Source organism: Paraburkholderia humisilvae (assembly GCF_902859855.1).
Classification (GTDB): domain Bacteria; phylum Pseudomonadota; class Gammaproteobacteria; order Burkholderiales; family Burkholderiaceae; genus Paraburkholderia; species Paraburkholderia humisilvae.
Genome location: NZ_CADIKH010000012.1, coordinates 55979 through 171321, shown reverse-complemented (window position 1 = coordinate 171321; position 115343 = coordinate 55979). Strand labels below are relative to the sequence as shown.

Genomic DNA, 115343 nt, shown 5'->3' with positions numbered 1-115343 from the left:
GCTTTCCTCGCCGGCGAACGAGTCTGAGGACGGCACGTAAACACCGCCTAGCAGGATCATCCGCACATTCGGCTTGCGCCGCAGAATTTCCGCGACGTTTAGCGAATAGCAGACGACCGTGACATGCATTTCCGTCGGAATCAGCCGCGCGAGCGTGGTCAGTGTCGTGCCGCAGTCGATAAAGATCGTTTCGTTGTTAGCGATAAGGCCGGCCGCGATCGACGAAGCTTCCGCTTTCGCCTGCGCGAAGTGATCTTTTTCCTGTTCCAGTGAATAGCCGGCGCTATTCGGCACGTCGTTCGCACTGACGATATAGCCGCCGAGATACGTAAATTTGGCGGGACTCGCGGCAATATCGCGGCGCACGGTCATTTCGGAAACGCCGAGCAGTGACGCGGCGTCGCGCAGACGCATCACGCTTTGTCTTGCCAATGCATCGGCAAGCACACGCAGACGCTCAGTTTTGACCATGGAAGTCCTCGGGGGCAACGCACGCGAGTGCGTTAGATTTCGTTCGGGTTATGAGAGAATTATAACAACCGGCGTGACATGCTGTGAGATAAAAACATGGATCGAAAGCGCTTTTGCTTCACTCACACGCATCGTGCGCGGCGCTATTTCGAATGCATATAAAACGCGGCATGTGAATACCCCATGGCCATTCGCGGGAACTGACGCCATTTGGCGCGGTCTTTTGCATATTCGAATGGGAGGGGACAAACCATGACGCGTGCCGTCGAATCCGGCGTGATTTTCATTGCACGTCTCGCGCTTGCTGTGCTGTTCCTGTGGGGCGCCGCGATCAAATTGACGGGATACGCGGGCTTTATGGCCTACTTGCACGCGAGGGACGTGCCGTTTGTGATTTTTGCGGCGCCGCTTGTCATCGCTATCGAACTGCTTGGCGGGATATTGCTGGTGGTCGGTTGGCGGATTCGTGCGCTCGGTCTGATTCTTGCGATCTACACGGTGGCAACTGCGATTTTCGGCCATGATTTCTGGAACGTCACCGACGCTAGTCTGCAGCGCGAAATGGTCGTGCAATTCTGGAAAAACATCGCCATTGCCGGCGGATTTCTGCTACTGGTTGTCACTGGCGCGGGGCGCATCAGCATCGATGGTGCACGTGCGCCGCGCGGTGGACTCAACCGGTAGTGGGGCCTCGTATTGGATGAACCGGCACCGGCCGCGACTGTCGGTGCGATGGCATCCAGCGAACCGTTTTGAGCGGACAAGGAGCACGCAATGATTCAAGCTTTCGACCAATTGATCGGCGGCCAGGTGTTGCAGTTTTGTGCGAGCCTGGGCGAAGGGCCGACGCCGCATCGCGTCATCATCAGTCAGGCCGATTCGGCCAAGACGCTCGTCATTCTCGACGCTTCCGGTTTGCTCGGTAAGGTCAAGGCGGAGATCGAAGAACCCGCGGACCTTGTCGCGAACGCGATTCGCAAGACACAAAGCGAAGGGCTGATCGAAAAGGCGCTCGATACCGGCCAGATTCAGGAAGTGAGTTTGTAGGATGGACAGAAAACGATCGTGCGTGGCGCTGTCATCGATGCGCCGCGCGATCAGACGCCCGCGAGATGAGTCATATCGCGGGCGTCGCTGTTTTCACGGTTGGGTCTAAGTCGAGCCGCGTTGCGATGCCTGCGATTCGCACGGCGCACGTGTATGTGGATGCGGTTCGATGCAGCGTGCGAGCGCCGCGGCAATCAGCAGCACGACAGTCGAAACGGTCGTCGCGGTATGCAGGCCGGCCACGACATGCGCGGCTTGCGAGCCGCTCGCCAGCGCACCGAACGCGGCGACGCCGACCGCGCCGCCCGCCTGGCGCGCGGTGTTCAGCACCGCGGAAGCCGTGCCCGCGCGTCGTGCATCCGTTGAAGCAAGCACCGCGGTTGTCATCGCGGGCACCGCGAGCCCCATGCCGGACGGGATCAGCAGGAACGGCACCAGCAGTGCCCACAGCGGGCTATGCGCATTCACTCGTTGCAACAGGCCGTAGCCTAGCGCGGCAACCAGTGCGCCGGCGAGCATCGGCACGCGCGAGCCGAAGCGGCCGACGACCCAGCCACTCACGACATTCGAAATCAGAAAGCCACCGGTCAACGGCAGGAATACCAGGCCTGCCTGCAGCGGCGTGTCGCCGCGCGCGCTTTGCAAGAACAGGCTCAGCACGAACACGACGCCGTAGTACGTCAGATTCACGCACACGCCGAACAGCACTGCGGCGCTAAAGGTCCGGTTGCTGAACAGCGTCAGTGGCAGCATCGGCGCAACGGTGCGCCGCTCGGTCGCGATAAAGGCGAGCGCGGCGGCCAGCGCGACGCCGAGGCCGCCCGCGACGAGCGGATGGGCAATCCCGAGCGGCCGCCACTCGATGACCGCGCCGGTGAACGCGGTCAACGCAATGATCGCGAGGAACTGGCCGAGCGGGTCGATGCCGCGCGCTGAACCATCGGCCGTGGGCGGCACGCGCGCGCTGGCCGGCGCCGGCTTCGGCAGCCACGCGAACGTGGCGGCGAGGCCGGCCGCGCACAACGGCAAGTTCACGAGAAAGATGCTGCGCCAACCGAACATGTCGATCAGCACGCCGCCGACGACCGGGCCTGCGGCAATCGAGATCGCACCGGCGGCGGTCCACAGGCCGACCGCACGCGCACGCAGCTTCGGATCGTGCGCGCATGACTGATTGAGCAGCGCGAGCGAGTTCGGCAGCATCGCGGCCGCACCGACACCCTGGCAGGCGCGTGCGGCGACCAGCAGCGCGTCATTCACGGCGAGCCCGCATAGCAGCGACGCGCAGGCGAATAACGCAATGCCACCCGCGAAGATCCGCCGCGCGCCGTACCGGTCACCGAGCGCGCCCGCCGACAGCATGAGCACCGCGAACGCGAGCGTATAGGCATCGACGATCCACTGCAGCGCGGTGACGTTCGCATGCAGATCGGCGCCGATGCGCGCGAGCGCGACGTTGACGATCGTGACGTCGAGCTGGGTGACGACGAAGCCGACGCTGACTGTCGCGACGATCCGCGCCAGCGCGGGTGTCAAACGTGACGAAGGCGACGGCTGGGACGAGGGGGAAAGGGATAGGGTCTTCATACGACCCATGGTAGGGCCGCCGGCTGTCGCAACGTTTCGGACTCTTGCGAAATATCGGTGCGTGGTCGGGTGTAGCCGGATCGCGTCCGACACTGCGCAGCATATGCAAATTCAGACTGATCTTATGGGCATGATTATTTCGTGCCCAGAGAATCGCCACCGAGGCTACTAGTCGAGAATTTTTACAATGCGTATAGCAATCCTTCAACGCGATCCGGTGCGAAGCAAGCAGTTGGAGCGCGTTCTTGTGCAGGCGGGTCATAGCTGCATGGTCTATGACGACGGTTTGACGATGTCCAAAGCGCTGGCACGCTCCACCGCGGACCTGCTGGTGCTTGACTGGCATGGCGTGCGAATGTCCGGGGTCGACGTATTGAAGTCGACGCGTGCGGTGAGCGGGGACCGCGTGCCGGTGATATTCGTCTCCACCGAGGGTTCCGAGGAGAACGTCGTGCGCGCGCTGGCGAGCGGTGCGGACGACTATCTGACGTTTCCGCTCCGCATCGCCGAGTTTCGCGAACGGGTCACCGCGCTGTTGCGGCGCTCGTATCCGGAGCGGTTTGGTGTCACGAGCTTTGACGTTGGCCCGTATCATTTCGACACGCGTCGCCAGGTCGTCAAGTTGCGCGGCAAGCCGATTCAGTTGTCGGGCACGCAGTATCGTCTCGCGTCGCTGTTCTTTTCTAATGTGGGCCGCGTGCTGTCGCGCGACCATATCTTCGCGATGGTGTGGGGACGTGAGTTCCGCGAGGTCACGCGCACCATCGATAGCCACGTATCGCGCCTGCGTCTGCTGCTGCAGATCGAGGCTCACAACGATTACCGTCTGCAGCCGGTGTACAAGAGCGGTTACCGGCTGCTATGCGTGCGTCCGGAGGACGACGCGGCGGCGCAACCCGCTGAGGCGATCGAGCCGGCCGTCGCCTGATCACGGATCAACCACGCGCGCGGCACGGGCCGCGCGCTGCATCCACCTCTCGTTCGATCAGCTCTTCCCGCCGATTGTGTCCATCGGCACGAACGCACCTTTTTCCACCTTGTAGATCGTGACCGGCGCGTCCTTTAAATCGCCCTTCGTGTCATACGCGATGCCGTTTGACGTGACGCCCTTGAGGTTCACCTTGTCGAGCCACGACGTATAGACCTTCGGGTCGGTCGAGTTCGCGTCCTTCATCGCGGTCAGAAGCGCGATTGTGCCGTCATACGAGTAAGGCGAGTACGTGACCGGGTCTTCGTGGAAGCGTGCCTTGTAGCGTGCTTCGAAACCGGCAAAGCCCGGCATCTTCTCTTTCGGCAGCCCGCCCATATACACGATCGAGCCTTCGGCCGCGCTGCCGCCGACCTTCAGGAAAGTCGGCGACTTCGACATCTCGCCGGTGATGAACGCCGACTTGATGCCGAGCTGGCGCATCTTGCGGATCATCGGCGACGATTGCGCGTCGCCGCCGCCGTAGAAGATCGCGTCCGGGTTCAAGCCCTTCATGTTGGTCAGGATGGCGGAGAAATCCAGCGCCTTGTCATTCGTGAAGTCACGCTTGATCACGGTGCCGCCGGCCGCCGTCACGGCCGCGGCGAACTCGTCGGCGATGCCCTGGCCATAGGCGGTGCGATCATCGATGATCGCAATACGCTTGTAGTTCATGCGCTTCACCACATACGCCCCCATGATGCTGCCGGCTTGCGAATCGCTCGTCAGCAGCCGGTAGGTGGTCTTGTAGCCGCGTGCGGTGTAGACCGGCGAGGTCGCCATCGAAACCTGCGGCAGTCCCGCGCGGTTATACAGGTCGGACGCGGGAATGCTGGTGCCCGAATTGAAGTGGCCGATGATGCCGCGCACGCCGTCGTCGATCAAGCGCTGCGCGACCGTCGTGCCCGTGCGCGGATCGGCCTGGTCGTCTTCAGACGTCAACGCGAAGGTGACCGGCTTGCCGCCGATCACCGGATGCATCGCGTTGAAATCGTCGATCGCGAGCTGCGCGCCCTTTTGCATGTCGGTGCCGTAGTTCGATTGCTGGCCGGTCAGCGGCGCGGCAAAACCGATCTTCACGACGTCGGCGTCCGCGGCTTGCGCGCCGCTTGCCCACGCGAGCGCCGATGCGATCACGATATGCGATATCTTGAGCTTCACTGTGACTCCCCCGTGTAGGAATGAACGCAGGCGTGACGCATGCAATGCATATGACCGGTGCGTGGGTTGACAAGCGTTATGGTGCGAATGCCGGACTGCGGCGTGCGCTTACGGCACGCCGCGGGTGTTGCGCTTAACGTGAAAACACAGACGCTTACAGCTTTGGCAGCGCCGGTCGCGATTCGATCGAGCGGCGGATCAGCGCCTCAACGGCTTTGCGCTCGTCGCCGACGAGCGGCAGACGCGGCGGGCGCACCGGCTCGGTGCCAAGGCCGACGATCGCTTCGGCGAGCTTGATGTTCTGCACAAGCTTGGCGGATACGTCGAGCGCGAGCAGCGGCGCGAACCAGCGATAGATCGCGCGCGCTTCTTCGACGCGGCCTGCCTTGAACAGCTTGTAGATCGTCACCGTCTCGTGCGGGAACGCGCAAACGAGCCCGGCGACCCAGCCGTGCGCACCCATCAGCATGGCTTCGAGCGCGAGGTTGTCGACGCCGCACATGATCGAGTAACGGTCGCCGACCGCGTTGATCAGATCGGTCACGCGCCGCACGTCGCCACACGATTCCTTGATCGCGACGATCTTCTTTTCATCGGCGATTTCCGCGAACATGTCGGGCGTCATATCGACACCGTACGCAAGCGGATTGTTGTAGATCATCAGCGGCAGACTGCTTGCGTTTGCAACCATCCGGAAGTGGTTGAGCGTTTCGCGGCGGTCCGACAGATAGCGCAGGCCCGGCAGTACCATATAGCCGGCGGCGCCGTGCCGCGCGCCCGCTTGCGCCTGGCGGCACGCGTCGAGCGTGCTGTTTTCGGCGATCGTCAGCAGCACCGGCACGCGGCCATGTGACGCTTCGACGGCGATATCGAGCACTTGCAGCTTTTCATCGAGGGAAAGCGTCGACGCTTCGCCGAGCGAGCCGCATACGATGATGCCGTCGACACCCGCGTCGATCTGTGCCTCGATGTTCTTCTTCGTCCACGCGCGGTCTATGCTGAAATCCGCGTTGAATTTGGTGGTGACGGCGGGCATTACGCCTTCCCAGATGTGCGCCACGACTGCTCTCCTGATGTTGATGAATCGATCGCAGTGTAAGCAGGGAAAATTCCGCCGTCTTGCGCGATTCGCGCGTGTCGCATGACGATTTCGGCATAGTCATGAGCACTTGCATAGGCGTCCTGATCCCCTTCGAAATGGACTTTTCGGGGAATTGGGGTTGTCACCAGGTGCGCCAACGAGCGGCGTAGCGGCAAAGCGATCGTCGAGACTTGCGGACCTCGGCGACGCTCTCGGCATACTTGTTCAGACTCGATCCGCAATGGCTGCCGCGCGCGTTTGCTACCATTGCGCACAGTAGCAGTCGTTATGCTGAAATCGTCATAATCGGCGCGCAGCGGCGTCAAGACTCGCGCGTGCCGCATTCCTAACATGTCGCCATGAAAACCCTGAACGTTATCGATTCGCACACCGGCGGCGAGCCCACGCGGCTCGTCGTGTCCGGCGGTCCCGACCTCGGCAGCGGCACGCTCGCCGAGCGTCTTGATGTTTTTCGCACCTGCTTCGATAGCTGGCGGGCCGGCATCGTGACCGAGCCGCGCGGCTCGGACGTCGTCGTCGGTGCGCTGCTGTGCGAGCCGGATGATCCGGAATGCGCGGCAGGCGTAATCTTTTTCAACAATGTCGGTTATCTCGGCATGTGCGGGCACGGGACGATCGGACTGGTCGTGTCGCTCGCGCATATTGGACGCGTCGGCCCGGGTCAGCACAAGATCGCGACGCCGGTCGGCATCGTCGAAGCGACGCTGAACCACGATCTGAGCGTATCGGTGCGCAACGTGCCGTCGTACCGCTATCGGAAGGACGTGAACGTGGACGTGCCGGGTTACGGCACCTTCACCGGCGATATTGCGTGGGGCGGCAACTGGTTTTTCCTCGTCGCGAATCATCAGCGCGTGCTGGAGCCCGCGCATATCGCTGAACTGACCGCCTTCACGTCGGCGATGCGCGATGCGCTGGACGCGTCGGGCATCACGGGGGCGGCCGGCGGCTATATCGACCACATCGAGCTGTTCGGACCCGGCTCGCGCGAGGGCATCGACAGCCGCAGCTTCGTGCTATGCCCCGGCAATGCCTATGACCGCTCGCCGTGCGGCACCGGGACGAGCGCGAAGGTTGCGTGCCTCGCGGCAGACGGCAAGCTCGCGCCGGGCGCGGTGTGGCGCCAGGAAAGCATCATCGGCAGCGTATTCGACGCGAGCTATGTGCCGGCGGACGCCGTCGACGGGATGGTGGCGATCGTGCCGACTATTACCGGTCACGCGCACATCATGGCGGAAAGCCGCTTGTGCTTCGACGCAAGCGACCCGTTCGCGTGGGGCATTCCGGCGCGATGACGTTAGCGATCAGCAGACGGGCGGTGGCTGCATCATCCGTTGCGCGCGCAACCGTAAGGCGCAGGAAGGGCGAGGCAGCAGGAACGCGAGGCAGTCGATGAAAGCGGATGCACTGATTGTCGGCGCAGGCATCGTGGGCGCGGCCTGCGCGGCGGAACTGGCCGCGCGCGGCTTGCATGTCACGGTGCTGGATGCGCACGGCATCGGTGGCGGCGCAACCGCGGCGGGCATGGGGCATATCGTCGTGATGCACGAGTCGGCGGCGGAGTTCGCGCTGACCCGCTACTCGCGTGATTTATGGCTGGAGCTGGCACCGCGGCTGCGCGCACGCGATGCGTTTTCACGCTGCGGCACGCTGTGGGTTGCGGAGGATGACGCAGAATGGCAAGCCGCGCGCGCGATGCACGACGCGTTCGCGGCGCAAGGCGTGGACGCGCAACTGCTCGACTCGAGCGCGCTGCGTGCGTGCGAACCGGCGTTGGCGCACGGCATGGCGGGCGGCTTGCTGATCGAGCAGGACAGCATTGTCTATGCGCCGGCGGTCACGCAGTGGCTGCTGAAGGAATCGCCGGCCGCTGCGCGAATCGAGCTGCGGCTTGGCGCGCGGGCGGTGTCGGCCGAGGCGCGGTCCGTCATGCTGGCGGACGGCGAACGTATCGAGGCCGCCCATGTGGTTGTCGCAAACGGCATCGACGCGACCGACCTGGTGCGGTCGTTGCCGCTGCAACCGAAGAAAGGCCATCTGCTGATCACCGATCGCTATCCCGGCCTCATCCGGCATGAACTGCTGGAACTGGGCTACATCAAGAGCGCGCATCATGCGACGGGCACCTCCGTCGCGTTCAATGCGCAGCCGCGCCCGACCGGACAGTTGCTGATCGGCTCGTCGCGGCAATTCGACACAACGGACCCTGCGGTCGATATGCCGGTGCTCGCGCAGATGCTGCGCCGGGCGGCGCGCTATCTGCCCGCATTACCCGATCTGAACGGCCTACGTGCGTGGACCGGCTTTCGCGCCGCGACACCGGACGGCTTGCCGTTGATCGGTCGTGCCGACCCTTGCGGCGCAGATAGCCTTGCGGACAGCGTCTGGCTGGCGGTTGGCCACGAAGGGCTGGGCGTGACGACATCGCTTGGCACTGCGCAATTGCTCGCCGCGCAGATCACCGGCGGCAGCGCTGCTATTCCTGTCGAACCGTACCTGCCCGCGCGCTTTGCGCTCGGAGTTTGTCATGCATGACACCAGGGAAGTTCGCGTGCGAGTCATCATCGACGGGCACGCGCTCGATGTTCCCGCGGGTTCGACCGTGGCGGCCGCGCTCGCGGCCAATGCGGGCATTGCAGGCACGCGCACATCGGTAAGCGGCGCGCCGCGCACCGCGCTGTGCGGAATGGGCGTGTGCCAGGAATGCCGCGTGACAATCGACGCGGTCGCGCACACGCTTGCATGCCAGACGCTGTGCCGCGATGGGCAGGTAATCGAAACGACCGGGCCGCGCTGAGGCGATATGAACCAACAACAGTATGACGTGGTCGTCGTAGGCGCCGGCCCCGCAGGTCTCAGCGCCGCGCGCGCGGCCGCGCGGCAGGGCGCGCGCGTCGCGGTGCTCGACGACAACCCGCGCGCGGGCGGCCAGGTGTGGCGCAACGGCCCCGCGCATCCGCCGGCGCGGGCGTTGACCGAGCGTCTTGCCGCATTGCGCGCCGCCCGTCACGTTTCACTGCTGTCCGCCGCGCGTGTCGTCGCGCCGCTCGATGAGCGCCGTTTTCTCGTTGAATCAGCCGGGAGCGGCGCACTCGAACTCGGCTACGACCGCTTGATTCTCGCGACCGGCGCACGCGAGCGGCTGCTGCCATTTGACGGCTGGACCTTGCCCGGTGTGACCGGTGCCGGTGGTCTGCAGGCGCTGATCAAAGGCGGTGTGCCGGTGCGCGGTGAGCGGATCGTGATCGCGGGCAGCGGCCCGCTGCTGATTGCGTCGCTCGCGACCGCACGGCAAGCGGGCGCGCAGGTGATCGCCGTCGTCGAGCAGGCGCCATGGACGGCTGTTGCGCGCTTCGGCATCGGGCTGGCTGCGACGCCGTCGAAGCTATGGCAGGCCGCGCAGCTGACGCGCGGCTTGGCCGGGCTGCGCTACTGGACCGGCAGCGTCGTGCGCGAGGCGCTCGGCGATGGCTGTGTCGAGCAGGTCAGAATTCGCCGCGGTCGCAGCCACGATGCCGCATGCGACGTCGTACTCGATTGCGATCGTATCGCGTGCGGTTACGGGCTCGTGCCGAACGTGACGCTCGGCGAAGCGCTTGGCTGTGCGATCCGCCGCGATCCCGCGGCGGGCAGCACGCTGATCGTCGACGACGCGCAGCGCACATCGCTCGATCATGTTTTTGCCGCGGGCGAGTGTACGGGCATTGGCGGCATGGAGCTGGCAATCGTGGCCGGGGAGATCGCCGGCCTGAACGCGGCTGGCGCGACACGTGAAGCGAGACCGCTGCAAGCGCGCCGTGATCGCTGGCAGCGCTTCGCGCGACGCGTCGAGACCGCATTCGCGCTTGGCGAAGCAGCACGCGCGTTGCCATCCGACCATACCGTGCTGTGTCGTTGTGAGGATGTCACCTGTGCGGACGTGCGCGAGCACACGAACTGGCGCGACGCGAAACTGCAGACGCGCTGCGGGATGGGGCCTTGCCAAGGGCGTATCTGCGCAACCGCGGCCGAGGTGTATTTCGGCTGGAACACGGCGCAGGCGCGTCCTCCGATCGGCCCCGCGCGCATCGCGACCCTGCTCGAAGCCGCGCCGCAGCCGGTGCCGGCCGGCGAGTAAGCGCCACGACGCACCGCAAGCTGCGTGGCAGCGTCCTAACGCTGCATCTCAGGCGCGCCCCGAATTTTTTGCGGCGCTGAGCGGCCCTATAATCGTCCGCACACGATCGGGCGTAGTCCGGTCGGATGACAATCACGACAATCGCGCCGCACCCGCGATCACGGAACCCGCCGAATGGACACGCTGGCTCAACCGCTGGAAACGACCGAAGGAAAGCCCCGCGGGACGCCGGGCGCAGGCGCTTCAACGCTGGCTGCGATGCTTGCGCATTTCGCGTTGCTCGAGCCGGTTTTCGACGCGATGCCGGACATCGTGTTTTTCGTGAAGGATGCCGACGCGCGCTATGCGCTGGTCAACCGCACGCTGGTGTCGCGCTGTGGCTACAAGGAAAAGGAAGCGCTGCTCGGCAAGACCGCTGAAGACGTGTTTCCGCGCCGCTTCGGCCGGATTTATACCGCGCAGGACCAGGCCGTCATTCATGTCGGCAACCAGATGGTCGATCAGCTCGAACTGCATCTCTATCCCGGCCGCCAGCCCGGCTGGTGTCTAACCTGCAAGCAGCCGCTGCGCGACGCGTCGGGGCAGATCGTTGGGCTCGCGGGCACGTCGCGCGACCTGAAGGCCGACGAGAGCAGTCATCCCGCGTACACGCGTCTTGCGGCGGTCGTCCAGTACATCCAGCAAAACTACGTGCAGCCGCTGAATCTGAAGCAGCTTGCGGCGATGGCCGACATGTCGGTCGCGCAACTCGAACGTTATTTCCACAAGGTGTTTCATTTGACGCCGCGCCAGGTGCTGCTGAAAACGCGCCTCGATGCGGCGACCGCGCTGCTCGTATCGCACGACAAGGTCACCGATGTCGCCGCGCTGTGCGGCTATACCGATCACAGCGCGTTTACGCGGCAGTTCAAGGCGACCGTCGGCGTTACACCGACCGAATACCGGATGCTGCTACTGGGCAATAGCCGCCCGCGCGCGGCGGCATGACGCGTATCGCTCGTCGCAGATGAAGAAACACGGCGCCGCGCATCACTACTATGTTTACGTCGTTGCCCTCGACGACACCGTGTGGAACGAAGCGCGCTTCAGGCGCGCGAACCCTGACTATCGCTTCGACAGACCGTGCGTGTATGTGGGAATGACGGGACTCGACCCGGACCTGCGCTTCGACCGGCACAAGGCGGACATTCAGGCGAATCGCTACGTGCGTGACTACGGTTTGCGGCTCATGCCGGAACTGTATGACTTTTACAACCCGATGCCGTACGACGGCGCGCGCGATATGGAAGTGGAACTGGCCATCGGGCTACGCGAAGCGGGCTATGCGGTGTGGCAAGCGTGATGAAAGAAATGCCGCTACTTGACGCCGAGGCCGCGCAAAATCGCATTGCCTTCTTCGGTTAGACGAAAACGCGGTGCGCCGGCCTCCGACGCAATGCTCTCGACGAGCCCGGCTTCCTTCAGCATCGGAATTTCCGGTTTCGCGTAGGCGTCGACAGGGGCATGCAGCAACAACAGCAGTGTCGCGAGTTCATGGTGGCTGAGCAGGCGGCGCAGCATCGTAGGCCGCTTCGCGGCCGCCGGGGTCTGCTGGATGTCGCGTTCGTTTTTGCTTTCATTGTTGTGCATCGGGCACCTCGTACGGGTCGCGGTTCGACTCAGGTTTGCCGATCATGGGGAGCCAAACTTAAACGATACTTAAGAGGTACACGTGTGCGACGATGTCGCACGTTCGCGTACGGGCGGTTGCGTTCGCATCGCGAATAGTTGCGATCCGCTTACGCGTTTATCACGGCGCGCAAGTCTTGCTGGCCGCTTCGATCCACATGTTCGACAGGTGTCGCTTGCCTGCGTAGTAGCGGTAGGTGGTGCCGCCATTGTCGGCGCGTACCTTGACGATATTCGAGTCGCCGAAATCGAGCATCGTGCCTTGTGGAATCGGCGACGTGGTGAAGTGTGTGTCGTGCTTCCCAGCTTCCTGTTCGAGACATTGAACGACGTCCGCGACCGGGCGTTGGGTCATCGTGTCGTTTTCCGGGTCACCCGCGTCGGGGTTGCTCTGAAACTGTGCGCATGCGCTGAGCGCTAACACGATCAGGACGGTGCATTGCGATGCGTTGAACGGATTCCTCATGACTCTCCTTGAAATTTGAATCATTTGTGACGGTGCCTGCAGCGGCGACACAAACTGCAATTATATCGGCGCAAGGGGCGTGCCCAGCCCGGATGCCGCGCAGCCGGGCAAATGACGATGTTTTCGCGGTGCTGAAGAGCCGCGAAAGAGCCACATGAAATCGTGATGTTTGTCGTGGTAGTCGAACATCAACGCAATCCGCTCGCGGGCAACGCGTGGTCGTTCAGCGTCCGGTACGCCGCCGTGCGGCAAACGCATCGCGCGTTTGCATCGTGGCATAGGTCAGTTGCGCGGCCGCGAGGCCGAACGCACCGAACGTGTGCGTCAGCCCGAACTTCGCGAACGCGTCCGGCACCGGCCGCTCGCCTGACAGGGCTGCCGCGAGCAGTTCGCCGCACACGGTGGTCGGCGCCATGCCGTGACCACCGAAGCCGACCGCGTACCAGATGCCATCCGCGCTCCGGCCGATCTGCGGCATCTTGTGCCGCGCATAGCTCATCAACCCGCCCCATGCGTAGTCGATCCGCACGTCATCCAGTTGCGGATAGACTTTGAGCAGATCCCGGCGCAATAGCCGGGCGATCACCTGCGGTGCGCGTTCGACGATCGAGATGCGGCCGCCCCACAGGATGCGCGTATCGGGCAGCGGCCGGTAATAGTCGAACGCAAAGCGCGTGTCATAGACCGCCGATGCGCAATCGATCGCGTCTTTCAGCCGCTCGCCGAGCGGCTCGGTCGCCATCACGTAGGTGGCGATCGGCAGTACTGCGCGTTCGACGCGCCGGTATACATTGCGCGCATAGCCGCCACCCGCCATCACGACGTGTTGCGCATCGATGGTCCCGTCCGCGGTGTCGACCGCAAAACCGCCGCGCTGCGCGCGCAGTGCGCGCACCGGCGAGTGCTCATGAATGCGCGTGCCCGCGTCGGCCGCCGCGGCTGCCACGCCGACTACATACCTCAAAGGATGAAAGTGGAATGCGTTGCGCTCCAGAAGGCCACCGTGGTAACGCGCGGTTTTGAGCCGCGCAGCAAGTTCGTGCGCACCAAGCGGCTCCCAGTCGACACCGAACGATTCCTTCATCAAGCGGCGCTGCGCATCGAGCCGCGCCGGTTCGTCGAACCAGTTCGCGAGAATCACACCAGCATCGGTTGCATCGCAATCGATGCGATAACGCCGGATGCGGTTGCGCATCAGATCGACAGCATCGGTGGTCAGCGCGTATAGCTCCCGCGCGCGGGTCGGCCCGAGAATTTTCAGGAGTTCCGCGCAGTCGAGGCTATAGCCGCCGAACACAAAACCGCCATTGCGGCCCGATGCGCCGAATCCGACCTGTTCCGCTTCCAGCACGACGACCTCGCGCACGCCGCGCTCCGCCAGCCCGAGCGCGGTCGACAGGCCGGCCAGTCCACCGCCGACGATGCACACGTGAGCGCTGTGCCGGCCCGTCAAACGCGGATACTCGAACCGCTTGACGGTCGCCTCGTAGAAGCTCTGCATGGGGTATCCCGCTTGAAGTGGGCGGCTATGGTACTGAAAATTCCGCCGTGCTCATATCGGGCTTTCCACAGGGTATGTGCGCGCCTTCCGCCTGGCTGGCACGCGCGCGCCACGCCGGAAACGCCCGCGCGGCGTGGCGTTGCGGCAAGCGACACGGCACAAGTGTTGCGTGGCGTACTCAGTGCCGGCGCCACTTTGCGTCTCGGTGCCTCGCAATTTGCGGTTACGCGCTAGACTGATATGAGTCGCATTTTTTGTGGTCCGGCATCTGCAAGGAGACGCCACCATGAATCGGCCGCTGCTTCGCGTTCCGCCGTTGCGCACCACCGGCACCACGTCCTCCTGGAAGTGGCTGAAGTGGGGAATCTTTTTCGCGTTCCTGGTGGCGGTCGCAGCCGGCGTGCGAGTTGTGCAGATCGAAATGGATACGTCGCAGCTGCAGGCGCGCTATCTATCCGAGCTGACCAGCGAAATCGGCTTTACCGTTGCCACCGGGCCGAGCGATAACATCCGTTTTCCGAAAGACGGACCTTACGATATCCGGCTCGGATACACGCTGCTGCCATCAATAGAACGGCGCCTGCGGGAGCGCGGTTTTACGATCGCGTCGCAGGCGCGCGATTCGGATCGCATGCTTTCTCTTGCCGACGACGGCCTTTTCATCCCCTACGAAGAGAAAGACCAGGCGGGCTTGCGCCTGTATGACGCGACCGGCGACGCACTATTCGGCGACGCTTATCCAAAGCGGATTTACCGTAACTTCGATGCGATTCCGCCGCTTATCGTCGATTCGCTGCTGTTTATCGAAGACCGTCATCTGCTTGACAAGGACCAGCCGAACCGCAATCCCGCGATCGACTGGGGACGATTCGGCCGCGCGCTGGCCGACCAGGGCGCGCGCATTTTCAACCATAGCCAGCCGCAGCCCGGCGGCAGTACGCTCGCGACGCAAATCGAAAAGTTCCGCCACTCGCCGGGCGGACGCACCGCGACGCCGCAGGAAAAGCTGCGGCAGGTCGCATCGGCATCGGTGCGCGCGTACCTGGACGGGCCGCGCACGATGGAGGTGCGTCAGCAGATCGTCGTGCGTTATCTGAATTCGGTGCCGCTCGCCGCACAGCCGGGAATCGGCGAAGTCAACGGGATCGGTGATGGCCTCGCCGCGTGGTATGGCCGCGATTTCGACGCCGTGAACCGTATCCTGAAGGCGCCGCAGACCCCGGAGAATCTGGCTGCGCAAGGCCTTGCATTCCGTCAGGTGCTGTCACTGATGATCGCGCAGCGCGGTCCGTCGCACTTCCTGCTGCGGCGAAACGCCGACCTCGCGTCGTTGACCGACAGCTACCTGCGGCTGCTTGCGAGCGGCGGTGCGATCTCGATGTCGCTGCGCGACGCGGCGCTGGCCGCACCGGTCGAACTGCATCGCTCGGCGCTGCCGCCGGCGACCGAGTCGTTCGTGTCGCGCAAGGCAGTGACGTCACTGCGTTCGCATCTGATGAGCGCGTTGGGCGTAAGCAATCTGTACGATCTCGACCGCCTCGACCTGACCGCCACCGCGACGCTCGACAACGAAGTGCAGCAGGCGGTCAGCGACCGGCTCGCCGCGGCGTCGACGAAGGACGGCGCGCGGGCCGCGGGGCTATACGGCAAGGACATGCTGCGTCCTCAGGACGATCCGTCGAAAATTTCGTTCAGCTTCACGCTGTTCGAAAAGCACGACGGCCAGAATCTGATGCGCGTGCAAACCGATAGTGTGAATCAGCCGTTCGACATCAACCAGGGCGCGCGCTTGAATCTCGGTTCGACCGCGAAATTGCGCACGATCATCACGTATCTGCAGATCGTCGAGGAACTGCACGGCCGCTACGCCGAGATGAGCCCGGAAGAGTTGCGCGCCGTGAAGCCGGACCCGTCCGACGCGCTGACGCGCTGGGCAGTCGATTACCTGTCCCATACGAAGGACCCTTCGCTCGATGCGATGCTCGATGCGGCGGTCGAGCGCAAGTATTCAGCGAGTGCCGGCGAGATGTTCTATACGGGCGGCGGCGGGCAGGTGTTCAGCAACTTCGAATCGAGCGATAACTCGCGCATTCTGACCGTGCACCGTGCGTTCCAGCATTCGGTGAATCTGGTGTTCGTGCGGATGATGCGCGATATCGTCCACTACGAAATGATCCAGACGTCGGGCCTGCCGTCGCAATGGCTCGATGATCCGGTGGCGCGCAACACGTTTTTGACGCGTTTCGCGGACCAGGAAAGCCGTGTGTACATGACGCGCTTCTACACGAAGTATCACGGCAAGACGCCGGACGAAGCGCTCGCCGCATTGCTGCGCACGGTGCACAAATCGCCGCCCCGGGTCGCGACCGTGCTGCGCAGTGCCGCGCCGGACGGGTCGCAGGAATGGTTCAATGCGCAGATGCGCGCGGCCCTGAAGGGTACGCCTGCCGCGACCATTCTCGACGATGAAGATCTCGCGAAGCTCTATACGAAGTACGCGATCGACAAGTTCAACCTGAACGACCGCGGCTATATTTCGAAAGTGCATCCGCTCGAGCTGTGGACGGTCAACTATCTGCGCACGCATCAGGACGTCAGTCTGAACGACGTGCAGGAAGCGAGCCGCGATGCGCGCATCGATGCCTACAAGTGGCTCTTCAAGACGCGCTATCACGCGACCCAGGACCGCCGTATCAAACGGATGATCGAACAGCGCGCGTATGAGGAAATCGGCAAGTCGTGGCGCGCGCTCGGTTATCCGTTCGCGAAGCTGACGCCGTCTTACGGCGCGGCGATCGGCGCATCGGGTGACCGGCCGGCCGCGCTCGCGGAACTGATCGGCATCGTCTCGAACGGCGGCAATCAGGCGCCGACGCACAGCATCACCGACCTCGAATTCGCGAAGGGGACGCCGTATGAAACGCGCTTTACGCGTGCGGCGGCGCAGCCCAACCAGGTCGTGTCGCCGGATATCGCGCGTGTCGTGCAATCGTTGCTGCACGATGTGGTCGCGGGCGGCACCGCGGCGCGTCTTTCGCAGGGCCTGACGTTCCCGAACGGTGAAACGCTGCAGGTGATCGGCAAGACCGGCACCGGCGATCAGCGCTTTAACGTGTACGCGAAAGGCGGGCGGCTGATCGAGTCGCGCAAGGTCAACCGCACCGGCACCTTCGTGTTCGTGATCGGCGACCGGTACTTCGGGACCTTGACGGCCCTCGTGCATGAGCCGTATGCGGCGCGTTTCGACTTTACGAGCGCGCTCGCGGTGCAGTTGCTGAAGTCGATGGCGCCGGCGCTGCAGCCGTTGCTGGACACACCGCCCGAGCGCGCGGCGAAGCGCGTCGCGGCGGCGAGCGGCGAACCGCAGGCGCGATAGAGAAGAGAAATTCGACTGGGTGACGTCCGGGATGACGTCAATATTCCGCTTCGACAGCGGGCTTCAAAAACAGCTCATGCATCGGCGCGAAGTGCGCATAGAGCGGCAGAATCGCGCCGCCCATCGCACGTGCGTCCGCACCGATCGTCCCTTCGAGCAATTGCGGGCGAACGATGCCCTCCCATTCAAAACGGTCAAGCACGCGCTCGATGCGACGGATCATTTCGCGCACAAGCTGACGGTCGAGTTCACCGTCGATGACCACCGCCTCCAGATCGAGCAGCGCCGCCGCGTTGGTCAGCGCGTTTGCGATTGCCGGACACGCCGTGTCCAGCCATTGCTCGGTCAGCCGCCACAGGTCGGCGGACAACGCTCGATGATCGTGCGCAGCGGCGGGCGGCGCACTCGCGTCGGCAAATAGCTGCTCGAGCACAAAGCCGGATGCCGCATGCAGCAACTGCCGCGCCGGGTCGCGCGCGCGGCCCGCCAGCGGAATGGAGCCGACCGCGCCCGCATTGTCGTGTGGGCCGCCATGCAGCCGCCCGTCGATCACGAGGCCGCCGCCGATAAACGTGCCGACAAACAGATACAGAAAGTTGTGAATGCCGCGCCCTTGGCCCATCACGAGCTCGGCCGCGCAGGCGGCGGTCGTGTCTTTCGCGAATTCGACCGGCAAGCCGGTCATCGATGCGATCCGCGCGCGGATGTCGATGTCGTTCCATGCATCGAGCGCGTCGCGCGGCGCGCCGAGAAATTCGCGCCAGCCGCCTAGCCACAATGGCGCGGCGACACCCACGCCGACCACATTGCGCTTCCTCGCCGCGCCCAATGCGTCGTTTACGCGCGCCAGCTTGTTTTCCAGAGCGGGAAATAGCGTACGTGGATCCGGATACGCGTAGTCGAGCACTTCGCGGCAGCAGACGCGGCCGACGAAATCCATCGCAAGCAGGTCGAGGCTGCGCCGTCCGACCTTCACGCCGATCGTATACGCGCCTTCGGGCCGCAACGCGATGGGCACCGACGGCTGGCCGATGCGCCCGCGCACGCGCGCCTGCTTGACGAGCAGGCCGTCGTCGATCAACCGGTCGACGATCATCGAAACGGTTTGCATCGACAGGCGCGTGAGCCGGCCGACGTCAGCCTTCGGCAACGGACCATGCAAGCGGATGGCCTGCAGCACGATGCGTTCGTTGAACTGCCGCATGCCGACCTGGTTCGAGCCGACCGTGCGTTTCAATGGCGAGCGGGCGCTGGTATCCATGGTCGTCGGCTTACGCGGGTCGGTCGCTGACATACCTGATATCCATGATGGTGGTCATGCGATCGCTTTCACATCCGCTTCTTTCGCGCCGGTCATGATTGCGACCGCCTCGGACATATGAATGTCCTCGCGCTTGACGAGTGCCGCACGCCGGCCGAGGCGTTGGATATGGATGCGGTCCGCGATCTCGAACACGTGCGGCATGTTGTGGCTGATCAGGATCACCGGCAGGCCGCGGTCGCGCACGCGGCGGATCAATTCGAGCACCATGTTGCCTTCCTTCACGCCAAGCGCGGCGGTCGGCTCGTCGAGAATCACGACGTGGCGCGCAAACGCCGCGCTGCGTGCCACCGCCACCCCTTGACGCTGGCCGCCTGACAACGTTTCGACGGCCTGACGCATCGAGCGGATGCCGATCTGCAAGTCCTTCATATGCGCGGTCGCCTCGTCGAGCATGCGGCGTTTGTCGATCATCTTGAACAGTGACCCGCGCCAGCCAGGCTTGAGCAGTTCGCGCGCAAGGAACAGGTTTTCGGCGATGCTCATCGCCGGCGCGACGGCGAGGTCCTGGTAGACCGTTTCGATACCCTGTTGGCGTGCATCGAGCGGACTGCGGAATTTGACCGGCTTGCCGTCGAGGAGGATTTCGCCTTCGTCGGGCACCGTGGCGCCGGATAGCGCCTTGATCAGCGACGATTTTCCGGCGCCGTTGTCGCCGATCACAGCCATGATCTCGCCGGGCATCACTTCGAAGTCGCAGCCGTCGAGCGCGGTGACGTGGCCGTAGCGTTTGATGACGCCGCGCGCTTCGAGTACAGGCGTGACGGTGGAGGAGGTAACGGATGTCGTCGACATGACAGGCTCCATGCTTGAATGCAGTGCGAAGAATGAAGTTGCGTGAACAACGGGGCAAACGCAACGACATGGACGAAGCAGGTGCGCGGCGTTTAGCGTGCGCCGCGCCGCGACAGCTTGTCGGCGGCCACCGCGAGGATCACGAGAATGCCGGTGATTAGCACCTGGTACACGGACGACACGCCAATCAGCGTCAACCCATTGCGAAACACGCCGACAATCAACGCGCCGAGCAGCGTGCCCGCGATCGACCCGCGTCCGCCAAAGAGGCTCGTGCCGCCAAGCACGACCGCGGTGATGCTGTCGAGGTTTTCGGTTTGCCCGGCCTGCGGATCGCCGACACCGGTGCGCGATACCGAGAGCAGCGCGGCGATACCGTAGATCGCGCCGGCGAGTGTATAGACGGTAAGCAGAATTTTCTGTGACGAAAGGCCCATCAAACGCGCCGCTTCCGCGTTATTGCCGAGCGCATACAGATGCCGGCCAGGCACCGTATCGCGCAGCACAAACCATGTCACGAGATACATCAACAGCGTCAGCACCGTGCCGTACGTCACTTCAGCGGGCCCAAGCTTGAACGTGCTGCCAAAGAACATGATCGCGTCGGGCAGGTTCGATACACTTTCTGCGTTCGAGTAGATTTGCGTGAGCGCAAACGCGATATTTAGCGTACCCAGCGTGACGATAAACGACGGAAGCTTGATGCGGGTAATCAACGCACCGTTGAGGAGACCAAACAGCGTACTCGCGCCGATTCCGCAGAGAATCGCGAGGATCGGCGGTATGCCGAGCACGACTGCGAATTTGGTCATCACAATTGAGCCGAACGCCATCACCATCCCGCACGACAGATCGATGCCGCCGGTCAGTACGATCAGCGTCTGGCCGATCGCGATCACCGCGACCACCATCGTTTGTTGCAGAATCAACGATAGATTTTGCGCGGACAGAAAGCGGTCGCTCTGCGAAATAAAGAACGCACATGCAAGTACCAGCGCGATCAGCGGGCCGGCCTCGGCAAGCGAGGGCAGGCGCTCCGTGAATCGACGATGCGGGTCGTGCGCGTGAGCGGTCGGGGTAGGAGTCGACATGGTGTGTTTCCTCGATGCGATGATGCAAAGCCTGATGCGTCCGACGTTCCGCCTGTATGCGGTCGCGCGTCGACGCGGCGATACCGCCGGCGCTACGCACGGCCGCGCAGCGCCGGTTGTTGCGTGGCGCTACTTGTTGCCCCAGCAGTTCTCAAGGCCGAACGCTGTGTCCTTGCTGTCGACGCCGGGCTGCACCTTGTCGGTGATCAGCGTGACGCCCGTGTCGTGATAGCCGGTCGGTTTCTTGCCGGTTTTCGCGTACTCGACGCCGGCGTTCACACCGAGCTCGGCCATCTTCAGCGGGTACTGCTGCGAGGTCGCCGCGATCGCGCCGGCTTTCACGTTGCGCACCCCTTCGCAGCCACCGTCGATCGATACGATCATCACGCTTTTGTCCTTGCCCGCTGCCTTGAGCGCGCGATAAGCGCCGGCCGCGGCAGGTTCGTTGATCGTATAGACGACGTTGATGTCAGGCGCTTTTTGCAGGCAGTTTTCCATCGCCGTTTGTCCCTTCGCCTGATCGCCTCGCGTGTCCTGGCTACAGACGATCGACGCGTCGCCTTCCTTAATGCCAAAACCCTTCAGAAAACCGTTGTGTCGCAAGACGCCGACCGATACGCCCGGTGCAAGGTCGAGCGTCGCGATCCTGGCGGGCTTGCCGGCGAGCGCCGCTTTTGCGTATTCGCCGATCAGCACGCCCGCCTTGAAGTTGTCGGTGGCGAAGAGTGCGTCAGTCGCGTCTTGCGGCTCGGTGGGCGTATCGAGCGCGATCACGATGGCACCGGCGGCACGTGCTTTCCGGATGCTCGGCACGATGGCCTTCGTGTCGCTTGGCGTGATCAGAATGGCCTTGGCACCGGCCGTTAACATGTTTTCGATCGCGGTCACCTGGCTTGCGTTGTCGCCGTCGAACTTGCCCGCGGCCGTGATCAGCTTCGCGCCGTCTTTCTGTGCGGCGGCGTCGGCGCCCTGACGCATCTTCACGAAGAACGGGTTCGTGTCGGTTTTCGTGATCAGGCCGATCACGGGTTGGTCCGCGGCCTGGCTCGTGCCGATGCATAACACGGCCGATGCCGCCGCACACACCGCAACGATTCGCTTCGCGGCACAAGGCACGCTCGATTTCAGGTTCATGGAAACGCTCCTCCGGATAATTGACAACGACGTTATGGACTGCAGTCGATTCGATCGGGTTGGGCGCGGTGGACCGGCCTCCTTCTGATTGTTCGCGGCTACGCTCGCGTGCGGGACTAAATCAATTTGTTTTATTTAGTACAGCAGCGAGGTTGGTTGGTGTCAAGGAACGAGCGTTTTGCCGCGTCGCGTGAAGCGCGCTACAGGTATGCGATGAAACCAAGGCGGGTAAAGGAGTAGAGGCGGTGATGCGACGCGGCGTCAGCGCGTGCGGGTTCGGGTAAATCAGGATGGCAGATCAGTATGAGGCGTAATGTTCAGATGATTGAAGCCCGGCATGGGTCATTCCGCAGTCACTTACTCCCACACCGGGAAAAAAAGAGGAAGCACCACAACCCCAGCGCTTCCTCTCTCATCGCGTGTTACCGACATCGTTTAATCGTAGAGCACGGCGGCAATCCGCGGATCGCTCATGTTGGTCTTGTCGTACCAGTAAAACCCTGTGTCGACTTTCTTCGGCAGCTTCTCGCCCTTTAACGCCTTCACTGCGGAGTCGACCACGCATTTGCCGATGCCGACGGGATTTTGCGTAATCGCGCCCGCCATCAGGCCTGACATGATGTCCTCCTTTTGTTCCTTGCCGGAGTCGAAGCCGATCAGCACCAGCTTTTTGCCCGATTCCCTGACGCCGATCGCCGCGCCTTCCGCCGAGCCTTCATTGGCGCCAAAAATGCCCTTGATGTTCGGGTTGGCCTGGATCATCGTCTTGGCGATTTCCGCCGACTTCAGGTGGTCGCCGCCGCCGTATTGCACCGAAACGATTTTGATGTTCGGATGCTTGGACTTCATCTGATTGAGAAATCCGTCACGGCGGTCGATACCCGTGCGGCTTGTCTGGTCGTGCACGATCACGCCGACTTCACCGGAATTGCCAATCATCTCCGCCATCTTGTCGGCGGCGAGCGCGGCGGCGGCAAGATTATCCGTCGCGCAGGTCGTCAGCGGAATGTCGCTGTCGACGCCCGAGTCGAACGCAATGACCGGTATCTTGCTGGCCTGCGCGCGCTTGAGCAATGGAATGGCCGCCTTGCTGTCGAGCGCGGCAATGCCGAGCGCCTGGGGGTTCTTCGCGAGCGCCGCCGACAGCATGTCGATCTGCTTGTCGACCATCGCTTCCGTTTCCGGACCCTCGAAGGTGATGCGGACGTTATGCTCCTTCGCTGACTGCTCCGCGCCCGATTTCACGGCCTGCCAGAACTGGTGCTGGAAGCCCTTCGAGATGAGCGGAATATAGGGTTCATCGGCATACGTCAAACCCGTCGCCCCGACGAGCGCGCCGACACCGACCGCGATACTGATTAGTCTTCTTTTCAACATGGGTTTCTCCTCCTAACGTGGGCCACCGACCTCCAGCCGTTGGGGGAGTCTTGCGGGACTCCCCATTCTTTCCTTCTTTGATGCTTCCTCCTTGCTGCTGTCTCAGCTCTTCTTGCGCCGCAAGATGTCCGCATAGACGGCGAGAATGATGATGAGACCCGTCACCACGATCTGCCATTCCTGTGCGACCGACATGATGCGCAAGCCGTTGGTCAGCACGCTCATGATGAAAGCGCCGATGATGGTGCCGAGTATCGTGCCCGAGCCGCCGCTAAGCGATGTGCCGCCAATGACGACAGCCGCGATGGCTTCCAGTTCGTAGCCTTGGCCGAGCGCTGGTTGTGCTGAATTCAGGCGCGACGCGATCAACAGGCCCGCGATGCCGCAGATCGCCCCGCCGAGTCCATAAATTGCAATCTTCCACCGGTCGACATTCACGCCGGACAGACGCACGGCCTCTTCGTTGCTGCCAAGCGCGAACGTATAGCGACCGAGCGCTGTGCGGTTGAGCGTAATCGAACTCGCGATGGCGAGGAAAAACAGGATCAGAACGGCGTTCGGCACGGGCACGCTGGGCAGCAGATGACCAATCAGCGAATCCTGCGAGATCATGTAGAAGTTTTCGGTGTCGGTGAAATAGATCGGCTTGTCGGCCGACACGACGAGCGAAAGCCCCTTCAAAACCAGCATCATGCCGAGCGTCGCGATGAAGGGTGGGATTTTCATTTTTGCCGTCAGCGTGCCCGAAATGGTCCCGCACAGCGCACCCGTTGCGATCGCGGCGAGGACGCCCGTCCACATCGGCAGATGCAAATAAGTGAGAAACACGCCGCAAATCACGGCCGTGAAAGTCATCAGCGTGCCGACCGACAGATCGATGCCGCCCGTGATGATCACGAATGTGCTGGCGATGGCCAGCACGCCATTGACGGCGGTCGCCTGCAGGATGCCGAGGATGTTGTCCATCTGCATGAATGCGGGCGACGCGAAGCTGAAAAAGATCAACAGCAGGATCAGGCTCGTGAAGGCGAGCAGCTTTTGCAGCGCAGTGGGCGAGAAGAGCCGGGCTCGGAAGCCCGACGAACGTCTCTCGTTAGACAGCGCAGCAGTATCCGATTGCAGTGTCATTGATTCGACCTCTCGAGGCTCATACCGTTTTCAAGGATTCGCGCTGCGTCGCGAGATGCATGATGCGCTCCTGGGTCGCCTCGCTGGCGGAGAGTTCGCCAGTGATACGGCCTTCGCACATCACGACGATCCGGTCGCTCATGCTCAGGATTTCCGGCAGTTCCGACGAAATCATCACAATTGCCTTGCCCTGTTGGGCGAGCGCGCGCAACAGCTTGTAGATCTCGCTCTTGGCGCCCACATCGATGCCGCGCGTCGGCTCGTCGAAGAACAGCACATCGCAGTTCCGCTCCAACCACTTCGCAATGACGATCTTCTGCTGATTGCCGCCCGACAGCAGCCGCACCGGCTGCGTCGTCGACGGCGTGCGGATGGCGAGCAGACTGATGAAGTGCGACGCTGCCTTGCGTATTTGCGTGCGGCGCAGGAACAGCTTGAGCGACAGGAATTTGCCCAGGTTGGACATCACGATGTTCGATTCGACATCCATGCCTGTCGCGAGACCGAATCGCTTGCGGTCTTCGGACAGATAGCCGATGCTGCGGGCCACCGCGTCGCTCGGTTTTCTGATCGGCGCTTTCGCGCCTTTTACGAAGATGTCGCCGGATTCGACCGGATCGGCGCCGAACACGGCGCGCGCGACTTCGGTGCGGCCGGCGCCCATCAGGCCTGCAAAGCCTAAAATCTCGCCTTTGCGCAGCGTGAAGCTCACATCCCTGACCAGCGGACCGGCGTTCAGATGCTTCACTTCGAGCGCGATGTCTCCCTGGCGCGCCGGGCCCGGATAACGCGCGACATCGGCCAGGGTTCGGCCGACCATCATGCCGATGATCGCCTGCACGCTTGTGTCGGCAGTCGTGACGGTGGCCACATATTCGCCGTCGCGAAGTACGGTCACGCGATCGGAAATCTGCTTCAGTTCATCCATCTTGTGCGAGATGTAGATGATCCCGACGCCCCGGTCCTTCAACTTGCGAATGATGCGGAAGAGTTCGGCAATTTCGGCGTCGTTGAGGGCGGAGGTCGGCTCGTCCATGATGAGCACACGGGAGTCGAAGGACAATGCCTTGGCGATCTCGACCATCTGCTGGCTGGCGACGGTGAGTGTGCCGACCACGGTGCGGGGATCGAGATTCACATGCATGTGAGCGAGAATGTCACGCGCTTGCGCGTTGAGCCTGTCTTCGTCGAGGAACAGGCCCAGACGTCCACGCGGCTCACGGCCGATAAACATGTTCTGGGCGACGGTCAGATGATTCATCAGTTGCAGTTCCTGATGAATGATGCCGATACCCCTAGCCTGCGCTTCACGTGGACTCGTGAACGCCACGGGCTGGTTGTCATGGAGGATTTCGCCCGAATCCCGGGTGTACACGCCGGCGAGGATTTTCATCAGCGTCGACTTGCCAGCGCCGTTCTCGCCCATCAGCGCGTGCACCTCGCCCGCCATGAGTTCGAATTGCACTTCGTGAAGCGCCCTCACGCCGGGAAAGCTCTTGCTGAGCTTGCTAACGGAGATAAGCGGAGTCATGGCGTGGACTCCCCGGCAAACGCGCGAGCGGCACAGGCTTCATCGCACGAAGCCAGGCAAAGCAGCGTTGCGCGCTGCCGCCTGTTGCAGCCAGTGACGCAAAGAGAAGCCAGACGCATTGCCCGGACCCCTTGATCCCGTATGCGGCGATCATCTGATCGCTGCACGAAAGTGGTTGAAGTACTGGTATTGCCCGCAAGCCTAAGGTGCAAAAAGATCCGGTCTTTCTTTCGCGGACCGGTGCAACTCCGCGACCACCTGGTCGAGGTGGTCGTGCATCGCTTTTGCCGCCGCGTCGGCCTTGCCGGCGCGAATCGCGTCAAAAATGCGCTCGTGCTCGTCGAGCGTGTGCACGAGCCGCTTAGGACTCGCCAGCAACTGCCTCGCGCGGTCCAACGCGTTGCGCGATACCGCGACGATCTCCTTCACTCGAGGCAGGTTCACCGCATCGAGCAGAATTTCGTGAAACGCCAGATCGAGTAGATGAAACGCGATACGCTGACCGTTCCCGGCGACCTTGCGCTGCCGGTCGAGATTCTCGGCCAGTGCATCGATCGTGGCGCGGTCGTGCATCAGCGCGACACCGCGGACCGTTTCGACTTCGAGCGCGCTGCGAATGAACAGATGCTGGCGGATATCGTCGAGCGCGATCGGTTTGACGCGCGTGCCGCGCTGCGGCAACACCTCGACGAGGCCCGCGTGAGCGAGCCGCGCCAAGGCGGCGGAAACGGGAAAGCGCGATACGCCCATCCGTTCGCACACCGCCATCTTGTCGATCATCATTCCGGGTTCCAGCACCAGCGTCACGATCGCTTCTCTCAACGCCTGTTCAACCGCGTCGGTCAGGCTGCCGCGTTCGCCGCCTTTGACCTTTTGCAGTGCGACATACGGGTTGCTTGCGACAGTCGCTACATCGGATGAAGATTCCACGGCGCGCTTGATTTCCAGAAGACATGCTAGCATGCTAGGAACTGGATCGAGCGTTGTCAACGCGTGCAAATGCCTGGTCCGGATGTAGCGGTTCGTCTTCGCTAGCAGGCCAAAGCCGATAGCCATCCCGTTGGAGGGAGATCAGATGACCACAATCACGAAGCTGTCCGTGCGGGACATTCGCTTTCCGACCTCGCGTTCGCTCGACGGCTCCGACGCGATGAACGCCGCGCCGGATTACTCCGCCACTTACGTCACCCTCGAAACCGATTCGCCCCAGAAGCTCGTGGGGCACGGGCTCACGTTCACGATCGGGCGCGGCAATGAAATCTGCGTGACCGCGGCGAATGCGCTGATGCCGCTGATCGTAGGCAAGCAGCTCGAAGAGATCACCGCGAACATGGGCGCATTCTGGCGCGCGTTCACGTCCGACAGTCAGCTGCGCTGGATCGGGCCCGACAAGGGGGCGATTCATCTGGCGACGGCAGCCGTCGTCAACGCGGTGTGGGACCTGTGGGCGAAATCTGTCGGCAAGCCCGTCTGGAAACTGCTCGTCGACATGAGCCCGGAAGAGCTCGTACGCTGTCTGGACTTTCGCTACGTGACCGATGCGATCACCCCTCACGAAGCGCTCGCGATGCTGCACCGCCACGCGAAGACCAAACACGCACGTGAACAGGAGATGCTCGCGCAGGGTTATCCCGCGTACACGACATCGGCGGGCTGGCTCGGCTATGACGACGACAAGATTCGACGGCTCGCGCGCGAAGGGGTTGCGCAAGGGTGGACGCATTTCAAGCAGAAGGTGGGCGGTAATCTCGAAGAAGACGTGCGGCGAGCGCGCATCCTGCGCGAGGAGATCGGCGAAAACCTGAAGCTGATGATGGACGCAAACCAGGTGTGGGACGTCGACGAAGCGGTGGCGAACATGCGACGTCTCGCGGAGTTCGACCCGTGGTGGATCGAAGAGCCCACCAGTCCCGACGATATCCTCGGTCACGCGGCCATTCGCCGGCGGCTCGGCTCGATCGGTGTCGCGACAGGCGAGCACTGCCACAACCGCGTGATGTTCAAGCAACTGCTGCAGGCCCATGCGATCGACTTCTGCCAGGTCGACAGCTGCCGTCTCGGCGGGCTGAACGAAGTGATCGTCGTGCTACTGCTGGCCGCGAAGTTCGGTGTGCCCGTGTGTCCGCATGCGGGCGGTGTTGGGTTGTGCGAGTACGTGCAGCATATCTCGCTGTTCGACTATATCTGCGTATCCGCATCGCTGGAAAACCGCGTGCTCGAATATGTCGATCACCTGCATGAGCATTTCATCGATCCCGTTGTGATCCGCAACGGCCGCTACATGCCGCCGCAACGTCCGGGCTACAGCATCGAGATGCATGCCGAGTCGCTCGATCGGTATCGCTTTCCCGAGGGCCCGGCCTGGCGGTCCTGACGCAGATCACGGCGCTGCAAGCCGGGGTGCGGCTGCCCCCCGGCGCCCGATTCAATGCAATGCGAATTCGATAGCACGGCCTGCGCATGCAGGCCGTCACCGTCCTTTCCGCGACCCGGCACGCCGCGCGCCATCTTGTCCCCGGACCTTGCCATCGCCGGCCGGGCGGCTCTTCACATGATCGATAAACGCGCGCAGCTTCGGCATGATTTGCCGGCGGCTCGGATAGTAGAGAAACACCCCCGGCGTGAGCGGCGCGTACGCCTCTAGCACGTGTATCAGTTTTCTCGCTCGCAACCCTTCAGCGACCATCGGCTCAGGTAACTGGGCAATGCCTATGCCTTCTATCGCCGCGCCAAGCATGGTGGGAAAGTCAGAGGCGATGAGCGGGCCCGATACCGCAATCTCGAACGCGCGGCCTTTGTCGTTGAACGACCATAACGCGAGCGCGCCGCTGGATCGCCGCCATCGAAGGCATGCGTGTTGACGCAGATCGTCGGTGTGCGTGGGTCGGCTGCGCGCGGCGAAGTAAGCAGGGCTGCCAACGACGACGAGACGAAACGGTGGAGTCAACGGAACCGCAACCATGTCGGCCGCCACGTACTGGCCCAGCCGGATGCCTGCGTCGAATCCTTCCGCTGCAATGTCGATCAGTTCCTTGCTCGCGGCGATCTCCACCTCGACCTCGGGATAGGCCTTGCAGAAAGAGGCGATCAGAGGTTCCAGCAGAATCGGGACGATGGCGCGAGGCACTGAGAGCCGCAACAATCCGGCGGGTCGCTCGCTGAGTCCGCGCGCGACCTCGCTGGCGGCGACGAGCTCCTCGAAGGCGGGCTTGGCGCGCGACAGAAACCGCTCGCCGGCTTCGGTCAAGCCAACGCTACGCGTGGTGCGTATGAAGAGCACGGCGCCGATGCGCGTTTCAAGGACGCGCACTGCCTGACTGATGGCCGACGGCGTCACCCCAAGGTCCGCAGCCGCCTTGCGAAAACTTCGATGCCTGGCCACGCTCAGGAACGCCTCCACGCCATCGAGCGCGCCCTGCCTGACTGTGAAGTTCTGCTTCATGGATCGTCAACATTGTGATGAATAGTCGATCACGCGAAACGATGGTACATCTAACCCTGCAAATCAGGAGACTGGATCATCCGGCGGCGCACACGATGATCGGCTTCCGTTCCTTCAACGTTCCAGACAACACCTGCCAGGAGGCAACATGTCATCTGAACGTCTGTTCCAGTTGCATCTCGTTTTAGGGTATGTCGCGTGGCTGCTTTGCTTTCGCACCTACGTCTGGCCCAAGCTCAAGTCGATGGACGCTCTCGAAGCGCAACGTGCGATCGCCACGTTGCACAGTTTCCGCTTCTTCGGACTGGTTTTCATCCTGCCCGGCGTCGTCAGTCCGGACCTGCCTGCCAGTTTCGCCGGGTTCGCGGCCTATGGCGATCTCGCAACCGGACTGCTGGCGATGTTGGCGCTATTCACCGCGCGAATACGCTCGCTTTTTTGGCTGTTCGTCGTAGCCTTCAATCTTGTCGGAGCGATTGATCTGATCCTCGACTACTACCACGCTACCCAAGTCGATCTTCCTGCACGTGCGGGAGAGCTCGGCGCCATGTACGCGATTCCGATTATCTACGTGCCGCTGCTGATGATTACGCATGTTGCCGCTTTCTATCTGCTGCTGCGCCCTATCAGGCATTCATTTTGGCCGCGTCGGCTGGTATGTTAGGTATGCAGACGGAAATCCGGACCTTACAGATTACCCGGAGGCGGGCCCATAAGTCATCGCAGCGCATCCGGCGTCGAACCTGGGCAACGCCGCCTCAATGGTCCGCAGACGACAGGGCGCGATTACCGTCACCTTTCCGGGCCCGAGTATGAGCGGTGCGGCGACGACCCGAGTCTGTCCAATTCCGTTTCCCCACCGCACTTACCTGACCGTTCCGGTTGCTATCCGCTATCGCCCGAGTTCATCGAACTCGATCTTGCCGCCCTTCATCACAAGCGGAATACGCTCGCCCTGTCCGGTCAGGCAGGCGATATCCCGCAGCGGATTGCCGTCGACGACGATCATGTCGGCCCACGCGCCCGGCGCGATACAGCCGAGCTTTTCCGGTAGTCCGAGCACTTCCGCGCCGATCACCGTAGCGCTGCGAATCGCCGCAGCGGCGCCAAGCACGTCGGCGCGAATCAGAAACTCGTTGCTTTGCAGCCGCTGCGACGGGCCGAGCAGATCCGAACCGAAGCCCATCTTCACCCCGGCGTCGCGATAGATTTCGAGTGAACGCTTGCCGGCCTCGCGCACGTCCTCGATCTTTGCGACACTTTCCTCGGCCAGCCCGTATTGTGCCCCTTCAGTTGCCAGCGCGTCATAGGTGACGAGCGTCGGCACGACATAGGTCCCGGCTTCGGCCATCAATTGCGCGGTCGGCGCATCGATCAGATTGCCGTGCTCGATCGTGCGAACGCCACAGCGCACGACGCGCGCAATCGATTCGGCGGTATACGCGTGCGCCATCACATACGTGTGGCGTGCGCGCGCTTCGTCGACGATCGCGCGCACTTCATCCTCCGCGAAGCCGAACGCGCCGACCGGATCGGTGGGCGACGCGACGCCGCCGGACGCCATGATCTTCAGATGGTCCGCGCCCATCTGCAGTTCTTCGCGCGCGGCCTTGCGCACTTCGTCGATGCCATCGGCAACGCGCGACAGCGCGCCGACGCGCACGCAGCAGCCGCATGGCGCACTGGCGCCGATATAGTCCGAGCGGGCGCGCATGTCGCCGTGCCCGCCGGTCGGACTCAGCGCACGGCCCGCGACGAACATGCGCGGCCCGACTGCCAGCCCGCTTTCGATCGCCTGCTTGTGCGGCGCGTTCGCGCCGCCTGCGTCGCGCACCGTCGTGAAGCCGCGCCGCAGCATGCCGCGCATGATCGGCACCGAGCGCAACGTGACGAGCACATTCGGCATATGCACCTGCTGCGATAGATTCAATTGCACGGCCACGACATGCACATGCAGATCGATCAGGCCAGGCATCAGCGTCTTGCCCTTCAGGTCGATCACGCGCGCGGCCGCGCTTTGCAACGGACGATCGGCGACTTCCTTGACGAGACCGTCTTCGACCAGCACGTCGCGCGTTTCGAGCAATTCACCGCGCTGTGGGTCGAGCAGCGCGGCATTTTTGAACAGCGTACTTTCCACATCTTCCTCCTGATTCAAATCATCGCCGATTGAGGTACTGCGCGAGCGCACGCAGAGCGGCGAGGTTGCTATGCCGCTTCATGCGCCGCAATGTCTTCGAGTGAACGGCCGCGCGTCGGTATGCCCATCACCAGCACGGAAATCGCGCCGAGCAGCAGCACGACAGTCGTCGTGCCAAATACGCCGCCAAAGCCGAACTTCGGAAACAGGTAGCCGACCAGAATCGGCGATGCGATCGCGCCGATACGGCCGACCGCTGACGCGAGTCCGGTGCCGGTGGTGCGCACCGCGGTCGGAAAGACTTCGGCTGTGTACGCGTAGACGCCCGCATAGGTGCCGTTCATAAAGAACGACAGGCAGAAGCCGGACAGCATGATTTCACGGCCGGTCGTCGCGAATGCCATGCCGAGCGCGCATGCGCCGCCGAGCACCATATACGTCGCGATCGTCGCCTGTCGGCCGATGCGTTCGTTGAGCCACGACGCGCTGAAATAGCCGGGTATCTGCGCGAGGTAGATGCCGACCGAATAGCCGAAGCTCTGCGTGATGCTCATCCCACGCTGCACGAGCAGGCCGGGAATCCAGGTGAAAAACGCGTAGTAGCTGAATGTGATCGACAACCACATCAGCCATGTCATCGCGGTGATGCGGCTCCGGCGGCCGGCCCACAGCGCACGGAAATTCGCGAGTAGCGTACCGGTTGCGGATTGACGCGCATTGAGCGGCGTGGCGCTTGCGCTGACGGGCTCGGGCGCCGGCAATGCGATGCCTCGCGCGGCGAATTCAGTTTCGATTTTCGTCATCACGCGGTCCGCTTCCGTGGCATGGCCACGGCTTTCCAGCCAGCGCGGCGATTCGGGCAGCGCGCGGCGCCACCATAGCAGCATCACCACCGGCAACGCGGTGATGCACAGCACAATGCGCCAGCCTTGCGCAAAGGCGGGCACGATGAAATAGCCGAGCAAGGCCGCGCCAACGAAGCCGAACGAAAAGAAGCCGGCGAGCGAGCCGGTAAACAGCCCCCGATAGCGTCGCGCGACGAACTCCGCGAGATACGGCGCGATGATCGCGCTTTCGGCGCCGGTGCCGACACCCGCGACAATCCGTGACGCGAGAAAGGCCGGCCACGAATGTGTCATCGCGCTCACGACCGTCGCGGCGCTGTATAACAGCAGGGCCCACATCATCACTTTGCGACGGCCGATCAGGTCGCCGAGCGTGCCGGCCAACAGCGCGCCGAAGAAGTAGCCGATGAAATTGCCGCTGCCGAGCACACCGGTCTGGACGCTCGTCAGTGCCCAATCGTGACGCAGTACCGGCAGCACGAACGCAACGATGGCGGCATCCATCGCATCGAACGTGTAGCCGAGGCCGCCCATCAACAACAGGTGCTTGTGGAAACGCCCGAAGGGCAGGCGTTCGATGCGACCGGAAATCGTCGACACGGTTGGTCTCTCCCTCTGTCATGAACGGCGCTTGAAGCGGACGTCGCGCGTTTCTCTGCGCGCGTGAGGACTGCATGGCGTGATGCACTGCGCAACCTGCACGGCCGATTCTAGGGCCTCACGCAACGTCACAAATATTTATAATCGTGATTCGCCACATAAACGGGATGAATGAGGCTGCGATGAACTTCAGAACGCTCGACCTGAATCTGCTCAAGGTGTTCGAGGCGCTGATGTCGGAGGGCGCGGTCACGCGGGCGGCAGCCAAATTGTCGCTCACGCAGCCGGCGGTGAGCAATGCGCTAAGCCGCCTGCGCGAGGCCTTCGACGATCCGCTGTTCGTGCGCAACGGCGCCGGCGTCACGCCAACGCAGCGCGCCATCGCGTTGTGGGGGCCGGTCGGCGAATCGTTGTCGCGCATTCGCGCGGCGCTCGATGAAGAGACGTTCTCGGCCGAAACCGCGCAAGCAAGCTTCAGCCTGTCGATGTCGGACTACGTGGCCGGCATTGTGATGCCGCGGCTCGTCGCGCGCTTCGGCGTGTCGGCGCCGGGGCTGCGGTTTCACTCGGTGCCGAATATGCTGGTCGATGCGCCGACGCTGCTCGAGGACAACCGCGTCGACTGCCTGATGGGCGTGTATGTGAACGAGACCTTGCCGCCCGCGTATATCCGCTCCCGTTCGCTGTGGACGGTCGACTATGCGTGCCTGATGCGGCGCGATCATCCGCTCGCGAGCGCAGGCCGTCTGACCACGCGGCGCTTTCTGAATGCGCCGCATGTCGATATCAGCCTGGCGGGACAAACGCTGCCGTCATTCGATATTTTTCTGGCGTCGCGCGGACTGAAGCGTAATCTTGTCACGACCGTCAATCACTATACGGTCGCGAGCGAAATGATCCGCGCCAGCGACCTGATCGCGGTGATGCCGCGCGACCTGTGCGAACGCTTTGGCATGAGCGGCGAGCTCGTCGGCGTACGCGCGCCGCTCGAAGCGCCCGAACGCGTGATCAGCCTGTTCTGGCATCAACGGAACGAAACCGTGCCGGCGCACCGATGGTTGCGGGAGCAACTGGTCGGCATGTTCGGCGAGCGCGACGCGCGGCATCCATGAGCGCAGCGCATCAAGGCGGGGCCGGTATCCGACCGGGGTGTCGGGCATGACGACCGGACGCCGCCACCATCGGCGCGTCTCGCGAGTTGCTGGCACACTAACGGTCCCCGCAACGCGAGCCGATGACGGCTCGGCGATCCCACAACGTGAGCTTTTTTGGAGGCATTCATGCAGATTCATCATCGTCGTTTCGGCCGCACCGGCTGGGACGTTTCGGAAATCGGCTTCGGCGCGTGGGCGATCGGCGGCGCGTGGGGTGACGTATCCGAAGCGGACGCGCGGCAGGCGGTGCATGCGGCGCTCGATGCGGGCACCACTTTCATCGATACCGCCGACGTCTACGGCGACGGCCGCTCGGAGCGAATTATCCGCGACGTGCTGCACGAGCGCGGCGGCAAGCGGCCCGTGGTCGCGACGAAAGCCGGGCGCCGGCTGAATCCGCACGTCGCGGACGGCTATACGAAGGCCAATATCGAAGCCTTTATCGACCGCAGCCGTGAGAACCTCGGCGTCGATACGCTGGATCTGGTCCAGCTGCATTGCCCGCCCACCGACGTCTATTTCCGCCCGCAACTGTTCGAAGGCCTCGATGAACTGGTCGCGGCGGGCAAGCTGCGCCACTACGGCGTATCGGTCGAGCGCGTCGAAGAAGCATTGAAGGCGATTGAATACCCGAACGTCGTGTCCGTGCAGATCATCTATAACCTGTTCCGGCAGCGGCCCGCGCAACTGTTCTTCCGCGAGGCGCTGGCGAAGAACGTTGCGGTGATTGTGCGCGTGCCGCTCGCAAGCGGGATGCTGACCGGCAAGCTCAATGCGCAATCCACCTTCGCTGCCGACGACCATCGCCATTTCAACCGCCACGGCGAAGCGTTCGATGTAGGCGAGACTTTTTCCGGCGTGCCGTATGACGTCGCCCTCGAGGCGGTCGATGCGTTGCGGCCCTATGTGCCGCAGGGCGCGACGATGGCGCAGTTCGCGCTGCGTTGGATTCTGATGGAGAAGGCGGTGTCGGTCGTGATTCCTGGCGCGAAAAACGCGGCACAGGCGCAAGCGAATGCCGATGCGAGCGCGCTTGCCGCGCTGCCGGAAGAGACGATGGCGCATGCGCGCCGGATCTACGATCAACTGATCGCGCCGCACGTGCATCAGCGTTGGTAACACACACGGCAAAGCGGGTCGCCATCGAGGCGACCCGCTTTTCCTTACGCGGCTGGTAGCGATGTCTGAGCCGCTTCGCGCTTCACCCCTCGTTTTAGCCCTTAACCCCCGTCACTCGACACGCGCGCCGAACCGCTGACGAGCGATGCACCGTACGGCAGGTCAAGCGCCGGTGTTGCATGTCGCTGCGCATGCGCGCGCCGCATCGGTTTCAACACGAAGATCGCCATCAACGCCGCAACCGCCGCCATGCCAGCCGCCAGCATAAAGACCGCATGCCAGCTGCCGGTTGCCGCGGTAATCACGCTCGTCAGCGGAACGAGCAGCGCGGCGGTGCCCTTCGCGGTGTACAGCAGGCCCGCATTCGTCGCGGCGAACTTCGGCCCGTACGTGTCGCCGCAAGTCGCCGGGAACAGGCTATAGATCTCGCCCCATGCGAAGAACACGATGCCAGTTAGCACGACGAACGCGGTCGGGCTATGTCCGTACTTCGACAGCGCAACGATGCCGATGGCCTCGATGCCGAACGCAATGAACATCGTGTTCTCGCGGCCGATGCGGTCCGACACCCAGCCGAAGAACGGCCGCGTCAACCCGTTCAGCACGCGGTCGATCGTCAGCGCGAACGTGAGTGCCGGCAACGTGAGCCCGAGCAGCGACACCGGTGAGTCCTGCAGGCCAAAGTCCTTTGCGATCGGACCCAGTTGCGCGGTCGCCATCAGACCGCCCGCGGCCATCATGACGAACATCAGGTACATGATCCAGAATACCGGCGTGCTCACCACTTCACGCGGCGTCGCGTTGTAAATCGCGCGCCTCACCGCTCCCGCGGTGCTCTTTACCGCATGCTTCGCGTTTTCGAGCAGGCTCTGCGGCGGCGCCACCAACGCGAGGCCCAGCAGGAAGACGACGATGCCCTGGCCGATACCGAACCACAGGAACGTTGCTTCATAGCCGCTGCTCTTGATCATGTGTGCGATCGGCACAACCGTGGCCGCCGATCCCATCCCGAAGCCCGCCGCGGTGATACCCGCCGCCAGCCCGCGCCGCTGCGGAAACCACTTGAGCGCATTGCCGACACAGGTGCCGTACACCGCGCCCGCGCCGACACCGCCGACCGCAGCCGCGAGATACAGCATCGGCAACGTCGACGCGAATGAGTTCATCGTCCACGCGAGCGCGCATAGAATGCCGCCGCCGACCACCACCGGCCGGGGTCCGAAACGGTCGACGAGATAACCTTCGACCGGCACGAGCCACGTCTCGGTTACAACGAAGATGGTGAACGCAACCTGAATCGCCGCGCGTCCCCATTGGTATTTCTCGTGGATCGGATTGACGAACAGGGTCCAGCCGTACTGCATGTTGGCGATCATCGCCATGCAGATGACGCCGAACACGAGTTGCACCCACGGCGACGCTACCCATGACGACGCTTGTCCCTGCTGATCCGTTCTCATCGCTGTCTCCTTGGCTGTGTGCCTTGATTTGTCTGTTAGGGGAGGGGACGACGGGCTGTGTCGCCGCCAACCTGATCGAAGCCGGTCATAAGTCGATACAGTATGTGATATATCAAGTAAGTCAAGCGAAAGGCTGGCGGGGTTTTCACCAGGCGGATTTTTCGCGTGAAAGGAAAATGAAGGCAGGGCGTGCAGTGCTGCTAATCGGCAAAAAAAAGCCCGCTGGACAAGGCTCAGCGGGCTAGGACATGTGGCGAGACAAAGCGGGTTCGCGACATGCGTTACCTTTATAGATGAAAGTTAAACGTAATGTAAAGGTTTTTGTTTGTAGGGTTTTGTGTCCCTCCGCACAGGCGATCAGCCGCATTGCTGAATGCAGTCTCGTCGCGCCATTGGCAACGGTAACCGGTGTCGGTTGCTTCGCTCCTCTTTCCATTCTTTCAATTGTTTCGGTGTAAGAAGTAGAAGCTTACGTCGCGCATTCAGGCTGCTCCACGCGTATCGATGTTCTGCTAAGGTTCGTGCGCGCGGCCGGTACCGAGCCGCATGAGTTCTTTCACGCGCTCTTCGTCATGTCCATCAACAGCCTTCTGCAAAGCGCGTTTACCTATCATCGCGAAGGTCGGCTCGACCTCGCCGAACAGGGCTACCTCGACGTGATCAAAAGCGCGCCTACGCATTGGAGCGCGCGCTTCGGTCTTGCCGAGGTATTGAACCGGACCCAACGCTATGACGCGGCAATCGGCTGGCTTACGCCGATGCTGACCGAGGACCCGGAAGAAAGCGTTCCGCTGCACAGGGAGCTCGGTTTCGCGCATGCGAACGCAGGACGTCTGCAGGCCGCGCTCGAGCATTTCAAATGCATCCTCGAGAAATTGCCGAACGATGCGGAAACGCTGCACCTGGTCGCCAATTTCGAGCAGTCGCTGAATTTGAACGAAGAGGCTGACGCGCATTTCCGTCGCGCGCTCGAACGCAAGCTGCTGATCACCATACCCGCTGTCACCACGCCACCGGCATTCCGCGCATTGTTTGTATTCGCGCCTGGGCGCGGCAATACGCCTTTTGCTTATCTGGTTGAAACAGCGCCTTTTGAAAGCAACGTGCTGAACCTGCTACAGGACTTCAAGTACGACGACGCCGCGTTGCGCAATGGCGGTGACGTGGTCGTCAATCTGATCGCGGACGTCGATCAGGGCGGCCCGATGCTCGCCATTGCGGATGAGTTTGTTGAGCGTATCGGTAAGCCGATCGTCAATCATCCGCGACGGATCACGGGCACGGGGCGCGAGACGATCGCGAAGCTGATCGCCGACACGCCGGGTTGTCTGGTGCCGCAAACGCGCCTGTACACGGCCGATGCGCTGCGTACGCTCTTTGCCGACGCAGCAGCTTTCCCATGGTCGTTTCCGTTACTCGTCCGGCGCGCCGGGACGCACGGCGGCAGCGACTTTGAACTCGTCCAGCACATCTGGCAATTGCGCGCGTTCGTCGAGCGGGTGGGCGAGTGCGACTACTACCTGACGCCTTTTGTCGACTATCGGTCCGCCGATGGTCACTATCGCAAGTACCGCTTCTTCTATGTCGACGGCGAGATCCTGCCGTATCACCTCGCGATCGGCAACCACTGGAAGGTGCACCACGCGACGACCGACATGGCCCAGACCCCATGGATGCAAGCGGAGGAACAGGCGTTTCTCGAGCATCCGACGAGCGTTTTCGGTGCCGTGCAATATGACGCGCTGCGTGCGATCGGCGATACCATCGGCCTTGATTACTTCGGCATCGATTGCGGGCTGGATGCGCAAGGCGCGGTAGTCGTGTTCGAAGTCAATGCGTGCATGCTCGTGCATGGCGATAACGCTGCCTTTCCGTATAAGACACCCAGCGTCGAGCGGATCAGGCATGCATTTCACGCGATGCTCAGCCGCATCGCGCAGCGCAGAGACAAGAGCGAACGCACGCAAGGCACGCAAGGCACGGCGATCGTCGGTTGATCACGCTTCGAGAGCGAGCGTTGCGAATGTCGCGAGCCAGTGCTCGCCCATATAGTCGCCGGCGACGTGCGCGAGTGAGCTTTGCAGGTGATGCTCAGCGGCATCGAGCAACACGGCGCGGCGCGCGTCGGTTTCGGGGAGTGCGTGCGCGAGCGAGCGTTGGCACCATGCGCGGCTCAGATTCAGGCCGTCGAGATGTGCGATCTTGCCGTCGCTGCGATCGGACACCGTCGCGGGAATGAACAGCGTTGCGGGCTCGCGCGAGGCAAGCGCGGGCAGAAAGCGTGCAAACCATTCGTCGAACCCGGCAGGCGCAAGCACGCGCCGCATCAACTCGGCTTCCATCAGCGACGGCGATAGAAATTCGTCGCCCGATGGTTCCCACGCCTGACATCCGGCATCGGGCAGATACCAGCGTCGGGCCGTATCGACGATCAGCGCTTCGAGCGGCTTGCGCGAAGTCGAGCGTGCGAAATCGAGCGTGAGCGCAAGCGCAAACGCCGTGTTGAAATGCGTGCCGACCCGTAGCGGATAGGTCGACTTCGGCAGAAATTCTTCGAAGCGCTCGACAAACGCGTTCGTCAGTGGGGCAATTGTCTTTGCCCAACGTGCGGCTTGCGGGAGCGTGGCTGCTTGCACTTGCGCCGCAAGCGCAAGCAGCCACGCCCATCCATACGGACGCTCGAAGCCGCGGTTATGCGGCAGATCCAGATATGCGCGTTCGCGTGCGACGTTCGCATCGGTGAAATGCGTATCGACCACCTGCACGATGCGAGCAGCTTCCGGCAAATCCGGAAAGCGGTCGACAAGACGCAGCACCAGCCAATAGCCGTGCACACATGAATGCCAGTCATAGCTGCCGTAAAAGATCGGGTGCAGCGCGCGCGGGCTTTGCACGTCTTGCGGCCCGGCGAGCGAATGAGTCAGCTTGTTGGGGTATTCGCGCGTCAGGTGGTCGAGCGCCAGGGCGGCGAATGTCGACGCGATTTCGGCGGTGAGTCGGGTATCCATTGAAAATTCTCTTGTGATCAGGCGTGTGCGACATTCGCGATATTGCCCGTTCCTCACATTTTCCGCTGCTCACAGCCGCGCGGTTGCGTTTCGCTTGACTTGGCCAGGAGGCTTTTCCAAACTCTTGCATCGAAACCCGCAATCCGCAGTAAGCCCGCTCGTACGACGATTCGCCCGGCTGTCCGATGCAGACACGCGGCACTGATCGATCGGAAGAGCCCGCCATCGTTGCGGCAGGTGCGTGTTTGCATGTGCCGTCCATGGAACACCCCAATCAAGGAGTTCGACATGAGCAATGGACAGACGCGCAGCGAAGCTGCGCTGTTCCCCGTAGGAGCACGAACGGTTGACATGAAGCTCGAGGTAGTCGTTATTCCCGTGTCCGACGTCGATCGCGCGAAGCAGTTCTACGCCGGGTTAGGTTGGAGACTCGACGTGGATATCGCGAAGGATGGTCAGTTTCGCGTCGTGCACTTCACGCCTCCGGGCTCGCTATGCTCGGTCCTCTTCGGCAAGGGCGTCACGACAGGCGAACCAGGCTCAGTGCAGGGACTTCACCTCATCGTGTCCGACGTAGTGGCAGCGCGTGCAGAGCTTGCCGCTCGCGGCGTCGACGTCAGCGAAGTGTTCCACGACGTCGGCGGCGTCTTCCACCATGCGGGTGAAGAAGGGCGCGTGAGCGGACCGCATCCAGCGCGTAGCAGTTATGGTTCGTTCGCTTCGTTCAGCGATCCTGATGGAAACGGATGGGTGTTTCAGGAGGTCACAACTCGCCTGCCCGGAAGAGTGGATGCGCGGAACACGACATTCACTTCTTCAACGGAGCTCGCGGGTGCGCTGCGCCGAGCCGCGGCCGCACACGGCGAGCATGAGAGACTGACCGGCAACGCGGATGAAAACTGGCCGGACTGGTATGCCGGATTCATCGTCCGTGAGCAGGGTGGCGCGTAGCAGCGCCGGCCGCAGGTTGGCGAAGAGGTTTGAGGCAAGCGACGCCTGCGGCGGCCACTGTCGTGATCAAGCTAACGACAGCCAGACCGTCTTGGGCTCCGTAAAGTTTTCGATCGCCACATCGCCATGCTCGCGGCCGAAGCCCGAATCGCCGGAGCCGCCCCACGGCAGCCGCACGTCCGTGTGGCCATAGGTATTGATCCACACGGTGCCGGCTTTCAGCCCTGCCGCAACGCGATGCACGCGGCCGATATCGGCGCTCCACACACCTGCGGCGAGGCTGTATAGCGTGCCGTTGGCGATCCGCACCGCATCCTGTTCGTCGTCGAACGGAATCACGCTTGCGACGGGCCCGAAGATCTCTTCTTGCGAGATGCGCATTTCGTGCGCGACATTCGCAAACACGGTGGGTTCGACGAAATAGCCGCGCGCTCCGCTACGCTTGCCACCTGTGACAAGCGACGCGCCTTCCCGTACGCCGATGTCGACATAGTCGAGAATGCTCTGCATTTGCCTCGCGGAGATCACCGGTCCCATATGCGTGTCGCGCTGCGCCGGGTCACCGAGTCGAATCGACCTGGCGCGCGCCGCGAGGCGTTCGACGACTTCGTCGTACACCGCGCGCTGTACGAGCACACGCGAACCGGCTGAACACACTTGCCCTGCATTGAAAAACACGCCGGACGCCGCGGCGCGTACCGCATTGTCCAGATTCGCGTCGGCGAAGATCACGTTGGCAGACTTCCCGCCCAATTCGAGCGTCACGCGCTTGAAGTTGCCCGCCGCTCCTTGCAGAATTCCGCGGCCCACCGACGGCGAACCCGTAAAGGTCACTTTGTCGATGCCGGGATGTTTGACGAGCGCGTCGCCGATCACGGACCCTTTGCCGGTCACGATATTGAGCACGCCGGGCGGCACGCCCGCTTCGAGCGCGAGCGCGCCGATCTTCAGTGCGGAAAGCGGCGTGATCTCCGCAGGCTTCACGATCAGTGTGCAGCCGCAGGCAAGCGCCGGCGCGATCTTCCACATGCCGATCATCAGCGGAAAATTCCACGGCACGATTGCCGCCACGACGCCGACCGGTTCGCGCAACGTATAAGTCAGTGCATCGGGCCGTGCGGGCACGACCTGGCCGTTGATCTTGTCGCACCAGCCCGCATAGTACGCGAGCGTATCGATCGCAGCGGGAATATCCTGGCGCATCACGCCCGCGATGGGCTTGCCGGCGTCACGACATTCGAGTTCGGCAATGGCGTCCTGATGTTCGCGCAGCAAGTCGGAGAATCGCATCAGAATGCGGCCGCGCTCCGCGGCGCGCAGTGCGTTCCACGGCTTCAATGCGGCACGCGCGGCTTGCACCGCGCGTTCGACATCGGCGGCGGTGCCTTCGGCGACGAGCGCAATCGGCTCCTCGGTCGCCGGGTCGAGATCGGTCGAATACTTGCCGCCGCCGGGCGGCACGGTTTCGCCGCCGATCAGCAGATCGTGGCGCATGAGTTCACGGCTAACGTTCATCGCGGCCTCTCCTTGAGTTGCGCGGATGACCCATGCTCACCGCGAGTCTGCGGCTGCGGAATTCGGTAATTTTTATCATTATCATTGGCAATCGTTTATGCTTTGAAATCATGCCAAATTTCTTCAATATATTCGTCGATACACATCGAATTGGCCGCGAAATCCGTGAATCCCGCGGCGCATACAAGGTGGGAGGGGCAGCGGTGCACCAACTGTGCTGACCGGCAGCCGCCCTAACTGTGCTCCTTCACGCTATGACCACAACTGCTTTGCTAGCGCCTGTAATCAGCAGACAACGTAATCGGAGCGACTCATATGCGAATTGAAGCAAAGCAGCAGGTGGGCGAACGCTTCTCCATGGCGGCGATGCAGCATGCACGCGAGATGACCTGGGCGGCGCTTGACAGGATCGCGGCAGCGCTTCGCCCGGGGATGCAGGAATCCGCGGCGAACAGGCTGGGCAAGGAACTGCTGCACGAGATGGGGATGGACCGCATCTGGCACCCGGTACTTATCCGGTTTGGAGAAAACACGCTGCGGACTTTCAAGGAGCGCTCCGAACATGACGCGACGCTCGGTTCCAACGACATCTTCTTTATCGACCTCGGCGTGGTTTGGGATAGCCATGAGGGCGACGCCGGCGCGACCTTCGTCACGGGCGATGACAACGACATGCGGCGCTGCGCCCAGGCGGCAAAGACCGTATTTGATGAGGTTGCCGCGCATTGGCGTGACACGGGTTGCAGCGGCATCGCGCTGTACGAATATGCGGCCGGGCGTGCCACGGCGCATGGCTGGCGTCTTAACGTCGATATCAAGGGCCATCGCGTGAGCGACTTTCCGCATGCGCTCTACAAAGCCGGCGATCTCGGCGATTTCGATCAGCAGCCCGCTCCCGGTTTATGGATCCTCGAAATCCAGATCGCCCACCCTACACGCGCGTTCGGCGCATTCTACGAAGACCTCCTCGTGTAGTGTGCAAGCGGGCCAATCGCGGTAATGTGTCGACTGATCTGCACAATCGCGCGTTCTTCAGGAGATGAATCATGTGTCGCTGGCTCGCCTATACGGGAAATCCGATCCAGCTCGAAACCGTGATTTTTCGTTCCACACATTCGCTGATCGACCAAAGCCTGCACTCGCGAATGGGCGCCACAACGACCAACGGTGACGGCTTTGGTATCGGCTGGTACGGCAGGCTCTATGAGGCTCCGTTTCGTTACCGTAGCGTGAGCCCAGCGTGGAACGACCGAAATCTGCGTGAAGCGGCACGTGCAATTCACTCGCCTCTGTTCGTCGCACATATCCGCGCGGCAACAGAGACGCCGGTGCAGGAATCCAACTGTCATCCGTTTCGCCACAATCAGTGGCTATTCGTTCACAACGGGCTGATCCGGCATTTTCACATGCTGCGTCGCGACCTGATGTTGAAGATCGATCCAGCGCTCTTTGCATCCATCGAAGGGTCGACCGATTCTGAAGTCATGTTCTTTCTCGCGCTCACGTACGGTCTTCAGCAAGATCCGGTGGCCGCGTTGGAGCGCATGGCCGGGGTGATTGAGCAAACCGCAGCCAGGCATCGCGTCGAGGCGCCGCTCAACATGACCGTCTGTGCCATGGACGGAGAGCAGATCGTCGCGGTGCGTTACTCGAGCGAGCGGCAATCGCGCACGCTCTTTCACAGCACGTCGTTCAAGCACTTGCATGAACTCTATCCTCACGATCCACGCATCGCGGCAGCAGGCGAAGACGCTTTCCTTGTGCTGTCCGAGCCACTGGTCGACCTGCCCGATGCATGGGAGGAAATAGCGGAGAGCACGGCTATCGTCGCGCGCCGTGGCGACATCCGACAGCAAGCCTTCGTGCCCCGCATGCGGGCCTGAGGCCAATCGCGAATGGCGACGATCCTAAGGAGCGAAAAATGGATACGATCAGGAATTGCTGCAGGGTGGATCATCATACGGAAAGCGGACGCCGCACATGGTTAAAAGCGGCGGTTGGTACCGTGACGCTCGTTGCCGGCATCGGATTCGAGGCGGTTAGCGCGAAAGCGGCTGCGCTCACGCAGGCGCAGCGCGATGCGCTCACGCCTGACGAGATCATCGAGATGATGAAGAAAGGCAACGAGCGGTTCCGCTCGGGGCATATGCAAAAGCAGGACTTCCTCGCGCAGAAGCGAGCGAGTGCCGCCGGCCAATACCCCGCGGCCGTCATCCTGAGCTGCATCGATTCGCGTGCCCCCGCGGAGATCATTCTGGACATGGGCATCGGCGACACATTCAATGCGCGTGTTGCCGGCAATATCTCCAATCAGGACATTCTAGGCAGCCTCGAGTTTGCGTGTGCAGCGGCCGGTGCGAAAGTGGTGCTGGTGATGGGGCATACCGCGTGCGGTGCGATCAAGGGTGCGATCGATAATGTGCAGCTGGGCAATCTGACGGAGTTGCTCGACAAGATCAAGCCGGCGATCGAGGCAACGCAGTACACGGGAGAACGGAGCAGCAAGAATGCGGAATTCGTCGATGCCGTCGCGCGATCGAATGTTCAGCAGACGATCGCGACGATTCGCAGCGGCAGTCAGATCCTGCACGATCTCGAGAGCAAAGGGCAGATCAAAATGGTCGGTGCGATGTACGAATTGAAGGGCGGCCAGGTCAAATTCCTGTGAGGTAGCGATCGCGAAAGTCCGAAAGGCGGAAAGTCGCACCTCAGCGCGAATGCGATTTAAAAGCTTCCCCTTGCATCCCGGCCCGATCTACCGCAGCGATGCGATTGCGGCCGTTTTCCTTCGCGTGATACAGCTGCGCGTCGACCAGATTGATGAATGCGGTCCTGTCCATCCGACTGGTCGGCACGATCGTGCCGACTCCAAAGCTTGCGGTAACACGTTGCTGGTGTGGCGAGCGGACATGTGCAATCGCTTCTTCCGCGATAAGCGTGCGGCATCGTTCCGCGACGTTGACCGCGGCATGCGCTTCGGTATCGGCCAGGACCAGCACGAATTCTTCGCCGCCAAAGCGACCGAGAAAGTGATCCCGGCCCGCAGCTTCACCGAGCACACGTGCGACACGCTGGAGACATGCGTCGCCTTGCAGGTGACCATAGTAGTCGTTGTACGACTTGAAGAAGTCGATATCGACCATGATTAACGATAGCGCGTTGCCGGATTCCAGCGCGGCGGACCATGCACGCTCGATCACATCGTCGAACATCCGGCGATTGCCGGCGCCAGTCAGACTGTCGTGAAACGACAGGTGTTCGAGTTCTCGTTGCAGTTGAGCGAGCTTTTCTTCGGTACGCTTGCGTTCACTGATGTCGAACATGAATCCGATTAGCGCTTCCACGTCGCCGTTGTCGTTGCGCACCACGTGCACCACGTCTCGCAGCCACACGTAGCCGCCGTCGCGCGTGAGGGCGCGATAATCGGCTTCGTGATCCGTGCCGGCCTTCGATTGCGCGACACAAAAATTGACCACGGCCTCGCGATCGTCCGGATGCATGCGCTCGGCCCAGTCGTTGACCGTTTTCCATGTCGACGGAGCCCAGCCCAGCAGCGCTTCGATTTGCGGCCCGATATAGGCGAATTCCATCGTCGCCCAGTCGATCTTCCACGGAATGGCCTTGGTTGATTCCAGTAGCGTGCGGTAGACGGCGCTGTCGTCGTCGCCGGGCATGCGGTTCGACGGCGCGAGGGTTGCGTCGTGCCGCAGAAAGGCGGCCTGGAGAGAACTCTCCGGATGAACTGGGTCCGTCATGGTGATCTTCCGGGGGGTGCTCGGGGTCTGATTGTCGTAAGCATGAAACCAGACTGCGTCTACGGCAGCGAACGGTGGCTTCTGAAGGGGAGTCACGGGTTTTCCACTATGACAGCGGTCGATGGCTATTGCATGGCCACGCCGCGATGCGCAAGCGCTCGACCCCCTGTGTCGTTTCAATTGGCGCGGAATTTCTGTCGCAGGCGGATCGTTTAAGCAGCACGTTCCGCCGAGGCGCGTTCATCACAGTCGGGCGCCCGCTTGCTTCTCGCGCACCGGTAGAGCGATCGGCCTGCGCTGATGCCGCGCGCCGCATGGACACGTGTGGCGGCGGGTACGCGCATTCAGGTCATTCAGCGAAGGTCGAAACCGTGGCGGCTGATCCATGCCATCTCCGGTGTCCAGTGGCGTGCTTGTGGCCGCGACCTCCATGGAGAATCGTCATGATTCGCACTTACGCTGACTCCGTACGCACCGCTGAACGACGGCTGAGCCTGCATGCCGCTTACCGGAAAGATGTAGCGAAAGCCGCATTGACGGTCGTGCTTTGTACGTTTATCGCGTACGAGTCAATCGGCCCCGTCCTTGCCGACGATAGTCGGTTACTACCTCCCGCAACGGTCACATCGTCCACAGTGCCGGTGAACGGCGACGTCAATCCGTATGGTGTCGCTTTTGTGCCGCAAGGATTCCCCGCTCACGGCACCATTGGCGCGAGCGACCTGCTCGTGTCCAATTTCAACAACGTGAAGAATCTCCAGGGCACCGGCACGACGATCGTCAAGATCGTGCCGAACGGAAATCCCACCGTGTTCTTCCAGGGCCCGGCGGGACTGGGCCTGACGACAGCGCTAGGCGTGCTGCGCGCCGGCTTCGTACTGGTCGGGAACGTGCCCACCACGGACGGCACGTTCGCGACCATTCAGCCCGGGTCGCTGCTGGTGCTCAACCGGGCGGGGAATGTCGTCACGCAATGGACGCCCGCGAACGCGGGTCTCGACGGACCTTGGGATTTGACGATCTTCGATCTCGGCGATCACGCGAAGGTGTTCGTATCGAATGTGCTCAACGGGACGGTGGTGCGTCTAGACATCACGATCGACAGTAACGGTGTGCGTCTGCAAGGCAGCACGCGGGTCGCATCAGGCTATCCGTTCCGCGCGGATCCTGCCGCGCTGGTGGTCGGGCCGACTGGACTCGCCTACGATCCGCAACGGGACGTCCTGTACGTGGCGTCGACAGTCGACAATGCGGTCTTTGCGGTGTTTGGCGCAGGCAGTAGCCGGCACGATGGCGGCAAGGGCGTGCTGATCTATGCTGACAATCAACACCTGCATGGCCCGCTTGCACTTGCGCTTGGCCCGAACGGCCATCTGTTCACCGCTAATGGCGATGCCGTTAACGGCGATCCCAATCAACCGAGCGAAGTCGTCGAGTTCACGCCGCAGGGGCGCTTCGTCGCCCAGATCTCGATGGATCCCGCGCAGGGGGGGGCCTTTGGGCTTGCCTTCTCGCAGGTGAGCAATGGAATCGTGCATTTTGCGGCCGTCGACGATAACGTCCCCAACATCACTTCATGGAGTCTGCCGTTTGACGACATGAGTCACTGATTTGTCATGTCGTTCGGTCAGCGGGGTGAACCTCGTGTAAAAGGGTTGCCACCCACCGAGGCTCCGCTGGCCGCGTTTCACATCGACGCCGCGACCCAGCCGACTCTAAGCCGCGATCGTGTTCTTGTAGACCCGGCCGTCTTTCATCACGATCCGCAGGTTTTGATCCGGGTTGGCGATCAGGTCCAGATTCTCGAGTGGATTCCCATCGACAAGCAATAAATCGGCGTACGCCCCCTCTTCGAGCACACCGAGTTTCCCCGGATACGGGTTGCGCTCCTTCGACAGCGCAAGTAGCTGGCCGTTAGCGCCGGTCGCCATGGTCAACGCCTCGACTGGCGAATACCACCGTTTCAGGTGGGTCAACATGACGCCCTGACGTGTCGCGAGAACCGGCGAAAAAATCAGATCCGTGCCGAAGGCCGTTTTGATGCCGTGCTTGCGCGCAAGCTTGTAAGTGGAGTCTGTGCCCGCGATCACTTCCAGAAACTTGCTACGGCTCGGTTCGGTCAGCGCGGCGGCATCGTTTTCATCGACGAACGGCTGGGTACTCAGCCACGTGTCGTTCTTTGCCATCAGTGCCGCGGTCCTGTCATCCATCAGGTGTCCATGTTCGATGCACTGAACGCCCGCCGAAAGGGAACGTTGAACGGCCTCCGGGGTGTACGCATGGACGGCCACATAGGTGCCCCAATCGGCCGCCGTTTCGACAGCGGCGCGCAATTGGGGTTGAGTGAACGTCAGCATGTCGAGCGGGCTGCGCGGCGTCGACACGCCGCCGCATCCGACCAGCTTGACCTGCGACGCCCCTTGCAGGAATTGTTCGCGAACCCGAAGGCGGACTTCGTCCTCCGAATCGGCGATCGCAAAGCCGCCTTCCTGTTCCATCCTCGTGACCTGACCGCCAGAGCGCGGAATGTCCGAAAGCGGCCGAAAATCGCCATGTCCGCCGGTCGTGGTGATCATCGGACCGGACGGATAGATGCGGGGTCCGCTGATCAGGCCGCCATCGATCGCCTGTTTCAATACGAATGACGGACCGCCCACATCGCGAATCGTCGTGAAGCCCCGCAGCAGCGTACGCTCGGCTTCACCGCTTGCCGCAAGATAGACGAAGCCCATGTCCGCCTGGAGCAAGACCTGAATGGGGAGTGCTGCGAGCAACGCATGCCAGTGCATGTCGATGAGGCCGGGAATCATGACCTTGTTGCCGCAGTCGATCACCATCCGGTTGTCGGCTGAAGGCGGCTGTCCCGTCCCGATATGGCCGATCCGGCTTCCGTCGATGGACATGTAAAGCCCGGAGCGCAACGTGGACGACTTGCCGTCGAATAGCCTCAAGTTCGTGAACGTCACCGGACGGGCGGGCGCTTCAGGCGGGCTGATCCCTTGAGCCTTGCCGAGGTCCGGCAGGATGAGGCTCAACATCGAAGCCGCCATGCCGGCGACAAATCCGCGGCGTGACAGATCGGCACTGATACGCCGGTTCGCATACTGCGCCAGCGTCTTGTCGCAAAGGCAGGGGGACGAACTGTTCGACGTGATTCCACCGTATTTTCGCCAGGACATAACGCACTCCTTAAACGTGGATTACCAGGCCGGTTGCAGGCGACTGGGAACGACAACGAATACCGGGCAGCGAATCTGGGGACGACTATGCTAAATCACGTATTGCAGTGGCACGACGGGGTATTGTCGCGCGAATTAAGCTTCCATGTGACATCGAGACTGACGCGTCGTTTCACCAGTCAATTGAAAACCTGGCGCCAGATACTATTCTTCGACGTGAACGGTACGCTACGGGACACCGAAGCCAGTGAGCGACCGGTCGGACAACCGACCGTCGCCTCTCTGTCAATCGATCGATACGGAACGCAAAATGATCAGGCGCATCATGGTGGTTTCCGCTTCGATCGCATTAGCGTGTATAGCGACGATAGCGCCTGTCCTGACGAGCCTGTACGTTGCGAATAAAGATGCCCAACGACGGGACCGGCAGGAACTGAGCGGATTCGCCGAGCAGGCGCTGATGCGCGCGGATCTGGTTACGTATCAGGCATTCTCCGCGTTGTTCGATCTGGGTCGGGTATCCGGCCCGTCCTGCTCGCCGTCCAGCCTTGCACAGGCTGCGCGTGTGATCTTCAACTACCGGTATGTCCAGGATGCGGGCAGTTACGCCGATGGGCAGTACCTATGCTCGCCGCTGCTTGGCGACGTTCGATCAAAAGGCATGGTGCTACCGCCGCCGGACTGGCAAACCAACGATGGTTATCTTGTGTGGTTCAAGCGGAAGAGTCCGTTGAGCGACGTACGCGAGGACATCCTGATCGGCCGCGACGGCCATTACGTTTCAGTGGACCCGGCGGCGTTTGTGGACCCGATTGATCCGGCCGGCCGCCCGATCGCCGCGATCAATACCGAAACCGGCACGGTGCTGTCCGTGTCGCCGGGCGCCGACGCACGCGAAATGCTCGACGCATGGAAACGCAACGGTAACCTGAAAAGCGATCGCTGGAACTACGCCATTGCGCATTCTTCGACAAGACCACTCGTCATCGTAGTCAAGTCCGCACGCAGCAGCCTCGTCGGCGACTGGCCGAAGTTGCTGGTCATCTGGCTTTCGATTGGCGTGGTTGCGGGCGCCGCGACCGGCTGGTTTATGTTCAGGCGCATCTCCCGGCTACTTTCTTTTCCCGCAACGCTGCAATGGGCGATCGCGCGAAAGAAGCTGGACGTGTTCTATCAGCCCATCATCCGGTTAGCCGATAACGAGTGTGTCGGCGTCGAGGCGCTGGTGAGATGGAAGCTGCATGGCAGTTTCGTGCCACCCGAGGTGTTTGTCACGGTTGCCGAAGAACATCACCTGATCCAACCGTTGACCGATCTCGTCCTGCATAAGGCCTTATCGGAACTCGTCGGATGGTTGCGTTCGAATCCGTCGTTTTACTGCTCGATCAATCTAAGCAGCGAAGATCTGAGGAGCGACCGCTTCCTTGCTATTCTCACGACAGCGCTGACGGGAACAGGCATCGCCGCCGCGCAGCTGCGAATCGAAGCAACCGAGCGCAGCTTCATGCATGCGGATGTCACGCGTGGTGTGATTGCCGCGTTCAGGGCCGCAGGTCATCCGGTCTATATTGATGACTTTGGGACCGGCTATTCGAGCCTTTCCTATCTGCAAACCTTTCAGGTCGATGTGCTAAAGATTGACAAATCGTTTGTCGACACGATAGCGCAAGATACGGCCTCCAGTGTTGTTGCGCCGCATATCATCGCGATGGCGCATGAGCTGGGTCTGGAAATCGTTGCGGAGGGTGTGCAGTCGGCGTCGCAGATCACCTACCTGATGGAGAAAGGCGTGCAGTATGCGCAAGGGTGGTATTTCGCAAAGGCGATGTCCGCGAACGACCTGTTCGCCTGGCTAGCCAGGTATCGGGAGTTGCATCAAAAAGGTTGGGGTGCCGATGCTCGGGCGTCGTCACGACAAAGTGGGGCGCATATTCAATGACCCTCACGGCGAACCCGATTTGTTTCGCAGTGGCCCTCATCATGTTGACCGCCGGCTGCACGTCGACAGGGGCGCCCGAGACCGCGACCCATCAGACGGCCCGGGCGGGTTCAACCGAAACGGATTCCTACCTTCTGCACATGCCCGACAGTGTGATGTCCGGTGGCTCAGCGTCAAAGCCGCCGAGGCTGAGCGTCGGCGTCAGCGATCCCGACACGCAGCTGATTCTGCCGTGGTTCCTCAACGACATCATCAACTTTGTGAACTATCGCTAGTCTCCCAGCGGCGTCTTGCGCTTGAGCCACTGGCCACGCTGCTAGCGAACCACTCTTTCGCGACCATAGAGCATCATCATCACGATGATGACGAGACCGAACACCACCTGGCGGAAGACGTCCGCCGGCAGCTTGATGCCGATCTCCGCAAAATAGTCCTGCGGTTGCAGCACCGAGAGGATCGATTGCAGAAGCGTGATCAGGATCACGCCCGCAACGGTGCCGAGATAGGTGCCGCGGCCGCCGAGCACATTCGTGCCGCCCAGCACGATCGCCGCGATCGTGGGCAACAGATAGGGGTCGCCCATTGCCTGATAGGAGCGATTCGCCCAGCCGGCAAGCAGCACACCGCCCGCCGCGGCGCACGCGCCGGATAGCGCAAAGGCGATCAGGGTAACGCGTCGGCTGTCGACGCCGGAGAGAAACACCGCCCGCTCCCGATTGCCGATCGCGTAGATCTGGCGGCCGAGCCGCGTGTTCGTCAGCATGTAGACCGTGACTGCCCCAAGCACGATCCATACGAGGAGCGGATTGGAGATGCCCGGAATCAGCTGGCCGCTAGCGAGCGCGATCATCAGCCCGGTGGCTCGATCCTGCGGCGCGAAGCCGCCCGTGTGATAGACCATCAGGCCTTGGGCGACGGCATTCATACCCAGCGTGAAGATCATCGAAGGCGCCCGCAAATAGGCCACCCCCAGGCCGTTCACGACCCCAACCAGGACACCGCAGAAGATCCCGAACGGGACCGCGAGCGGCACGCCGAGCGTGGGGCCGAGGATGCCTGAAGCACCGGTGGCCATCATGCCGCCGATCGCGATCGTCCAGGGGATCGACAGGTCAATCTGCCCCATCAGGATCACGATCATCTCCCCCGTCGCAATCGTGCCGAGGAAGGAGGCGACCTGGAGTTGCTGCGCGAGATATCCGACGGACAGAAAGCCCGGCTTGGCCACGGCGCCCAATAGAAGCAGCAGCACGATGCAGCCGAAGGCGATCAGCGTCGCGGCGTCGATCTTGGGCAACGAGCGGAGCATGGCGATATCTAGCGGAAGAGGTCCAGCTTGTTGCGAACACGCAGCAAGCGAAGCGAGCCGAGGCTGACCGCGAACAGCAGAACGACACCGACAAACAGCGGCTGTAACACCGGATTGATATTGAACACGACAAGCAGATCGCCCACCGTGCGCATCACGAAAGCCCCGAAGACGGAGCCGACCGCGCCGCCTGAGCCACCGAAGAGCGAGGTGCCGCCGATCACCAGCGCGGCGATCGAGTTCAGCGTGTAATCGCCGCCGAGCGCGGCGCGCGCCTCGCCGGAAAAAGTGATGCACGTTAGCAGGAGACCGCCCAGAGCGGCGAAGAGTCCGCCGAGCGTATACGCCGAAAGCTTGACCCGCGCGATCGGGACACCGGACATATAAGCCGCCTGTTCCGACGACCCCACCGCATAGGCCGCGCGTCCGAGGGTGGAATTCCGGTAGGGCATCCAGACGAACACGACGGCGCCGAGCAGCAGCAGGACCGAGGAGGGCACGCCATAGGTCGAGCGCGTCATCAGATCGGCCAGATCGCTGTTGATGTCACCACCCGGCTGCGGACGCAGCGCAAGGGCGAAGCCGAAATAGATCGCGCTGGTCGCAAGCGTAGCGATCAGCGGCTGCAACCGGCCATAGACGACGATCAACCCGTTCAGAAGGCCGCACAGCAGGCCCGCAGCGAGCACGCCGATGATGCCGAGCGCGGTCATCGTCGGGCCGCCGATGACGATCGTCGATGCAAGGCAGTTGGCCAGCATGAAGATCATGCCGACCGAAAGATCGAGCCCCCCGGTCAGCACCGGCAACGTCTGCGCCATCGCGACGAGCGCCAACAGCGCCCCCTTGTTGGCCGCCGTGTTGATGATATCGGCGGTCAAACCGATCGGCTGGGCCGTGCCATAAACGCCGAACATCGCGAGGAAAATGGCCACGGCGATCAGCGCGCCGCGCTGCGCCGCGAACCAGTAGCGCCAATTGCCTTTGCGCGGTCTGTCCGTCATGGTCTCCCTCATTCGGCGTTGGTCCGGTTACGTGTGGCATTCGAGTCGTGCTCGCGAGGTGTTACTGCGCGGCCGATGTCAGATTCAGCGCGGCGCCGACCAGGTTGCGTTCGGTGAGCTCGGCGCCTTGCAGCATTTGACTGATGGTGCCGTCGTAGAAGATCGCGACCCGGTCGCAGCAACCGATCAGTTCGTCGTAGTCGGTGGAATAGAACAGCACCGCCGTCCCTTGTTCGGCGAGCCGCCGCAGCAACTGATAGATTTCCTGCTTGGTGCCCACGTCGATCCCTCTGGTCGGATCGTTCAGCAGCACAATGCGCGGCCTCGTCATCAGCCATTTGCCGATCACCACCTTCTGCTGGTTCCCGCCGGAAAGCGCGGCCACGGGGCCGTCGAGCCCGTCCGACTTGATCGCCAGCTGGCGCACCACAGCATCGATCATCTCGACTTCGGCTTTCCGGTCGATCCGGCCGAATCGGCTTACCGCATCGAGCGCGGCAAAGGACAAATTCTCGCGCACCGTCATCGGCAGCATCAGCCCTTCGTTCTTGCGGTCCTCTGGAATCAGCGCGAGACCGAGCGCGCGCGACTTCGCGTCGCGGGGGCTCGAAATCTTCACCGGCTTACCGGCCACTTCAATCTCGCCCTCGACGCCGAGCAGCACGCCAAAGAGCGCCAGCAGAAACTGTCGCTGGCCCTGGCCATCGAGTCCGCCAAGGCCGACCACTTCGCCGCGATGCACGTCGAGCGAAATATCCTTTAACTCTGCGGCCCAGGAAAGATGGCGGACCGCAAGCGCGGGCTTTCCGTCGCGCGTCGTCCCGCCGAGCGGCGGAAACGCGCTCGCGTATTCGCGGCCGATCATCATCTCGACGATCGCGTCATCCGAGCGGGTACCGGCCGCGAAGGTCTCGATGTAGCGGCCGTTGCGGAACACGGTGCACTCGTCCGCAAGTTCGGCGATCTCATGCATCCGGTGCGAGATGTAGATGATTGCCATGCCCTCCGCGCGCAGACGTTTCAGAAGCGTGAAGACCTTGGAAACATCGGCGGCGGTCAAGGCCGAGGTGGCTTCGTCGAGGATCAGCACCTTGGGTTGCCGCGCCAAAGCCTTGGCAATCTCGACCAGTTGCTGGCGCGACAGCGGCAGGCTTGCCACCGGGGCGGCCGGATGGATGTCTTCGCCGCCAACCCGCGCCAGCATCTGTTCCGCTCTGCGTCGCTGTGCTGCCTTGTCGATCAATCCGAACCGGCGCGGTGGATGCGTGATGCCGATATTGTCGGCCACGGTGAGATCGGGCAGCAGCGAAAGCTCCTGGAAGATGCAGGATATTCCGGCGTCCGCCGCCGCGCCGGGCGTGGCGAAGCTGGCTGGCGCACCGCCAAGAAAGATGCGGCCGCGGTCGGGCTGGACGACGCCGGAGAGGATCTTGATGAACGTGGACTTACCCGCGCCGTTCTCGCCGAGGAGCGCGTGGATCGAGCCCGCGCGACAGGCGAATTGCACGTCCTGCAGCGCCCGCACGCCGCCGTATTGCTTCGAAACACCCTCTACCCGCAGCAGCGGACCCGGCGTCCCATCGATCATCGCCTTGCGTCTCCGTTGCCTGCCGCGGCAGGGGCGATCCCTGCGGCGCCCTGCAGTTCAGTTGTTCTGGCTGCTCTGCTTCGCGATTTCTTCGGCCGAGAAGCCGATGCTGCAGCTCGGGAAGTCGTTACCGGCAAAGAAACTGCCGGGCAGATCCGGGAATACGTTCTTGCCGGGCGTGAAGGGCGAGTAGTCGACGGAAGTGGGCAGCGCGATGCTTTGCGGAATCGTCTTGCCCTGCAGGGCCGCGACCGCGGTCTTGATGGCCACCGCGCTCTGTGCGGGGCCGGTGCCGCCAGACTGACAGGTCAGGTTGGCCTTGTTGCAAAGCAATCGAAAGGCGTTTTCCGTCTCGCCCGAGATCGGCGCCTTGAACTTGTTGGCGTCGAGCATCGCCTGAACCGTGCCCTGCGATCCCCCCTGGACGTAGATGCCGTCGAAGATTCCACCCGCGGCAATGGCGTCGGCAGTCGCCTTTTGAGCATCGCCGGGCGCCCAGTTGCCGATCACGTCGACCACCTTTACCTTGCGTCCCGACTTGTCGAGCACGCCGTGGAAGCCCTTGTCGCGGGCGAGGTCCACCGGCTGGCCAGATGGCCCGCGCACATGCAGGAAGGTCAGATCGCCCGTCTTTTTGCCTTCTTTCAGCAGGAAGTTGGCAGCCATTTCACCGAGGCCAAGCTGGTTCACATTGACCGAGATCTGGTCCGGACTGTCGATCACGTTGTCGAAGGACACGACCACCACGCCCTTTTCATTGGCCTTGTGCACCACGCCCTTGAAAGCGGCGGAGCTATTGGCGTCGATGATGATCGCGTCGAAGCCCTGATCGATGAAATTGTTGGCTGCGGCGATCTGCGCGGAAATGTCCTGTCCGACGGACACGACCTTGAATTCCTTGATGTCCTTTTGCACTGCCGGCTGGGCGACATAGGCCTTCGCCACGCGGATCATCTGAACGCGCCAGTCATTGGCGATGAACCCGTTCACCAGCGCGATCCGGTAGGGGCCGTGCTTCGCGGGCCACTGGAAGAATTTCGTGTCGGCTGATTGCGGTTTGAAGCAGCCCGGATCGGCACCCGGTCCATTCACCACCTGGGGGCCCGCCGCAAAGACCTGCGTCGATAGCACGACCGCCAGCAGCGTTCCAACCACTTTGGGATGCAAAGCTTTCTGTAAGTTCTTCATTGAGCGACTCCCATCAGCAAGACGAGTACCACCCTGAGTCCGCTAAGTCTGGTGAGCGGCCATTGGCCTGTCAAGGAATACGATCGGCCTACCACTTAATGGGACGTGATCGTCGCATGGGAACGTTTCACCCAGGACGGCTCACGAGGGAGGAGCGTGTTTCGATGGCCGATGGAAACCCGGCGCTCCGTTTCCAGCACGTCGCATGAGCTTCGTACGCGTGCCGTACCCAACGCTCACGCGCTCGACGACAAATAGAAGATGACAGGCATCCTGTTTCAAGTGGATCCCGGCGGCGAGTTTCAATCTGGGTTCGGGTCGCGCCACAAAGCCCAGATGGTCGGGCCATCGGGTAGCCGGGACTCGCGCAGCACCGAGAAGCCGAAGTGTGCGTAAAACGGCAGCGTACTCGGTTCGCCTGTTTCCAGATAGGCTGCGATACGGTCCTGGTCGCACATATGAAGTCCGTCACGTAAAAGCTCGCTCCCAAGCCCCTGGTGTTGGCGGACCGGCTCGACACCGAGCACCCCCAGGTACCAGAACTTCCTGTTCGTCGGATGCATGTCGTCCAGATGATCCAATACGCGGTTGGCAGCCGGAAAACGATTCATTCCTGTGGCCCATATCATGCGCGGCAGTAACCGAAGGTGTTGCATCAAGGTAAGGGGATATTGCCCGGGAGGAAGCCAAAGCGCGGCGGCGCTGTGCGCGTCATTGGCGCACACGCGTCCGCGTTGCGCGAATACGCGCAAATACAGCCGATAAGTCGATACCAGACGATGTCGTCTTACCGTGTTATCCGGAAACACGTATCGGGCGATCGGGTCCTGTTCGAACGCACGCGCAAGCATGCCGGCTAGCATCGCCTCACAGGTTGCAAGACGTGCGGTGTCGATTGCTTGTGTCATTTGAGCGGCTATATGAGAGTTAAGCGAAAGCGCACGTGGCTCGGGTTGGCCTTTCGTCGGTGCTCACGAATCAGATGAGCCAGTATGAATGATCGATCCTCTCGAACGCGCCCGCTGTGACACGGGCGAAGCCGCCCGTATCCGTACGACGTTCACCGCTCGAGACTCTGTGAGAAAGTCTTCAGGTACTTCATGCCGGTGTCGCACATTATGGTGACAATCTTTGCGTCCGGTCCCAGGCGTTCGGCGACACGAAGCGCTGCCGTCACGTTCGCACCGGTCGACGTTCCGCAGAACAGGCCTTCCTCGGCCGCGAGGCGAAATGCCATGGCTTTCGCGTCATTCGTCGCAACGCGTTCGAGTTCGTTGGCGATCCTGTCGTGCCACAGCGGTACGACATAGCCTGCCCCGATGCCGTCGATCCTATGTGCGCCCGTCTGTCCGCCCGAAAGCACGGCCGACTCGGCCGGCTCGACCCCGACCACGTGGATGCGCGCATGGTGCTCGCGCAGTCGCTGCGAGATGCCGCGTAGCGAAGCCGCCGTGCCGACACTTTCCACAAAGGCGTCGATGCGGCCGCCGGTCTGCGTCCAGATTTCGTCGGCCATTTGTGAATAAGCCTCGAGCTGATCGGTATTCTCCATTTGCGCCGTGATGTATGCACCGGTCTCGTTCGCGATGCGATGCGCCTCGCGGATCATGTCTTTGGTCAGCTTTTCCGTCTGCTTGCCGTTATCGCTCGGCACGAGCGTGAGCCGTGCGCCCAGCAGGCGCATGTGGTCGAGCTTTTCCTTCGAGAACGCATCCGACGATACGAGGTGCAGCGGATGCTTCTTCACGGCACACACCAGCGCGAGCGACACGCCCGTGCTGCCGCCCGTGTACTCGACGACCGCGCCATCCGGTTTGAGCCGCCCGTCGCGTTCTGGTGCTTCGATCATCGCCAGTGCGATGCGGTCCTTCATGCTTCCAGTCGGGTTCTGGCTTTCCAGTTTCAGAAAGAGGCGGGCCCCGTTAGACGGAACGACATGCCGCAGTTCGAGCAACGATGTGTTGCCGATCGTATCGAGGATGGTCTTTGGAGCGGTATTCATGTGTGTTCCTGTGGGGAGGTTGAGATCATTGGGCGATACGCCGCCTGCAATCAGGCCGCGTGAGTGAGCAGCGTGACAGCGAACACGAGCGTCGCTGCGAAGCCGGCCACAAAGGCGACGGTGCGAAGGACCGGGATGCCGGCGGCGTAGACGGCGTAGTGGACGAGTCGTGCCCATAAATAAAGCTTGGCCGCGACGATCGTTGCAAGGGTGCTGACGCCGGTTGCAGCGCCAACGAGAACCAGCGGCGCAAAGACGGCAAGGTTTTCGATCGCATTCGCATGGGCGAGCTTCGCGCGTTGAGCCCACTCTGGATCAGGCAAATGCGAAGCGGCAGGGTTGTCCAATGTCGCTGACAGACCTCGCGTCATAATCCGTGCAACCATATACGGAAGCCACATCAAAACCGTCGCCGTCGCGACGAGTGTCAAAGCATGGAGTTCCGGTGTCAATTTCATCGCAGCCGCCTTGATCGTATTTGATGTCTGGCTAACAGAATGCGTTGACCAGATTGCAACGCAGTCTAGACGGAACCGGCGGCGCGGACTATAGTCGGAAATGACATTAATAGCGTCATTTACGACATGCGACTCGCTATCCTGGTTCTCGACGGAGTGTTCGATACGGGCCTGACAGCACTGCTCGATATCTTCGCTACAGCGAACGAACTGGCCGGCACGGAAGGGCCCGCTTCACGGACCTTCGATGTCAAGCTCGTCGGCATCAAAACACGTGTTCGTACTCATTTGGGGTTTTCGATTGCAGTCGAACCGCTCACCTCGGTTCGCCGGCCGGACTGGATCGTCGTGCCCGCCCTTAATGCAAAACAACCTGAGCGCATCGTCGAAACGCTGGCTCGCCCGGACGTACGCGAGGTGATATCCCATCTTCGCAAGTGGCACGGTAAAGGCATACAAATTGCGGCCGCGTGCGTCGGTACCTTTCTGCTCGCGGAAGCCGGCATCCTGGACAATGGCGAGGCGACCACGACGTGGTCGCTTGCACCGTTCTTCCGGCAGAGCTACCCGGCCGTCAAACTGAACGACTCGCGTATGGTCGTTGCGTCGCATCGGGTGGCGACGGCCGGAGCAATGATGGGCCACATCGATCTGGCGTTCTGGCTGGTGCGTCAGGCGAGTCCCGAACTGGCGACGCTCGTCGCCCGTTTCATGCTTATCGACAAGCGTTCCAGTCAGGGGCAGTACATCATCCCGGACTATCTGGCTCACGCCGATCCGCTGGTTGCCCGGTTCGAGCGATGGGCCCGTGACAATCTCGCTGTCGGATTTTCACTTCAGGAGGCCGCGCGCGCATTGTCCGTGGGAGCGCGGACGTTGCAGCGTCGTACCGAGGCGGTGCTTGGCAAGTCACCGCTGGCGTTTTTCCAGGACCTGCGAGTCGAACGGGCTCAGCATCTGGTCGCGCTCGGCTACGACATCGAAACGGTCTCGAGCGAAGTGGGCTACGCCGATCCCGCGACACTACGGACGCTGTTGCGCCGGCGGCTGGGTCGAGGCGTGCGCGAACTTCGATCCGACAGGGGATGACGGCCTTCGGGGCCGACGTCCGATGTGAAAAGTTGAGCATTCAATCTTGCGCATAAGTGCATATGCATGTATAAAAATAACTTGAGTATTCAAGCGTGGTGTCAAGCGGGTTGTCATTGCAACGACCCGTCACAAGCGGCTCATGCAAAGGGAAACGATGACGGAAAGTGGACATTGCAACGCGACAGCGTTGCGCAGAGCGGTGCGGAAGGTTTCGATGTTCTACGACGCGCACATGGCGCCGTGCGATCTGAAAGCGACACAACGATCCATTCTGACTTACATCGAGCGTGCGGGTTCTCCAACGATGGGCGAACTTGCCGAATATCTCGTGCTGTGCCGAAGTGCGGTCACGCATAACCTTCGTCCTCTGGAGCGGGATGGTTTCGTTTCGGTGAAGCCTGCGCCGCACAACAGGCGAGTAAGAATCGTGCGCCTCACAGCGAAGGGCCGTAAAAAGCTGGAAGAGTCCACCGTCTACTGGCAGACCGCGCAGGACAGGTTTGAAAGCGCATTTGGTAAAAGAACGGCGGCAGATCTTCGCGCTGTCCTCGATGTGATCGGCCGTATCAACTTTTGATAGACCAGCATGCGAAACTCAGTTCCAGCTTTGCAGCGGCGATGGGTGCTTGGCACGATCATGGTGGCGACATTCATGGTGTCGATCGAAGCGACCATCGTGGCGACCGCCATGCCGCGTATCGCCGGCGTACTCGGTGGTTTCAGCTACTACAGCTGGGTGTTCTCCGCCTTTCTGCTGGCACAGTCGGCCACGACGCCCATCTATGGAAAACTGTCCGACATGTTGGGTCGAAGGCCCGTGCTGATCGCGGGTATCTTGTTGTTTCTCGCGGGATCGCTGCTGTGTGGCTTGAGTGGGTCGATGACGTCGTTGATTGCTTTTCGTGTGCTGCAGGGGCTCGGTGCGGGTGCTATCTATCCGGTGGCAATGACGGTCATCGGCGATCTTTACACGATGGAAGAACGAGGCAAGGCGCAAGGGATGATCGCGATCGTCTGGGCGGTATCGGCGGTCGTCGGTCCCCTCGCAGGCGGCATTATCATCGATGGAGTTTCGTGGGCATGGATCTTCTGGGTCAACTTGCCATTCGGTGTGTTGACGATCATCGGTTTCCTGCTCTTTTTGCATGAGACGGTGGAGCCGCGTCGGGTAGGAATTGACTACGCCGGGGCGATTCTTTTCGCGATCGCGATCATCTCGCTGCTGGCGATTTTGACGGAAACTGACGCATCGGGCTGGGTACTCGCGGGTCTCAGCTTTCTGTTTCTCGTGTCTGCAGGACTGTTCGTTTGGCAGGAGCGGCGCGCTGCCGCACCGATCATATCGATAGAATTATGGACGACTCGACTCATTGCGACCAGTAATGCCGCAACGCTACTCGCCGGCATGGCGTTGATCGGACTCACGACTATCCTGCCGATTTACGTGCAAGGTGTTCTCGGCTATTCACCCATCACAGCGGGCATGACTTTGACTGCGCTTGTCGTAGGCTGGCCGCTTGCCGTTATGCTTTCGAGCCGTCTGTTCCAGACGTTCGGTGTCCGTCGCACCGTGCGGGTGGGTAGCCTGGTTTTCCCTTTCGGGGCCGTCTTCCTGTTATTTCTGACGCCGCACAGTCACCCCGCAGTGGCCGGTGTGGCGTCATTCTTAATGGGCTTTGGGATGGGACTTGTGAGCATCACCGGCATCGTCCTGATCCAGGAGAGTGTGGAATGGTCGATGCGCGGAAGCGCAACCGCTTCAATCATCTTTTCGCGCAGCCTGGGTAACACGTTAGGGGCCGCCGCGCTCGGCGCCGTTCTCAATACCGGAATCATGCATTACGGCAAGGGTGAACTCGCTGTAAAACTTCATAGCCTCCTCAACGAGCCGACGGGGATTGCTCAGCTAGCCAGAAACCAGGACGTTCGTGCGGTGTTATTTCACGCCTTGTACTGGAGCTTCTGGGGCGTCGTCGTGGTTGCGGTGCTCGCCGTGGTCAGCTCATGGCTCATTCCCACCTTGGTCAAGCGGAACGATGCGCCGGCCATGAAAAAGACCAGCGTGCTCGCGCGCGATAAGTTAGATGCATACGATTAACCCAATGCGTGCGTTCAATTTTCTACCGTTGGCAAAGACGGATAGCCTGACATGTCTTCCAGACGAACGACGTCATCAGCTGGATATGGGACACCAGCACGGATGCGGCGTTCGCATGGTTATCACAGCCGCTAACCGGTGATTACTTCGCGTTTTACGCGGTATTTGCTGAATCTCGTGAAATACACTAAGCATATCGAACGACTTTGGGTGATCGCCCTATCGCTATCGCCGGACAATGAGGTTGCTGAGTCGCTTCTGCACACTTCACTTGACTGCTGCGTGGAACCAAATGGCACGATCGGTTGCCGGCACGATGAATTCGTGCGTCGCATGACGTCCATTATGGTGTCAGCGGTGCTATCAGACCCAAGACGCTTCGATACCACGTCCAATGGCAGCCCGAACAGTTCAAAGCCATCTTGCAACGAAGATTGTGCGTTATCGCTTCAGATTTTCTTGCGACAGTTGCCCCGCCTGGAACGCGTCGTCTTGACGCTGCGCGAACTCGCGGGATGGGATGTCGGGGACATTGCAGCGCTGATGGGATCGTCGACACAGATGGTGCTTCGCAGGCAGGTCAGCGCCAGACTTGCTATCGGTAGGTGGCTTATGGACAAGGGGCGGCTCGATCCAGTATGAGGGCGTGGCGACCTCTGCTTATTGCGTACCCCAAAAGCGGTTACCTTTCATGGTTATTTGCATGCAAGCTGAGTCGGCACCTTTCAAGGCCGGCATCCTATCGCATGCCTTCCCGGTTCTCAGCCCCATCGGGTGGTCGCGTCGAGACGCTCTGCCTTCAATAAAGTCGCGATGCGGCGTGATTGCTTTCGCGCAATACGTGATGAATGCAGCGATGCGTCCGGATTTGCAAATATCTGGATGAGTCAAAACCCACAGCTCATCGTAGACCTCTGGAACGATAGGGCCGATACGTACGAGGCTGTCCACAAGGTTGCCATGCATGCAAGGCAGAAAGCCGATGCCTATGCCCGCGGAAATCGCCGATGCGATGCCGGCGACTGAGTCGCTGCGGTACACGATGTTGTTGTGCGGAACGCGGTCATTGACGAACGCGAACGCTTTAAGACCAGCCAGCCCTTTGCCATATGAAACCCATTGATGTAGAAAAAGCTGATCCATCATTGGAAATGCACGATCGTAGTCGATTCTTCGTCCGTAAACCGCCCACGCGACAGTCGCGAGCTTGCGTCCGAACAGGTTTTCAGGAGGGGCAACGGTCGTGCGAAAAGCGATATCGGATTCACCGCGTGCAAGATTGAGCGGCCTGTTTCCGACAATCGTTTCGATCCGTACGCCTCGGTGGCGGGTCCGGAAGCCCGCGATGACTGGCGTGAGGAAATCCAGCAATAACGCGTCACTGGTCGTGATGCGCAAGTCGCCTGTGTGGCTTTGCGCATGACCCGACACGCGTCGTACGACGCTGAGGATGTCATTTTCGACACGTGTGGCAAGCTCGATAAAATCGGCGCCCGCGTCCGTCGGGATATAGCCGCTGCGGCGTCGGTCGAACAGCACCGTGCCCAACGTTCGCTCTACGACGGCGAGGCGCCTCGAAACGGTCGAATGATTCAGTTCAAGGGCGGCGGCCGCGGCCGCAAGACTGGCGCTTTCGCCAACTGCCTTGATGACGCGCAAATCGTCCCAGCACAGGGAGGGTAGGGAATCGCTCATGAATGATGGTTCTTCCAACGCGACCCGATGCGAATCGTGATGGCGCATCGAAAACGCGGAAATGGATGTTGCAACGCGCGGCTATTACTCAATACTTTCCAGGTTCTCAGGTTGGCCCGCACAGGTCAAATCGCAGCTTGCCGTCGATACTAAGCCAGATTCAGCGATGATCAAAAACAGTCGGCTATCCGAACTGGATGCCTTTGCGGCCGTCGCAGCTCGAGACGATCAGATCCGGCCATGCCGCGCATGTTGCTGTCTTTATTCCCTTCCGCCATTCGCAAGAAGCACAGCGGTTCTGATGTCCGCATGCTGGGCACACTTGGAACGATCGGCGAAAAGATGACACGCGGCCAGACCCGATACTCAGATGCCCAATCGCAGAGACATAGCCCTCATCAAATTGCGCCGTTATAAGAAAGTCGGTTACGACGCACTATTACTGTAAGGACGGTTTTAAAGAAATATAACCGTATGCGTCCGCAAAGCTTTTCTACTCGCGAGTCAAAGAAAACAAAGCGGTTTCCACAGACAAATTTCAAATTTAGATAATACGTACTCCATCGGCGCTCGCCTGACATGAGCCGGTTGTTATACGAGCTATTCGCGTGCTCTTTTTAGCGCGTAACAACCTAAACGCCATTTGAGAAAGACCATGGAAACAGAAAATAAAGCATTGAAAATGAGGTTCATTGGACTGGCGGTCGTCGTCGGCATCGGCTTTACGGCCAATACGGCCACTGCGACACTGGGCGGCTTTCCGTTGACCGGTGCCAATCCCCATGTCACGTCCAACGTCATGCAAGTCGCTGCGGTAATGAAGGCGACGAAGTCCTCGCAGGCCCCCGCGGCAACCTCTTCAGGGAACGCCGTGTATAGCGTGAATGTGGTCACGCTGAATTCGGGCACCGTCGTGCGCGAATTCGTCGCGACGTCCAGCGGCACGGTATTCGCGGTAGCCTGGTCCGGTCCGTGGCAGCCGAATTTTGTGGACATCCTCGGTCCCTACTCAGAACGCTTTCTGAAGCCTTCAGGCGCTGATGTGATCCGTGCAGGCGGGTTAAGCCAAAGAAGCCTGAGTTCGTCGGACCTGGTTGTTGAGTCGTTTGGCCATTTTGGCCGATTCATCGGCCACGCCTATCTTCCGTCGGCGGTTCCGGTCGGCGTTTCCCTTTCCGAACTCCAATAGTCGAGGGCAACATGAAAAAGCTGCTTGCAATTCTCGCTTTCGTTTTGGCGCTCGCAGGTTGTGGTGGCGGCGGGGGCGGTGATGGCGCCGGTCGTGCGGCTAACCAGGTCCCTGGCGCAAGTCAGGCGGCCAATGCTGTCACGGTGACGGTAGACCGGACATTCGGCTTTGTGAACGCACCGTACGTCACAGTGACCCTCTGCGCGCCAGGTACCGGCAACTGCGCCACGATTGACCATGTGCTGGTCGATACGGGTTCGGCGGGTTTGCGTATTCTGCGCTCGGCGGTGCCGGCTTCGTTAGGCCTTGTCAACAACAAGGACTCGGCACAAGGCAACACCATGGCTGAATGTGTCGAATTTGGTTCCGGCGTTGCATGGGGTCCGATTTCGACGGTCGACCTGAAGATTGCCGGTGAAACGGCTTCATCGTTGCCGATTCAGATTGTCGACGACTCGTTTGCCTCGGTTCCCGCCGATTGCGCAAACGCGGGACCCGATATGGCTGCGAGAGGTGCTTCGTCGTTTGGAGGCAACGGTCTGATTGGCTTGAACGTCATTCGCCACGACTGTGAGACCTCGTGCCAGTTTGCCGCTGCATCGCTTTACTACGATTGCGCTGGGTCGAACTGTACGGGTATCGCTGTGCCGCTTGCCGAGCAGGTCCCCAACCCGGTCACGAAGTTTGCCACGGACAACAACGGTGTGACGTTAAGCTTTCCTGCAGTCGGCGAAGGCGGTCAAGCCTCGGTCTCGGGCGTGATGACGTTTGGTGTCAACACGCAGGGCAACAATATGCTGCCGGCGACCGCGCAGCAGATGACGACAACCGTGTTTGGCGAGGTGGCCACCACTTTCGACGGCCTGCCGATGCCCGGCATCGTTGACTCGGGTTCGGGAGCGTACTTCTTCGTGGATCCGTCCATTAGTCAGTGCCCGTCGAGCTTTTCAAATCAGCCATGGTTCTGTCCTCCCGCGCCTGAAACGATTTCGGCGTCGATGCAAAGCGAGAGTGGCGTGACGCTTGGCATTTCATTCAGCCTGGTCAATGCGGTGTCCGAACTCGGTAATGGTGAGAATGCAGCGCATGCGGGTATCGGTCAGAACATGGGCGTGTTTGGAGCGGGCGAACTGGACCTTGGGATGCCCTACTTCTACGGTAAAAGCATCACGCTCGGCATTCAGGGCAGTGATGACCTCTCGGCAGGCACACCACCGTACTTTGCCATTCAGTCGTAATCAGTCGCTGCTCGTGCGCAGCGCAGCGGCTACGGTCTTGAAGAGTCGCGCGACAACGAGTCCCGGCGGTTTTTTTGATCAATTGCGGCCATCGCGTTTGGCGATGCCTGCGCTGAACATTGACAAGTTTTCAACCGCCCCAGAAACCGGCATGCTACGCCCATAGTCTTCGACTGGCGCGGAGTCCATGATCGACGTGCACCGCGTTCTGTGCGCATCGGGACTCTACGCCGAGAAGGCGGCGCTGTCCTGACGGTCGCCCGGTTCGATATAACGCACTGACATCCGGTCAGGGGCCACTGTTAATTTTGGATACCTAAAGTAATCAACACGTATGGAGATGAAAATGTCTCGAAATTTTCGTATTGGGCAAATCGTTCCGAGTTCGAACACAACCATGGAAACCGAAATTCCTGCCATGTTACGTGCTCGTGAAGTCATCCGCGCCGAGCGATTCACTTTTCATTCGAGCCGGATGAGAATGCACAAGGTCACGAAGGAGGAATTGGCCGCGATGAACAAGGAGGGCCTGCGCTGTGCGGCGGAACTCGCTGACGCTCGTGTTGATGTGATGAGCACGGCATGCCTGGTCGCGATCATGGCGATGGGGCTCGGTTACCATCGGGAAACGGAACGCGAACTGCTGGAAGCCGCTCGTGCGAATCATTGCCTTGCGCCCGTCATGACCTCGGCGGGCGCGTTGATAGACGGTCTGAAGATCCTGGGGGCTCGCCGGATTTCGCTTATGGCGCCGTATATGCGTCCCTTGACTGACCTCGTCGTCGCTTATATCGAGAACGAAGGAATTGAGGTAATCGATTCGATCTGCTTTGAGATCCCCGACAACCTTGAAGTCGGTCTGCGGGATCCGATGCGGCTGATTGAAGATGTTCGTGGCCTGAACACCAAAGGCGCGGACGTGGTGGTGGCGTCCGCGTGCGTCCAGATGCCTTCATTGCCAGCCATTCAGCGTATCGAAGATATGCTCGGAATCCGTACTGTTTCGACTGCGGTATGCACCGTTCGAGGCATGCTGGATCGCCTTGAGCTCGAGCCCGTGGTCCCCGGCGCGGGAGCCTTGCTGGCCGGCGCCTGACGGTCAATGTAGCCGACGGTGTGTCACACCTGATCTGCGCACGGTGGGTGCGTTCATTCGCGTGCCCGATACACCGCTGAATGGCCACGCACAGGGGGCAATCGATGTCGCTCACGACCCTGTTGTACCGGATTCGGCGACCACGGAGGCGTCAATCTCCAGCACAATGAGCGGGTCGGGACTCAGAGCATCGGTAACCTGATCGTCAATCGGTATATTCAGGCCGATGCACAACATCGAACGGAGACGAACAATGGATTCGAATCTGCGTGGAAAAGTTGCGGTGCTGACGGGCGCAAGCGTCGGCATTGGACTGGCGGTCGCGGAAGGGTTCGCTGCCGAAGGCGTGAATCTCGTGCTGGGCGCGCGGCAACGCGAACGGCTCGAACAGGTCGCTGCGGACATTGCGGCGCGTCACGGCGTGCGTGCTGTGCCGGTAACGTGCGATGTGGCGACAATGGACGGCGTCGCCGCGCTGGTCGACGCGGCGAACCAGCAGTTCAACGGCGCCGACATCCTGTTCAACAACGCGGGCACCGGCAGTAACGAGACGATCATGGAAGCGCCCGACGAGAAGTGGCAGGCGTACTGGGACCTGCATGTGATGGCGGCGGTGCGGCTCGCACGCGGCTTCGTGCCGTCGATGAAGCGGCGAGGCGGCGGAGCGATCCTGCATAACGCGTCGATCTGCGCGGTGCAGCCGCTCGGTTACGAGCCGATCTACAACGTGACCAAGGCCGCATTAATGATGTTTTCAAAAAATCTCGCAACCGAGGTCGTCAAAGATAATATCCACGTGAACACGATTAATCCGGGCCTCGTTCTAACGCCCGACTGGGTGAAGACCGCGAAACAGCTTACGCAGGATGCGGGCGGCGATTGGGAAGGTCATCTACAACAGGTGGCCGACGAATTCGCACCGATCCGACGCTTCGCGACACCGGCGGAGCTGGCGGATTTCATCGTGTTTCTGTGCTCGGAACGCGCGAGCTACAGCGTTGGATCGACCTATTTCGTTGACGGTGGGATGTTGCGAACGGTTTAAGTCAGACGAGTGTCCCGGCTACGGTCCAATCGTCTTCGCCTGCTTCGCTGCAAAGTCCCAATAGAGCGCCTGATTCGTTACGACTTCAGCCGGCAGCAATCCGTTGTGGTAGAACGCGTCGGCGATCGTCTGCTGCTCGCTGAAGTTTCGTGCCTCCACTGCGCGTACGGCATAGCTTCTGCGCGCGTTGGCCCGTCCTATTGTCGAGGCGTCGAGTCCCCAGATCGGCGCTAACGTATTCGCTGCGTCCTGAGGGTGTGCGCGCAGCCAGTCGCCTGCTTCCTGTAACTGATCGAACACGATCTGGATGATTTGCGGGTGCGCGTGGGCGAAAGCGCGCGACGCGAGGTAGTAGCGCTGATAGGACGCAAGTCCCGTACCGTCGGCGAGAATGCGTACGTCCGCATTGCGGTCGACGGAGGCCACATACGGGTCCCACGTGATCCATGCGTCGACGCTGCCGCGCTCGAACGCCGCGCGTCCATCGGCGGGTGCCAGGTAACTCGTTTTGACGTCGGCGGGTGTGAGGCCCGCGCGCGCAAGCGCCGCGAGCATCAGATAGTGGCTGCCCGCCGCTTTTGTCACCGCGATGCGCTTGCCCTTCAGATCACCGAGCGAACGAAGTGTGCTGTCGCGCTTGACGATGATCGCCTGTGCACCCGGCGACGGCGCTTCCTGGGCGACATAGACGAAGTTCGCGTGCGCCGCCTGCGCGAAGACCGGGACGGTATCGGCGACGTCGGCGCTGAAGTCCACCGCATCGACGTTTAGCGCTTCCGTCAAAGGCAGACCACTTGAGAATTCGTTCCATGAAATGCGTACACCGAGCGGTGTCAGTGCCTTTTCCAGCGAGCCGTGCGCCTTGAGCAGCGTGATCAGCGTCGAGGACTTCTGATAGCCGATACGCAGCGTGATGGGCGCGGCATTCGGCGCTGGTGTCTGTGCCGGTGTCTGCGTGATACGCGCCACGCCGGCGGCGGCCAGCAGCGAGGCGAGGGCAAGTCGGGTGAAGGTGCGTCGGGTGATCTGCGGCATGGCGTGGATGTCGTTTCTTGTTGCGCAAACGATGGGGCATTGACCAGGTAAGCCGCAATGCTAGCAATCATGACGTGACCTGCGAAACGACAGATTCAACTATCGATTCAACCGATACAGATAAACGAAAGACGCGCTAAACATAGATAAGGCGCCGATATATCCATATCCGAATTGAATCATTCTCACGACGGTCCTTCGCGGCTACGCTTGGCCGAATCTAGACAGCGAGGCTCTATGACTGCTTCCGCCCGGACGTCTTTTCAGATGCGTCGGCGCCTGCTCGCCGCAGGGTCGGTGCTTGCGGCGACGGCTCTCGTAGGTCCGCGCCATGCACGCGCCGCTGACAGCGTGACACTCGTGCTGGGTGACCAGGCCGGTGGAACGCGCGCGCTCGCGGAAGCGGCGAAGGTGCTCGACGGCACGCCTTACGCGTATCGCTGGGCGAACTTCCAGGGCGCGGCGCCGCTCTTCGAAGCACAGCGCGCGGGGGCTGTCGACCTCGCGCCCGCCGGTGATCTGCCGGTGCTCGCGGCGGCAGTGGGTGATCCGTCGCTCAGGATCGTTGCGACACGCGTCGGATCGGGCGCGCAGCTCGGCATTCTGGTTCCCCCGCATTCGAGTATCCAGACAGTCGCGGATCTGAAAGGGCGTACGGTCTTTGTTTCGTCGGCGCGCGGCAGCATTTCGCAATTTCAGCTCTACGGTGCGCTTGCCGAGGCGGGGCTATCAAAAGACGATGTGTCGGTGCGCTTCATTCTTCCTGTCGATGCATTCGCTGCATTCGCGTCCGGTTCGATCGAAGCGTGGGCAACCTTCGATCCTTACTACGGGATCGCCGCGCAGCACGGTGCGCGCGTTCTGCGTGACGGTTCGGGAATCAATAGTGGACTCGGCTTCTTCACGGCGCCGCGCGCAGCGCTCGCGGATCCGCGCAAGCGTGTGGCCATCGCGGATGCGTTGCTGAGGCTGCAACGCGCGGGCGACTGGGCGCTTGCCCATCCGGACGCCTATGCGCAAATCTACGCGACGCTGACGCGCTCGCCACTCGATGCGGCGAGGCAGATCACCCGTCGCGCATCGCTGAAACAGCGCTTTGTGGCGGATGCCGATATCGACGCGCTGCAAAAGGTCGCAGACCGTGCCTCTCGCGACCAGATCCTGCCGCGGCGCATCGACGTGCGCGCCATTACCGATACCCACATCGGCGGCGCATGAGCCGCGCATGCGCGGAGCGCTTCACCCTGTCCATTCAAATACTGACCTTCGAAGTCGCAGGGCGGGACGCTATCGCGGCGCGGTCAGCGGGAACTGCCGGTCGAAACTCGGTGCGACGTCGAGCCGCGTCTTGATCACGTCCGCACGGTGATACAGATCGGCGGTCTTCTGCTGTTCCGCGATCAGGCCGTCGTCGATCGGGACGGGATGCAGTTGCGCGCGCAGATAGACCGTCTTCAGCACCGCAGGCGGAAGACCGGTGACCTTCGATTGCATCGCGGCCGCTTCGTCCGGATGCGATAGCGCCCAGCGCTGACCTGCGGCGACGCGCTTCAGAAAGTCGGCGATTTCCGCGTGTTTTGCGTTGATCGACTGCTCGGTGGCGGCCTGGAAGCTCAGGCCGGAGCTCAGGCTAACGCCGTTCGCGATGCTACGGTCATGATCGAGCTGTTCGCCGAGTGCGACATACGGATCCCACGTCGACCATGCATCGACGTTGCCGGAGGCGAGGGCGGCTTTCGCATCGGCAGGCTGCATGAAACGAAGCGAGACATCCGACAGCGGGATGCCGGCGCGCTCGAGGGTTGCGATCGCCAGATAGTGGCCGATCGAGCCGCGCGTCGTCGCGATGCGCTTGCCTTTCAGGTCGGCGGCGGTCCTGATCGGCGACGCCTCGGGCACGATAATCGCGAGATCGATCGGTGTCGAGCGCGTCGCAGCCACGGCGCGGACCTTGGCGCCGGCCGCATACGCGAAGATCAACGGCGCGTCGCCGAGTCCGCCGATATCGATCGCACCCGCGTTCAATGCTTCGCCGAGCGGCTGCGCCGCCGGGAAGTTGAACCACTCGATCTTGTACGGTACGTCTTTCAATTGCCCCGACGCTTCGAGGATGCCGCGCGTCTGGAGTTGCTGGTCGCCCACTTTCAGCGCGACGGTGTCGGCGTGAGCGGCGAGCTGGGTGGCAGACGCGGCGATGAGCAGCGAACGGACGAACAGGCGAGACAGGGTACGGGTCATGACGAAGCGTCGTAGTTTATGCCGCGCCATCAGTCGAGCAGATCCGGTTCAGTCTCAGCGAGGCCCTCGTACACGCTCTCGAACGCGTGCTGGGCGCTTCCCGGGCGGCCCACCTGCTGATGCGTCAATGTCGCGACGTCGTGCGGAATTGGCTGCGGCGCGCCTGCTGCCTGCGCGAGCAGTTGCGCATGGCACGCGTTGTCGAGCGCGACGTACCACCAGGCGGCCGCCTCCACGCTTGGTCCCACTGTTAGGATGCCGTGGTTCTTCAATATCACGGCCTTGTGCGTGCCGAGTGCGTCGGCGATGCGTGCGCCCTCGGTCGTGTCGAGTACAACGCCGCGGAAGTCGTCGAAGAGCGCGTGATCCTCGTAGAACGAACACGCATCCTGCGTCAGCGGATCGAGCTTGCGGCCTAGCGTCGACCATGCCTTGCCATACAGCGAATGCGTATGCGCGGCGGCGACGACGTCGGGCCGCGCTTCATGAACCGCCGCATGAATCGCGAAGGCAGCCTGATTGACCGGCCCGTCGCCGACGACGATTTCGCCGTGCCGGTTGACGAGTAGCAAGTCCGACACGCGTATCCGGCCGAAATGCCGGCCGAGCGGATTGACCCAGAAGTGATCGGTCCATTCGGGGTCGCGTGCGGTGATGTGGCCGGCGAGTCCCTGCGCGAATCCATATTTTGCGAACAGACGAAAAGCGCCCGCCAGACGCTGCCGCCGGTGCAGGCGCTCTTCGGCGAGCGTCCGCCGCGGCGCGGTGTCGTCGTCGAACCAGAACTTGCGGACAGGCGCTTCGCGTAGCGCGAACGTAGGGTCGGGGCGAAGTGTGTTGTTCATGAGGTCGTGGCGTCCGTAGCCGGAATCAGGCAGCGTGGCGCGCGCGTGCAGTCAGCTCGCGCGTGGCGGGAATCAGCTCGCGGCCATAATCGAGCGCATCTTCGAGCGGATCGAAGCCGCGAATCAGGAACGTCGTTACGCCGAGCGCGTGGTACTCGGCGAGCGTCTGCGCGACCTGCGCCGGTGTACCGACCAGCGCCGTCGAATTCGAGCGACCGCCGATTTCCTTCGCGACCGCGGTCCACAAACGCTCGTCGGCGCGCACGCCGTCGCCGGCCGCTGCAAGCAGGCGCCGCGCGCCCTCGCTCTGTTGCGGGCCGCCGCGCGAGAAGCCCTGTTCCACACGCAGGCGGCGGGTTGTTTCGAGAATATGTTCGGCCCGTTCCCACGCGGCCTTTTCGGTCGACGCGAGGATCGGTCGGAACGACACCGAGAACCGCACCGTGCGGCCATGCTTCGCCGCTTCGGCGCGCACCCGTGTCAGTTGCTCGTGCACCTGCTGCTTCGACTCGCCCCATAGCGCATATACGTCGGCGTGTTTGCCGGCGACGGCGAGCGCCGCCGCGGACGCGCCACCGAAATAGATCGGCACATGGGGCGTCTGTTTTGGCTTGACTTCCGAAAAGGCCTTTTCGACGCGATAGAAGCGTCCATCATGATCGAACGGCCGATCTTCCGTCCATACGCGGCGCAGGATCTGCAAATACTCGTCGGTGCGCGCGTAGCGCTCGTCATGGGTCACGAAATCACCGTCGCGTCGCTGGTCTTCATCGCTGCCGCCGGAAATGAAATGCACGGCAAGTCGACCTCCTGAGAAATGGTCGAGCGTGGCGATCTGCCGGGCAGCGAGCGTCGGTGCGACGAAACCGGGACGGTGCGCAAGCATGAAGTGAACGTGTGACGTGACGCTTGCCGCATACGCGATCGTGATGGTCGCGTCGGGGCTGGTCGAACTGTGCGGCACGAGAATACGGTTGAAGCCTGCGGTTTCGTGTGCTTGCGCGAAGCGGCGCACATAGTCGGTGTCGATCGCAGGCCCTTGTGGGAGATGCGTTTCAGAAATCTTGCGCTGCTGGATCATGCCGATGAATTCGACGCTCACGTGATCTCCTTGCGGACCAGGCCGCTTCGACAGATGGGGTGGTGCCAACGCAGACGTGGGACGGCGTGCCGGCAGGTCTGCAAATCGAATCGAGCCTATCACCAGGCGACGTGAGAACTAAATGGCGAATTCAAATAAGGATATCGGTGCTTTGGGTTACCGCGAGCTGCCTGTGTCTTGCCCGTCCGTGCACGCATGCGGTGCATCCGCATCGGCAACACGGGTGTGTGTCACGCCTGTGTCCTTGAGCTATGAGGGGGCGAAATCGGGGGCGATGCCCGCCTCGCCGAATAGCCATTTGCGAAACCGCCTGACCTTGTCGACATTGCGCTCGTTGGCCCGGTAAGAGAAGAAATGGGTCTCGCGTGCGAGCGGTTTGAATACGTCGGCGCCCAACTCGACCAGGTCGCCTTGCGCCAACTCGCGTTCCGCCAGCCGCGTGCTTTCAAGCGCGACGCCCATGCCGTCGACCGCCGCGGAGAGTACCAATGCGGCGCGATCGAATGACGGCCGAGGTCTTGCCGGCAGCGGAATGCCGTTGTGCGCAAACCAGTCTGGCCATGTAATGCGGCTCAATTGTGAGTCGATCAGCGTCAGTTCACCGATGAGCCTGTCCGCTCCTATGCCATCGCGCAACAGCGACGGCGCGCATAACGGCACGATGCGTTCGGCGCCTAGCGGGACCGTGATAACACCGGGGCGCTCCTGCGCAAATCCATAAGAGATCGTTGCGTCGATCTCTCTCGCGCGCGTCATGTCGATCGGCTCCGCGCCCGACGAAAAGCGGATGGTGATGTCGGGGTGCGTGTTCATGAATTGTGGCAGGCGCGGCCCGAGCCATTTGGCCGCAAAGCTGGGGGCGCTGTGCAATACCAGCACCTGTGCGGTCGGCGAAAGCGCGACCTCATTGCACGCGGCTTCGATCACGTCGAATACGCGCCCAAGACTCTCCTGCAGCCGCGCGCCTTCCGGCGTGACTTCCACCCTGCGGTTACGGCGGATGAGCAGCAGCCGGCCGAAATAGTCCTCAAGCTCCTTTACCTGATGGCTGATCGCCGACTGCGTCAGATGCAGTTCTTCAGCGGCGAGCGTGAAGCTTTGCAGCCGTGCGGTTGCCTCGAACGCACGTAGCAGAACGAAGTTAGGGATCCGTCTCATGCCACGTCCTATGTATGAATGAGGTTCATCTTTCTATGAACAGTGATCGTTTGTCAATTGACGCCTGTGCCGCGACCATTTACGCATCGGCAGGTGATTCAACCTCGAGGCGCCGCGTGCGTGTATGCGCGGCCTTCATCTGTCAACTCAAAGGAGCATGTCATGGCCACTGCCATCATTGACGACAAACTGGAGTCGATCGTCAAGCCGGGCAAGATTTCGATCTATCAGCCCGATCAGGAAGGTCTGATCTATCCGGAACTGCCCGCTTTCAGAACGGCTGCGGAGCACCGGCAGTACCTCAAGGAGCATCTGGTCGGCGCATGCCGGGCATTTGCGTTGCGAGGATTCGATTATGGCTTTGCCGGTCACCTGACAGTGCGCGACCCGGAGAACCCGTCGCTGTACTGGACCAACCCGATGGCCATCCACTTCTCGCAGGTCAAGGTGTCGAACCTGATCTGCGCGGACCATCAGGGCCATGTCGTCGAAGGCAACCATGCGATCAACTGCGCGGGTTTCGTGCTGCATGCCGCGGTGCACGAAATGCACCCGGACATTGTCGCGATGTGCCACGCGCATACCGTTTACGGCACGGCGTTCGCATCGCTCGGCAAGCCGCTTGCACCGATCAGCCAGGATGCCGCGGCATTCTATGAAGATCATGTCGTGATTGGCGACGAGGCGGGCAAGGTCGCCGTCGAAGTGAAGGGAGGCAACCGCGTTGCTCACGCTTTCTCAGGCGTCAAGGCGGCGATTCATCAGAACCACGGACTCCTGACTGCAAGCCGGCACAGCATTGATTCGGCGGCGTTCTGGTTCATCGCACTCGAACGCTGCTGCCAGCAGCAACTGATGATCGAAGCGACCGGCGCGACGCCGAGGCTTGTCGCACGTGAACGTGCGCGCTACAGCCGCGAACATGTCGGCAGCGAATACATTGGGTGGCTGCATTTCCAGACTATCTGGAATGATCTGGTCGCGACACAGCATGACATGTTCGATTGAGCGACGGTGGCGGATGAGCCCTCATATCGTGCCGATGCGCGGCTTCATCTGTCAGGCCGGGCGGTGTTCGCCCGTGTGGTCGCCCAGCACCTCGCCGATTCGCCGCACAAGATTCTCACTGGCCATTTTCGTATGGTGTTTGTAGACGGAGTTCCGAGTACCAAAAACAGACTGGGTTGCGTGCCGAAACGCCCCTATCAATCGCTGGAGATGGAAGTCATGAGCGTGAAATCAGACAAGCTGGAAGATCAGAAGAGCGCCGGCGGTGCGCCAGTTGCAAAGAAATTGATTCCATATGGCGGTTACTACACGAACAAGGTGCCCGGTCATGACCCGGAGCTCACCGAAACCGGTCCAGGCACGCCGCTGGGCGAATTCATGCGTGCGTTCTGGCACCCTGTTTGCATGTCGATCGAGCTGACCGATACACCTCGTTTCCTGAAGATTCTGGGCGAAGAGCTCGTTGCGTTCCGCGACGGAAGCGGCCGGGTCGGCGTGCTGCATGCGCATTGTGTGCACCGCGGCGCGTCGCTTGAGTACGGCGCCATCATGGAGCACGGCATTCGCTGCTGCTATCACGGCATGGTGTTCGACGTGGACGGCACGTGCCTTCACGTGCCCTTTCCGAAGGGCGAGGAAAGGGAAGCGCAGCGGTATGCCTGTTCAATCCGTCAGGGCGCGTACAAGGCGGTCGAGCGCAATGGTCTCGTTTTCGCGTATATGGGACCGCCCGAAACGGAGCCGCCGTTTCCCGAATGGGAAGGCGATTTCACGGTGCTGCCCGGTGACGAGCTTGTGCCGTACAGCAACTTCCAGCATTGCAACTGGCTCCAGGTGCAGGACAACGCCGCGGATAACTACCACCCCACTGCGTTGCATGCGGGCAAGAACGTCGTCAATGAGCGTTACCAGGGCACGACGTTCGACGAAGTCGGCGCTGCGTCGATGGAAGTCGCCCCGGACATGCACTTCGTGCCTGTGCAGCAGGGACGCAGCCTTGCGTGCGCGGGCGCGCGCCGCGTCGACAAGGACCGGTTGTTTGTGCGGGTCCAGCATCAGGTGTTGCCGAATCTGAGCCTGCACGCTTATACATCCGAAGACGGTTCGCAGAAGAAGTTGTTCAGCCGCTTTCACATCATCCGCTGGACGGTGCCCGTTGACGATGAAAATAGCAAGATGATCGGCTGGCGTGTGATGGGTCCGGGAATCGATACGCGCGGTGTCGGCGACAAGTCGCTGGTCGGCTACGAGTCGATTGACTTTCTCGAAGGCCAGGTGGCGATGCGCCGACCCGAGCGCTTCGGCAAATACAAACTCGAAGACGTTCCGCCGATTCCGCCGAATCATCGCGAGCGCGAGCACTACAAGGACGCGCAATACGCGCCCGGCGACTATGAGGCGATCATCAGCCAGCGGCCGATCGCCGTGCACGCGCTCGAGCATCCGACACGCTTTGATGCGGGGCTGTTCCAGTTTCGCAAGATGTTGCGCGATGCCGTGAGAGGTACGAACCCGGCTGCGTCCGCACGGGCGTTTGCCGAGTGGTTCCGTGAACGGGGCGGGGCGCCTAACAGCTACTGCTCAGGAAACGTCTTCGAGATCGCCGAGGGCGAAACCGTCGAAGAGGAGGTGCGGCGTCGACGCATGGTGACGAAGCGGCTCATCGACATCCTGAATCAGGCGGAAAGCATGCAGGGCAACGAGCGCGACACGTTTGTGCGCAACAGCTTCGAGGAACTCGAGCAATCGATGAAGCGCTGAACTCCGTGCATGCGGGCGCTGAACCTCAAACCCGTTGCACGCCGTTGACGCCGGGAAACATCACCATGGAAACCATCGGGATATCGCCAAAACCAGACGATCAGTCACTGCACCTGCTGGTTCGGCAGATCCGCTTCGAAGGCAAAGGCATCAACTCGTATGAACTCGTCGACCCATGCGGCGCTAATCTCCCGCCGTTCGACGCGGGCTCTCACATCGACATTCATCTCGGTGGCGGGTTGATTCGCCAGTACTCGCTTTGCAATTCACCGGAGGATGAGAAGCGCTATGTGATTGCGGTGCTCAAGGATGAGAAAGGACGAGGTGGATCAAAAGCCGTTCACGAAAAGCTGCGTGTTCAGGACATCGTGCGCGTCAGCCGGCCACGTAATCGTTTCCCGCTCGCCGCGGACGCCGAGAAAGTGATCCTGCTAGCGGGTGGCATCGGCGTAACGCCGCTCAAGTCGATGGCACACGCGCTCGAAGCGCAAGGCGTGAACTACGAGCTCCACTATTGCGCACGTGACGCCGGTTGCACAGCGTTCAACGCCGAATTGGCGTCGCTCGCCGAAAGCGGCCATTTGCACTATCACTTCGACGGTGGAAGTGAACAGGGTCGTCTCGACATCGGTCGCCTGCTGACGAATCCGTCTCATGGCCAACATGTCTACTACTGCGGACCTGCCGGGTTCATGCAGGCGTGCGCGGAGGCGACCAGCCACTGGCCAAAGGGCAGCGTTCATTTCGAGCACTTCAAAGCGCCGGAAAGACCGCCCGCCTCACGGCGGCGCGACGATGAATTGTCATTGGGCACCGCGTCTGATTCGTTCGAGGTCGTGCTCGCAAAAAGCGGCCGAATCATTCCGGTCGGGTCTGGGCAAAGCATTGCGGACGCACTCAACGAAGCGGGCACCACTGTTCCCACGTCGTGTTGTGCGGGTTTGTGCGCAACATGCAAGGTTCGTTACCTCGAGGGCGAGGTCGAACACAAGGACTTCATTCTTAGCGACGACGAACGAGCTGATCAGCTGACGGTCTGCGTATCGCGCGCAAAGAGTTGCCGGATCGTGCTCGATCTATAGGTTCCTGACGACCAGACTAATCAGTACCGCTATTCGCCGGACAGGCGTCCGCCACGTATCACGTGCAGACCAGGTTGCCGTCCGATGAAATCGGGACAAACAGGAGGTGACACAAACGCGCCGCGCGATGCATCGTGCCGATCGGAATGGGCACAGCGTAGCGCTGGTGGGACTCTTCCGGGAGCGTCGAACTCCCTAACCAGACTGGACCATTATGAAAGTTTTCTATGACAAGGATGCCGATCCAACCCTCCTCAAAGGCAAGCGGGTTGCGATTATCGGTTATGGATCTCAGGGCCATGCTCATGCGCTGAACCTGAAGGACAGCGGCGTGAATGTAACGGTGGGATTGCGTGCGGGTGCGTCGTGGGCGAAGGCTGAAAAAGCCGGGTTGAAGGTCGCGTCGATGGCCGACGCGGTCACGCAGGCAGATCTCATCATGATGCTGATTCCCGACGAGCGTATCGCCGACGTCTATCGGGAGGACGTCGAGCCGCACGCGAAAAAAGGCGCTGCGCTCGGTTTTGCACACGGCTTCAATATCCATTTCGGACAGGTCGAGCCGCGCGATGATCTCGACGTCATCATGATTGCGCCGAAGGCGCCGGGTCATACGGTGCGCAGCACCTATGTGGATGGCGCCGGCGTTCCGCATCTCATCGCGGTCGCTCGCGATGTGTCGGGGTACGCGCGTTCGCTCGCGCTCGCGTATGCGGCAGCGATTGGCGGAGGACGTGCGGGCATCATCGAGACGAATTTCCGGGAGGAAACGGAAACTGACCTGTTCGGTGAGCAGACGGTACTGTGCGGCGGCCTGGTCGATCTGATCAAGGCGGGCTTCGAAGTGCTCGTTGAAGCGGGTTATGCGTCCGAGATGGCGTATTTCGAGTGTCTTCACGAGGTGAAGTTGATCGTCGACCTGATTTACGAGGGCGGTATTGCGAATATGAACTACGGCATTTCGAACAATGCCGAATTCGGGGAATATTCATCAGGGCCACGCATCGTCAACGATGCGACGAAGCGCGCGATGCGGGATGTATTGAAGGACATCCAGACTGGCCAGTACGCCAAAAGCTTCATACTCGAGAATCGCGCAGGCGCACCGACACTTCAGTCCCGTCGGCGCTTGATGGCCGAACACCAGATCGAGGTGGTCGGCAAGCAGTTGCGCGCAATGATGCCGTGGGTTGCGAAGAACGCACTCGTCGATCGGTCGAAGAACTGACGGCGCAATAGCGGCAGGATGAGAATGAGGGCGCGCGTCGATCGTGCGCCGCCACGCCTACGCCAAGGCATACAAGCACTTGACTCGATCGTCTTGAGCACCGGCGCGATACATTGCCGCACGGAGTCATTTGACAATAAAAAGGTGACCGGTTATCTTGGTATTTCTAACTGACCGCGAAATGCCCGACATGCCACGCCCGCCCAATCCTGAAGTGCGCACGCGACTGCTGTCCGTGGGACGCGATGTGGTGCATGAGTACGGCTTCAATGGCTGCGGTGTGCAAGACATCACGGCCGCCGCGGGTGTCCCGAAAGGGTCCTTTTACAACTACTTCGATAGCAAGGAGTCGTTTGCAGCTGAGATTCTCGAGGCTTACTGGCAGTCGATCAAGGAGCGGCATGGGCAGCTTCTGTACGACGCACGCATCAAGCCGCTGGTGCGGGTACGGAAATTCTTCGAGAGGTTATCGCACGACCACAGCGAGAACGGCTTCACACGGGGTTGTCTGATCGGCAATCTGTCGCTGGAAATGTCCAATGGTAGTGACGAGACGAGGCGCAAGCTGGCCGACTTGCTCGATCAATGGCAGCAAGCGCTGGCGGCATGTCTGCTCGAAGCGCAGGAGCGCGGCGAATTGGATCGGGCACACGACACGCATCAGCTAGCCGGGATCCTGATCGAGAGCTACGAAGGCGCTGTGATGCGCAGTAAAGTCGAACACAGCGCTAGCGCCTGCGAGCGCTTCGTAAAGGTCGTGTTGCCCAGGTTGATCAGGTAAAATTTTTTTGCCTTTTATTAAAGCGACTGGTCATCTATAATTTGAGGCGATGGCAGGTGTGACCCGCCAGCTTGGTGTTCCCGCAGTTTTTCTCGTGAAGAGAGGATCCGATGAGCAACGAAAGCCAGGCAGCACAACAGCAGTTGAATCCGTATGCTGATCCCGTCAATCCGGCGCTGCCGGAGACGGGCTTTAGTCTGGACCGCGCGAGGGCGGCGCTGGTAGTGATTGACCCGCAGATCGACTTTCTGAGTTCGAAGGGCGCAAGCTGGTCGGTGTTCGGGGACAGCATTGTCGAAAACAACACGGTGGCGAACCTCGGCAAGCTGTTCAAGGTGTTCAAGGAGCTCGGTCTGACGGTCGCCGTATCGCCGCACTACTACTACCCGTGCGATCACGAATGGCATTTCGGTGGCCCGCTTGAGAAGGTGATGCACAAGATCTGTATGTTCGACCGCAAAGGGCCGAACACATTGGAAGGGTTTGAGGGATCGGGGGCAGACTTCCTTGAGGAGTACAAGCCATACATTCTTGACGGCAAGACGATCATCGCGTCGCCGCACAAGATATACGGTCCCGAGTCCAATGACCTTGCGTTGCAGCTGCGCAAGAGGGGTATATCTCAGGTGATTCTGGCGGGCATGGCGGCCAACCTGTGCGTCGAGTCACATTTGCGCGAGCTGATAGAGCAAGGGTTTGAAGTCGTGGTCGTGCGTGATGCGACCGCTGGTCCCCGATTGCCGGACGGGGATGGATATCTCGCTGCGATCATCAACTATCGATACCTCGCGCACGCACTGTGGACCACCGAGCAAACCGTTAACGCGTTGACGAATTGATCGCGGCCGCGCGGGCTCCTCATGCGTGGCGAGGGTTCGACTATACGGTCCGTCTTTAGTGTCGAATCTCTGCTGTATTGATTCACTTCAAATTGCTGGCCATTCGCAACGGGTGTTCGAGGTTACGACCATGGTTTGATAACCTGATTACGTGAAAGATAAAATTAAAACCCGTCATCGCGTTCGTCAATTGACTTGTAGAAATCAGTGGATGCACTATGCTTCAGCAAAATAAAAAGAAGCCATCGGATGGCATGGCCTGGCTCCCGTAGATCTGCGTTCTAATCTTAAGTGGTGAAAGTTTTCAAACGTGGCGACATGCGCCGTGGATTGTCGTTGGAATTCACATTTCACGATGCATGTTCGCACGGTTTTATTGTGTCGAATCGAATTCGAGCCGCTGGTGGTTCCATATAAAAGCCGGTTCCTTTAAATCACCATTCGATTTTCTTTCACAACAGCAGGCGTTTTGCATAAGGAAGTGCCATGCCACTGACTGGAATCGTCACGTCTGCGCCACCGCGTTCACGCGGCTTCGATGCCGACACCGTTGTGTCTTCAACCATCGCGCAGGAATTTTCAGGTCAGGGTTATGGCTTCTGCATCCGCTACCTGTCGTTGGGCGCAGGACAGGCGAGCGGGGATCTGTCGCCGACCGAGGCTGCGGGAATTCTGTCTTCAGGACTCGCGTTGATGGCCGTACAGCATGTCGATGAGCCGGGATGGTCGCCGTCGCAAAGCTTGGGACAAACCTATGGAAACAACGCGGCCGGTAACGCCGCGCAGGTGGGTTTCCCCGCTGGGGTGAACCTCTGGTGCGATCTGGAAGGCGTCGCTGGTGGTGTTGCTGCGTCGGATGTCATCGACTATTGCAACGCCTGGTTCAACGCCGTATCGAGCGCCGGGTACGTGCCGGGCCTTTATGTCGGCGCTAACGCCGTGCTGACTGGACAGCAACTCTATTCGGACCTGCTGTTCCAGCACTACTGGCAATCGTGCAGCGATGTTCCTGAAGTTTCATGCCGTGGTTACCAGATGACACAGAGCTTCGTGTCTGATCCGGTCAACGGCATCTACATCGATGAAGACACTACGCAAACTGACAACGAGGGCGGGCGAGTACTGTGGCTGGTGAAAGCCCGTTAGCGGCACCCTGGATGTTCGAGGAGCAATGATTGAATCAGGTATTGCGATTCGATCCGGAAGAGAGAGTCGAATCGAATACACGGTTTGCAACGAACCCGAATGACCTGCTTCAGTCGTTTGCCACACAAACTGCATCACTATCTGACGAGGGCGATACGGGAAACGTTTGTCCGGCTTCACGAAAGCGCGTCTGATCAAACGCGGTTCTCGCCGGAAGCCCGGCGAAGCCCGTAATGCGGCGTTTTGATGAGCTTCGCGAACAGGCTAGCCACAAGCGGGAAGCGTACGCAAATGATATGAGCGTGGTTGCCAGATTCGTGAGGGACAGCGCCGCATTGACGCTGGGCATTGCAACGGGGGATGTCCCCAAGATCGCGAGAAGCATAGGCGGTCTCGTCGGCGATACATGGAGCGCGGGAAACGATCTGGCCTCGGCGCTTTGGACACCCTATGTCGACGTGCCCGGTATCGGCGATGTCTACTCGATGCCAGCCGTTACGCTTGCCGGCGACACGACGTGCATCTTTTATCAGGGCTCGGATAACACGCTGTATATGTGTTATGAAACGGACGCGCCTAGCTTGACCTATCCTGCTCAAGTCGTCCCGGGCTCGGTGGCGCTCTATGAATCAGCCGGACCTACCGCCGTCATGTTCAACGGCAGCTTATACGTGTTCTATGGAGGAACGGAAGGCGGCGGGGGAATGCAGCTCTGGTACAACGTCTATGATGGAACCTCGTGGAGTCCGGCCACTATGGTGGTCAATCATGCGGTTCTGGTCAGTGGAACGATGGCAGCCCCTGTTATCCTCACCAATCCTACGACAAACCAGCAAACGCTCTATCTCGTCTATACGTCGCCGGGTGTGGCAGCGGGAACATGTGACGTTGGTTATTCGTGGTCACCCAACGGTGAACCGGATTCCTGGACAACGGCCATCAATGTCACGCCGATTCCTGGTTACGCTGAGGGTTCTTCCCCTTGTGCACTGTCGGCAACGATACCCAGCCCTTACGAAGGCGAGGGGCCTACACAGGCCGAAATTAACATCTTCTATGGAGCAAGCAACTGGAGCGCGGCGTACTTCCAGGCAATACTCGGGTTTGACAGCGCAGGCACACCTTCAATCACTCCGTATCTGGCTTCCGAATGGACAGTCCCGAACACCGGGGTATCCTGCAATCCCTTTGCCGTCTTGACGACACCACCATTCACGTCTGAAGTGATGACGTACATGATTCACCAGGGTTGGGGACAGTGTGGGCAAATCTGGTACAACAGCCAACCCGCCGGAATGGACGAGTGGGTCGGCGACAAGCAGGTGGCCAATGCGATGACGTCGCCGGATGGATCCCCGACCGCCGCAGTCTTTGCGCCGGATGCGTTCTTCGGGCAAATGGCGACTGCCACGGACATGTATATCTGCTCTACTAACCAGGCGGGCAATGCGCTACTGGTGGGAAGTCTATCCCAGTATGCTGCTGACATCGCGCCGTCAGAGGTGCTCAACGTTCCGATTGGCTCCAGCATTGTCGGAAACTACCTGATTCCTGTTAGTTTCGGTGACAACCAGACGCCGCAGCCCTGGGTTTTCTATCAGGTTGTCAGTCCACCCAGCGGCGATGTTTCGGCTGCTTCCGCGATGCCTCCCTGCGCACTCTTCTATGCGGTTTATACGGAAAATGGTTGGGTACAGTCTATCGTCCCCACCACCACAACAGCGATGGCGATTGCGCCGGCCGGCTCACCGGCGACCGCTGTGCCAGCCACCAACGTACCGTATATGGTGAGCCGCACCACGAACGATGAAGTGGCATTTAGCTACTACAGCCATTTCTACAATGCGTGGTCACAACCGCTCGTCATTCCGGGGATCACCAGCAATACAGGATCCCCGTCGCTCACGATGTTCGGTGATCTGCTCTATATGTTCTACATCACGAACGGCACGATCTACTACAACACGTCTAGCAACGGCGGACTAAGCTGGTCAGGCAATACGGCGGTGCCGTGCAACTCCACGACCGGAATATCCGCAGTCGTGTTCAACAATGACCTATACGTCTTTTACGACGCAAACCCCAATTCGTCGGGCATGAGTCAGCTGTGGTACACGTGTTACTCCGGCTCACCCCCGCAGTGGGGCAACCCCACCCAGGTCGTGCCCACCGGACTCAATGCGAGCGACTGCATCGTTACAGGCACGCCGGCCGCGTGTGTCTATACCACTAGTCAGGGAAACAGCGTACTCATTGTCTTCTACGCAGGGACGGGTTGGACGGATAACTGGCAGCTTAGCGGCTGTACCCTGGAGCCGAGTGGCGCCTGGACTCAATTCGACGTACCTGATGTATCGGTCTCGGCGTCGCCCTCGACATACGTCGCGAGTGGAAGCGATCTGCTGAACGTGATGTATCAACCGGCCAGTTTTATAGGGCAACTCTACTATTCGGTCTACAACGGCTTCACATGGTCGGCACAGGGCACGACACTCCCGGTGACCGGCATGAGCGGCAGTACCGCGAACGTCATGTTGCAGCCATCCGGTCAAGCGACGCCGTCGCTCTTTATGATCTATAACACCTCGAGCGCAACCGTCGGCGAAACGAGCTATTGCGAATGCACCGCACCGACCACCGTGAAAGGTCTTGGCGAAGTCTCTCCGTACGAGGGAATGACCGGCGCGCCGACGGCGGTTGTCTTCAACAACGCGATCTGGGTTTTCTATCAAGGCACGTCGGATTGTGGGTATTCGGCGGGCACGCTGTGCTATCAGAGCAGCCCGATCCCCCCTACGCCAACACTGGAAAATCCGACTCCATCGTGGACGCCGTCGTGGACGGCGGTCGCCGCGGTACCTTCGACGAATCTGACGATGGGCACATCGGGTGAGTCGAATCCAGCGGCGGTGGTATTCGGCTCCAGCGTGTATGTTTTCTATTTTACAAACGATACCCACTGCTGGTTGACGTGTAGTGTGCTTGCCGAGAATTCAAACACCTGGTCCACGTCCAATGTCGAGGTGGACGGCGCGACGATATGCGGATCGCCTTGCGTTGGCGGTGCGCCGAGCGCCAACATGTCGCCCTCCGCGGTAGTCTGGAATGGCGCGATCTATGTGTTCTATACCGTCGAGGGAGGATTGAAGGAAATCAGATATCTGAATTGCGTCACCAGCACCGACGGTTCCACGTGGACCTCATGCCAGCCATCGTTTGTCACAACGTCGACCGGGGCAGTGCCGGCGCTCGTGTACAACAATGTCATTTACCTGTTCTACCAGGGTGTTGCAACGTCAGGCGCCCAGTCCGGAAACGCGACGAGCGATTACTATTACACGCCGTTTAGTTTGACTGGAAGCGCGCAGCCCACGCAAATAGGTTTGCTGACGATGAGCAGCGGTCCCTCAATCGTGGCATTCAACGGTCAGTTGTGGTGTCTCACCCAAGGTGGGAGTGTAGGCAACGCCATCCTGCCGATGATGCAGACGGTGGACGACTGTAAGGTGGTCAGCAGTGGGGATCAGCAGGTCTGGTACGCGACCACGCCGGACAACACGGTATGGTCGTGGAACACGGCATTTGGCGATGCCGCCATCGATGCTTCGACGATCCCCGCCGCCGTGGTATTTCCTCCTGAAAGCGTGGGGATCGGCGCGTCTGACACCACGTCGACTACGCCGGGCAGTTCCGCAGGTGCGAGCGCTTCCAACCTGTACGTGTTTTTTCAAAACAACGGCCAGATCAGCTACAAGTCGACGCCAGGCGGATACGCGAATTGGACCGCCGCCCAGGCCATTACGCCATCAGGGTCGACAGCGGGCAGTGCCATCGCGTCTTGTAGTCCGGCAGCCGTTAGTTTCCCTGTGTCCGATGCAGCCAGTTTGTGGCTCTTCTTCCAGGATGCGAACAGCGCAGGGCAACTGTGGTACACAACGTTCACCGGTGCTTCAGGATGGAGTCCGCTTTCTCAGGTCGTCCCGACGGGATGCACGGCGAGTACAGCGATCATGTCGCAATCCCCTTCAGCCGTGATTTACCCGCTACCCGAATACGCAACGGCGTCTTCGCCTTCACAACTTTACGTGTTCTACGGAGGACCGAGCGGCAGCATAACCGGTGCAGACGAGGCCGACCTGATACCGTTGTACTACAGCGTCTGTTCGGCCAGCGATGGGACGTGGACGCAGAATCAGATACCCGTCAGTTACTCGTGGTCCGGAGACGCCGAACTCGGTGTGTCGGCGCAAACGCTTTATGGATTTGACTCATCGACGTCTCCTAATGCCGTTGTCTTTAACAACACGTTGTATGTTTTCTATACAGCGCTATACGGGCCTGTACAGTTGAGTGGAACGGAGGAAGGCAACATCGACACCTTCTTCGCCTACAGTACGTTCAATGGGACATCCTGGTCCAAGATCAACTTTCCCGCGATCGTGCCTTACAGCGAGGGGACAGGAGGAACGGCAACCGTCGTGGCGTATTTCATTTGTGCTTGCGCGATCAACGGTATCTTGTATGCGTTCTTCCAGAACAGTCTGGAACCAAGCGCAATGTGGTATACGCAAACGTCGGACGGAAGTACCTGGTCCATGGCTGCGCCGGTTATAGAGTCACAACTGGTCAGTAGCGGGACAGGAGTTCAGTACTCGCAAGATGCCGTGAAGGTCTATTCCGGATCAACAATGGTCTTTAATTATCTCGGGATACCCGTAACCGTAGCGGCTGGATAGATCCGCCGAATGCAAGCCGTCCGGCGGGCAGAAAAGTGAGCGAGAGGACGGCGCCGCCTTTAACTTCCGGAAAGTGGTGGCTGCCCGGCGCGGGTGCCGTCCAGCCGCCATAGCACCAGCCGTTCGGACCAGCGAGCGCGGCGCCTTTAACGAGCGGTATCACCAGATTGAATTCGCCATAGGGATGCAAGTGATAGTCGGCACGGAAGCTACCCTCGGGATTGTTCTGAGCGTTATCCGTGCTGTCCAGTAGTACCACTGTGGCGCTGAAAAAGAACGTTTCCGCACAAGGCACAGCCAGTCGCGACCGGCGATAACGCGGACCTGCGACTTCGGTGTCGGCCGCCCACCCTTGCTGCACGCCGAGGCTAGTCAGTCGAGCTAGGTCTTTGTACAACTCGCTTCCCACACCGTATTTCGTATTTAGCCATTGCTCGACCTCGGTGCCGGCGGTCATGTCCTTGACCTCTTGCAGCAAGGGGATAAAACGGGCGACAAGGTCGTCTTTGGTACTCGTGGATGGGGTCTGGGACATCTGGGTTCCTGCGTGGATTCAATGGAGTCGATTAGCTGTCCGGCGCGCCCCGTCATCTGTCGGAACCTTTGCGCAGCGAAGCGGCCTCATTCCAGAAATACACGAGATTTCGAACATTTTGACGGCGTGGCCAGAGAAGAGCGAAGAATGTCTCAAGAGCGTCGAAAACGCTGTCTGTCCAACCTGCCGTCGACGTTGCGCAGGCTTACGTACATTTCACTTGAACGCCATCAGGTGTTGGCTATGTTTAATCCATGGTGAGACAGGAGCGCCGGGCGCCGTCTTCGCCTCGAGGGCATACGTGGCCACATTTGGTGAGGGTCGCAACATGGACGTACAGCTAAACCACACTATCGTCTGGTGCAGCGATAAGCGGAAGTCGACAAAGTTTCTCGTGGACATCCTCGGACTTCCGGGGCCCGTTGAGTTCGGACAGATGCTGGTCGTTCAACTCGACAACGGTGTCTCGCTCGACTTCTTCGAACGCGATGGCACGATTTCCATGCAGCACTATGCGTTTCTGATCAACGAGGACGAATTCGACCGCGTCTTCGCTCGTATTCGCGATAGAGGGCTGCAATACTGGGCCGATCCCGGCAAGCAGCGTGCCGGCGAAACCTATCTGCACAACGGCGGCCGGGGATTGTATTTCGACGATCCTGACGGTCATTTTCTTGAAGTCATGACCCGCCCTTACAAAATTGGCGGCTAGTGGCTTGACGGCCCATTGTCGTCGCGTTGCGGCCGGCGAGGCGGGGGAGAATATGGCGGACCTTCAGCTCGACACGAACGAAACCTTGCGCAACGTCGCCGATTTGCCGTGCCCGCGAGGCTTACCGCTGCTGGGGAATCTGCTGCAGATGGCGCCGTCGAAACTTCACTTGACCTTGGAGCAATGGGCGAAGCGGTTTGGTTCACCATTCAGGGTTCAACTCGGCACGATTCCGGTCACCGTTTGGACGCAGGCGGATCTGTTCCAGGCTGTCATGCGTGAGCGTCCGCATCAGTATCGACGTTTTGCTCCAATAGAATCGGTTATGGCGGAAATGGGCGGAAACGGCGTGTTCTCTGCGGAGGGCTCGGCTTGGGAGCCGCAGCGTCGGCTCGTGATGCGAGCGCTCTCCTTTTCCAACATCAAAGGGTTTTATCCGACTCTCGCAGCGATTACCGAGCGTCTTCTCATTCGCCTGCAAGAGGCCGCAAATGAACATAGAACGCTTGAAATGACACAGGAACTCAAGCGCTATACGGTTGACGTGACGAGCACGCTCGCCTTTGGCGAGGACCCGCATACACTCGAACAGGAACGGGGCATCATCCAGGAACAGCTGGGCCTGATACCGCCCGCACTCATGAGGCGTGTTACTGCACTCTTTCCGTATTGGCACTATGTCACGTTGCCCCAGGACCGGCGACTCGCGCGGGCAATGGTGGAGGTGCACAGCTACGTTCGCAAGATGATCGAACGGGCGCGCGAGCGCATGAGCCAGTCTCCTGATGACCCACCGCGCAACCTGCTTGAAGCAATGCTCGCCGCACGCAACGAGCCCGATTCAACAGTGACCGACGAACAGATCTCGGCAAACGTCCTGACACTTCTTGTCGCGGGAGAGGATACGACGGCTAACGCGATTGCCTGGGGACTGATGTACATTGCCGCGGATTCACACTTGCAGGATCGGTTATTCGAACAGTCGTGTGCGGTGCTGGGTCAGTCGAAAGTCTGTCCGGACTATGACGCACTGAAGCATCTCGACCTGTGCGAGGCGGTGTGTAATGAGGCACTCAGACTGCGGCCAGTTGCCGCGATACAGACGTTCGAGCCGCTCACTGATGTGCGCCTGGGCGGTGTAGCCATTCCAGCGGGCACACGCATGCTGTTGCTCACGCGTCCGGGCATGCTGGACCCGCGGAACTTCGCGCGTCCAGAAGCATTTGAACCCGACCGTTGGCGGCACCCGCGAGATCTATCGGACGGTGCGCATGAACCAAAGGCGTACCTGGCATTCGGTGCGGGGCCGAGAGTGTGTCCGGGCCGTTATCTCGCGGCGGTTGAGATGAGGCTGGTTATATCGATGTTGATGAGGCACTTCAAGATCGAACTGGCAATTGACCCAGCCGGGATTGAAGAGGTGTCTGCTTTTACGATGGTGCCGAACAGAATGCCAGTTCGACTGACGCCTCGTGACTAGCTTTCGGATACGCTGACTGTCGCGTTTGTCGCGGCAGCAAAGAAGAGTGGGTCGTCGCCCGACGGTCGTTCAATAGCACGCCGTCCGGCGACGCGGCTTTCTAACGTTACAGCGTCCTTGCGATCGCTTCGCCGTCCGGAACGCCAATGCCCGTGCAAGCATCCCATCCTTTGCTGCCGGCGAAGTCTCCGTTGTTGCCGTGACGGATGTCCTTGCAGACTCCGGCGTGCCGATAGAGGCGCGGCGTGACGAATCCGAGCGGAGCGCCCTTGATGCTGTTGATTCGCGCGACCAGACCGGCCCAAAGCGGCGCGACCGCGCTCGTGCCGCCTATCGCGCCCACGCGGCCGCCGACGATCACCAGGTAGCCCGAATCGGGCGACGCGTCGCCTGCGACATCAGGCACACCGCGATGGGTCAACTCGATCGCTTCGCCTTTGGTACGCGCAGCCGAGAGCCCCGCTTGCCAGACAGGCCGCTCGAACAGCGTGCTGATTCCGCCACCCGTCGCGCCGCCCTTCGGGCCGTCGTTCCAGACTACTTCGGCTTTGGCTCCGTCGCCGTGTTCGTCGATTCGCGTGCCGCCGCAAGCGAGCGCAAACGGGCTCGACGCAGGAAAGTTGACTGCGTCGGGCTTGTTCGGCCCCGCATCGTGCGAGCCGCTGTCGCCGGACGCTATGCATACCGTGATGCCGAGCAGCGCGGCCATCTGCAGTGCGTCGTTGAGCCGCGCGACGGTCTGCTGCGTCCATTCCGATTCCGCCGCGCCCCAACTGATCGAGATGACGGTCGGCTGGTTTACGTCGTCGTGTATCGCGGTGGCAAGCGCCTCGATAAAGCCGGCTTCGGTGTTTTCGGCGAAATAGACGGCGATCTTCGCAGCGGGCGCGACAGCGCCGCATACCTCGACATCGAGCGCGACCTCCAAATCGGCGCCTTGCGGGTCAGGGCTCGGACTGTTGGTCGCATGCCCGATATCGACCGACACGACCTCGGGCATCGGCACGCCCAGCAGGCCAAAGTACGCCTGCAAATCCCTGTCGCGATAGCCGCCACCGAACTCGAGGATGCCGATACATTGCCCGCGGCCGTCAGCATGCGGGAACTTGTAGCGAGAAGCGAGCTGCAACGGGTTGAACGCGACCGGCTGTGGCTCATCGTTCGTTGAGTTTGCATCGAATTTCGCGTGAACGTAAGGACGTGCCTGCGGACGGTTGTCGAGACCGAGCACGGCCGTCACGATGCCTTCGAGTTCGTCGGGAACATGCACAGGACCCGAGCGGCCGCGATACTTGCCGAGTTTTGGGTGAGTGTAGACATCGAGTTTGACGTCGAACGCCTTCTGAAAGTGGGCGACAGTGCCCGCGAGCACCATCAGATGCGATTGCGGCGCCTCCCGGACCACCTTCATGCCGTGCGCGGATGCGAATTCGTGAACCTTCGTGCAATCTGCCGATGAGGTTCCGAACTGGCTCGCGAAGGTCTTTCTGTCCATTGCCGGTACGGTTTCACCTTCTTCGAGCTTGTGAATGAGCGCCTGGTACGCCGCGTCGTTTTTTCGTCGCAGCTTCAGTTTGACTTCGATCTCTTCGTGTGGGTCTGTGGGATGGAGACGTTTTGAACCGACTACCGGCTGACGCTCGCTTCCAGCAACGACGTGTTTGGCCATTTGAATGCCTCCGTTCAGGAATCCGCGACTACTCTTTCGTTTCAACACAACGGACGCATGTGATGTGCGCTCGTCTCGAGTGTTGAAAACATCTGGACGTGGGGTTTATTCCTGATGTTTAATGCGGCCGTGCTTCGTTGCGTGAGACCGATTCAGGCTAATGCAAGGTTGACGACCTGTCGCACGTCCTCCCGGTTTTGCGTCCATCGGATGGCCGAATCGCAGTTCTCTGCCTTTAATAGAGCCGCGATGTGGCAGGAATCGCTCATGATGGTTCTTCGAGCGATCGTGTAGTTCAGGTCGATTAGATAAGATAGTCAATCGTTGAATCTATGCTTATATGAATTAATCAGTCATCCGAATTAGCCGAGATGGACCCGGCTGGCTCAAGGGCGTGACGGCAAATCTAACACGGCTTACCGCTACAGCAAGTAGCGTCGTGCGAGCCTAACGCGCATAGCACGCTTCGTCCAGTTGCGGTCACTGATGGGCGCTGCCACCCGTGCATTGATTGTTCCAGTGCGACCAGTTGCCGCTCGACGAGCGCAAGAAGGTTGCTGCAGGCGGTATTGACCTGGTCGGGTGCATTGCGGACCAGCAGCAGGGTCGAGAATTCGTGTGGGCTTAGCATCTTGATGGTTGCGTGCGCATTGTCGCGTTCCTGGGGCAGCCGGAAGCGGCCTCAACATTCGGACGCTAGTATGCGATCGAAGCACTCGAAAAAAGAGCCCATCACACGAGACGGACTGTTCGCCAACGAGCAAAAAGGCAGTGGCGTAGCGCGCTTTACCGCCCGCGCGGCCTTGTACTGAAGAAATCGACGAATGCACGAATGCGCGCAGGCAACAGTGCGAGGCCGAGACCGGATAACGTCAGTCGGCGCAGCATCCCGAGGCTATTCACCCGCACGTTGCCGGGCACATTGGGGGGCAACTGCTCGCTGTCGCGTGTGAATGTCCACGGCTCGTTCGAGTCAGGTTGGTCGCCGAGCGCGTCGTTGACGGCAGGCTTCCGAAAATGGATAACACCGCTAGAAGCCTGGAAGCACTGCTGCGGTACACAGTAGTTGTAAGAATTGATTAAAAAAGATGTAATCATATGCATTCGCAAGGCTCGTCTACTGAAGAGACAACGCAACGGAACGTGATTTCGCCAGACAAATTTCAACACTGAATAGTACGTACTCCATCGGCGCCTTGTGACCGTCGCTGGAAGAATGCCCGTTGACTTCGGACGTGCTCCTCAAATCGGTGAAGAACATGTCGACGCGCCGGCGTGCCCTTTGTCGCTAACCCATTCCGCAATCCGCAACATGTTCTTTGTAATGGGCGAATTGCTGTTCCAGGCACACACGTAAGCATTTTTTTGAGATGCCTCTCTATGTGATTAGACATGCCCGCTATGGAAATGCTGGCTAATAAGCGAGCGAATTCAGGTTGGCATTCCACCACTCGCCGTTCTGTGTCATAGTGCGGCCAATGCCAAAGGAGATGAAAATGGTCACTCTAGAAAAAATGCACGAACAAATTGCGAAACTGCAAGCGCGGGCGGATGCGCTGATTGCAAAGCGGTCGACCGCGGCTATCGAGAAAATCCGTAGCATCATGGTAGAGCACGGGCTGACAACAGCCGATATCGAGGCACACATTGGTGGCAAAAAGCGTGGTCGCAAGCTGGGTGCGCAAGCTGCAAGGAAATCAGCCGGTGTCGCGAAATATCATGACCCAAGGTCAGGGGCCACCTGGACAGGGCATGGCCGCGCACCGGCCTGGATTGCCAACGCGAGTGACCGTACAAAGTTTTTGATTGGTGGAACCGCTGCAATTGCGGTCACAAAGGCTGGCGAGAAGGCAACGAGTGTTCGTCGTCATGGTGCGCGCGGAGCTGCGGCTAAAGCCAACGGAAAACTGCCGCCAAAATATCGTGACCCCAAGACAGGTGCGACGTGGAGCGGGCATGCGCGGCCACCGGCGTGGATTAAGAATGTCAAGGACCGCTCGAAGTATCTGATTGCAAGCTAGCGCCCGATGGTTAACGCCCGTGAGCAGGACAACCCGGTCCTGCTCAAATCGATCTCGATGCCTTCGGGTGCAGGTAGCGAGGCCGACTCTCGTTGTATTTCATTCGCCGTCGTAACGTTAGCGGCCGGGGTTGCGCTCAAGGAGTGCTGGCCGCGAATGCCGCAGCGAGTGTGCCTTCGCGAATATGTCGTGGCCTCGTTGAATAACCAGTCACGGAAGGCCAGGAGTCTTGACAGCGTGACGCACGGATCGCGGTACACGACGTAATAGGCTAAGGCCTAAACGGGGTTTATGCCGGGGAACAACCGGTTTAGTCGCCCGTCCGTCAGATCGTCACGTGTCGTTACACTACGAGCGAGGGCTATTCCTTATTCTTCAATTGCGCCGTGCAGAACGGCGACCGAATTAATGATTCGCGGACCCCGAGTCAACGCAATGACACGCGCCAGGACGATGGGCGCGAATGTCCGTTGCCGAGGGCGGAGACAAGGTCTCTCATTGGGCCGCCACCTAAACCAACTCGCGAATCCGGTGATACAGCATGCCGAGTTCAAGTGCGGGACCGCGCAATCCAGGACCTCCCGGAAAGCGCGCATGCCTGATCCTCGCAAAGGCGTCGAGGGTGGCGTGGTCCCCGGCGATTGCCTGAGCGACCGCGCGCCCAGCAATGCCAGTCAACGCGACGCCGTGACCGGAAAAGCCTTGCACATAGAAATAGTTCGGATCGATCGCTCCGAAATCGGGCGCGCGATTGCGGGTCACGTCGACGAATCCGCCCCATCCATACTCGATACGCGCACCGGCCAGTTGCGGGAATACGTGAACCATCCGCGTGCGGATCGCTTCGGTGAGCCGCGCCGACGCCGCGCCTGTCGAGGTCGCGCGGCCGCCGAACAGCACGCGGTGGTCGGCCGATACGCGAAAGTAGTCGAGAAAGAAATTGTTATCACATACGGCGGCACGTCCAGCGATGAGCGCGTCCGCACAAGTTTCACCGAGCGGCTCGGTCGCGACGATATACGACGCGATTGGCGCGATGCGTGCCGCGATGGCCGAGGGCAGCACGTCGCCGAGCGTCGCGTTCCCGCATGCGGCGACGAAACGGCAACGCACTGCGCCAGCCGTTGTGCGCACAACCGGTTGTGCGCCGCGTACCACCTCGACCACCGGTGAATGCGCAAAAAGCCGCGCGCCTTCGCGGCGCGCCGCTTGTGCGAGGCCTAGGCAATACTTGAGCGGATGCAGATGTCCGGACAACGGATCGAACACGCCGGCAAGATAGCGACGGGACGCGATACGGGTGCGAATCGCGTCGTGATCGATCCATTGAAGATACGGATAGCCCCAGCGGGTGGTAGCGGCATCCATCCACGCGCGCAGGTCTGCGATGCGCTTTTTCCTTGTGGCGACAGTCAGGTAGCCCTGCGTGAAGTCGCAGGCGATTCCATAACGCTCGATACGCTCGCGCACGAGCTCGACACCTTCGACCGACAGTGCCCACGCGGCACGCGCGCCGTCAGTGCCGAGCTGGTGCTCGAGTACTTCGTCTTTGGCAAAGCCGACCAGCATCTGTCCACCATTGCGACCCGATGCGCCCCAGCCGGGCCGGTGAGCGTCCAGCACGATTACCGATAAGCCGCGTGCACGGCATTCCAACGCAACGGACAAACCGGAAAAGCCCGCGCCTATCACGCAGACGTCCGCGTCGAGCGTCCCTTCGAGGACCGGGTCGTCGACCAGGGGGCGCACTGCAGTGGCCTCGTAGTAGGAGTTGCGGATCAGTTCATCCGCGCGGCGGTCGAGGAGAGAGGTCATTGCAGCAGGTAGGCCGTGGGGAATCGGGAGGGCGCCCGGTTGAGAAGGAGGAATTCTACTGTTGTGTGCAATGCATGCCGGATCATTACCTCGCTAGCCGCACGATTGATTTAATGGTGCACGCATCCTCCCAAGGGTAGTGATGTCGTTCGGCGCGGCACCTGATACGCCACTAGCAAGTCACGGTGCAGGTTGCATCGTATCCATTTTCGAAAGAGGTCATATCGTGTTGCCCTTTCATATCACGATCGGCAAGACTCGCGAAGCACCGCATACCGAACCGCCTTCAGGCCATGCAGCACCGCCTGAGCGGGTTGAAATGCCGGTGAAGAACGGGACTCGGAGCGGTGCTTTCTTCGTCTCGAGCGGCGGTAGCAATACGCACGCGAACCCCGACAGCGTGCGAAGTCGGTCTACCCCGACGGATACTGCGTCCAACTGGCCGCGGAGTTATGCGTTGGGAAATTTGCCGGCCGAGTACCGCAGTTCGTCGACGCCTGGCGTGATGATCGCGGAAAATGGAGGCGAATTCATCGTGAATGGCGACCACGGTTATCCGGTCAGCACAGACGCTACCACAGGTCAGCATGTTGTCTACGACGCGAACAATCCCGCGAGCCCGACTTACTCCGTTACAAAATCCGCTAGCGGCGGCTGGACCATCGATACCCGTTTGCCAGGGGCGCATGCAGCAGAGAGCGCGGAACTGCCTTCACGTTACGCAAGCCGATCGAAGGATGCGCTAAAGGAAGATTCAAGGCATTTGGGCATCTATCTCGATGACATTGGCCAGCAGTACCTGCGGGACAAAGGAAAAAATTTCCCGGCGCGACACGATGCGACTCATCAAACCTGGCGGATCGTACAACCCGACAACCCCGCAAAACCGGGAATTCCAGTTAACCGAAATGATGACGGAAGTTGGAGTATGACTCGTGACGTCGGCCTGCCCGGTGGCGGAGACACCAGGTCGCAACGATTCAGCGAGCTCACCAATCGCAAGCGATCGCTGGAAAGCGAAATAGCGCATTCGCAAGGCAGATCCTATGAATTACAGCAACGGTACGATGCTGCGAAGTTCAGATTTCAGGCCGTAAAGCGAAGCATCACTCAGCTCGCGGCCAATGAAAGAGGTTTAGCTAAGGAAATGCAACTCCACTTCGAAGCGGTCCAATATGAGCGTGAGATGCTGGACCTGGAACGTGAAAGGGAGGCCGAGGTCAGTAAGTACAACTATGCCAAACTTGGCCTGCATGCGGTGGAGCAGGAACTGGCAAGCCTGAATCTGTCTAACTGGAATCCGCAAACCTGGTAAGTCATAGCGTTATTCCGGCATGCGTATTCGGGGCGATAGGGGGCGGAGACCACCTGAACGCCTTTGCGCCGCTCGCCCCGCTTTCGCAAGCTTGCTCCGCCTGCTCAGCGACGTTCTAATTGTCGAGCGGTTGCATCGATCGCACACTTTGCCTTCTCGACTATCTCATCGATCTCGCTCCTGTTGATGACAAGTGGGGGCGACAGGACCATCCTGTCTCCGGTGGCCCGCATGATCAGATTGCCGTTAAAGCAGAAATCGCGGCAGATCGTGCCTGCTTCAGCACCGTTTTCAAAGCGTCGGCGTGTCCGTGGGTCACTTGAGAGCTGCACGGCGGCGACCAGTCCCGTCCCGGCCACTTCGCCGACAATCGGATGGTCCTCGAACGTCTCGCGCAAGAGACGCTGAAAGTAAGGCCCGGTCTCATGCTTGACGCGCTCGACGATCCCTTCGTCGCGCAACAGCGTGAGATTCGCAATGGCTACCGCAGCGGCAACCGGATGGCCGGAATAGGTCATTCCGTGATTGAACTCGCCGTTGTCGATCAGCGCGCTCGCGATGCGATCATGCAAGCCGACCGCGCCCATTGGCACATACCCGCTTGTGAGTCCCTTCGCGAGCGTGATCAGATCCGGCTCGAAACCGAAATGTTGATGCGAGAACCATTCACCGGTGCGGCCGAAGCCACCGATCACCTCATCGGCCCCGAGCAGAACATCATATTTGCGGCAAATACGCTGGATTTCCGGCCAATAACTCGATGGCGGAAAGATTACACCACCCGCTCCCTGGAAAGGCTCACCGACAAACGCAGCGACGTTTTCGGCGCCAAGCTCGAGGATTTTCGCTTCGAGCTGGCGCGCGCGTTCGAGGCCGAATGCATCGGGCGTCATATCAGCTGAGGCTTCACCGAAGAAATACGGCTGATCGATATGCACGATATGCGGAACCGGCGACGGTATCTGTTCGTGCATATAGTCCATGCCGCCGAGCGTGGCGCCCGCGATTGTCGACCCGTGATAACCGTTCTTGCGTGAAATCACATATTTCTTTGTGGGTCTGCGTTGCGTCGCCCAATAGCGATGCACGATGCGCAGCATCGTGTCGTTGCCTTCCGAACCGCTATTGCAATAGAAAAAATGATTGAATGCAGCAGGTGTCAGTTCCGCCAGCAACGCCGACAGTTCGATAACAGGCGGATGGCTCGTCTTGAAGAACGTGTTGTAGAACGACAGGTCCTGCATCTGTCGGTACGCGGCATCCGCAAGTTCCTTGCGCCCGTAGCCGACGTTCACGCACCACAGGCCGGCCATGCCGTCCATGATGCGATTTCCGTCGGAATCCCAGAGGTAGACGCCTTCCGCCTTCACGATGATGCGGCTGCCGTTGCGGTTCAGCGCGCCCGTATCGGAGAACGGATGGATATGATGCGCGGCGTCGAGCGCGCGATATTCGGCCGTACTGCGGGTACCCCGCGATGATTCGCCGCGCTGCTGCGCGTTGGCGGCGTGTGCTGGCGGTGCATAGGTGGCTCCTTGTGTCGTCAAGCTCATGATGCCTCCGATGTCAAACAGACGGTGCTGCGCGCACTAGACGTGCAGCAGCAAATGTTTGCGTTCCCAGGAACTGATCACGCGGAAGAACGCCTCGTATTCGGTTTCTTTCAGCGTCAGGTACGCTTTGACAAACCGCTCGCCGAGTGTCTCCGCAAGCGGCGTGCACGCGGCCATCAGCGTGAGACCTTCTTCGAGATTGCGCGGCAGCTGGTAAGGCATCCGATAACCGTCACTCGACAGCGGCTCGGTCGGGTTCAAATGCTGGGTCATGCCGAGGTAACCGGCCGCCAGCGTGCCGGCGATCGCCAGATACGGATTGCAGTCGACGCCCGGAATGCGGTTCTCGATCCGTCGCGCCGCGGGACCCGAATGCGGAATGCGAAAGCCCACCGTGCGGTTGTCATAGCCCCATTGCACATTGATCGGTGCGGCCATGAAACGCGACAGCCGGCGATAAGAGTTGATATACGGCGCGAAAATAGGCATCAGCGCGGGTGTGTATTTCTGAAGACCCGCGAGATAGCCGTGGAATAACGCCGTCGGCTCGCCGTCGCGGCGGGTGAAGAGATTCTCGCCGGTATGGACGTCGACAAGGCTTTGATGCACATGCATCGCCGAACCTGGTTCGCCTTCCATCGGTTTCGCCATGAAGGTTGCGTACATCTGATGACGCAACGCGGCCTCGCGCACGGTACGCTTGAATAGAAACACACGGTCAGCCAGATTGAGTGGATCGCCATGCAGGAAGTTGATCTCCATCTGTGCGGCGCCCACTTCGTGAATCAGCGTGTCGACTTCCAGCTCCTGGACGTCGCAATACTCGTAGATATCTTCGAAGAGAGGATCGAACTCGTTGACCGCTTCGATCGAATAGGCCTGCCGGCCGGTTTCGGCACGCCCGGTACGGCCGATCGGCGGCCGCAACGGCAGGTCCGGGTCCTTGTTCATGTCGACCAGATAGAATTCGAGCTCGGGCGCGACAACGGGCTTCCAGCCCTTCGCCTGATAGAGATCGAGCACGCGGCGCAACACACGGCGCGGCGAAATCTCGACGGGCGTGCCATCGAAATGCACGCAATCGTGAATCACCTGTGCGGTCGGATCGACGGCCCACGGGATAATGCGAATCGTCGATGCGTCGGGTACGCATACCATGTCCGGATCGGTGACGCCGGTCAAGCCGCCGTCGGACGGATAGTCGCCGGTAACGGTCTGCACCATGACCGCCTGCGGCAGGCGCATCGATTCGCCCGATTCAAACTTGCTGCGCGGAATGATCTTGCCGCGCGCGATGCCCGCCATGTCCGGAATGATGGCTTCGATCTCGGTGATATGGTGCTTCTTCAGAAATTCATCAATGTCGTCCATGATGGTTCTCTCGGTGTTGTTACGCGACGCGGAAAGCGGGTTCAGGAATTCACGAGCGATCCATCCGCGACGCCGGTGCCGGTTCTGATACGGAGTCGGTCGTGGCACGCGTCGCCGAAAGCGCGAAAGATCGCGCGCGACAGCGGATCGGTCGCAAATTTCCATTCGGGGTGCCATTGCACGCCCAGCGCAAACGTAGACGCGTGCGTGACGCTGACGGCTTCGATCAATCCATCGGGTGCGCGAGCCTCGACGGTCAGGCCATCGCCAAGCCGCTCGACTCCTTGCGCGTGCAACGAGTTCACGTGTACCGTCGGTGCGCCTGAAGCGAGACGCGCCAACAGGCCGCCTGGCACAACATGCAACGCATGGGACGGCCCGTATTGCGTGTCGAGGTCGTCGTCCTTGCTTTCACGATGATCGTCGCGGCCCTGCACCGTATGCACGTTCTGATGCAGCGTTCCGCCGAACACGACGTTCATTTCCTGAAAGCCACGGCAGATCGCAAGCACGGGAACAGCCGCGTCGACCGCCGCGCGCAGCAGCGGCAGCGTGGTCGCATCGCGCGCGGCGTCGTGCAGCGTGCCCGCCGCGCTGGGTGGCCCGTTGTAGCGGTGCGGTTCGATGTTCGAATAGCTACCGGTGAAGAGCAGTCCGTCGACCGTGGCGATGATGTCCGCCGCCGGCTGGCGATAGCCGAGGGCAGGCAGCATGACGGCGAGCGCGTGCGCACCGTCGACCACAGCGACCAGATACTTCTCACCCGCGATATGCGACGGATGCGCACCGATCATTGTTCTATCGGCGCTTACGCCGATCAACGGTTTTGTTTGCATGACTAATGTTTGAATATGACTGATTTTCAGGGGTGTCGATGACATGCGTCATCAAACGCCGCGTAGACCGATGGCCGCTAGCGCATCGCACCACGCGTTGTAAACAGACAGGCTGAGTGCCGCACTCCACGATGGAGCGAGAAACTTAAGCATCGACATGCACACCCGCAGTCGGGTTCGATGGTGTCGACTTGCGCGCACGCACGCCGATGCGTAGCGCGACAAAGGCACGCATCGATCCGGCAAACCGCGGCAATAGCAGGAAAGCGGACGCGAGTGGAGGCGCTAAGGGAGCAGCGAAGCCACGCCGTCTGAGTGAATGGCGACGAAGGCGCGCGCGCAGACGACGTTGTGGCGTCTGACTGAACGGCAGGAAAGAATGGTGAAGACGGACAGGAAGCAGCGCAACACGAGCCTCGTGCGTATACCGCTGTCGCCGTCGGCATGGGTGCAGTCAGCGCGAAGACACCTCGCGGGCTGACTACGGTCGCACCTTACCAAAAGGCCTCGGACTGTCACGATGACACTCGAATTGGTGATGTTGAAAAGAGTGAGGGCACGTATTCAGGATATACGAGCCAGAAACCGTGTCAATTTCTTTTATGAAGCGATGCGGTAGAGAAGGGGCGTCAAACGCGCTAAACAGAACGCATGATAATTATTCGTTCTGCTCGGCAGATATGCGCAATGGACTGCAGGGTTTCTCCGCTGCGATGCATGTGTACTGTCTGGCTAGAATGTTCGAATTGAATGCGAGTTGTTCATACATTACCGGTCTGTGCGGGGCTGACCGGAGGATGTGACGATCACCAGACCGAGGCATTCCGATGGAACAGAAGACACTTGCCAATTGGCAACGCGAAGCCGCCGCGCTTTCAATTGAAGGCCGTGCGTTTATCGATGGCGAGTATCGACCGGCATCGACCACGCATCGTTTCGATTGCCGTAGTCCGATCGACGGCGGATTGCTGACGCAGGTCGCCGATTGTGGTGCGCCCGAAGTCGACCTTGCCGTGCGTGCCGCGCGTCATGCATTCGACGCCGGTGTTTGGGCGGGTCTGAATCCGCGCGTGCGCAAAGCGATACTGCTACGCTGGGCGGCGTTGATGCGCGAGCATCAGGATGAGCTGGCGCTGCTCGAAACACTCGATGTCGGCAAGCCGATTGCCGATACAACGACAGTGGATGTGCCGGGCGCGATCTACTGCATCGAATGGTTCGCGGAAGCGATCGACAAAGTGGGGGGTGAGGTCGTGCCTGCCGATCGACACCTGGTTGGTCTGGTGACGCGCGAACCTGTGGGCGTTGTCGCCGCAATCGTGCCGTGGAATTTTCCGTTGCTGATGGCATCGTGGAAATTCGCGCCGGCGCTCGCGGCGGGCAATAGCGTCGTGCTAAAGCCGTCGGAGAAAGCGCCACTCACTGCGCTGCGTATCGCGCAACTCGCGCACGATGCAGGTGTGCCCGCCGGCGTGTTCAATGTGCTGCCGGGCACGGGCGAACCAGGCAAACTGCTCGCGCTGCATCGTGACGTCGATTGCGTCGCGTTCACCGGATCGACGCAGGTCGGCAAGCTGATCATGCAGTACGCGGGTCAGTCGAATCTGAAGCGCGTATGGCTCGAACTTGGCGGCAAGTCTCCTAACATCGTGATGCCGGACTGTCCGGATCTCGAACGCGCGGCACGCAGTGCGGCCGGAGCGATCTTTTACAACATGGGAGAAATGTGTACCGCGGGGTCCCGCTTGCTGGTTCATCGTGAGATCAAGGACGTTTTCATCGACGGGCTCATTGCCGCGGCGCGCCGCTATGTACCAGGCAATCCGCTGGACCCGGCGACGTCGATGGGTGCGATTGTCGATCCGGCGCAACTGGCGCGCGTGCTCGACTACATTGAAGCCGGCCGTGCGGAAGCGACGCTGCTGCATGGCGGCGCGCAGGTACTGCGTGAAAGCGGCGGCTACTACGTCGAACCTACTGTCTTCGATGTCGCGACACCTGATGCGAAGATTGCGCGCGAAGAAATATTCGGTCCCGTGCTGTCGGTTATCACCTTCGATACGATCGACGAAGCGGTGCGGCTAGCGAACGACAGCGATTACGGCCTTGCCGCCGCGGTGTGGACCTCGAATCTGACCACTGCGCACGACGTCGCGCGCCGTTTGCGCGCGGGGACGGTGTGGGTGAATGGCTATGACGAAGGCGGCGATATGAATTTCCCGTTCGGTGGCTACCGGCAATCGGGCAATGGTCGCGATAAATCGCTGCATGCGCTCGAAAAGTACACGGAGCTCAAGTCGACGCTGATCCGCCTTCGATAAGCGCAAATTCCTCACTACGCGAGCCGCGCAGCGATCGCTTCACCCACCTCATGGGTGCTCGCGCGCCCCCCAAGGTCCGCGGTGCGCGGGCCGTCACGCAGCGTGGCCTCGATGGCCGCGAGAATCGCATCGTGCGCTGCGCGTTCGTCGCCGCTTTGCTGACCAAGGAAATCGAGCATCATCGCCGCCGACCAGATCATCGCGATCGGGTTAGCGATCTGCTTGCCTGCAATGTCGGGCGCCGAGCCGTGCACCGGCTCGAATAGCGATGGAAATCTGCGCTCCGGGTTCAGGTTGCCCGACGGCGCGATGCCGATCGTGCCCGTGCAGGCGGGACCGAGATCGGACAGGATGTCGCCGAACAGATTGGTCGCGACCACCACGTCGAAGCGATCCGGGTTGAGCACGAAGCGTGCGCACAGAATATCGATGTGCTGCTTGTCCCACTTCACATCGGGAAATTGCGCGGCAATCTCCGCTGCCCGCTTGTCCCACCACGGCATGCTGATTGCGATACCGTTGCTTTTGGTGGCGACGGTCAACGTCTTTCTGGCGCGGTGTTGCGCAAGGTCGAAGGCGAATTTCAGCACGCGTTCGCTGCCATGGCGCGTGAAAACCGCTTGCTGCACGACGAATTCGCGCTCGGTGCCTTCAAACATCACACCGCCGACCGATGAGTATTCGCCTTCGGTGTTTTCCCGCACGATCCAGAAATCGATGTCACCGGGGCGGCGGCCTGCGAGCGGTGACGGGACGCCATCGAACAGCCGCGCGGGGCGCAGATTCACGTATTGGTCGAATTCGCGGCGAAACTTGATCAGCGAGCCCCACAACGACACATGGTCCGGCACTTTGTCCGGCCATCCGACCGCACCGAACAGGATCGCATCGCTGCGCGCGAGGTGCATTTTCCAGTCATCGGGCATCATTTGCCCGTGCTCTTCGTAGTAGGCGCAGCTCGCCCACTCGATGTGTTCGTATTCGAGTTCGATGGCAAACCGTTTGCAGGCTGCGTCCAGCACGCGTAAGCCTTCAGGCATCACTTCGACACCGATTCCGTCGCCCGGAATCACGGCAATCCGATATCTGTTTGCCATGGCATGCTCCTGTCGCGAACGCGCACCCGGAGCAAATAGTCTATGCCAGGCTGTCGAACATGAAAGGCGATGCGACGGCTAGGTGTCGCCTGCGTCGTTCTCCTTGCGCGAACGGCGCGTGTCGCGGACCGGCTGCGCTTCGCGCCGCGCGGTCTCGGCCCGCTCGAGCCGCCTTGCCGCTTCACACACGTCATGCCGGAATTGCACAAGCGCAGCGCGCTCGATATCAGGCGGCTGCAGCGCGGACCAGAGCACATCGATCAGCCGATCCGCAGTCGCGTCGATATCGGTCCGGCGATTGGCCAGCGTCGCCTCCCACAGCACATGCTCCATCGGTCCGAAGACGAGCGAGCGCAACAACCGAAGCGGCATGTCCGCGCGTACCTGCCCGCTAGCCTGCCCTTGCGCGAGCACGCGCATCAATGGTGCGGTATAGCGCCGGTGCAGGCCCGTGAGCGCCTCGCTCAATTCATGCTGTTGCGTGCGGCCTTCGGATAGCACGAGCGAACACAGACCTGTGCCGTTGACGAGCATCAACCGCAAATGCGTGCGAACGATAAACGCGAACTGCTGGCGAACGCCGCTGTCGCGCGGCAGGCCCGTTTCGATCGCCTCGATGATTTCGTCGTACCAGTCGCCGATGACGCGTGCGCACAATTCACGCTTGCCACGGAAATAGCTGAAGACGGTGGCTTCCGAAATACCGAGCCGATGCGCGATTTCCGCCGTGGTCGCGCGCTCGTATCCCTTCTCGGAGAACACATCGCGGCCGGCTTCGAGAATTTCCTTCACACGCTGCTGCGACTTGCGTCCCGCCGGCTGCCGCCGTGACGCCGGCGTCTCGTCCCTTATTACGCGCATCATATGAGCCCAATTCAGATTTCAGTGCCGGATGGTCTGGCACGATTCGATACTAGCATGGTACGTAAGGTTCCGTTACCTGCCCGGATTTATGAGCTTCGCTCAGAAATACCTATTGACGCTTACGTAAATCTGGCGTGAAATGCGCAGTGTCACGACGTTCGGTGAGGAACACTGCCTGAGGCGGTCGTGAGAATCCTGAGCCTTGCTCAGAAATTGCCGGTTAGCGCGGTGCGGCCTGCGCGTCGCGCATCCGGCAGGATACCTGGGAGACACGAATGAGCAACCTGCCCGGCCTGCGGTTCCCGCTTGGTGAAGAGATCGAAATGCTGCGTGACAGCATTGCGGGGTTTGCGGCGAAAGAGATCGCGCCGCGTGCCGGCGAGATCGACCGCACCGATCAGTTCCCGATGGACCTGTGGCGCAAATTCGGCGACCTGGGCGTGCTCGGCATGACGGTGGCTGAAGAGTACGGCGGCGCGAACATGGGTTACACCGCGCATATGGTCGCGATGGAAGAGATTTCTCGCGCATCGGCGTCGGTCGGCCTGTCTTACGGCGCGCACTCGAATCTTTGCGTGAACCAGCTTCATCGCAACGGCACCGAAGCGCAGAAACGCAAGTATTTGCCGAAGCTCGTGTCGGGCGAACACGTCGGCGCGCTCGCGATGAGCGAACCGAATGCGGGCTCGGACGTGGTCAGCATGAAATTGCGCGCGGAAAAAAAGGGTGACCATTACGTGCTGAACGGTACCAAGATGTGGATTACCAACGGTCCCGATTGCGATACGTTGGTCGTCTATGCGAAGACGGATGTCGAAGCGGGCGCGCGCGGCATCACCGCGTTCATTGTCGAAAAGGGCATGTCCGGTTTCTCGGTTGCGCAGAAGCTCGACAAGCTTGGCATGCGCGGTTCGCATACAGGCGAACTCGTGTTCCAGAACGTCGAGGTGCCGGAAGAAAACGTGCTCGGCGAGCTGAATGGCGGTGTCAAGGTGCTGATGAGCGGGCTCGATTACGAGCGTGCGGTGCTGGCGGGCGGCCCGACCGGCATTATGGCCGCGGTGATGGACTCGGTCGTCCCATATATTCACGACCGCAAGCAGTTCGGCCAGTCGATCGGCGAGTTCCAGCTGATCCAGGGCAAGGTCGCCGACCTTTACACGACATTTCAGGCATGCCGTGCCTATCTGTACGCGGTGGGCCGCAACCTCGACACGCTGGGTAAGGACCATGTACGCCAGGTCCGTAAGGATTGCGCGGGCGTGATTCTCTATACCGCGGAGAAGGCGACATGGATGGCGGGCGAGGCCATCCAGATTCTCGGCGGTAACGGGTATATCAATGAATATCCGGTTGGCCGCTTGTGGCGCGACGCGAAGCTGTACGAGATCGGCGCGGGCACGAGCGAGATCCGCCGCATGTTGATCGGCCGCGAACTGTTCGCGGAAACGATGTAACGGCAAATATTGCGGCATCGCGTCGCATGGAAGCCGCGCCGCTTCAATGCGCGGCGCACGAGCACGAGGAGAGGCACGCAATGCCGGTCATCGAAACGAAGTTGAACCCGCGCTCAGACGATTTTCGTGCGAACGCGGCCGCACTCGAAGTGCTCGTCGCGGATCTGCGCGACAAGATCGGCAAGCTCGCCCTTGGCGGTGGACAGGCTGCGCGCGACAAACACGTATCGCGCGGCAAGCTGCTGCCGCGCGAGCGCGTCGCACAGTTGCTCGATCCGGGCACGCCGTTTCTCGAACTGTCGCAACTCGCGGCGTTCGGCATGTATGGCGATGATGCGCCGGGCGCCGGTGTTATCACCGGTATCGGACGGATCGCCGGGCAGGAATGCGTGATCGTGTGTAACGACGCGACCGTGAAGGGCGGCACTTACTATCCGGTGACGGTCAAGAAGCACGTGCGCGCACAGGAAATTGCGGCGGAGAACCGGTTGCCCTGCGTGTACCTGGTCGATTCCGGCGGCGCGAACCTGCCGAATCAGGATGACGTGTTTCCCGATCGCGATCACTTCGGCCGGATCTTTTATAACCAGGCGAACCTGTCCGCCGCGGGCATTCCGCAGATCGCAGTGGTGATGGGGTCGTGCACCGCGGGTGGCGCCTATGTGCCCGCGATGAGCGACGAGTCGATCATCGTGAAGAACCAGGGCACGATTTTTCTCGGTGGACCGCCGCTCGTGAAAGCGGCGACCGGCGAAGAGGTCAGCGCGGAGGACCTCGGCGGCGGCGACGTGCATACGCGGCTATCGGGCGTGGCCGACCATCTCGCGCAAAACGACGCGCACGCGCTGGCGATCGCACGCAGCATCGTCGCGAATCTGAACCGGCGCAAAGAGCCGCCGCTGGCGCTGCGCGAGCCGAAGCCACCACGTTACGATCCGACCAGCCTCTACGGTGTGATTCCAGTCGATACGCGCAAGCCTTTTGACATCCGGGAAGTGATCGCGCGCATTGTCGACGATTCCGCTTTCGACGAATTCAAGGCTCGCTATGGCACGACGCTGGTCACCGGTTTCGCGCACATCTGGGGGCATCCGGTCGGCATCGTCGCGAACAACGGCATTCTGTTTTCGGAGTCGGCGCTAAAAGGCACGCATTTCATCGAACTATGTTGCCAGCGCAAGATTCCGCTTGTGTTTCTGCAAAACATCACCGGTTTTATGGTGGGCCGCAAGTATGAAAACGAAGGGATCGCGCGCAATGGCGCGAAGATGGTGACCGCGGTCGCGACGGCCAGCGTGCCGAAGTTCACGGTGATCATCGGGGGCTCGTTCGGCGCGGGTAACTATGGGATGTGCGGCCGTGCCTTTTCGCCGCGTTTCCTGTGGATGTGGCCGAACGCGCGCATCTCGGTGATGGGCGGCGAGCAGGCGGCGTCGGTGCTCGCGACGGTGAAGCGCGACGGCATCGAAGCAAAGGGCGGCACGTGGGGCGCCGCTGAAGAAGAGGCGTTCAAGCAGCCGATCCGCGCACAATACGAGCATCAAGGCCACCCGTACTACGCGAGCGCGCGGCTGTGGGACGATGGCGTGATCGACCCGGCGCAAACGCGTGACGTCCTCGGCCTGGGGCTTTCCGCCGCGATGAATGCGCCGATCGAAGACACGCGTTTTGGCTTGTTCAGGATGTAATGAGCAGGATGTAATGCGCAGTCTGCGACGGCGCCCGTGCAAGGAGTTTCGAATCATGATTGAACAGAAGCCCGAGACACTGATTGTCGAATGCGCACACCAGGTGGCGACGGTGACGCTGAATCGTCCGGAGGTGCGCAATGCGTTCAATGCAACGATGATCGCCGAGCTCACGGCGGTGTTTCGTGAGCTGAGCGAGCGCGACGACGTGCGAGCTGTCGCGCTGGCCGCAAACGGCAAGGCGTTCTGCGCAGGCGCGGATCTGAACTGGATGAAAGAGATGGCAGGCTACTCGGACGACGAGAATCGTGCCGACGCATTACGCCTTGCCGACATGCTGTGGTCGATCTACCGTTGCGGCAAGCCGGTGATTGCCCGTGTGAACGGCGACGCATACGCGGGCGGCATGGGCCTGATTTCCGCGTGCGACATCGTGATCGCGGCGGATACCGCTCACTTCTGCCTGTCCGAAGCGCGCCTCGGCCTGATTCCCGCCACCATCGCACCGTACGTGATCCGCGCGCTCGGCGAGCGCGCCGCGCGCCGCTACTTTGCGACAGCCGAGCAGTTCGACTGTGCGACCGCGCTGCGTCTGGGCTTTGTCAGCGAAGCAGTCAGCGAGGACAAGCTCGACGACACCGTCCAGCAACTCGCCGCGATCCTCTGTTCGAACGGACCGAACGCCGTGCGCGCATGCAAGCGACTGGTGCAGGATATCGCGGGCCGCGAACTCGATACGCCGCTGATCGAAGCAACCGCCGCGCGCATTGCGCAAGTGCGTGCGAGTGCCGAAGGGCGCGAAGGCATCGCGTCGTTCCTCGAGAAACGCGCGCCGGCGTGGCGTAGCTGACGCGCGCAGGCCGGCTGTCGAACCGCAACCCGCGCGCCACGTTATACCCACCCGCGACGACTCACAGCGCCAAGGCAAACACATGTTCAACAAGATCCTGATAGCGAACCGGGGCGAAATTGCGTGCCGCGTCGCCGCCACCTGCAAGCGGCTCGGCATCGCCAGTGTGGCGGTCTATTCCGATGCCGACGCGAAAGCGAAGCACGTCTACGCTTGCGACGAAGCGGTGCATATCGGCGGTTCGATGGCAGCGGAAAGCTATCTGCAAATCGAGCGGATCATCGACGCGGCGCGCACGAGCGGCGCGCAGGCCGTGCATCCAGGCTATGGCTTTTTGTCGGAGAACGAAGACTTCGCGCAGGCCTGCGAGGCGGCTGGCATCGTTTTCATCGGGCCGCCGGTCGACGCGATCGCTGCGATGGGGTCGAAGGCGGCCGCGAAGGCGTTGATGCATGCGGCTGCGGTGCCGCTCGTCCCTGGTTACCACGGCGACGATCAGAACGCTGAACTGTTGCGCGGCGAAGCGGATGCGATCGGCTACCCGGTGCTGCTGAAAGCGAGCGCGGGCGGTGGCGGCAAGGGCATGCGCGTGGTCGAGCGCAGCGCGGACTTCGCGGCGGCGCTCACGTCGTGCAAACGCGAGGCGGCGAGCAGCTTCGGCAACGATCGCGTGCTGATTGAAAAGTATCTGACGCGGCCGCGTCACGTCGAAGTGCAGGTGTTCGCCGATACGCACGGAGCGGTGGTCTACCTGTTCGATCGCGATTGCTCGGTGCAGCGCCGCCATCAGAAGGTGCTGGAAGAAGCGCCCGCGCCGGGGCTTTCCGACGCGTTGCGTCGCGCGATGGGCGAAGCGGCGGTCGCAGCGGCGCGCGCGGTCGGCTACGTCGGCGCCGGCACCGTCGAATTCATCATGACCGGTGGCGATTTTTACTTCATGGAGATGAATACGCGTCTGCAGGTCGAGCATCCGGTCACCGAAATGGTGACGGGGCATGATCTCGTCGAATGGCAGTTGCGGGTGGCGGCTGGCGAACCGCTGCCGTGCAGTCAGGAGCAGTTGCAACTGAGCGGACACGCGATCGAAGCGCGTCTCTACGCGGAGCATCCGGCGCGCGGCTTTCTGCCGTCGACCGGCACGCTCAAGCATTTGCGGATGCCCGACGGTGTCGAATTCACGATCGGCGCGCTGCCCGGCGGACCGCGCGCGCCGGTACGCATCGATAGCGGCGTGCGCGAGGGCGACACGATCACACCGTTTTACGATCCGATGATCGCGAAGCTGATCGTTTATGGCGCGACGCGCGCCGACGCGCTGCAGCGGATGAGCCGCGCGCTACAGGCATGCGAAGTGGTCGGTCCGCATACGAATGTCGAGTTTCTGCGCCGGATCGTCGCGAGCGGGCCGTTCGTGAGCGGCGATCTGGACACCGGGCTGATCGAGCGGCACCGTGAAGCGCTGTTTGCGCCGGCGCCAAAACCGCTCGATGCCGCACTCGCGCTCGCGTGCGCGGCGCTGCTCGAACGCGAAGGGGATGCGGCCGGTGGCGCCAAGTGTGGCGCGTCGCCCTGGGAGGCGCTTGCGCATTGGCGCCTGAATGGCGGCTATCAACGCACGTTCAACTGGATCGACATCGAAAGCGACGCACCGCTCGCCGTTACGTTCGTGCGCGATGGCGCCGAGCAGACGCTTGAGTACGCGGAGCGCCGCGCGCCGTTCGCATGGTGGGGCGGCGGGGAACCGCACGAATACGGCGCAACGCTGGGCAACACGCGCGTGACGGGCCGGGTGTTGATCGACAGCGACACGTTTCATGTGTTCTGCCGCGGCGAGGCGCTTGCATTCGAATGGCAGAACCTGCTCGCGCACGCGGCCGACGCCGAGCATGGCGAAGGCCGATTGACCGCGCCGATGCCGGGCAAGGTGATCGCGGTGCTCGTCGAGCCGGGCACGAAGGTCGAGAAGGGCGCACCGCTGATCGTGATGGAGGCGATGAAGATGGAGCATACGATCGGCGCGCCCGCCGCGGGCATCGTGTCGGAAGTGCTCTATGCGGTCGGCGATCAGGTCGCGGACGGCGCGCAGTTGCTAGTGCTCGCCAGCGAGTGATGTACCGCGCGTAGGCCAGTGCACCGCGCGGGCTGTCGAGTTCCGCCCTGGCGCGTGCCATGAAGTCGGGCCCCGCAGACCCCGCTTCATTCACTCAACGTGATTCAGCACATCCAGCGCGGCCTTGCACGCCCCCTGTAGTTGTTCGCGCATCAAATCCTGTGCGCGCGGATCGTGATTGACGATCGCGTCGCGAATCCGCACTGACTGCTCGTAGGACGAGCGCATGCGCCCGCCACGCGCCATCGCGATACGCCGCACGCGCCGTACCGGCCCAATGAGCGCCGCGTGACTCTCCTGCAGTGTTCTGTTATCGGCGATTGTCATCACGACCGTATAGAAGCGGTCGAGCGCATCGACATAGCTGGCCGGATCTTCGGTGACCACTGCCGCTTTCATCGCGCTGACCACGTCGTCGAGCTGGGCGCGCCCGAGCGCGGTGATACGGTCCGCGGCCAATTGCACCGCGAGGCATTCGAGCGCCGCACGCACCGTATAGATCTCTTCGACGTCACGCACGGTGACGGAACGCACAAAGGCACCGATGCGCGGCAGCACCATCACGAGCCCTTCACGTTCGAGCTGCGCGAAGGCTTCGCGCATCGGCGTGCGGCTTACATTCAGCTGCTTCGCGACCTGCACTTCGGACAAGCGGCTACCGGGCGCGAGCACACCTTCGACAATGGCTTCGCGCAGCGCCGGCACGACCACGCCTTCGCTGAGTGAATCGCTGGTCGCATCGATGGTGCGCATGCGCGCGTGGTATTTGCGGCCGATCGTATCGAGCGGTGGTGCCGCGGCAACCTGTTGCGCGTCCTGAGGTTCGCCTTTCCCGGCATTTTTTGCGGTTCGCAATTGGAGCTCCCTTCTCCCGTCCCGATTTGCAGCCGATTTGCGCCTGACCGGCGCGCGCCGTCGCACACCTGACGCCGGCCCATTCTGCGCCGGTTTTCAGTCTGTTCGGCTCGCCAGCAACTCACGGTAATAACCCTTCGTCCAGCGTTCCGGTTGACACTGCGGCATTGATTGAATACGCTGTATACAGATTATACAACACAGGAGGGCATGTGGATCACGTTTCTTTGCCGCAACCGGTATTGATCGAAAAGGCCGGTGCGGTACTCACGTTCACGCTGAACAATCCGGACGCCGGTAACGAAGTGACCGGGCCGATGTTCGACGCGATGATCGCCGCGTTGCGCAGCGAGGCGATCGAGCCGCGCGCGCGCGTGCTGCGGCTGCGCGCGACGGGCCACGCATTCTGTACAGGCCGCGAACGCGCCGGCCGCGACGCCGCGTCGATTCACGCCGAAGTCGCGCGCCTGATCGAGCTGAAACAGCTGTTGCGCGACACGTCGTTGATCAGCATCGCCGAAGTGCAGGGCGACGCGTTCGGCTTTGGCTTCGGCCTGGCGATCCTGTGCGACTTCGCGATCGTGTCGAGCGACGCGCGCCTCGCGTTCCCCGAGATGAAAAAAGGCCTGCCGCCCGCGGCGATCATGGCGTACCTCGGTCGTTACGCGCTGCCTAAGCGGGTGTTTCCGATGGTGCTGTTCGGCGACCCGATCACGCCAGCGGTCGCGCTCGACGCGGGCCTGATCACGCAGGTCAGCAAGCCTGACGCACTGACCGGCGCCGCCGATGAACTGGTCGAACGCATTCTTGCGCTGGACGAAGCCGGCGCTCGTCAATGCAAGGCGTTTTTCCAGGCGGCGGAAGACAATACGCTGCAGCAGAACTTTCAGCTCGCGACCGAAACGCTGACCGTGGCGAGCCTGCGGCTGATGCAAAGCCGCTAGCGCGGGCGGTGCGCAACCCGGCAACGACTGAAGCGCGACCGAAGCGCGATTGATGCAACAAGCGACGTAACGATTGACTCATTCAAGACACACGTAAGACACACCTAAGACTCACCCGAGGTCGCCAACCCGCGGCGGCCTTGCAGAACAACAGACCGGAAACTGGCTGGAGACGCAGAACATGAACGTGAATGCAGGTGCAAGACTCGACCGGCTGCCGATGTCCGGATTTCATCGTCGGATCATGTGGCTGATCGGCATCGGCATGTTTTTCGACGGATTCGACATCTATGTCGCGTCAACGGTGCTGGGCGCGACGCTGAAGACAGGTTTCTCGACGCTCGGGCAAAACGCGCTGTTCGTATCGCTGACGTTCCTCGGCATGATGCTCGGCTCGCTCGTCACCGGTTTTCTCGGCGACCGTTTCGGCCGCCGCTTTACCTATCAGGTGAATCTGGCGATTTTCGGGCTCGCGTCGCTTGGCGCGGCGATTTCGCCGACGATGAATGTGCTGATCGCATGCCGCTTTCTGATGGGTGTCGGTCTGGGCGCGGAGAACGTGGTCGGCTATTCGACGCTGGCGGAGTTTGTGCCGCCGCGTAAGCGCGGCCGGCTGCAGGGGCTGATGGCGGTGTTTGTCGTGACCGGTCTGCCGATCGCGGGGCTGATCGGCTTGCTCGTGATTCCCGCGTTCGGCTGGCGTGCGATGTTCGTGCTCGGCGGCATCGGCGCGCTCGGCGTGTGGTACGCGCGCAAGTCGCTGCCCGAGTCGCCGCGCTGGCTCGAAGCCGCTGGCCGCGAGCAGGAGGCCGAAGCGATCCTGCAGCGCATCGAAGCACAGATTGCAGATGAGAAGGGCAAACCGCTGCCGCCACCGGTGATCGCTTCGGCCAGGCCGGCGCATCCACAGTCAATCGGCTTCGGTTCGCTGTTCGTCGGCACGATGCTGCAACGGATGATCGTCGGCTGCGTGTGTCTGATCGTGATCAACACGCTGCTATACGGTTTCGTGACGTGGCTGCCCACCTTCTTCGTGCACCAGGGCTTCAGCATCGCGAAGTCGTTCGGCTATGCGCTCGTGATGTCGGTCGGCGCGCCGGTCGGTGCGGCGATCGGCGCGTTCACCGCCGATTCATGGGGTCGCAAGAAGACCATCATCATCGCGTCGCTGTGCGCGATCCTGTTCGGCGCGATCTATCCGTTTGTCAGCAATCCGCTGCTGCTGCCGGTGATCGGTCTGCTGCTGACCATTCCGATTTACGTGCTGGTCGCGCTGCTGTTCGCGGTGTACGTGCCCGAACTGTTTCCGACCGAAGTGCGCCTGCGCGCATCCGGCATCTGTAATACGCTGGGACGTGGGGCAACCATCGTGACGCCGTTCATTGTCGTCGCGCTGTTTGCGCAGTATGGCGTCGTCGGCGTGCTTGCGCTGATGATCGGCCTGCTTGCCATCCAGATTGTCGTGGTCGCATGGCTGGGCGTCGAACCGACCGGCCAGCGCCTCGAAGACCTTCAACCGGGCGAAGCGCACGCGCACGACGGCGTCAACGCAGCCGCCCGGGTTTCGCCGCTCAAGTGATTCAATGGAAAATGCAAGGAAAACCGCTATGGATGCAGTCAACAAGCAGCACCTCGAAGCGCAGCTTCTGATCGATGGTGAATGGACCGGCGCCGAAGGCGGGCGCACGATGGATATCGTGAACCCGGCGACGGGCGCGGTGATCGGCAGCCTCGCGGCGGCATCGGAAGCGGACGTCGACCGCGCCGTGCGCGCCGGTCACACAGCGTTCGAAGGCGGCGCATGGCGCGATATGCCGATCCAGCAGCGTGCGCGCATCATGAACCGTTTTGCCGATCTGTTCGAAGCGGACCTCGAGAATTTCTACAAGCTCGAAACGCTGAACAACGGACGGCCGATCAGTGAGACACGCGCGCAGATTTCGCGCCTGCCGCAGTTTTACCGCTATTTCGCCGCGCTCGCGCTGACGCGCCGCAGCGATGTGATTCCGATTGAAGGCCCGTACCTGTGCTACACGCAGCGCGTGCCGCTCGGCGTGGTCGCGCTGATGACGTCGTTCAACCATCCACTGATGATTCTGTCGAAGAGCCTCGCACCGGCGCTGGCGACCGGGAATAGCGTCGTGATCAAGGCGTCCGAGCAGACTCCGCTGACGACCGTGCGTCTCGTGCGTCTGCTTGAAGAAGCGGGCGTGCCGAAGGGCGTGGTGAACGTTGTGAACGGCGAAGGCCGCATCTGCGGCGCCGCGCTCGCCAAGCACGAGCTGATCCGCAAGGTCGTGTTTACCGGCGGCACCGAAGTGGGCCGCTCGATCGGCGAAGCGGCGGCGCGCACGTTCGCGCTGACCACGCTGGAACTGGGAGGCAAGGGCGCGATGATCCTGTTCGACGATATGGACCTTGAACGCGCAGTCAACGGCGCGGCATTTGGGTCATTCATCGGTGCGGGGCAGACCTGTGTGTGCGGCGCGCGTATTCTCGTGCAGGAAACGATTTATCAGCAGTTCCTTGAACGCTTTCGCACGAAGGCGGCGGGCATTCGCGTCGGCGATCCGGAAGACCCGAAGACGCAGCTCGGCCCGGTCATCTCGGACCGTTCGCGTCAGCGGATTCTCGGCATGCTCGCACGCGCGGACAAGGACGGCGCAAAGCTCCTGACGGGCGGCAAGATTCCGGCGCATCTGTCGCAAGGTTTCTATCTGGAGCCGACGGTGCTGTATGACGTGAATCCGCAATGCGAGATCGGTCAGGACGAAGTGTTCGGCCCGGTGACGGTCGTGATGCCGTTCAAGGATGAAGCGGACGCGATCCGCATCGCCAACGATACGCAGTTCGGGCTTGCCGCATCGGTGTGGACGATCGACGTCGCGCGCGCGCACCGTGTTGCGAGCAAGCTCGAGTTCGGGATGGTGTGGGTGAACGAC

General features: G+C 61.2%; 98 protein-coding genes (2 of these 98 running past the window's edge). 51 read left to right on the top strand and 47 right to left on the bottom strand.

Features of this window, described 5'->3' with window-relative positions:
• Positions 1-471 carry the 5' portion of a DeoR/GlpR family DNA-binding transcription regulator gene (locus tag HV796_RS15050; RefSeq protein ID WP_175227298.1) on the bottom strand. The gene continues 255 nt to the left of window position 1, outside the view, so only the first 471 of its 726 coding nucleotides appear in the window; its start codon is at positions 469-471; its stop codon lies off the left edge, out of view.
• Positions 472-723: 252 nt separating this feature from the next.
• On the opposite strand from HV796_RS15050, the gene HV796_RS15045 reads away from it, so the two are divergent.
• Together HV796_RS15045 and HV796_RS15040 are read left to right on the top strand one after the other, a co-directional pair.
• Positions 724-1155, top strand: a complete 432-nt coding sequence (locus HV796_RS15045; RefSeq protein WP_175227297.1) for a DoxX family protein — start codon at positions 724-726, stop codon at positions 1153-1155.
• 90 nt (positions 1156-1245) lie between these two features.
• Entirely contained in the window at positions 1246-1518 is a 273-nt protein-coding gene (locus HV796_RS15040; protein ID WP_175227296.1) for a hypothetical protein, read from the top strand.
• Between the two features lie 105 nt (positions 1519-1623).
• Here the strand turns inward: HV796_RS15040 and HV796_RS15035 are convergent, their stop codons facing one another.
• A complete protein-coding gene (locus HV796_RS15035) occupies positions 1624-3105 on the bottom strand; it encodes an MFS transporter (RefSeq protein ID WP_175227295.1) in 1482 nt (493 codons plus the stop codon).
• A 187-nt stretch (positions 3106-3292) separates the two neighbouring features.
• On the opposite strand from HV796_RS15035, the gene HV796_RS15030 reads away from it, so the two are divergent.
• The gene (locus HV796_RS15030) at positions 3293-4033 is read left to right on the top strand and encodes a response regulator transcription factor (RefSeq protein WP_175227294.1); all 741 of its coding nucleotides are present in this window, start codon (positions 3293-3295) and stop codon (positions 4031-4033) included.
• Between the two features lie 57 nt (positions 4034-4090).
• On the opposite strand, the gene HV796_RS15025 is transcribed toward HV796_RS15030, so the two are convergent.
• Both HV796_RS15025 and HV796_RS15020 read right to left on the bottom strand, forming a co-directional pair.
• Complete coding sequence (locus tag HV796_RS15025) at positions 4091-5233, bottom strand: branched-chain amino acid ABC transporter substrate-binding protein (protein WP_175227293.1); 1143 nt, start codon at positions 5231-5233, stop codon at positions 4091-4093.
• A gap of 154 nt (positions 5234-5387) precedes the next feature.
• Positions 5388-6293 carry a dihydrodipicolinate synthase family protein gene (locus HV796_RS15020; RefSeq protein ID WP_175227292.1) on the bottom strand — a complete coding sequence of 302 codons (906 nt, stop codon included), beginning with the start codon at positions 6291-6293 and terminating at the stop codon, positions 5388-5390.
• Positions 6294-6673: 380 nt separating this feature from the next.
• Here HV796_RS15020 and HV796_RS15015 point away from each other — a divergent pair, with 380 nt between their 5' ends.
• From HV796_RS15015 to HV796_RS14990, 6 genes are all read left to right on the top strand, one after another.
• Positions 6674-7630, top strand: a complete 957-nt coding sequence (locus HV796_RS15015) for a 4-hydroxyproline epimerase (RefSeq protein WP_217477919.1) — start codon at positions 6674-6676, stop codon at positions 7628-7630.
• Positions 7631-7727: 97 nt separating this feature from the next.
• A complete protein-coding gene (locus tag HV796_RS15010) occupies positions 7728-8870 on the top strand; it encodes an NAD(P)/FAD-dependent oxidoreductase (protein ID WP_175227291.1) in 1143 nt (380 codons plus the stop codon).
• Positions 8863-9132, top strand: a complete 270-nt coding sequence (locus HV796_RS15005) for a 2Fe-2S iron-sulfur cluster-binding protein (RefSeq protein ID WP_175227290.1) — start codon at positions 8863-8865, stop codon at positions 9130-9132. Before HV796_RS15010 ends, HV796_RS15005 begins: the two co-directional genes overlap by 8 nt.
• Before the next feature lie 6 nt (positions 9133-9138).
• Positions 9139-10452 (top strand): FAD-dependent oxidoreductase, encoded by a 1314-nt coding sequence (locus HV796_RS15000; protein ID WP_175227289.1) that lies wholly within the window; start codon positions 9139-9141, stop codon positions 10450-10452.
• Positions 10453-10626: 174 nt separating this feature from the next.
• Positions 10627-11439: an AraC family transcriptional regulator gene (locus tag HV796_RS14995; protein ID WP_377692655.1), complete on the top strand. Its 813-nt coding sequence runs from the start codon at positions 10627-10629 to the stop codon at positions 11437-11439.
• 19 nt (positions 11440-11458) lie between these two features.
• Complete coding sequence (locus tag HV796_RS14990; RefSeq protein WP_175227288.1) at positions 11459-11794, top strand: hypothetical protein; 336 nt, start codon at positions 11459-11461, stop codon at positions 11792-11794.
• Between the two features lie 14 nt (positions 11795-11808).
• Here the strand turns inward: HV796_RS14990 and HV796_RS14985 are convergent, their stop codons facing one another.
• The 3 genes from HV796_RS14985 to HV796_RS14975 all read right to left on the bottom strand — a co-directional run bounded on the left by HV796_RS14985 (position 11809) and on the right by HV796_RS14975 (position 14087).
• On the bottom strand, positions 11809-12081 hold the full coding sequence (locus HV796_RS14985) for a hypothetical protein (protein WP_175227287.1): 273 nt from the start codon (positions 12079-12081) through the stop codon (positions 11809-11811).
• Between the two features lie 160 nt (positions 12082-12241).
• Positions 12242-12586, bottom strand: coding sequence for a hypothetical protein (locus tag HV796_RS14980; RefSeq protein WP_175227286.1), 345 nt, complete (start codon positions 12584-12586; stop codon positions 12242-12244).
• Positions 12587-12809: 223 nt separating this feature from the next.
• Entirely contained in the window at positions 12810-14087 is a 1278-nt protein-coding gene (locus HV796_RS14975; RefSeq protein ID WP_175227285.1) for an NAD(P)/FAD-dependent oxidoreductase, read from the bottom strand.
• Between the two features lie 286 nt (positions 14088-14373).
• On the opposite strand from HV796_RS14975, the gene HV796_RS14970 reads away from it, so the two are divergent.
• Complete coding sequence (locus HV796_RS14970) at positions 14374-17463, top strand: transglycosylase domain-containing protein (protein WP_175227284.1); 3090 nt, start codon at positions 14374-14376, stop codon at positions 17461-17463.
• Between the two features lie 37 nt (positions 17464-17500).
• Here the strand turns inward: HV796_RS14970 and HV796_RS14965 are convergent, their stop codons facing one another.
• The 8 genes from HV796_RS14965 to HV796_RS14930 all read right to left on the bottom strand — a co-directional run bounded on the left by HV796_RS14965 (position 17501) and on the right by HV796_RS14930 (position 26803).
• A complete protein-coding gene (locus tag HV796_RS14965) occupies positions 17501-18724 on the bottom strand; it encodes an ROK family transcriptional regulator (protein ID WP_175227335.1) in 1224 nt (407 codons plus the stop codon).
• 54 nt (positions 18725-18778) lie between these two features.
• Positions 18779-19579, bottom strand: coding sequence for an ATP-binding cassette domain-containing protein (locus tag HV796_RS14960; RefSeq protein WP_175227283.1), 801 nt, complete (start codon positions 19577-19579; stop codon positions 18779-18781).
• Positions 19580-19671: 92 nt separating this feature from the next.
• A complete protein-coding gene (locus HV796_RS14955; RefSeq protein WP_175227282.1) occupies positions 19672-20670 on the bottom strand; it encodes an ABC transporter permease in 999 nt (332 codons plus the stop codon).
• 129 nt (positions 20671-20799) lie between these two features.
• Positions 20800-21804, bottom strand: a complete 1005-nt coding sequence (locus tag HV796_RS14950) for a sugar ABC transporter substrate-binding protein (RefSeq protein WP_175227281.1) — start codon at positions 21802-21804, stop codon at positions 20800-20802.
• A 435-nt stretch (positions 21805-22239) separates the two neighbouring features.
• Positions 22240-23181 (bottom strand): ABC transporter substrate-binding protein, encoded by a 942-nt coding sequence (locus HV796_RS14945; protein WP_175227280.1) that lies wholly within the window; start codon positions 23179-23181, stop codon positions 22240-22242.
• 102 nt (positions 23182-23283) lie between these two features.
• Positions 23284-24309, bottom strand: coding sequence for an ABC transporter permease (locus HV796_RS14940; RefSeq protein WP_175227279.1), 1026 nt, complete (start codon positions 24307-24309; stop codon positions 23284-23286).
• Between the two features lie 19 nt (positions 24310-24328).
• Positions 24329-25840, bottom strand: a complete 1512-nt coding sequence (locus HV796_RS14935; protein WP_175227278.1) for a sugar ABC transporter ATP-binding protein — start codon at positions 25838-25840, stop codon at positions 24329-24331.
• A 201-nt stretch (positions 25841-26041) separates the two neighbouring features.
• A complete protein-coding gene (locus tag HV796_RS14930; RefSeq protein WP_175227277.1) occupies positions 26042-26803 on the bottom strand; it encodes a GntR family transcriptional regulator in 762 nt (253 codons plus the stop codon).
• Between the two features lie 112 nt (positions 26804-26915).
• Between HV796_RS14930 and HV796_RS14925 the strand changes: the two genes are divergently transcribed.
• Positions 26916-28214 (top strand): L-fuconate dehydratase, encoded by a 1299-nt coding sequence (locus HV796_RS14925; RefSeq protein ID WP_175227276.1) that lies wholly within the window; start codon positions 26916-26918, stop codon positions 28212-28214.
• Between the two features lie 96 nt (positions 28215-28310).
• Here the strand turns inward: HV796_RS14925 and HV796_RS14920 are convergent, their stop codons facing one another.
• Positions 28311-29282 carry a LysR family transcriptional regulator gene (locus tag HV796_RS14920; RefSeq protein WP_175227275.1) on the bottom strand — a complete coding sequence of 324 codons (972 nt, stop codon included), beginning with the start codon at positions 29280-29282 and terminating at the stop codon, positions 28311-28313.
• 148 nt (positions 29283-29430) lie between these two features.
• Between HV796_RS14920 and HV796_RS14915 the strand changes: the two genes are divergently transcribed.
• Positions 29431-29946: a hypothetical protein gene (locus HV796_RS14915; RefSeq protein ID WP_175227274.1), complete on the top strand. Its 516-nt coding sequence runs from the start codon at positions 29431-29433 to the stop codon at positions 29944-29946.
• Between the two features lie 228 nt (positions 29947-30174).
• On the opposite strand, the gene HV796_RS14910 is transcribed toward HV796_RS14915, so the two are convergent.
• Positions 30175-31422, bottom strand: a complete 1248-nt coding sequence (locus tag HV796_RS14910; RefSeq protein WP_175227273.1) for a metal-dependent hydrolase family protein — start codon at positions 31420-31422, stop codon at positions 30175-30177.
• Between the two features lie 68 nt (positions 31423-31490).
• Complete coding sequence (locus HV796_RS14905; RefSeq protein ID WP_175227272.1) at positions 31491-32867, bottom strand: MFS transporter; 1377 nt, start codon at positions 32865-32867, stop codon at positions 31491-31493.
• A gap of 182 nt (positions 32868-33049) precedes the next feature.
• Here HV796_RS14905 and HV796_RS14900 point away from each other — a divergent pair, with 182 nt between their 5' ends.
• A complete protein-coding gene (locus tag HV796_RS14900) occupies positions 33050-33979 on the top strand; it encodes a LysR family transcriptional regulator (RefSeq protein ID WP_175227271.1) in 930 nt (309 codons plus the stop codon).
• A 174-nt stretch (positions 33980-34153) separates the two neighbouring features.
• Entirely contained in the window at positions 34154-35140 is a 987-nt protein-coding gene (locus tag HV796_RS14895) for an aldo/keto reductase (protein WP_377692713.1), read from the top strand.
• Positions 35141-35241: 101 nt separating this feature from the next.
• Here the strand turns inward: HV796_RS14895 and oxlT are convergent, their stop codons facing one another.
• Entirely contained in the window at positions 35242-36600 is a 1359-nt protein-coding gene (oxlT, locus tag HV796_RS14890) for an oxalate/formate MFS antiporter (RefSeq protein WP_175227269.1), read from the bottom strand.
• Between the two features lie 572 nt (positions 36601-37172).
• Here oxlT and HV796_RS14885 point away from each other — a divergent pair.
• The gene (locus HV796_RS14885) at positions 37173-38597 is read left to right on the top strand and encodes a tetratricopeptide repeat protein (RefSeq protein WP_175227268.1); all 1425 of its coding nucleotides are present in this window, start codon (positions 37173-37175) and stop codon (positions 38595-38597) included.
• Here HV796_RS14885 and HV796_RS14880 read toward each other — a convergent pair whose 3' ends face one another.
• Complete coding sequence (locus tag HV796_RS14880) at positions 38598-39608, bottom strand: DUF2891 domain-containing protein (RefSeq protein ID WP_175227267.1); 1011 nt, start codon at positions 39606-39608, stop codon at positions 38598-38600.
• Positions 39609-39896: 288 nt separating this feature from the next.
• On the opposite strand from HV796_RS14880, the gene HV796_RS14875 reads away from it, so the two are divergent.
• A complete protein-coding gene (locus HV796_RS14875; protein WP_175227266.1) occupies positions 39897-40559 on the top strand; it encodes a VOC family protein in 663 nt (220 codons plus the stop codon).
• Between the two features lie 66 nt (positions 40560-40625).
• On the opposite strand, the gene HV796_RS14870 is transcribed toward HV796_RS14875, so the two are convergent.
• Positions 40626-42074, bottom strand: coding sequence for an aldehyde dehydrogenase family protein (locus HV796_RS14870; protein WP_175227265.1), 1449 nt, complete (start codon positions 42072-42074; stop codon positions 40626-40628).
• A 315-nt stretch (positions 42075-42389) separates the two neighbouring features.
• Between HV796_RS14870 and HV796_RS14865 the strand changes: the two genes are divergently transcribed.
• From HV796_RS14865 to HV796_RS14855, 3 genes are all read left to right on the top strand, one after another.
• Entirely contained in the window at positions 42390-43049 is a 660-nt protein-coding gene (locus tag HV796_RS14865) for a M24 family metallopeptidase (protein ID WP_175227264.1), read from the top strand.
• 71 nt (positions 43050-43120) lie between these two features.
• Positions 43121-43957, top strand: coding sequence for a class II glutamine amidotransferase (locus HV796_RS14860; RefSeq protein WP_175227263.1), 837 nt, complete (start codon positions 43121-43123; stop codon positions 43955-43957).
• A 38-nt stretch (positions 43958-43995) separates the two neighbouring features.
• The gene (locus HV796_RS14855) at positions 43996-44742 is read left to right on the top strand and encodes a carbonic anhydrase family protein (RefSeq protein WP_175227262.1); all 747 of its coding nucleotides are present in this window, start codon (positions 43996-43998) and stop codon (positions 44740-44742) included.
• 40 nt (positions 44743-44782) lie between these two features.
• Here the strand turns inward: HV796_RS14855 and HV796_RS14850 are convergent, their stop codons facing one another.
• On the bottom strand, positions 44783-45829 hold the full coding sequence (locus HV796_RS14850; RefSeq protein WP_175227261.1) for a GGDEF domain-containing protein: 1047 nt from the start codon (positions 45827-45829) through the stop codon (positions 44783-44785).
• 443 nt (positions 45830-46272) lie between these two features.
• Between HV796_RS14850 and HV796_RS14845 the strand changes: the two genes are divergently transcribed.
• Positions 46273-47439, top strand: coding sequence for an NHL repeat-containing protein (locus tag HV796_RS14845; protein ID WP_246355872.1), 1167 nt, complete (start codon positions 46273-46275; stop codon positions 47437-47439).
• A 105-nt stretch (positions 47440-47544) separates the two neighbouring features.
• On the opposite strand, the gene HV796_RS14840 is transcribed toward HV796_RS14845, so the two are convergent.
• Positions 47545-49008, bottom strand: a complete 1464-nt coding sequence (locus HV796_RS14840) for a metal-dependent hydrolase family protein (RefSeq protein ID WP_246355871.1) — start codon at positions 49006-49008, stop codon at positions 47545-47547.
• Between the two features lie 310 nt (positions 49009-49318).
• On the opposite strand from HV796_RS14840, the gene HV796_RS14835 reads away from it, so the two are divergent.
• Together HV796_RS14835 and HV796_RS14830 are read left to right on the top strand one after the other, a co-directional pair.
• Entirely contained in the window at positions 49319-50947 is a 1629-nt protein-coding gene (locus tag HV796_RS14835; RefSeq protein WP_175227260.1) for an EAL domain-containing protein, read from the top strand.
• Positions 50944-51222: a hypothetical protein gene (locus HV796_RS14830; protein ID WP_175227259.1), complete on the top strand. Its 279-nt coding sequence runs from the start codon at positions 50944-50946 to the stop codon at positions 51220-51222. The genes HV796_RS14835 and HV796_RS14830 overlap by 4 nt, the downstream gene beginning before the upstream one ends.
• Positions 51223-51263: 41 nt before the next feature.
• Here HV796_RS14830 and HV796_RS14825 read toward each other — a convergent pair whose 3' ends face one another.
• From HV796_RS14825 to HV796_RS14795, 7 genes are all read right to left on the bottom strand, one after another.
• Positions 51264-52256: an ABC transporter permease gene (locus tag HV796_RS14825; RefSeq protein WP_175227258.1), complete on the bottom strand. Its 993-nt coding sequence runs from the start codon at positions 52254-52256 to the stop codon at positions 51264-51266.
• 8 nt (positions 52257-52264) lie between these two features.
• A complete protein-coding gene (locus HV796_RS14820; protein ID WP_246355870.1) occupies positions 52265-53137 on the bottom strand; it encodes an ABC transporter permease in 873 nt (290 codons plus the stop codon).
• Positions 53138-53321: 184 nt separating this feature from the next.
• Positions 53322-54848 (bottom strand): sugar ABC transporter ATP-binding protein, encoded by a 1527-nt coding sequence (locus HV796_RS14815; protein WP_175227256.1) that lies wholly within the window; start codon positions 54846-54848, stop codon positions 53322-53324.
• A gap of 57 nt (positions 54849-54905) precedes the next feature.
• The gene (locus tag HV796_RS14810; protein ID WP_246355869.1) at positions 54906-56003 is read right to left on the bottom strand and encodes a substrate-binding domain-containing protein; all 1098 of its coding nucleotides are present in this window, start codon (positions 56001-56003) and stop codon (positions 54906-54908) included.
• A 335-nt stretch (positions 56004-56338) separates the two neighbouring features.
• Positions 56339-56944 carry a GNAT family N-acetyltransferase gene (locus tag HV796_RS14805; protein ID WP_175227254.1) on the bottom strand — a complete coding sequence of 202 codons (606 nt, stop codon included), beginning with the start codon at positions 56942-56944 and terminating at the stop codon, positions 56339-56341.
• Positions 56945-57096: 152 nt separating this feature from the next.
• Positions 57097-58038: a PLP-dependent cysteine synthase family protein gene (locus HV796_RS14800; protein ID WP_175227253.1), complete on the bottom strand. Its 942-nt coding sequence runs from the start codon at positions 58036-58038 to the stop codon at positions 57097-57099.
• A 50-nt stretch (positions 58039-58088) separates the two neighbouring features.
• Positions 58089-58496: an MAPEG family protein gene (locus HV796_RS14795; RefSeq protein ID WP_175227252.1), complete on the bottom strand. Its 408-nt coding sequence runs from the start codon at positions 58494-58496 to the stop codon at positions 58089-58091.
• 126 nt (positions 58497-58622) lie between these two features.
• Here HV796_RS14795 and HV796_RS14790 point away from each other — a divergent pair, with 126 nt between their 5' ends.
• The 4 genes from HV796_RS14790 to HV796_RS14775 all read left to right on the top strand — a co-directional run bounded on the left by HV796_RS14790 (position 58623) and on the right by HV796_RS14775 (position 62328).
• Positions 58623-59585 carry a GlxA family transcriptional regulator gene (locus tag HV796_RS14790; RefSeq protein ID WP_175227251.1) on the top strand — a complete coding sequence of 321 codons (963 nt, stop codon included), beginning with the start codon at positions 58623-58625 and terminating at the stop codon, positions 59583-59585.
• A gap of 217 nt (positions 59586-59802) precedes the next feature.
• Positions 59803-60165 (top strand): MarR family winged helix-turn-helix transcriptional regulator, encoded by a 363-nt coding sequence (locus HV796_RS14785; protein WP_343052894.1) that lies wholly within the window; start codon positions 59803-59805, stop codon positions 60163-60165.
• A gap of 9 nt (positions 60166-60174) precedes the next feature.
• Positions 60175-61686 (top strand): MDR family MFS transporter, encoded by a 1512-nt coding sequence (locus HV796_RS14780; protein WP_175227249.1) that lies wholly within the window; start codon positions 60175-60177, stop codon positions 61684-61686.
• 138 nt (positions 61687-61824) lie between these two features.
• Positions 61825-62328 (top strand): RNA polymerase sigma factor, encoded by a 504-nt coding sequence (locus HV796_RS14775; protein ID WP_217477917.1) that lies wholly within the window; start codon positions 61825-61827, stop codon positions 62326-62328.
• An 18-nt stretch (positions 62329-62346) separates the two neighbouring features.
• On the opposite strand, the gene HV796_RS14770 is transcribed toward HV796_RS14775, so the two are convergent.
• Complete coding sequence (locus HV796_RS14770) at positions 62347-63381, bottom strand: LysR family transcriptional regulator (protein ID WP_175227247.1); 1035 nt, start codon at positions 63379-63381, stop codon at positions 62347-62349.
• 655 nt (positions 63382-64036) lie between these two features.
• Here HV796_RS14770 and HV796_RS14765 point away from each other — a divergent pair.
• The 4 genes from HV796_RS14765 (at position 64037) to HV796_RS14750 (ending at position 67949) form a co-directional block, all read left to right on the top strand.
• Entirely contained in the window at positions 64037-64570 is a 534-nt protein-coding gene (locus HV796_RS14765; RefSeq protein ID WP_175227246.1) for a DUF2844 domain-containing protein, read from the top strand.
• 11 nt (positions 64571-64581) lie between these two features.
• A complete protein-coding gene (locus HV796_RS14760) occupies positions 64582-65808 on the top strand; it encodes a DUF3443 family protein (protein ID WP_175227245.1) in 1227 nt (408 codons plus the stop codon).
• A 346-nt stretch (positions 65809-66154) separates the two neighbouring features.
• On the top strand, positions 66155-66904 hold the full coding sequence (locus HV796_RS14755) for a maleate cis-trans isomerase family protein (protein ID WP_217477916.1): 750 nt from the start codon (positions 66155-66157) through the stop codon (positions 66902-66904).
• A gap of 253 nt (positions 66905-67157) precedes the next feature.
• Positions 67158-67949, top strand: a complete 792-nt coding sequence (locus HV796_RS14750) for an SDR family NAD(P)-dependent oxidoreductase (RefSeq protein ID WP_175227243.1) — start codon at positions 67158-67160, stop codon at positions 67947-67949.
• A gap of 18 nt (positions 67950-67967) precedes the next feature.
• Here HV796_RS14750 and HV796_RS14745 read toward each other — a convergent pair whose 3' ends face one another.
• Complete coding sequence (locus tag HV796_RS14745) at positions 67968-68984, bottom strand: aliphatic sulfonate ABC transporter substrate-binding protein (protein WP_175227242.1); 1017 nt, start codon at positions 68982-68984, stop codon at positions 67968-67970.
• A gap of 237 nt (positions 68985-69221) precedes the next feature.
• On the opposite strand from HV796_RS14745, the gene HV796_RS14740 reads away from it, so the two are divergent.
• Positions 69222-70202, top strand: coding sequence for an ABC transporter substrate-binding protein (locus HV796_RS14740; protein WP_175227241.1), 981 nt, complete (start codon positions 69222-69224; stop codon positions 70200-70202).
• A gap of 69 nt (positions 70203-70271) precedes the next feature.
• Here the strand turns inward: HV796_RS14740 and HV796_RS14735 are convergent, their stop codons facing one another.
• The 4 genes from HV796_RS14735 to HV796_RS14720 all read right to left on the bottom strand — a co-directional run bounded on the left by HV796_RS14735 (position 70272) and on the right by HV796_RS14720 (position 74327).
• Positions 70272-71222 carry an ABC transporter substrate-binding protein gene (locus tag HV796_RS14735; protein WP_246355867.1) on the bottom strand — a complete coding sequence of 317 codons (951 nt, stop codon included), beginning with the start codon at positions 71220-71222 and terminating at the stop codon, positions 70272-70274.
• Between the two features lie 29 nt (positions 71223-71251).
• Entirely contained in the window at positions 71252-72067 is an 816-nt protein-coding gene (locus HV796_RS14730) for a class II aldolase/adducin family protein (RefSeq protein ID WP_175227240.1), read from the bottom strand.
• 25 nt (positions 72068-72092) lie between these two features.
• Positions 72093-73169, bottom strand: a complete 1077-nt coding sequence (locus tag HV796_RS14725; protein ID WP_175227239.1) for an LLM class flavin-dependent oxidoreductase — start codon at positions 73167-73169, stop codon at positions 72093-72095.
• A 249-nt stretch (positions 73170-73418) separates the two neighbouring features.
• Complete coding sequence (locus tag HV796_RS14720) at positions 73419-74327, bottom strand: LysR substrate-binding domain-containing protein (RefSeq protein ID WP_175227238.1); 909 nt, start codon at positions 74325-74327, stop codon at positions 73419-73421.
• A gap of 162 nt (positions 74328-74489) precedes the next feature.
• Between HV796_RS14720 and HV796_RS14715 the strand changes: the two genes are divergently transcribed.
• The 8 genes from HV796_RS14715 to HV796_RS14680 all read left to right on the top strand — a co-directional run bounded on the left by HV796_RS14715 (position 74490) and on the right by HV796_RS14680 (position 86908).
• Positions 74490-75335 (top strand): class II aldolase/adducin family protein, encoded by an 846-nt coding sequence (locus tag HV796_RS14715; RefSeq protein ID WP_175227237.1) that lies wholly within the window; start codon positions 74490-74492, stop codon positions 75333-75335.
• Positions 75336-75554: 219 nt separating this feature from the next.
• Positions 75555-77096 (top strand): Rieske 2Fe-2S domain-containing protein, encoded by a 1542-nt coding sequence (locus tag HV796_RS14710; protein ID WP_175227236.1) that lies wholly within the window; start codon positions 75555-75557, stop codon positions 77094-77096.
• Between the two features lie 65 nt (positions 77097-77161).
• Positions 77162-78178: a PDR/VanB family oxidoreductase gene (locus HV796_RS14705; RefSeq protein WP_175227235.1), complete on the top strand. Its 1017-nt coding sequence runs from the start codon at positions 77162-77164 to the stop codon at positions 78176-78178.
• Positions 78179-78392: 214 nt separating this feature from the next.
• Entirely contained in the window at positions 78393-79406 is a 1014-nt protein-coding gene (gene ilvC / locus HV796_RS14700; RefSeq protein ID WP_175227234.1) for a ketol-acid reductoisomerase, read from the top strand.
• Between the two features lie 190 nt (positions 79407-79596).
• Positions 79597-80187: a TetR/AcrR family transcriptional regulator gene (locus HV796_RS14695; RefSeq protein ID WP_175227233.1), complete on the top strand. Its 591-nt coding sequence runs from the start codon at positions 79597-79599 to the stop codon at positions 80185-80187.
• A gap of 110 nt (positions 80188-80297) precedes the next feature.
• Positions 80298-81026 (top strand): cysteine hydrolase family protein, encoded by a 729-nt coding sequence (locus HV796_RS14690; protein ID WP_175227232.1) that lies wholly within the window; start codon positions 80298-80300, stop codon positions 81024-81026.
• A gap of 552 nt (positions 81027-81578) precedes the next feature.
• A complete protein-coding gene (locus tag HV796_RS14685) occupies positions 81579-82172 on the top strand; it encodes a DUF1906 domain-containing protein (RefSeq protein ID WP_217477915.1) in 594 nt (197 codons plus the stop codon).
• A gap of 233 nt (positions 82173-82405) precedes the next feature.
• Complete coding sequence (locus HV796_RS14680) at positions 82406-86908, top strand: hypothetical protein (RefSeq protein WP_175227230.1); 4503 nt, start codon at positions 82406-82408, stop codon at positions 86906-86908.
• Here the strand turns inward: HV796_RS14680 and HV796_RS14675 are convergent.
• A complete protein-coding gene (locus HV796_RS14675) occupies positions 86868-87443 on the bottom strand; it encodes a 4-hydroxylaminobenzoate lyase (protein ID WP_175227229.1) in 576 nt (191 codons plus the stop codon). The two genes, HV796_RS14680 and HV796_RS14675, sit on opposite strands and share 41 nt — an antisense overlap.
• Before the next feature lie 328 nt (positions 87444-87771).
• Here HV796_RS14675 and HV796_RS14670 point away from each other — a divergent pair, with 328 nt between their 5' ends.
• Entirely contained in the window at positions 87772-88155 is a 384-nt protein-coding gene (locus HV796_RS14670) for a VOC family protein (protein ID WP_175227228.1), read from the top strand.
• Between the two features lie 52 nt (positions 88156-88207).
• Positions 88208-89635 carry a cytochrome P450 gene (locus HV796_RS14665; protein WP_175227227.1) on the top strand — a complete coding sequence of 476 codons (1428 nt, stop codon included), beginning with the start codon at positions 88208-88210 and terminating at the stop codon, positions 89633-89635.
• A 106-nt stretch (positions 89636-89741) separates the two neighbouring features.
• Here HV796_RS14665 and HV796_RS14660 read toward each other — a convergent pair whose 3' ends face one another.
• A complete protein-coding gene (locus HV796_RS14660) occupies positions 89742-91304 on the bottom strand; it encodes a S53 family peptidase (RefSeq protein ID WP_175227226.1) in 1563 nt (520 codons plus the stop codon).
• 786 nt (positions 91305-92090) lie between these two features.
• The gene (locus HV796_RS14655) at positions 92091-92402 is read right to left on the bottom strand and encodes a type 2 periplasmic-binding domain-containing protein (RefSeq protein ID WP_175227225.1); all 312 of its coding nucleotides are present in this window, start codon (positions 92400-92402) and stop codon (positions 92091-92093) included.
• A gap of 398 nt (positions 92403-92800) precedes the next feature.
• Between HV796_RS14655 and HV796_RS14650 the strand changes: the two genes are divergently transcribed.
• On the top strand, positions 92801-93325 hold the full coding sequence (locus tag HV796_RS14650) for an H-NS family nucleoid-associated regulatory protein (RefSeq protein ID WP_175227224.1): 525 nt from the start codon (positions 92801-92803) through the stop codon (positions 93323-93325).
• A 510-nt stretch (positions 93326-93835) separates the two neighbouring features.
• Here HV796_RS14650 and HV796_RS14645 read toward each other — a convergent pair.
• Positions 93836-95140, bottom strand: a complete 1305-nt coding sequence (locus HV796_RS14645) for an NAD(P)/FAD-dependent oxidoreductase (RefSeq protein WP_175227223.1) — start codon at positions 95138-95140, stop codon at positions 93836-93838.
• A gap of 142 nt (positions 95141-95282) precedes the next feature.
• On the opposite strand from HV796_RS14645, the gene HV796_RS14640 reads away from it, so the two are divergent.
• Positions 95283-96455, top strand: a complete 1173-nt coding sequence (locus HV796_RS14640; RefSeq protein WP_175227222.1) for a hypothetical protein — start codon at positions 95283-95285, stop codon at positions 96453-96455.
• Between the two features lie 104 nt (positions 96456-96559).
• On the opposite strand, the gene HV796_RS14635 is transcribed toward HV796_RS14640, so the two are convergent.
• The 4 genes from HV796_RS14635 to HV796_RS44140 all read right to left on the bottom strand — a co-directional run bounded on the left by HV796_RS14635 (position 96560) and on the right by HV796_RS44140 (position 100734).
• Positions 96560-98008 carry an aspartate aminotransferase family protein gene (locus HV796_RS14635; RefSeq protein WP_175227221.1) on the bottom strand — a complete coding sequence of 483 codons (1449 nt, stop codon included), beginning with the start codon at positions 98006-98008 and terminating at the stop codon, positions 96560-96562.
• 36 nt (positions 98009-98044) lie between these two features.
• Positions 98045-99379 (bottom strand): glutamine synthetase family protein, encoded by a 1335-nt coding sequence (locus HV796_RS14630; RefSeq protein ID WP_175227220.1) that lies wholly within the window; start codon positions 99377-99379, stop codon positions 98045-98047.
• A 41-nt stretch (positions 99380-99420) separates the two neighbouring features.
• Positions 99421-100215, bottom strand: coding sequence for a gamma-glutamyl-gamma-aminobutyrate hydrolase family protein (locus HV796_RS14625; RefSeq protein WP_175227219.1), 795 nt, complete (start codon positions 100213-100215; stop codon positions 99421-99423).
• Positions 100216-100500: 285 nt separating this feature from the next.
• Positions 100501-100734 carry a hypothetical protein gene (locus HV796_RS44140; protein ID WP_246355866.1) on the bottom strand — a complete coding sequence of 78 codons (234 nt, stop codon included), beginning with the start codon at positions 100732-100734 and terminating at the stop codon, positions 100501-100503.
• Between the two features lie 308 nt (positions 100735-101042).
• Between HV796_RS44140 and HV796_RS14620 the strand changes: the two genes are divergently transcribed.
• Positions 101043-102536 (top strand): aldehyde dehydrogenase, encoded by a 1494-nt coding sequence (locus HV796_RS14620; protein ID WP_175227218.1) that lies wholly within the window; start codon positions 101043-101045, stop codon positions 102534-102536.
• Between the two features lie 14 nt (positions 102537-102550).
• On the opposite strand, the gene HV796_RS14615 is transcribed toward HV796_RS14620, so the two are convergent.
• A complete protein-coding gene (locus tag HV796_RS14615; protein ID WP_175227217.1) occupies positions 102551-103633 on the bottom strand; it encodes a tartrate dehydrogenase in 1083 nt (360 codons plus the stop codon).
• 78 nt (positions 103634-103711) lie between these two features.
• On the bottom strand, positions 103712-104497 hold the full coding sequence (locus HV796_RS14610) for a TetR/AcrR family transcriptional regulator (protein ID WP_175227216.1): 786 nt from the start codon (positions 104495-104497) through the stop codon (positions 103712-103714).
• 275 nt (positions 104498-104772) lie between these two features.
• Between HV796_RS14610 and HV796_RS14605 the strand changes: the two genes are divergently transcribed.
• The 4 genes from HV796_RS14605 to HV796_RS14590 all read left to right on the top strand — a co-directional run bounded on the left by HV796_RS14605 (position 104773) and on the right by HV796_RS14590 (position 110602).
• Positions 104773-105954, top strand: a complete 1182-nt coding sequence (locus tag HV796_RS14605) for an isovaleryl-CoA dehydrogenase (protein WP_175227215.1) — start codon at positions 104773-104775, stop codon at positions 105952-105954.
• A gap of 80 nt (positions 105955-106034) precedes the next feature.
• Positions 106035-107642 (top strand): carboxyl transferase domain-containing protein, encoded by a 1608-nt coding sequence (locus HV796_RS14600; RefSeq protein ID WP_175227214.1) that lies wholly within the window; start codon positions 106035-106037, stop codon positions 107640-107642.
• Positions 107643-107697: 55 nt separating this feature from the next.
• Complete coding sequence (locus HV796_RS14595; protein ID WP_175227213.1) at positions 107698-108492, top strand: enoyl-CoA hydratase/isomerase family protein; 795 nt, start codon at positions 107698-107700, stop codon at positions 108490-108492.
• An 82-nt stretch (positions 108493-108574) separates the two neighbouring features.
• A complete protein-coding gene (locus tag HV796_RS14590; RefSeq protein ID WP_175227212.1) occupies positions 108575-110602 on the top strand; it encodes an acetyl/propionyl/methylcrotonyl-CoA carboxylase subunit alpha in 2028 nt (675 codons plus the stop codon).
• 90 nt (positions 110603-110692) lie between these two features.
• On the opposite strand, the gene HV796_RS14585 is transcribed toward HV796_RS14590, so the two are convergent.
• Positions 110693-111457, bottom strand: a complete 765-nt coding sequence (locus HV796_RS14585) for a GntR family transcriptional regulator (protein ID WP_246355865.1) — start codon at positions 111455-111457, stop codon at positions 110693-110695.
• Between the two features lie 212 nt (positions 111458-111669).
• Here HV796_RS14585 and HV796_RS14580 point away from each other — a divergent pair, with 212 nt between their 5' ends.
• The 3 genes from HV796_RS14580 to HV796_RS14570 form a co-directional block, all read left to right on the top strand.
• Positions 111670-112401, top strand: coding sequence for an enoyl-CoA hydratase/isomerase family protein (locus tag HV796_RS14580; RefSeq protein WP_175227211.1), 732 nt, complete (start codon positions 111670-111672; stop codon positions 112399-112401).
• 181 nt (positions 112402-112582) lie between these two features.
• Positions 112583-113980, top strand: a complete 1398-nt coding sequence (locus HV796_RS14575; RefSeq protein WP_175227210.1) for an MFS transporter — start codon at positions 112583-112585, stop codon at positions 113978-113980.
• A 28-nt stretch (positions 113981-114008) separates the two neighbouring features.
• On the top strand, positions 114009-115343 hold the 5' portion of the coding sequence (locus HV796_RS14570) for an aldehyde dehydrogenase (RefSeq protein ID WP_175227209.1). It continues 177 nt past the right edge of the window; 1335 of the gene's 1512 nt are visible here — the first part of the coding sequence; its start codon is at positions 114009-114011; the stop codon falls past the right edge of the window.

What these genes read in the sequence shown, in the direction of transcription:
- HV796_RS15045 (WP_175227297.1), top strand. Translation starts at nt 724, where the DNA reads ATGACGCGTGCCGTCGAATCCGGCGTGATTTTCATTGCACGTCTCGCG.
- HV796_RS15040 (WP_175227296.1), top strand. Translation starts at nt 1,246, where the DNA reads ATGATTCAAGCTTTCGACCAATTGATCGGCGGCCAGGTGTTGCAGTTT.
- HV796_RS15035 (WP_175227295.1), bottom strand. Translation starts at nt 3,105, where the DNA reads ATGAAGACCCTATCCCTTTCCCCCTCGTCCCAGCCGTCGCCTTCGTCA.
- HV796_RS15030 (WP_175227294.1), top strand. Translation starts at nt 3,293, where the DNA reads ATGCGTATAGCAATCCTTCAACGCGATCCGGTGCGAAGCAAGCAGTTG.
- HV796_RS15015 (WP_217477919.1), top strand. Translation starts at nt 6,674, where the DNA reads ATGAAAACCCTGAACGTTATCGATTCGCACACCGGCGGCGAGCCCACG.
- HV796_RS15010 (WP_175227291.1), top strand. Translation starts at nt 7,728, where the DNA reads ATGAAAGCGGATGCACTGATTGTCGGCGCAGGCATCGTGGGCGCGGCC.
- HV796_RS15005 (WP_175227290.1), top strand. Translation starts at nt 8,863, where the DNA reads ATGCATGACACCAGGGAAGTTCGCGTGCGAGTCATCATCGACGGGCAC.
- HV796_RS15000 (WP_175227289.1), top strand. Translation starts at nt 9,139, where the DNA reads ATGAACCAACAACAGTATGACGTGGTCGTCGTAGGCGCCGGCCCCGCA.
- HV796_RS14995 (WP_377692655.1), top strand. Translation starts at nt 10,627, where the DNA reads ATGGACACGCTGGCTCAACCGCTGGAAACGACCGAAGGAAAGCCCCGC.
- HV796_RS14990 (WP_175227288.1), top strand. Translation starts at nt 11,459, where the DNA reads ATGAAGAAACACGGCGCCGCGCATCACTACTATGTTTACGTCGTTGCC.
- HV796_RS14985 (WP_175227287.1), bottom strand. Translation starts at nt 12,081, where the DNA reads ATGCACAACAATGAAAGCAAAAACGAACGCGACATCCAGCAGACCCCG.
- HV796_RS14980 (WP_175227286.1), bottom strand. Translation starts at nt 12,586, where the DNA reads ATGAGGAATCCGTTCAACGCATCGCAATGCACCGTCCTGATCGTGTTA.
- HV796_RS14975 (WP_175227285.1), bottom strand. Translation starts at nt 14,087, where the DNA reads ATGCAGAGCTTCTACGAGGCGACCGTCAAGCGGTTCGAGTATCCGCGT.
- HV796_RS14970 (WP_175227284.1), top strand. Translation starts at nt 14,374, where the DNA reads ATGAATCGGCCGCTGCTTCGCGTTCCGCCGTTGCGCACCACCGGCACC.
- HV796_RS14965 (WP_175227335.1), bottom strand. Translation starts at nt 18,724, where the DNA reads ATGGATACCAGCGCCCGCTCGCCATTGAAACGCACGGTCGGCTCGAAC.
- HV796_RS14960 (WP_175227283.1), bottom strand. Translation starts at nt 19,579, where the DNA reads ATGTCGACGACATCCGTTACCTCCTCCACCGTCACGCCTGTACTCGAA.
- HV796_RS14955 (WP_175227282.1), bottom strand. Translation starts at nt 20,670, where the DNA reads ATGTCGACTCCTACCCCGACCGCTCACGCGCACGACCCGCATCGTCGA.
- HV796_RS14950 (WP_175227281.1), bottom strand. Translation starts at nt 21,804, where the DNA reads ATGAACCTGAAATCGAGCGTGCCTTGTGCCGCGAAGCGAATCGTTGCG.
- HV796_RS14945 (WP_175227280.1), bottom strand. Translation starts at nt 23,181, where the DNA reads ATGTTGAAAAGAAGACTAATCAGTATCGCGGTCGGTGTCGGCGCGCTC.
- HV796_RS14940 (WP_175227279.1), bottom strand. Translation starts at nt 24,309, where the DNA reads ATGACACTGCAATCGGATACTGCTGCGCTGTCTAACGAGAGACGTTCG.
- HV796_RS14935 (WP_175227278.1), bottom strand. Translation starts at nt 25,840, where the DNA reads ATGACTCCGCTTATCTCCGTTAGCAAGCTCAGCAAGAGCTTTCCCGGC.
- HV796_RS14930 (WP_175227277.1), bottom strand. Translation starts at nt 26,803, where the DNA reads ATGCTAGCATGTCTTCTGGAAATCAAGCGCGCCGTGGAATCTTCATCC.
- HV796_RS14925 (WP_175227276.1), top strand. Translation starts at nt 26,916, where the DNA reads ATGACCACAATCACGAAGCTGTCCGTGCGGGACATTCGCTTTCCGACC.
- HV796_RS14920 (WP_175227275.1), bottom strand. Translation starts at nt 29,282, where the DNA reads ATGAAGCAGAACTTCACAGTCAGGCAGGGCGCGCTCGATGGCGTGGAG.
- HV796_RS14915 (WP_175227274.1), top strand. Translation starts at nt 29,431, where the DNA reads ATGTCATCTGAACGTCTGTTCCAGTTGCATCTCGTTTTAGGGTATGTC.
- HV796_RS14900 (WP_175227271.1), top strand. Translation starts at nt 33,050, where the DNA reads ATGAACTTCAGAACGCTCGACCTGAATCTGCTCAAGGTGTTCGAGGCG.
- oxlT (WP_175227269.1), bottom strand. Translation starts at nt 36,600, where the DNA reads ATGAGAACGGATCAGCAGGGACAAGCGTCGTCATGGGTAGCGTCGCCG.
- HV796_RS14885 (WP_175227268.1), top strand. Translation starts at nt 37,173, where the DNA reads ATGTCCATCAACAGCCTTCTGCAAAGCGCGTTTACCTATCATCGCGAA.
- HV796_RS14880 (WP_175227267.1), bottom strand. Translation starts at nt 39,608, where the DNA reads ATGGATACCCGACTCACCGCCGAAATCGCGTCGACATTCGCCGCCCTG.
- HV796_RS14875 (WP_175227266.1), top strand. Translation starts at nt 39,897, where the DNA reads ATGAGCAATGGACAGACGCGCAGCGAAGCTGCGCTGTTCCCCGTAGGA.
- HV796_RS14870 (WP_175227265.1), bottom strand. Translation starts at nt 42,074, where the DNA reads ATGAACGTTAGCCGTGAACTCATGCGCCACGATCTGCTGATCGGCGGC.
- HV796_RS14865 (WP_175227264.1), top strand. Translation starts at nt 42,390, where the DNA reads ATGCGAATTGAAGCAAAGCAGCAGGTGGGCGAACGCTTCTCCATGGCG.
- HV796_RS14860 (WP_175227263.1), top strand. Translation starts at nt 43,121, where the DNA reads ATGTGTCGCTGGCTCGCCTATACGGGAAATCCGATCCAGCTCGAAACC.
- HV796_RS14855 (WP_175227262.1), top strand. Translation starts at nt 43,996, where the DNA reads ATGGATACGATCAGGAATTGCTGCAGGGTGGATCATCATACGGAAAGC.
- HV796_RS14850 (WP_175227261.1), bottom strand. Translation starts at nt 45,829, where the DNA reads ATGACGGACCCAGTTCATCCGGAGAGTTCTCTCCAGGCCGCCTTTCTG.
- HV796_RS14845 (WP_246355872.1), top strand. Translation starts at nt 46,273, where the DNA reads ATGATTCGCACTTACGCTGACTCCGTACGCACCGCTGAACGACGGCTG.
- HV796_RS14840 (WP_246355871.1), bottom strand. Translation starts at nt 49,008, where the DNA reads ATGTCCTGGCGAAAATACGGTGGAATCACGTCGAACAGTTCGTCCCCC.
- HV796_RS14835 (WP_175227260.1), top strand. Translation starts at nt 49,319, where the DNA reads ATGATCAGGCGCATCATGGTGGTTTCCGCTTCGATCGCATTAGCGTGT.
- HV796_RS14830 (WP_175227259.1), top strand. Translation starts at nt 50,944, where the DNA reads ATGACCCTCACGGCGAACCCGATTTGTTTCGCAGTGGCCCTCATCATG.
- HV796_RS14825 (WP_175227258.1), bottom strand. Translation starts at nt 52,256, where the DNA reads ATGCTCCGCTCGTTGCCCAAGATCGACGCCGCGACGCTGATCGCCTTC.
- HV796_RS14815 (WP_175227256.1), bottom strand. Translation starts at nt 54,848, where the DNA reads ATGATCGATGGGACGCCGGGTCCGCTGCTGCGGGTAGAGGGTGTTTCG.
- HV796_RS14805 (WP_175227254.1), bottom strand. Translation starts at nt 56,944, where the DNA reads ATGACACAAGCAATCGACACCGCACGTCTTGCAACCTGTGAGGCGATG.
- HV796_RS14800 (WP_175227253.1), bottom strand. Translation starts at nt 58,038, where the DNA reads ATGAATACCGCTCCAAAGACCATCCTCGATACGATCGGCAACACATCG.
- HV796_RS14795 (WP_175227252.1), bottom strand. Translation starts at nt 58,496, where the DNA reads ATGAAATTGACACCGGAACTCCATGCTTTGACACTCGTCGCGACGGCG.
- HV796_RS14790 (WP_175227251.1), top strand. Translation starts at nt 58,623, where the DNA reads ATGCGACTCGCTATCCTGGTTCTCGACGGAGTGTTCGATACGGGCCTG.
- HV796_RS14785 (WP_343052894.1), top strand. Translation starts at nt 59,803, where the DNA reads ATGTTCTACGACGCGCACATGGCGCCGTGCGATCTGAAAGCGACACAA.
- HV796_RS14780 (WP_175227249.1), top strand. Translation starts at nt 60,175, where the DNA reads ATGCGAAACTCAGTTCCAGCTTTGCAGCGGCGATGGGTGCTTGGCACG.
- HV796_RS14770 (WP_175227247.1), bottom strand. Translation starts at nt 63,381, where the DNA reads ATGAGCGATTCCCTACCCTCCCTGTGCTGGGACGATTTGCGCGTCATC.
- HV796_RS14765 (WP_175227246.1), top strand. Translation starts at nt 64,037, where the DNA reads ATGGAAACAGAAAATAAAGCATTGAAAATGAGGTTCATTGGACTGGCG.
- HV796_RS14760 (WP_175227245.1), top strand. Translation starts at nt 64,582, where the DNA reads ATGAAAAAGCTGCTTGCAATTCTCGCTTTCGTTTTGGCGCTCGCAGGT.
- HV796_RS14755 (WP_217477916.1), top strand. Translation starts at nt 66,155, where the DNA reads ATGTCTCGAAATTTTCGTATTGGGCAAATCGTTCCGAGTTCGAACACA.
- HV796_RS14750 (WP_175227243.1), top strand. Translation starts at nt 67,158, where the DNA reads ATGGATTCGAATCTGCGTGGAAAAGTTGCGGTGCTGACGGGCGCAAGC.
- HV796_RS14745 (WP_175227242.1), bottom strand. Translation starts at nt 68,984, where the DNA reads ATGCCGCAGATCACCCGACGCACCTTCACCCGACTTGCCCTCGCCTCG.
- HV796_RS14740 (WP_175227241.1), top strand. Translation starts at nt 69,222, where the DNA reads ATGACTGCTTCCGCCCGGACGTCTTTTCAGATGCGTCGGCGCCTGCTC.
- HV796_RS14735 (WP_246355867.1), bottom strand. Translation starts at nt 71,222, where the DNA reads ATGACCCGTACCCTGTCTCGCCTGTTCGTCCGTTCGCTGCTCATCGCC.
- HV796_RS14730 (WP_175227240.1), bottom strand. Translation starts at nt 72,067, where the DNA reads ATGAACAACACACTTCGCCCCGACCCTACGTTCGCGCTACGCGAAGCG.
- HV796_RS14720 (WP_175227238.1), bottom strand. Translation starts at nt 74,327, where the DNA reads ATGAGACGGATCCCTAACTTCGTTCTGCTACGTGCGTTCGAGGCAACC.
- HV796_RS14715 (WP_175227237.1), top strand. Translation starts at nt 74,490, where the DNA reads ATGGCCACTGCCATCATTGACGACAAACTGGAGTCGATCGTCAAGCCG.
- HV796_RS14710 (WP_175227236.1), top strand. Translation starts at nt 75,555, where the DNA reads ATGAGCGTGAAATCAGACAAGCTGGAAGATCAGAAGAGCGCCGGCGGT.
- HV796_RS14705 (WP_175227235.1), top strand. Translation starts at nt 77,162, where the DNA reads ATGGAAACCATCGGGATATCGCCAAAACCAGACGATCAGTCACTGCAC.
- ilvC (WP_175227234.1), top strand. Translation starts at nt 78,393, where the DNA reads ATGAAAGTTTTCTATGACAAGGATGCCGATCCAACCCTCCTCAAAGGC.
- HV796_RS14695 (WP_175227233.1), top strand. Translation starts at nt 79,597, where the DNA reads ATGCCACGCCCGCCCAATCCTGAAGTGCGCACGCGACTGCTGTCCGTG.
- HV796_RS14690 (WP_175227232.1), top strand. Translation starts at nt 80,298, where the DNA reads ATGAGCAACGAAAGCCAGGCAGCACAACAGCAGTTGAATCCGTATGCT.
- HV796_RS14680 (WP_175227230.1), top strand. Translation starts at nt 82,406, where the DNA reads ATGCGGCGTTTTGATGAGCTTCGCGAACAGGCTAGCCACAAGCGGGAA.
- HV796_RS14675 (WP_175227229.1), bottom strand. Translation starts at nt 87,443, where the DNA reads ATGTCCCAGACCCCATCCACGAGTACCAAAGACGACCTTGTCGCCCGT.
- HV796_RS14670 (WP_175227228.1), top strand. Translation starts at nt 87,772, where the DNA reads ATGGACGTACAGCTAAACCACACTATCGTCTGGTGCAGCGATAAGCGG.
- HV796_RS14665 (WP_175227227.1), top strand. Translation starts at nt 88,208, where the DNA reads ATGGCGGACCTTCAGCTCGACACGAACGAAACCTTGCGCAACGTCGCC.
- HV796_RS14660 (WP_175227226.1), bottom strand. Translation starts at nt 91,304, where the DNA reads ATGGCCAAACACGTCGTTGCTGGAAGCGAGCGTCAGCCGGTAGTCGGT.
- HV796_RS14655 (WP_175227225.1), bottom strand. Translation starts at nt 92,402, where the DNA reads ATGATTACATCTTTTTTAATCAATTCTTACAACTACTGTGTACCGCAG.
- HV796_RS14650 (WP_175227224.1), top strand. Translation starts at nt 92,801, where the DNA reads ATGGTCACTCTAGAAAAAATGCACGAACAAATTGCGAAACTGCAAGCG.
- HV796_RS14645 (WP_175227223.1), bottom strand. Translation starts at nt 95,140, where the DNA reads ATGACCTCTCTCCTCGACCGCCGCGCGGATGAACTGATCCGCAACTCC.
- HV796_RS14640 (WP_175227222.1), top strand. Translation starts at nt 95,283, where the DNA reads ATGTCGTTCGGCGCGGCACCTGATACGCCACTAGCAAGTCACGGTGCA.
- HV796_RS14635 (WP_175227221.1), bottom strand. Translation starts at nt 98,008, where the DNA reads ATGAGCTTGACGACACAAGGAGCCACCTATGCACCGCCAGCACACGCC.
- HV796_RS14630 (WP_175227220.1), bottom strand. Translation starts at nt 99,379, where the DNA reads ATGGACGACATTGATGAATTTCTGAAGAAGCACCATATCACCGAGATC.
- HV796_RS14625 (WP_175227219.1), bottom strand. Translation starts at nt 100,215, where the DNA reads ATGCAAACAAAACCGTTGATCGGCGTAAGCGCCGATAGAACAATGATC.
- HV796_RS14620 (WP_175227218.1), top strand. Translation starts at nt 101,043, where the DNA reads ATGGAACAGAAGACACTTGCCAATTGGCAACGCGAAGCCGCCGCGCTT.
- HV796_RS14615 (WP_175227217.1), bottom strand. Translation starts at nt 103,633, where the DNA reads ATGGCAAACAGATATCGGATTGCCGTGATTCCGGGCGACGGAATCGGT.
- HV796_RS14610 (WP_175227216.1), bottom strand. Translation starts at nt 104,497, where the DNA reads ATGATGCGCGTAATAAGGGACGAGACGCCGGCGTCACGGCGGCAGCCG.
- HV796_RS14605 (WP_175227215.1), top strand. Translation starts at nt 104,773, where the DNA reads ATGAGCAACCTGCCCGGCCTGCGGTTCCCGCTTGGTGAAGAGATCGAA.
- HV796_RS14600 (WP_175227214.1), top strand. Translation starts at nt 106,035, where the DNA reads ATGCCGGTCATCGAAACGAAGTTGAACCCGCGCTCAGACGATTTTCGT.
- HV796_RS14595 (WP_175227213.1), top strand. Translation starts at nt 107,698, where the DNA reads ATGATTGAACAGAAGCCCGAGACACTGATTGTCGAATGCGCACACCAG.
- HV796_RS14590 (WP_175227212.1), top strand. Translation starts at nt 108,575, where the DNA reads ATGTTCAACAAGATCCTGATAGCGAACCGGGGCGAAATTGCGTGCCGC.
- HV796_RS14575 (WP_175227210.1), top strand. Translation starts at nt 112,583, where the DNA reads ATGAACGTGAATGCAGGTGCAAGACTCGACCGGCTGCCGATGTCCGGA.